Below are 112,722 nucleotides of genomic sequence, written 5' to 3'. Positions count from 1 at the left end.
GCGTGCGGTGCGCGGTACGTAGTCCAGGTCGCACTCGGGGTCCGGGGTCTCGTAGTTCGCCGTCGGCGGGACCACCTGGTGGGCCAGGGCCAGCACACAGGCGACGACCTCGATCGCGCCGATCGCACCGAGCGAGTGGCCCACCATGGACTTGATCGAACTCATGGGCGTGTCATAGGCGTGGGCGCCCAGGGACCGTTTGACCGCGGCGGTCTCGTGACGGTCGTTCTGGCGGGTGCCCGACCCGTGCGCGTTGACGTAGTCGATGAGTGAGGGGTCGAGCCGGGCCTGTCCGAGCGCGGTGTCGATCGCCCTGGCCATCTCCAGGCCCTCGCTGGTCAGTCCGGTCATGTGGTACGCGTTGCCGAAGGTGGCGTAGCCGCGGATCTCGCAGTAGACGTGCGCGCCGCGGGCACGGGCGTGTTCGAGCTCCTCCAGGACGAGCACGGCGGAGCCCTCTCCCATGACGAATCCGTCGCGGTGGGCGTCGAAGGGCCGGGAGGCGTGCGCCGGGTCGTCGTTGTTCGGCGAGGTCGCCCGGATGGCGTCGAAGCAGGCCATGGTGATCGGCGAGATCGGGGAGTCGGACGCTCCGGCGATGCAGATGTCGGCGCGGCCGTCCTCGATCGTGTGGAAGCCGTAGCCCACCGCGTCGAGTCCGGAGGTGCAGCCGGTCGACACGGTCTGCACCGGCCCCTGGGCGCCGAAGTACTCGGCGACGTCGGAGGCCAGGGTGCTGGGTGAGAACGCCCGGTGCAGCTGCGGGCCGGCGGCGCGGTGGTCCACGTCCCAGCGTTGCCCCCGCTCGCTGACCAGGACGTAGTCGTGCTCCAGGCGGGTCGTGCCGCCCACGGCGCTGCCCAGCGAGACGGCCACGCGCCACGGGTCCTCGGCGCCGAAGTCGATGCCGCAGTCGGCCACCGCCTCCGCCGCTGCGACGACCGCGAACTGTATGTACCGGTCGGCGCGTTCGACCAGGCCGGGATCGAGCCCGTGCGCGAGCGGGTCGAAGTCGCACTCGGCCGCGATGCGCGACCGCAGCCCCTCGGGGTCGAACAGTGTGATGCCGCGCGTCGCGGTACGGCCGCTGGACAGGAGGTCCCAGAAGGCCGGCACCCCGATACCGCCCGGGGCGACGACGCCGATGCCGGTGACCGCCACCCGCCGGGTCATGAGGGCACCCCGCGTCGCTCCGGCTGCGCTCCGTCCCCCTGCACGGCCGGGTACGTGCCGCCGCTCGCGTTCCCCTCCGCGGGCTCCGTGTCGACGTGGCCCATGCTCGGCTTCGGGGCCAGCGGACCCAGATGGAAGACCATCCGGGCTTCGGCGTCACCGACGTTGCGGAAGCGGTGCCGCATGCCGATGGGGACCATGAGGCCCTGGTCGGCGCGGATCGGGTGGGTCACGCCGTCCAGGTCGACTTCCAGCTCGCCCTGGACGACGTAGACGAACTCCTCCGAGTACGGGTGGTAGTGCTCGCTGATGCGTTCACCCGGCTGCATGATGGCCAGGCCCATGAACCCGCTCGTGGAACCCACCGTGAGGGGCGTGAGCAGGGTGCGCAGGTCGCCGCCACGCTTGCGGTTGGGCTCGGTCTCGCTGAGGTCCACGATGCGCGGGCGCGTCTTGTACATGGTCCGTCTCCAGGTCGGTCTGTGGGGGTGTCGTCCATGGGCGCGTGTCGTCCATGGACCGTCAGGACTGGGCAGCCCTGCGATCGGTGATCAGCGTCATGTCGGCGTGCGCCAGGAGGCGGGTGGCGTCCCGGTCGTCGGAGAGTGGCCCTTCGACGCCGAGTGCGGCGCCGTCGAGCAGGCGGGCCAGCACGGCGCCCTTCCTGGTGCCGTGCAGGCCGAGCGCTCTGACCGGGTCCGTCTCGGGATCCAGCGTGTCGATGAGCCGGACGACCAGGTCGTCCCGGTGGAAGACGGTGCTGCGGTGCACGGGGCCGGCGGGGTCGGCCGCGGCGGTCTCGTCCTGCTGGGCGAGCAGCCGTGCCAGCGCCATCCCGCAGCCCTCACGGGCCGGGTAGTACAGGGCGTGACGCCGCAGACCGGACGGCTCCGGTCCGCCACGCGCCACATGATGGACGGCCGGCATGGCCGCGCGGATGAAGAAGGCCCGTGCCGACGCGGGGTCGGCCAGGTCCCTGCTCTGTTCCAGGTGCGGATTGAGGGCTTCCTCGACGGCACGCACCTCCGGCTGACGCGAGACGTGGCGCAGCGCCGTCTGCAGATCGCCCTCCACCTCGACGGTGCGTACGACGCGGTTGCCGTGCATGAACAGCGTCGTCCGGCGCAGTCGTGTGGAGTCGTCGGCGCGGGCCTCGGGCGGCGCGTATCCGGCGAGGATGTCCGCGACCTTCGACTCGGAGCCGGGCTTGACGGTGAACGTCAGCGCGTGGCGCGTCACTCCGTCGCCCGCCCGCACCGGCGCCTGGACGCTGTCAGCGGCCTGGGCGGTGGGCGGAAGGGCACGCCCGGTCTCGCGGACGACGCTGTAACGCATCGACCGGATGTCCCGGACGCAGTCCTGCATGGGCCTGACGGTCTCGAGGTGCTCCTCACTGTTCACCCAGGCGAGATACGGCGGCGCGGTCGCCCATTCGCTGGTGATGAGCCACTGGGACGGGTTCTCCACGGACTGGCACAGCTGGTCACCGAGGTGACCGGGAACCGACGCGACCCGGTTGCGCATGTGCTCGTACGCGTCGAGGAACCGTTGCTGGGCGCCTTCGTGGAGATCGACGAGCAGGATGACGCGCAGCCTGGAGCCGTCGAACGCCGACTGGGACGTATACGTCGAAGTGTTCACCGGCAGGCCCTTCCTTCACTGGGCAGACGGCGGCCGCCGTGTCCGGCAGGGGGACGGCGGTCGGCCCTGAGCCCTCATCGTGGGTCGGCGCGTCGGACTCCGCGAGCCGCACGGGTCATCAGAGGGACCTGCCCGGTGCACAGCAAAGCCCCGGCTCGTCACGAGCCGGGGCTGTGGTTCTTGTGGCCTACTCGGCGAGGTGCCGCTCCACGGTCTCCACCTTGGAGGTCAGTCCGTCCGTCACTCCGGGGCGGATGTCCGCCTTCAGGACGAGAGACACCCGAGGCGCCCGCCGCTCCACGGCGGCGACCGCCCGCCGGACGACGTCCATCACTTCGTCCCACTCTCCTTCGACGGACGTGAACATCGCGTCCGTACGATTCGGCAGCCCGGACTCCCGCACCACCCGCACCGCATCGGCGACGTACTCCCCCACGTCCTCCCCGACCCCCAGCGGCGTCACGGAAAAGGCGACGATCACGCGTTCACGACCCCTTCGTTGCGCGCCCGGGACGCGATGACGGCGTCCTCGGCCTCACGCCGCAGCTTGCGCTCCGCGAAGAACCCACCGGTCGGCAGCACCGAGAGGACGAAGTACAGCGCGGCGGTCTTCAGCGACCACTTCGTCCGGTTCCAGGCATCGGCCCAGAAGATCACGTACAGGATGAACAGGACACCGTGCACCATGCCCATCACCGGCACGGCGTTGAAGTCCGTGGTCCGCTTCAGCACCGAGCAGATCAGCAGGAGCAGGAACGAGATCGCCTCGGGGGCCGAGACCAGGCGGAGGCGGCGGAGGGCGGTGGCGGTCTTGAGGTCCACGGGTCACCTTCGGTGAGTAAGACGCGGCGGTCTGGACTGTCGGAACGGGCTTGCTGCGGTCTGACGGTTTGTGAACGCACGCACAAGCGTCCCGCCCATTGTGGCAAACCGCCTCGGGCCCTGGCCCCTAGGGGTGCGGTCAGGGTCGTTCTCCACCCACGGGCCCTGTTCGCGGCGCCCGGCCTGCGGCTACCTTCCCGTACGTGGCGATGTTCCGACTTCAGAGCAGCAAGGTGCTCGCCGTCGACATGACCGGAGACGCCGTGAAGGCGAAAAACGGCTCGATGGTCGCGTACGACGGCGAGATGGCCTTCAAGAAGCTCAGCGGCGGCGGCGAGGGCATACGGGGCATGGTGACCCGGCGGCTGACCGGCGAGCAGATGACCTTGATGGAGGTGAAGGGGCGGGGGACCTGCTGGTTCGCCGACCGTGCCTCCGAGATCAACCTGGTGGGTCTCCAGGGCGACAAGCTCTACGTGGAGTCGAGCAACCTGCTCGCGACCGACGGCGGGCTGCGCACGGGGACGGAGTTCACGGGCCTGCGCGGCGCCTCGCAGGGCAACGGGCTGTTCACCACGACCGTCGAGGGCCACGGCCAGGCGGCGATCATGTCGGACGGCCCGGCGGTGGTGCTGCGGGTGAGTCCGCAGTATCCGCTGACCGTCGACCCGGGTGCGTATGTGGCACACCAGGGGAATCTGCGGCAGTCCTTCCAGTCCGGTGTGACGTTCCGCACGCTGCTCGGGGAGGGCGGTGGCGAGGCCTTCCAGATGCGGTTCGAGGGGGACGGGCTGGTGTACGTGCAGCCGAGCGAGCGGAACACGATCGCGGGAGACGTGTGAGATGGCCTTCCGGGAGATCAACGCGAAGATGGTCGAGGCGACGATCGCGCCGGGCCAGCGGCTGTTCAGCCAGCGCGGCGCGATGCTCGCCTACCGGGGCGAGGTGTCCTTCACGCCCAACATGGCCGGCGGCCAGGGCGGGATCATGTCGATGATCGGCCGCCGGGTCGCCGACGAGGACACGCCGCTGATGACCGTCGAGGGCAGCGGCACCGTCCTCTTCGGGCACGGCGGGCATCACGTCCAGGTGATCCAGCTGTCCGGCGACACGCTGTACGTCGAGGCGGACCGCCTCCTGGCCTTCGAGGGCACGCTCCAGCAGGGCACGATGTTCCTGGGCTCACAGGGCGGCGTCATGGGCATGGTGCGCGGCCAGGTCAGCGGCCAGGGGCTGTTCACGACGACGCTGAAGGGGCACGGGGCCGTCGCGGTCATGGCCCACGGCGGCGTCATCGAGATCCCGATCAGCCCGCAGCGACCGGTCCATGTGGACCCGCAGGCCTACGTCGCCCACCACGGCGACGTCCGCAACAAGCTGTCCACGGCCCTGGGCTGGCGGGACATGGTGGGCCGCGGCTCGGGCGAGGCGTTCCAGCTGGAGCTCAGCGGCAGCGGTGCGGTGTACGTCCAGGCGTCGGAGGAGAAGCTGTGAGCACGTACGGAACCCCGGGCGCCGGCCCCGCGGTCTTCGACCCGGCGACCCTGCCGCCCGACGACAACGTCAACGCCTACACCTTCTGCGTGGAGCTCAAGGGGAGCCAGTGGTTCCTCCAGAAGGGGAAGATGATCGCCTACTACGGCTCCATCGACTTCAACGGCGTCGGACACGGCCGGCTGGACCGTCTCGTCCGTACGTCCTTCCATTCGCCACTGCACGCGAGCGACTGGGTCGTGGCGGAGGGCTCGGGCAAGATGCTCCTCGCCGACCGGGCCTTCGACGTCAACTCGTACGACCTCGAGGACGGCAACCTGACCATTCGCTCGGGCAACCTGCTCGCTTTTCAGCCAACTCTGTCACTGAAGCAATCAATCGTGCCTGGTTTTCTGACACTCATCGGAACCGGAAAGTTCGTGGCCGCGTCGAACGGCCCCGTGGTGTTCATGGAACCCCCCATCCGGGTCGACCCCCAGGCCCTGGTCGGCTGGGCCGACTGCCCCTCCCCGTGCCACCACTACGACCACGGGTACATGACCGGCGTCATGGGCGGTCTACGTGCACTGACGGGCCTCGGCGGAGCCTCCGGCGAGGAGCACCAGTTCGAGTTCGTCGGCGCCGGCACGGTGCTGCTCCAGTCGTCCGAGACGCTCATGGCCGAGCAGGCCACGGGGGCCGTGCCGCACCAGGCCGGCGTGCCCGGCGGCGGGGCTCACGGACCCCAGCCAGGACAGTCCGGCGTACCGCGTCTTCCCGGACAGCTGGGGGACCTCCAGCGTCGCTTCGGGCTGTGAGCGGTAGTCTGCGGAGTGTGACATCGAACGTCTGCGCACCGATGTTCGGCGGGTGCGCTCCGTCACACGAAAACCCTCACTAGTTCGCCTTTCAACATTTTAGGTAGACTTCATTCATGGAGACCGAGACGGCCACCCGCTGGCTGACCGATGCGGAGCAGTGCGCCTGGCGCACCCACCTGGAGGTCAACAGGCTGTTGACGTACCAGCTCGAAAAGGACCTGCAGCCGTTCGGCCTGACAATGAACGACTACGAGATCCTGGTGAATCTCTCCGAGTCGGAGGACCAGCGGATGCGGATGAGCGACCTCGCCTCCGCGACCCTCCAGTCCAAGAGCCGCCTCTCCCACCAGATCACGCGCATGGAGAACGCGAACCTGGTCCGGCGGGAGAACTGCGAGTCCGACCGCCGGGGGCTCTACGCGGTCCTCACCGACCACGGCATGGCGACGATGCAGAAGGTCGCGCCCCACCATGTGGCGTCCGTGCGGAGGCACTTCATCGACCTGCTGTCCCCCGAGGCCCTGACGGAACTCGACAAGGCCCTCAAACCCATCGCGGAGCACCTGCGCACCCAGCGCGGACGCCCGTGACCCGGACGGCCCACCGGCGCCCCGCGGCCTCTAGGCGAGCGGCAGGCGGAGTTCGAACAGGGCTCCGCCTCCGGGTCCCCGACCGGCCGTGAGCGTGCCGCCGTGCCGGACGGCGACGTCCCGGGCGATGGCCAGGCCCAGCCCGGCACCGCCGTCGTCACGGCTGCGGGCGGCGTCCAGCCGTACGAACCGCTCGAAGATCCGCTCCCGGTCGGCCTCGGGCACACCGTCCCCGTCGTCCGCCACCCCGACCACGGCCAGGTCGCCCTCCGTCCGCACGCTCACCGTGACGGCCGACCGGGCATGCCGCTGGGCGTTGTCGAGCAGATTGGCGAGCACCCGCCCCAACTGCCCGCGCGATCCGGCCACGTTCACCGGCTGCGCGTCCACCGTCACGCCCGTCCGCCCCTCGGCCGCCTCCCGGGCCAGCCCGGCGAGGTCGACCTGCGCGCCGCCCGGCCGCTCCCCCGCGTCCAGCCGGGCGAGCAGCAGCAGGTCGGCGGCGAGCCGCTGGAGCCGTACGGTGTCCTCCACGGCCCCGTTCAGGTCCAGCAGTTCGGGATGTGCGGCGGCCACCTCCAACTGGGTCCGCAGCGAGGCGATCGGGCTGCGCAGCTCATGGGAGGCGTCGGCGACGAAGCGCCGCTGCCGCTCCACGGAGGTCTCCAGGGCCGCGAGCGTCTCGTTCGTCGTCCGGGCGAGCCGGGCGACCTCGTCGTGCGTCTGCGGCTCCGGCACCCGCCGTGCGAGGTCCTGGGAGGCGGTGATCGCGGCCATTTCACTCCGGATGCCCTCCACCGGCCGCAGCGCCCGCCGGGTGACCAGCCAGGTCACCCCCGCGACGACGCCGAGCAACAGCGGGAACCCGATCAGCATCACCGTCGTCGCGCTCTGCACGGCCCCGTGCTCGGCGGCCAGCGCGGCACCGGCGTAGACCTTCAGACGCCCCCGGTCCTGGGTCTCGACCTCGACGGCGGCGAACCGGTAGTCCTCCGTGTCGCCGTCGATCGTCGCGGACCCGTTCCGGAAGGTGCTCTCCCCGGCGATCTCCCCGGGTTCGAGGGACTCTTCGTGGTCGTCCGAGTCGTCGTCATCGTCCCCGCGCGGCGCCACCGACGGCGCCGGCTTCACCCGGTCGGAGTCGGTACCGCTGATCTTCTCCAGATCCTCGCTGACCGCGACCACCCGCTCCTTCTCGGCGAGTACCTGGACCGGCCCGTCGTCGCCGTCCAGCCCGGACAGCTTGTCGTACGGCGTCCCGGCGGCGAGCTCGGCGGCGACCGCCCGCGCCGAGCGCTCCGCCCGGGTGCCGGCCTCGCCCATCAGGTTGGACTTCAGGGACAGCAGGACGGCGGCCCCGGCGGCGACGAGCGCCACCGCGACGACGAGCGTCGCACCGAGCGTGGCCCGCGCCCGGACGGACCCGAACAGCCGCCTCACGGCGACGTCTCCAGCCGGTACCCGGCACCGCGCACGGTCCGGATCAGCCCCGCCCGCAGCTTCCGCCGCAGGGTGCTGACGTACACCTCGACGATGTTGGGATCACCCTCGTACGCGAAGTCCCACACATGTTCGAGGATCTCGGACTTGGACACGACCTCCCCGGCCCGCAGCACGAGGTGCTCCAGGACGGAGAACTCCTTGGCGGTCAGGGCGACCTCGTCCTCCCCCAGGAACACCCGCCGGGCCGCGGTGTCCACTTTCAGGTCCCCGTGCACATGCACGGGCGAGGCCCCGGCACCCACCCCGCGCCGCCGCAGCAGCGCCTTGATCCGGGCGACGAGCACGACGTACGAGAAGGGCTTGGTCAGATAGTCGTCCGCACCGGTGTCGAGACCCTCCGCCTCGTCGTACTCGCCGTCCTTGGCGGTGAGCATCAGGATCGGCACCTCGTGCCCGGCGGCACGCAGGGCGGCGCAGACCCGGTAGCCGTTGAGCCCGGGCAGCATGATGTCGAGGATCACCAGGTCGTACGTGCCCTCCGAGGCCTGGTGCAGCCCCTCCCGTCCGTCGTGGACGACGTCCACGGCGTACCCCTCGGCCGTCAGGCCCCTGGCGAGCGACAGGGCCAGCCGCTTCTCGTCCTCCACGATCAACAGGCGCATGGGTAAAGAGTGGCAAAGCCGAGCTGAAGATCCCTTCAGGGGGCTTCAGGTTCCTCTCAGCCTCGATCAGCCAGATTGGAACACGTCGAAAACGAAACGACTCGGGAGGAATCCGCATGAAGCGCAACATCGTGATCGCCGCTGTGACCGCCGCCGCTCTGATCGGAGGCGGTACGGCCACGGCTCTCGCGACCACGGAGGACGGGGGCTCGGCGCGGCAGGCGGCCAACACCCGGCTGTCGGACGACGACGTCCGCGACGACCAGGACGGTCCCGACGCGCAGGACGACGGCGACGACGACAACGGCCGGGACGACGACGCCGCGCGGGCGGCTTCCGCCGACGTGTCGGCGCCCGAGGCCATCGCGTCCGCGCTGAAGCACACGTCCGGTACGGCCGTGTCCGCCGAGCTGGACGACGAGGACGACAGCGGCAAGGTGATCTGGAAGGTCGACGTCCTGTCCGGCGACAACGCCTGGCACAGCGTGAGCGTCGACCCGTCGAACGGCAAGGTGCTCGGCTCGCACACCGACGACGAGGACGACACGGCGCAGGTGCGGGCGGCGCTGAAGGGGGCTTCCGTGACGGCCGAGGAGGCCGCGAAGGCCGCCGGCGGCAAGGGCACGGTGACGTCCGTGGACCTGGACGAGGACGGCAAGAACAAGTCCTGGGAGGCCGAGACGCACAAGTCCGGCGGCGCCGAGCAGGACTGGAGGATCGACCTCCACACGGGCAAGATCACGGCGGACCGCGACGAGGACGACGACCAGGACTGATCGGGTACTGCTGCTTTGCCACAGCCCCGGCGTCGCTGCTGACGCCGGGGCGTCGAGGTGCCCGGCGTTGTCGCTGAGGCCGGGTGGTCCGCAGCCCGGCGGAACGGGGTGCCGCTGCGCCCACCCGTGCCGCCCTGGGGGTACCTCCCAGGCCCTTGAGGCACTGGGTGAGGCACGACTGCCCGCAGCCAGGGCAACCACGACGCACCCGCACCCGCCGGCGCACGGAAGGGGACGTGTCGGGGGGTGTCCGCCCGCAGCGGTTGGCGCGTCAACGGACAGTCAGTCGGCGTCCGACCCCATCGCGCCGTTCCGAGGACGGACACCCCCCGGCGCGGCCCCGACCCACCACCGGCGAGCAGGCGCTACGCGCACCCCCACGGTCGCGCGCAGGCCGCCGCAGGCACCCGCACGCACCGCCGCTCAGCCCTCCGTCAACCCAGCAACCAGCTCATCAGCCGCCCGATACGGGTCCAGCTCCCCGGACACGATCCGCTCCGCCAAGGAGCCCAGCCGCCGATCGCCGTGCAGATCCGCGATCCGCTCCCGCAGCGCCGTCACCGCGATCGTCTCGACCTCCCGCGCCGCCCGGGCCATGCGCCGCTCCGCGAGCACCCCCCGCTCCTCCATCCAGGCGCGATGCTTCTCCAGGGCCTCGACGACCTCGTCCATGCCCTCCCCCCGCGCGGCGACCGTCTTCACGATCGGCGGACGCCAGTCCCCGGGCCCCCGGGCCTCCCCCAGCCCCAGCATGTGGTTCAGCTCGCGAGCCGTCGCGTCCGCCCCGTCCCGGTCGGCCTTGTTCACGACGTACACGTCACCGATCTCCAGGATCCCGGCCTTGGCCGCCTGGATCCCGTCCCCCATCCCCGGCGCCAGCAGCACCACGGACGTGTCCGCCTGGGAGGCGATCTCCACCTCGGACTGCCCCACCCCCACCGTCTCGACGAGGATCACGTCACACCCCGCCGCGTCCAGCACCCGGATCGCCTGAGGCGCGGCCCACGCCAGCCCGCCCAGATGCCCGCGCGTCGCCATCGAGCGGATGTACACGCCCGGGTCCGACGCGTGCTCGGACATCCGCACCCGGTCCCCGAGCAGCGCACCGCCCGAGAACGGGGACGACGGATCGACGGCGAGCACGCCGACCCGCTTGCCCTGCTTGCGGTACGCGGTCACCAGCGCCGACGTCGACGTGGACTTGCCGACCCCCGGCGACCCGGTCAGCCCGACCACATACGCCTTGCCCGCCAACGGCGCCAGCGCCGCCATGACCTCCCGCAGCTGCGGGGACGCCCCCTCCACCAGGGAGATCAGCCGGGCCACGGCCCGCGGCCGGCCTTCCCTCGCCTGGGCCACCAGGGTGGAGACGTCCTGCATCACAGCTCCGTTCGGATAAGGGAGAGGGACGTACCGATAAGGGACGTACCGATACTCAGGCCTTGGGCACGCGCACGATCAGCGCGTCACCCTGCCCACCGCCGCCGCACAGCGCGGCCGCGCCCACGCCACCGCCCCGCCGCTTCAGCTCCAGCGCGAGGTGCAGCACGAGCCGCGCACCGGACATCCCGATCGGGTGACCCAGGGCAATGGCACCACCGTTGACATTCACCTTTTCGGTGGACACCCCGAGGTCCTTCATCGACTGCACGGCCACCGCCGCGAACGCCTCGTTGATCTCGATGAGGTCGAGGTCCTCGACGCCCAGCCCCTCCTTCTTCAACGCGTGCTGGATCGCGTTGGACGGCTGGGACTGGAGCGAGTTGTCCGGCCCGGCCACGTTCCCGTGCGCCCCGATCTCGGCGATCCACTCCAGACCGAGCTCCTGCGCCTTGGCCTTGCTCATCACCACGACAGCCGCCGCGCCGTCGGAGATCTGCGACGACGAACCGGCCGTGATCGTGCCGTCCTTGGAGAAGGCGGGGCGCAGCTTCCCGAGGGACTCCGCGGTCGTGTCGCCCCGGATCCCCTCGTCCTTGCTGAACAGCACCGGGTCGCCCTTGCGCTGCGGGATCTCGACGGGCGTGATCTCCGCCTCGAACAGTCCGTTCTTCTGCGCGGCGGCGGCCCGCTGGTGGGACAGCGCGGCGATCTCGTCCTGCTCGGCCCGCCCGATGCCCAGGCGCGTGTTGTGCTTCTCCGTCGACTCGCCCATGGCGACGCCTTCGAAGGAGTCGGTCAGCCCGTCGTACGCCATGGCGTCGAGCATCTGGACGGCGCCGTACTTGAAGCCCTCGCGGGACTTGGGCAGCAGGTGCGGGGCGTTGGTCATGGACTCCTGGCCGCCGGCGACGACCACGTCGAACTCACCCGCACGGATCAGCTGGTCGGCGAGCGCGATGGCGTCGAGACCGGACAGACACACCTTGTTGATGGTCAGCGCCGGCACGCTCATCGGGATGCCGGCCTTGACCGCGGCCTGGCGCGCCGGGATCTGCCCCGCCCCGGCCTGGAGCACCTGACCCATGATCACGTACTGCACCTGGTCGCCGCCGATCCCCGCACGGTCGAGAGCGGCCTTGATCGCGAAGCCGCCGAGGTCGGCTCCGGAGAAGGACTTCAGCGAGCCGAGCAACCGCCCCATGGGCGTACGCGCGCCTGAGACGATCACCGAGCTGGTCGTAGCAGAAGACATGAGCTGCGATCCCCTTACCGGCTGCACAGCCGAGGAGTGAACGAGGGTTTACTTCGAATGTACTGACCGGTAGTCCGCCCCGTCATCGGGCTGTCGGTGTGATCGCGCGCACGTTGCGTAACCACCTCCGGAGCGCTCCACTGAATCCATGCTGACGCGAATCGACCACATCGGGATCGCCTGTTTCGACCTCGACAAGACCGTCGAGTTCTACCGTGCCACTTACGGCTTCGAGGTGTCCCACTCCGAGGTCAACGAGGAGCAGGGCGTGCGCGAGGCCATGCTCAAGATCAACGATACGTCCGACGGCGGCGCCTCGTACCTCCAGCTCCTGGAGCCCACCCGCGAGGACTCCACCGTCGCGAAGTGGCTCGCGAAGAACGGGGAGGGCGTCCACCACATCGCATTCGGTACGGCGGACGTGGACGCCGACGCCGCGGACATCAAGGACAAGGGCGTTCGCGTGCTGTACGAAGAGCCGCGACGCGGTTCCATGGGGTCACGGATCACCTTCCTGCACCCCAAGGACTGTCATGGCGTACTGACAGAACTGGTCACTTCGGCGCCCGTTGAGTCACCTGAGCACTGATGCTCGTACATAGGGGCCGGTAGGGTTGGGGGCGGTCGCCGCTCAGTCCAGGGTGACCGCGGTCCCGCCGTGCGACGGCAGGACCACCGGGGTCCGGGTTTCGGGGGACGAGCGTCGGGGCAGCAGCCCGTGCTCCGCCGATGATCTGACACCATTCCCCGGGGGCCCCGTTCGGCGTATGGACGGAGCTCGTTTGGAGAGAGTTGCGACCAGGGGACGGATGGGACCGCGCAGTGCGGGGCTACGAGAGCCAGGAGCGAGAGCCGGCGGCTGACGTCGACCACCTCTCTCGGTTCGAAGCCGAGATGAAGCGGCTGAAGACCGAGCGGGAAAAGGCGATCCAGCACGCCGAGGACCTCGGCTACCAGGTCGAGGTGCTGCGCGCCAAGCTGCACGAGGCGCGGCGCACCATCATGTCCCGGCCCTCCTTCGACGGCGGCGACATCGGCTGGCAGGCCGAGCAGTTGCTGCGCAACGCGCAGATGCAGGCCGACCAGATCCGCGCGGACGCCGACCGCGAGCTGAGCGAGGCCCGGGCCCAGACCCAGCGGATCCTCCAGGAGCACGCCGAGCAGGCGGCCCGGCTCCAGGCGGAGCTGCACCAGGAGGCGGTGACGCGGCGCCAGCAGCTGGACCAGGAGCTGGCCGAGCGCCGCCAGACGGTCGAGTCGCACGTCAACGAGAACGTGGCGTGGGCCGAGCAGCTGCGGGCCCGCACCGAGCAGCAGGCCCGCCGTCTGCTGGACGAGTCCCGCGCCGAGGCCGAGCAGGCCCTGGCCACCGCCCGTTCGGAGGCCGAGCGGCTGACGACCGAGGCCCGGCAGCGGCTCACCAGCGCCGCCGAGGAGGCCCGGGCCGAGGCCGAGCAGATCCTGCGGCGTGCCCGCACGGACGCCGAGCGGCTGCTCAACGCCGCCTCCACCCAGGCCCAGGAGGCCACCGACCACGCCGAGCAGCTGCGGACGTCCACGGCCAGTGAGTCGGAGTCCGCGCGCCGCCAGGCCCAGGAGCTGAGCAAGGCCGCCGAGCAGCGGATGGCGGAGGCCGAGGAGGCGCTGCGCAAGGCGCAGGCCGAGTCGGAGAAGCTGGTCGCGGAGGCCAAGGAGGCCGCCGCCAAGGCCCTGGCGAGCGCGGAGTCCGCGAACGAGACGCGTACGCGCACCGCCAAGGAGCAGGTCGCCCGGCTGGTCGAGGAGGCCACGAAGGAGGCCGAGAACACCAAGTCCGAGGCCGAGCAGATCGTCGCGGACGCCCGTGCCGAGGCGGAGAAGATCGTCGCGGAGGCCTCCGAGAAGGCCCGCACGCTCACGGCCGAGGAGACCGCGACCCAGCTGTCCAAGGCGGCGCGGACGGCCGAGGAGGTCCTCACCAAGGCGTCGGAGGACGCCAAGAAGACCACCAAGGCCGCGGCCGAGGAGGCCGAGCGGATCCGCCGCGAGGCCGAGGCCGAGGCGGACCGGCTGCGCGCCGAGGCACATGACATCGCCGAGCAGCTCAAGGGCGCGGCGAAGGACGACACCAAGGAGTACCGCGCCAAGACGGTCGAGCTGCAGGAGGAGGCCCGCCGGCTGCGCGGCGAGGCCGAGCAGCTGCGGTCGGACGCGGTCGAAGAGGGCGAGAAGATCCGCGCCGAGGCCCGCAAGGAGGCCGTGGCGCAGATCGAGGAGGCGGCGAGGTCCGCCGAGGAGCTGCTCGCCAAGGCGAAGGCGGACGCGGACGAGCTGCGCACGACGGCCCAGACGGACAGCGAGAGGGTCCGCACCGAGGCCATCGAGCGGGCGACGACCCTGCGCCGGCAGGCCGAGGAGACCCTTCAGCGCACCCGGCAGGAGGCCGAGCGGCACCGCGAGGAGGTCGTCGAGCAGGCCGAGGCCCTCAAGGCGGACGCCGAGCGCGCGGCGCGGGAGCTGCACGAGGAGACCGAGCGGGTCCTAGAGGCCCGCCGCGCGGAGGCCGCCCAGGAGCTGGCGCGGCTCCAGACGGAGGCGGAGGAGCGGCTGGCGGCGGCCGAGCAGGCGCTGTCCGACGCCCATGAGGAGGCCGCGCGGATCCGCCGCGAGGCCGCCGAGGAGAACGAGCGGCTGCGTGCCGAGGCCGCCGAGCGGATCCGTACGCTCCAGCAGCAGGCCGAGGCGGAGGCCGAGCGGCTGCGCGACGAGGCCGCGTCCGACGCGTCGGCCGCGCGTGCCGAGGGCGAGGCTGTCGCCGTGCGCCTGCGGTCGGAGGCCGCGAGCGAGGCCGAGCGGCTGAAGTCGGAGGCGCAGGAGAGCGCCGACCGGGTGCGCGCGGAGGCGCAGGCCGCCGCCGAGCGGCTGGCCGCGGAGGCGTCCGAGACGCTGGCCGCCGCCCAGGAGGAGGCCAACCGGCGCCGCCGCGAGGCCGAGGAACTCCTCGGCAGCGCCCGGCAGGAGGCCGACCAGGAGCGCGAGCGGGCCCGCGAGCAGAGCGAGGAGCTGCTGGCTTCCGCGCGCAAGCGCGTGGAGGAGGCGCAGACCGAGGCCGTCCGGCTGGTCGAGGAGGCCGACCGGCGTGCCACGGAGATGGTGTCGGCGGCCGAGCAGCACGCGCAGCAGGTCCGGGACTCCGTCGCGGGGCTGCACGAGCAGGCGCAGGAGGAGATCGCCGGGCTGCGCAGCGCCGCCGAGCACGCGGCGGACCGTACGCGGCGGGAGGCGCAGGAGGAGGCGGACCGGGTCCGCTCCGACGCCTATGCCGAGCGGGAGCGGGCGAGCGAGGACGCCGGCCGGCTGCGGCGCGAGGCGCACGAGGAGTCCGAGGCCGCCAAGGCGCTCGCCGAGCGGACGATGTCCGAGGCGATGGCGGAAGCGGAGCGGATCCGCGCGGACGTCGCCGAGCACGCCCAGCGGGTGCGCACGGAGGCGTCGGACGCCATCGCGGAGGCCGAGCAGAGCGCCTCGCGCACCCGGGCGGACGCCCGCGAGGACGCCAACCGCATCCGCTCGGACGCGGCGACGCAGGCGGACACCCTCATCACCGAGGCGCGCCACGAGGCGGAGCGGCTCACGACCGAGACGGTCCAGGAGACCGACCGGCTGCGGATGGAGACGGTCGCCGAGGCCGAGCGGGTCCGCACGGAAGCCGTCTCCGAGGCGGAGCGCCTGCGTTCCGAGGCGGCCGCGGAGGCCGAGCGGGTGCGGGCCGCGTCGGTCGCCAAGGCCGACCAGCTGGTCGGGGAGGCCACGGACGAGGCGGAGCGGCTGCGGGCCGAGGCCGCGGAGACGGTCGGCTCGGCGCAGCAGCACGCCGAGCGGGTCCGCGGCGAGGCCGAGCGCGTCAAGGCGGACGCCGAGGCGGAGGCGGAGCGGCTCGTCAGCTCCGCGCGCGAGGAGGCCGACCGGACGCTGGACGAGGCCCGCAAGGACGCCAACAAGCGGCGCTCCGAGGCGGCCGAGCAGGTCGACAAGCTCATCACGGAGACCACGGCGGAGGCCGACAAGCTGCTCACCGAGGCGCAGCAGCAGGCGCACAAGACCACCGCGGAGGCCGAGTCGCAGGCCGACACGATGGTGGGCGCGGCCCGCAAGGAGGCCGACCGGCTCGTTTCCGAGGCGACGGTCGAGGGCAACTCGCTGGTGGAGAAGGCCCGTACGGACGCGGACGAGCTGCTGGTCGGCGCGCGCCGGGACGCCACGCAGATCCGGGAGCGTGCCGAGGAGCTGCGCGACCGCATCACGGCGGAGATCGAGGAGCTGCACGAGCGGGCCCGCCGGGAGTCGGCCGAGACGATGAAGTCGGCGGGCGACCGCTGCGACGCACTCGTCAAGGCCGCGGAGGAGCAGCTCGCGAAGGCGCAGGCGAAGGCGAAGGAGATCGTCTCGGAGGCCAACTCCGAGGCGGGCAAGGTCCGTATCGCCGCGGTGAAGAAGGCCGAGGGACTGCTCAAGGAGGCCGAGCAGAAGAAGGCCACGCTGGTCCGGGAGGCCGAGGAGCTCAAGGCCGAGGCGATCCGCGAGGCCAAGCGCACGGTCGAGGAGGGCAAGCGCGAGCTGGAGGTCCTGGTCCGCCGCCGCGAGGACATCAACGCCGAGATCTCCCGTGTCCAGGACGTCCTGGAGGCGTTGGAATCCTTCGAGGCCCCGTCCCCGGCCAAGGACAACGGAGTCAAGGCAGGCGCAACAGTCGGCGCACCCCGTTCGGGTGGCAAGTCCACGGATAGCTAGCGAACCGGGGCGAAACCGGTGTGTGCTGGAGCCTTTGGCCAGGTCTTTGGCAAGCGGTCCTGGGGTCAGCCACTCAAAAGGGGTCTCATTTTGCAGATCAAACGCGCATCCGCTCGATGACACACCGTTTCGGCCCCTAGGATTCCACCTATCACCTCACCGGTCTCATTCGACAGGAACCCCATGAGCGACACTTCCCCCTACGGCTTCGAGCTTGTGCGGCGTGGATACGACCGCGCTCAGGTGGACGAACGTATCTCCAAGCTCGTCTCCGACCGTGACAGCGCTCTCGCCCGCATCACCGCTCTGGAAAAGCGCATCGAAGAGCTCCACCTCGAGACGCAGAACGCCCAGGCCCAGATCAGCGACGCCGAGCCGTCGTACGCGGGTCTCGGCGCGCGCGTGGAGAAGATCCTCCGCCTCGCCGAGGAAGAGGCGAAGGACCTGCGCGAGGAGGCCCGGCGCGCCGCCGAGCAGCACCGTGAGCTCGCCGAGTCGGCGGCCCAGCAGGTGCGCAACGACGCCGAGTCGTACTCGGCGGAGCGCAAGGCGAAGGCCGAGGACGAGGGCCTGCGGATCGTCGAGAAGGCCAAGAGTGACGCCGCTCAGCTGCGTGCCGAGGCGCAGAAGGACGCGCAGTCCAAGCGCGAGGAGGCGGACGCCCTCTTCGAGGAGACCCGCGCCAAGGCCGCTCAGGCCGCCGCCGACTTCGAGACGAACCTCGCCAAGCGCCGCGAGCAGTCCGAGCGCGACCTGGCGTCCCGTCAGGCCAAGGCCGAGAAGCGCCTCGCCGAGATCGAGCACCGCGCCGAGCAGCTCCGCCTGGAGGCGGAGAAGCTGCGCACGGACGCCGAGCGCCGCGCCCGCCAGACGGTGGAGACGGCCCAGCGCCAGGCCGAGGACATCGTGGCCGACGCGAACGCCAAGGCGGACCGCATCCGTTCGGAATCCGAGCGGGAGCTCGCGGCCCTCACCAACCGCCGCGACAGCATCAACGCCCAGCTGACGAACGTCCGCGAGATGCTCGCCACGCTCACGGGTGCCGCGGTGGCCGCCGCCGGTACGCCGGCCGAGGACGAGCCGATCTCCCGCGGGGTCCCGGCCCAGCAGTCCCGGTAACGACCCGGCATACGGAGTCTGAATCTCCGCAAAGCCCTCTGCCGCTCGGGTGGCAGAGGGCTTTGTCCCGTTCTAGCGTGGCGGCATGATTGAGCTCGAGGGGCTGACCAAGCGGTACGGCGAGAAGGTGGCGGTCAACAACCTGTCCTTCACCGTCAGACCAGGCATCGTCACCGGCTTCCTCGGGCCCAACGGCGCGGGCAAGTCCACGACCATGCGGATGATCCTGGGTCTCGACCACCCGACCGCCGGCGACGTCCGTATCGACGGCAAGCACTACCAGCAGCTCAAGGACCCGCTGACATATATCGGCGCCCTGCTGGAGGCCAAGGCCTGGCACGGCGGGCGCAGCGCCTACAACCACCTGCTGTGCCTCGCGCAGAGCAACGGCATTCCGCGCGGCCGGGTGCGGGAGGTGCTGGAGACGGTCGGGCTGACGTCGGTCGCGAAGAAGAAGACCAAGGGCTTCTCGATGGGCATGGGCCAGCGGCTCGGCATCGCGGCCGCGCTGCTCGGCGATCCGCGGATCCTGATGTTCGACGAGCCGGTCAACGGCCTCGATCCCGAGGGCATCCACTGGATCCGCACCCTGATGAAGTCCCTGGCGGCGCAGGGCCGGACCGTGTTCGTCTCCTCCCATCTGATGAGCGAGATGGCGCTGACGGCCGACCACCTCGTCGTCATCGGGCAGGGGCGGCTGCTCGCGGACACCTCCATGGCCGACTTCATCGCGCGCAACTCCCGGTCGTACGTCCGGGTCCGCAGTCCGCAGCGGGAGCGGCTGCTCGACGTGCTGCACCAGGCCGGCATCGTGGCCGTCGAGAGCGGTGACGGGGTGCTGGAGGTGGACGGCGGCAAGGCCGAGCACGTCGGCGAACTGGCGGCGCAGCACGGGGTGACGCTGCATGAGCTGAGCCCGCAACAGGCTTCGCTCGAGGAGGCCTTCATGCAGCTGACCGCGGAGTCGGTGGAGTACCACGCGCACAGCGAAACGAGCCCCCAGCCCCCAGGGCAGCAGTGGGGCGACGGCTGGAAGAGGGGCTGAGCATGGCGACGACTCAGGTCGTACGGTCGGAGTGGACGAAGATCCGGTCGGTGGCGTCCACGGTGTGGACCCTCTCGCTGGTGGTGGTCGTGACGGTCGCCCTCGGCATGCTGATCTCGGCCCTGTCCAAGAACGAGTTCGACTCCATGGGCGGGCGGGAGCGGGCGGAGTTCGACCCGACGTTCATCAGTTTCGCGGGGATGAGCCTCGGGCAGCTCGCGATGATCGTGTTCGGGGTGCTGGTGGTGTCGAACGAGTACAGCACCGGCATGATCCGCACTTCGCTGGCCGCGGTGCCGCAGCGCGGCTCCTTCCTGTTCAGCAAGATCGCGGTGGCCACCGGTCTCGCTCTCCTGGTCGGTCTCGTCACCAGCTTCGCCGCCTTCTTCCTGGGGCAGGCGATGCTCGGCGAGCACCGGGCGGAGATCGGCGACCCGGGGGTGCTGCGGGCGGTGTTCGGCGGGGGCCTCTACATGGCCCTCATCGCGATGTTCTCGATGGGCGTCGCCGCGATGCTGCGCTCGCCGATGCTGTCCCTGGGCATCCTCATGCCGTTCTTCTTCCTGATCTCCAACATCCTGGGCAATGTCGACGCGACGAAGAAGGTCGGCCGGTTCCTGCCCGACCAGGCCGGCAGCAAGATCATGCAGGTGGTCACGCCCATCGGCGACGACACCCCGTACGGGCCGTGGGGCGGGCTGGGGATCATGGGGTTGTGGGTGCTCGCGGCGCTCGTCGGCGGATACGTGCTGCTGAAGAAGCGCGATGCCTGAGGGGCTCCCGGGGCGCGTCGCGCTTCACCCTTTACTTTCATTTGGGCGGAACCGTCAGCGCCTCGATATCCTCCTAACCCTTACGGGGGCGTGTGCCCCGCTGTCCTGAACCTTGCGATGGGTGCGGAGCATGATCGAAGCAGTCGGCCTGACGAAGCGCTACGGCGACAAGACCGCTGTGTACAACCTTTCCTTCCAGGTGCGGCCGGGGGCCGTCACGGGCTTCCTCGGACCGAACGGCTCAGGCAAGTCGACGACGATGCGGATGATCCTCGGCCTGGACAACCCGACGGCCGGGCACGTGACGATCGGCGGCTACCCGTATCGCAAGCTGCCCAACGCCCCCCGCCAGGTCGGTGCCCTGCTGGACGCCAAGGCCGTGCACGGCGGCCGGGCCGCCCGCAACCACCTGCTGTGCCTGGCCCAGCTGTCGGGCATCCCGGCCAGACGGGTGGACGAGGTGCTCGGGGTCGTCGGCCTCCAGGACGTGGCCAAGAAGCGGTCCAAGGGCTTCTCCCTCGGCATGGGACAGCGGCTGGGCATCGCGGCCGCGCTGCTCGGCGACCCGCAGGTGCTGCTGTTCGACGAGCCGGTCAACGGCCTCGACCCCGAGGGCATCCTCTGGGTGCGCAACCTGATGAAGGCGCTCGCGGCGGAGGGCCGTACGGTCTTCGTCTCCTCCCACCTGATGAGCGAGATGGCGCTGACCGCCGACCACCTCATCGTCATCGGGCGCGGGCAGCTCCTGGCCGACATGAGCGTGACGGCGTTCATCTCCGCGAACTCGGCGGACTTCGCACGGGTCCGTACGCCGGACACCGAGCCGCAGCAGCGCGAGAAACTGTCGGCCGCGCTCACCGAGTCGGGCGGGCACGTGCTGCCCGAGCAGGACGGCGCGCTGCGCGTGACCGGACTGCCGCTCCCCCGCATCAGCGACATCGCGCACGACCATGACGTCCGGCTGTGGGAACTGTCGCCGCACCAGGCCTCGCTGGAGGAGGCGTACATGCGGATGACGCAGGGCGCCGTCGACTACCGCTCGACCATCGACCAGAAGGAAGGCCTCCAGCAGCCGCTGCCGCCCGGGGCACAGCCTCCGATGCCGGTGCCCGGCCAGGGCCAGCCCGACTGGTACGCCCCGCCGCCGCCCCAGCAGGGCGGACACCCGTTCACGACGCCGCCGCAGGGCGCACCGGGCACCCCGTACGGCGCGCCTGGGACTCCGGGAGCCCCCGCCCCCACTCCGACCGCCCCTGCCGCCTCCGGCCCGGGCACCCCGAACCCGTACGCCCAGCCGGCAGTTCAGGCACCGCAACCGCCCGCGCAGCCCGCCGGCCAGGCGCCGCCCCAAGCCCCGGCCATGCCCGCAGCGTCCCCGCAGCCGGCCCCGCAGACGCCCGCCGCCCCGACCTCCGACCTGACCAAGCCCGAGGACCCCCGATGAGCAGCCCCCAGCCTCCGATGCCGCAGGCCGCGCCCACCTGGGAGGCGGCGTCCGGTTCTTCGTACTCCGGTTACACCTCGCCGATCCCGGTCGTGCGGACGCACCTCGGGCATGCCATCGCCTCCGAGTGGACGAAGATCAGGTCGGTGCGCTCCACGATGTGGACGCTCGGCGTGTTCGTCCTGCTCGTCATCGGCATCGGCACGCTGACCGGTGTGGTGGTGGCGAACTCCGACCCGGCGCTGTCCGGCGAGAGCCCGCTCGGCCTGGGCTTCTTCGGGCTGCTGCTCGGCAGCATGTGCATCATCACGCTGGGCGTGCTGACCACGGCCTCGGAGTACGGCACGGGCATGGTCCGCACCACGATGGTCGCGTGCCCGAGCCGGGGCCGGGTGCTCGCGGCGAAGGGCATCGTGTTCTTCCTGGTCGCGTTCGTGGTGACGCTGGTGTCCGCGTCCCTCGTCGCCTTCCTGCACGTGGCCATGCTGGAGGGCCACGGCACCAAGGCCCCGTCCGGCGGGGAGTGGCTGCGGGGCACGGTCGGTATCGCCGCGTACGTCGCGTTGCTGGGCCTGCTGTCGCTCGCCGTCGGCTCGATCATCCGGCACTCGGCGGGCGCGATCACGATCATGATCGGCACTGTGCTCGCCCCGCTGGTGATCGCGCTGTTCATGTTCTCGCAGTCTCTGGAGGACGTGCGCCAGGCCCTGTTCGAGTACTCCATCCCGAACCAGCTCAGCGTCTTCTACTCCAACTCCCTGAGCCAGTCCGGTCCGTCCGGCTGGGACCCGCTGTGGATCATCCTCGGCGCGACGGCCGTCGCGTTCGCCGCCGCCTTCGCACTGCTGGAGAAGCGGGACGTCTGAGCCCCGTCAGAACCTCGGCGCGTTACGGGACCGCCGCACCCCCGGGGTGCGGCGGTCCCGCGCGTTCCAGCAGGCCTTGTGCCAGTGCCGGCGGTCGTCGACGCCCGTGTGCTCGGACCAGGCCACCACGTGCGGCACCCCGTCCGGGATCAACTGGTCGCAGCCGGGGCAGCGGTACGACTTGCCCTGCGCGCTGGCGCCGGCCACGTGCCGCACGCTCCAGTTCTCGCCCTGCCAGTTCTCCGAGGACTGCCAGCCGCCGTAGCGGCCGGGGCGGTCGTCCTCGGCGCTCCGGCCGGACGAAGCGGCGCCCTTGGGTCGGTTGCGACGCGGGGACACGGGACACCTCTCGGGGCTATACAGGACACGGGGTGTGTCCAGCCTACGCGGGGCGGACGGGGGTACACGTACGCCACCCGATCGTCGCAAGGCCCTCGCCGGGCGAGGCGGGCCTCCGCCGGGATCTCTCCCGGGCTCCCGCGGAACGGGCCCATTCTGCAGACAATCCGCAAATTACCCCGACCGGCCGTGTCCTCGGCACGTGTCAGACGGTTATGCCCTGTGGGGGAGCTCCGTGTCGGAGCCAAGGAAGCAGGAAAGCAATGCGCGTTGGAAGTTTCGTGTTGGCGGCCCAGTTCCCCGGTCAGGGCGAGGGAGAGGCGCTGCACCGCGCGGTCCGCTCGGCCGAGGTCGCCGAGGAGGCCGGGCTCGACACGGTCTGGCTGGCCGAGCACCACTTCGTGCCGTACGGCACGTGCCCGTCGGCCGTCACCCTGGCCGCCTTACTGCTGGGCCGCACCCGCCGCATCCGGGTCGGTACGGCGGTCAGCGTGCTGCCCACCACCCACCCCGTGGCCCTCGGCGAACAGGCCGCGCTGCTGCACCACACGAGCGACGGCCGTTTCACGCTCGGTGTCGGGCGTGGCGGCCCGTGGGTCGATCTGGAGGTGTTCGGCGCGGGCCTGGAGGCGTACGAGAAGGGGTTCCCGGAGTCCCTGGACGTCCTGGTGCGCTGGTTGCGCGAGGCGTCGGTGGCGGCCGACGGGGAGCGCTTCCGCTTCCGTGAAGTCCCGGTCGTTCCCCGGCCGTCGGAGGCCCTGACCGAGGCCGAGGGGCCCGAGCTCGTCGTGGCGTGCACGTCCCCGGCGAGCGTGCGGCTGGCGGCCGAGCGCGGTCTGTCGATGCTGCTCGGGATGCACGTGGGGGACGAGGAGAAGGCCGAGATGGTCGCCCTGTGGCGGCAGCACGCGCGGGCGTGCGGCCGGCCGGCCGAGGAGATCCTGGGCGCGTCCCATGTGTCGGCGGGCGTCTGCCAGATCGCGGACCGGCGGGTCGACGCGGCGGAGACGCTGCTGAAGGCGATGCCGGGCTGGCTGAAGCAGGGCCTGGAGGCGCATGTCACGGTCGACGGGCGCACGCGCCGGATGCGCGACCCGCTGGCGTACACCGAACTGCTCTGCGGACTGCACCCGGTGGGCACCCCGCGGCTGTGCGCCGACCGGCTGGCGGCGACCAGCGAGCGGACCGGCATCTCCCGTTTCGCCCTGCTCGTCGAGGGCTCCGGGGACCTGTCGGCGACGGAGGAGAACGTACGGCGGCTGGGGGCCGAGGTGCTCCCCCAACTCGTCTGACGGCGTGGTGGGTTCCTGGGGCTTGCCGCTCCGGTACAGAACTGCACCTCCCGCGTACGGAGCGGCAAGCAAGCGGCGCCGCGTCAGCAGTCCCGGAACTCGGGTGACTGGTTGAGCACCTGGCTGCGGACCGATGTGAAGCGGCCCAGCGTCTCGTCGACCGAGGAGTCAAGCGGGAACACGGCCACCCGGTGGCAGTTCTGGAAGGCCAGTCGCACACCGAAGTGCCGCTGCAGCGCGCCGCGTATCGCGTCACTCGCAAGCGCACGCAGCAACTGACCGCGTGCCTGCTCGTCCGGCGGAGGCGTCTGGTTGTCGGCGAACGCACCGCCGTCCACCTTCAGCTGGGCCACCAGGGAGCTGATCATCTCCCACGCATAGGGCAGGGAGGTCCGGACGCAGTCGACGAATTCCGCTTCGTCGACCTCGCCTCGCTCGGCCTGTTCGAGTAGGGCCGGTGAGACGTCGAGCGACATGAGTTCTCCTCTCGCACCCCCGCCCGGCGGGCAGGGGTTGCCGGACAGATAAGGGAGTTCGCGATACCGGACACGCTGCGTACACACATCGCGACCTCCCGTTCATACCGTAAGCAACCGACGGTGACCGCACCAGGAGAATGCGCAGATGAGACACGCAGAATGACCACACCCTGCACACAATCGGCCAATACCGAACACGTGTTTTCCAGGGCGAATCGCGTCGACACCCGCCCGTCGAGTAGCGTTGCCGACCATGCGTCTCGTCATTGCCCGCTGCTCCGTGGACTACGCCGGGCGGCTCACCGCCCACCTTCCCTCGGCCCCGCGCCTGATCCTGGTGAAGGCGGACGGCAGCGTCTCGATCCACGCCGACGACCGGGCCTACAAGCCCCTGAACTGGATGTCGCCGCCCTGCACGCTGAAGGAGGGCACCGGCGAGGACGAGGGCGTCTGGACCGTCGTCAACAAGGCGGGCGAGAAGCTCATCATCACGATGGAGGAAGTCCTCCACGACTCCTCGCACGAACTGGGCGTCGATCCCGGCCTGATCAAGGACGGCGTGGAAGCGCACCTCCAGGAGCTGCTCGCCGACCGCATCGAGACACTCGGCGACGGTTACACGCTCATCCGCCGCGAGTACCCGACGGCCATCGGGCCCGTCGACATCCTGTGCCGGGACGCCGACGGCAAGACCGTCGCGGTGGAGATCAAGCGGCGCGGTGAGATCGACGGCGTGGAGCAGCTGACGCGTTATCTGGAGCTGCTGAACCGCGATCCCCATCTCGCCCCGGTGCGCGGCATCTTCGCCGCGCAGGAGATCAAGCCCCAGGCCCGCGTCCTCGCGACCGACCGCGGCATCGGCTGCCAGGTCCTCGACTACGACGCGCTGCGGGGCATCGAGGACGACAAGCTGCGGCTGTTCTGACAGACCGCACGTACACGACGAACAGGGCCGGGTCCGAGGAACGGATCCGGCCCTGCTGTGTGTACGGCTGTCACATCACCTGGTCGGGGCTGCTCTGCGGCGCGCTCGCGGTGGTGCTCGTGGGAGCGCTGGGCGCCGGGCCGCTGGCCGAGTCGGAGGTGGACGGCTGCGTGGTCGGCGGCTCGGACGTCGGCGGCTGCGAAGTGGGCGGCTCGGATGTCGGCGGCTTGGACGTCGTGGGCGGCTTGGAGGTCGTCGGCGGCTTCGACGTCGTGGGGGGCTTGGACGTCGTCGGCGGCTTGGACGTGGCCGGCGGCTGCGAGGTCGTCGGCGGCTTCGACGTCGACCCGGAGTCGCTGGGGCTCGGGGAACCGCTGGGGCCGCCCGTCGGCGTCGGATCGTCCGAGGTGCCCGGCGTGCCGTCCGGCCCCGGGTCGGTCGGGCGGCTCGTCGCCGCGCCCGGGTCGCCGTTGCTGTCGTTCGCCGGCCGGTCGGCGCCCAGGCTGCCGTCGTCGGCGCCCTGGCTGGCCGAGGGGTTGACGCCGACCTGGTCGGACGGCGGGTTCGCCTCCTTGTCGGACGTGGCGCCGAGGGTCACCACCGTGCCGAGCACGGCGACGAGCAGGGCACCGGCCCCGGCGGCCACGAGGTTGCGCCGGGCCAGGCCCTTTTGGCCGCCCCGGGCCTTGCGCGAGGACGCGGTCGAGCTCTGGCGGGTGACCAGGGTCGGCGAGGGCGGCTGCTGGAGGGTCGGGAAGGCCGCCGGCACCCCACCGGCCGGGGACGCCGACTCCTCGTACCGGGCGTCGGGCACCTCCTCCCCCGCGGTCGGCCCGAGCCCGATCGGCGTGCCCGAGCGGTCGGCGACCAGGGCGAGGGCACGACGGCCGGCGACGGTGCCGCGCTTGTCGGAGAGGGAGCCGCGCAGGCCGATCGAGGCCTCCAGTTCGGCCTGGGCCCGGTCGAGCTGTCCGCTGCACAGGGCGAGGATGCCGAGCTCGTGGTGGAAGTAGGCCCGTTCGGCGACGTCGTCGGCGAGCCGGGCGGCCTCGGCGCCGGCGTGCAGGGCGCGTTCCCAGGCGCTCCAGTGCAGTCCGGCGGCGAACGCGGGCGCGGCGGTGCGCGCCAGGTGCACGGCCGGGCTCTCCTCACCCTCGGCGGGCGGGCTGGTGACCGGTCCGAGTACGGCCAGGGCGGCGAGGAGGGCGTCGGCCTCGGCGCACACGCGCTCCGGGGTGACCGAGGGGTGCCCTGCCCACCAGGAGTAGTGCTGGGCGGCGCTGCGGGCGCCGGCCTCGGCCTCGTCGGCGTATCCGGCGGCCTCCAGCTGGGTCAGGACACCGGCGGCGAGCCGGTAACGGGAGCCGACCGGGGAGACCAGGCCGCAGGAGGCCAGTTCGCCGAGCGCGGCGTCCGCGTGGGTGTCGCCGACCAGGGCGGGCAGATGCGCCTGGTGCGGCACCTCGCCGCCGAGGGCGACGGCGAACCGCAGGGTGGCGCGCGCGGAGGCGCTCAGCCGGGAGGCGAGCAGTGGCGCGGGCGCGGCGGTCTCGCCGAGCGAGGGCAGCGGTACGTCGTCGCCGTCGGCGGCGTCGTACGCGTCGGCGGCGTCGGCCGGGGGCGCGTCCTCGAAGACGCCGAACTCGTCGACGGCGCTGGTCCCGGCGCGCAGCCGGTCGCGCTGCCGCAGCAGGGCGCCGGCCTGCACGAAGCGCAGCGGCAGGCCCTCGGACTCGAACCAGAGGTCGCCCGCCCAGTTGGACTCCTCGTCGGTGAGGGACCGGCCGACGGCGTGTTCCAGCAGGTCGAGCCCGGCGGCGCGCTCCAGGCCGCCGAGGAAGACCTCCTCGACGGCGGCGTCGGCGGAGGGCGCCGGCACGTCCGGCGTGGCACCGAGCAGGAAGGCGCACTCGGGGGTGGCCTCCAGCAGCTCGTCGAGCGCGGCGCCGCCGAACTCCAGGTCGTCGACGACGACGACCGCGCCGATCTCACGGACATGGGTGAGCAGTTCGTCCCGTTCCGGGCGGTGCAGGGGGGCGTTGTACACCGCGTAGAAGAGGTCGTACAGCAGGTCGCCGGAGGTGCGGCCGAAACCGTTCAGGCGGATGACGCCGTCGGGGGCGAGGTCGGAGCAGTCCTCGGAGACGAGGTCGAGGAGGCGGGTGCGGCCGCAGCCGGCGGGGCCGGTGAGGCGGACCGAGCGGCCGCGGGCGAGCAGGCGCACCAGTCGCTCGCGTTCGTCCTGGCGGGCCAGCAGCGGCAGGCTGGGCTGCGCGGGGCCGGGCGGGACGGGCGGCCGGGCCGCGCGCTCGGCTTCGGCGCGCTCCGCCGTCGTGAGCTTCACGGGCCGGGCGGGGCGTTCGGCGGGCGGGCAGACCTCGATCTCGCTGCCGTCGACGGGGTTGACGGTCAGCAGGAAGTCGCCGGAGACGAGCTGCACCGTGCGGGCGAGCGCGGGCGCGTGCTGACTGAAGTCGGGTGTGAGGGGTTCCCTGGGCGGGCGCTGACGCGGCGACTGCCCGTCGCCGTCATGGCCGTACTCCTCGGGTCCCCGGGTGTTCGGGTCCATAGGTCAAAAGCCCCCCAAAAGCGTGTGCGTGCTCTGAAAAGCCCCTCCCGGCCTTGCTGCACACCGCGCTGTCGCTTCTGGTCCGGGCCCGCTGGAAGGGTTTCAAGTCAGCGGGCAGCCGAACCCTAAACCTTCGCACAGTATCTACGACAGTCCGGGGTACCGCGCCGTCCGAGACGTCACGGTCTCATGAGGATTGTGCGCGTCGTACGAGGCGGCTGTCCGTCCGGGTCTCCCCGGTCGCCCGGTTCACACCCGCACAGAACGTCACACGCGAGGCAATGTCTCCACCCCGATGCCCCCCTCGATCGCCAGGATCCGGTGCAGGCGGGTGGCCACCAGCAGGCGCTGCATCTGCGGCGGCACGCCGCGCAGGACCAGGCGCCGGCCGCAGCGGCCGGCCCGCCGGTGGGCCCCCATGATCACACCGAGTCCGGTGGCGTCCCAGGAGTCCAGTTCGGACAGGTCCAGCACCAGGTCGCCGACTCCGTCGTCGACGGCCGAGTGCAGGACCGTACGGGCGTCCGCCGCGCTCCGGACGTCGAGGCGGCCCCCGACGACCAGCTCGGCGTGGTCGCCCCTGATGTGCATATGCGCTCCCCGTGCGTGCGTCTCGTGCTCCGCGTTCTGATGCCGGTGATGCAACCTCTGACTGCGTGAGGGGGGCAGAGGTTGCTTCTTGTAAGCGAACCGATACCGAATTCACCCGGGGGTGTGATGCTCCCGGGGCATGTGCGGTTTCAGTGCTTGTAGAAGCCCTGCCCGCTCTTGCGCCCGATGTCACCGGCGTCAACCATCCGGCGCATCGACTCGGGCGGCGCGAACTTCTCGTCCTGGGACTCGGTGTAGATGTTGCTCGTGGCGTGCAGCAGGATGTCGACGCCCGTCAGGTCCGCCGTCGCCAGCGGGCCCATGGCATGGCCGAAGCCCAGCTTGCAGGCGAGGTCGATGTCCTCGGCGCTCGCCACGCCCGACTCCTGCAGCTTCGCGGCCTCGACGACCAGGGCACAGATGAGACGGGTCGTCACGAAGCCGGCGACGTCGCGGTTGACGACGATGCAGGTCTTGCCGACCGACTCGGCGAACTCTCGGGCCTTGGCGAGGGTTTCGTCGCTGGTCTTGTAGCCGCGGACCAGCTCGCACAGCTGCATCATCGGCACGGGCGAGAAGAAGTGCGTGCCGACGACCCGCTCGGGGCGCTCCGTCGCGGCCGCGATCTTGGTGATCGGGATGGCGGAGGTGTTGGAGGCGAGGATCGCCTCGTCCTTCACGAGCTTGTCGAGCGCGCGGAAGATCTCGTGCTTGACCTCGAGCTTCTCGAAGACGGCCTCGACGACGACGTCCGCGTCGGCCACGGCGTCCAGGTCGGTGGTCGCGGTGATCCGGGCGAGGGCGGCGTCGGCGTCGTGCGCCTCCAGCTTGCCCTTGGCCACGAACTTGTCGTACGAGGCCTTGATGCCGTCGGTGCCCCGCTTCAGCGCCTCGTCGGTGACGTCGCGCAGGACCACGTCCCAGCCCGCCTGTGCGGAGACCTGGGCGATGCCGGATCCCATGAGGCCGGCTCCGATGACGGCGAGCTTCCGTGCCACTGTGCGACTCCCCTGACGCGCTGTTTATGTCTGCCTCTCGGGCGGACACTAGCGTTCGTGAGGGCCTGTGTGACCAGTAAGTAATGCGCGTCACGTCTCACATGACGGACATCACACCAGCAGGGGTCATCCCGCGCCACGGACGGCGTAGTTGAGCACCTTCCCGCTCAACAGCTCCTCCATGTCGTCGAGGAGGACGAGCACCTCCCGTGACACTTCGTCCGGGTTGCGCCCCTTGGTCATCTCACGGCCGATCGCGACGAAGACGGTGCCGTGGACCCAGCAGATCTGACCGGCGATCAGCCCCGGCAGCGGGTCGCCGTCCCCGGCAGCCGTCTCCTCGCGGAGGGTCGCCTCCAGGTTGTCCTGGACCTCCTGCTGAATGCTCCACAGCCGGGAGCGCAGCGGCGGCGCCTCCTCGATGCAGCGCATGAAGCGGTCGTAGCCCTCGACGAGGCCCATCCGGGGCGAGACGGCCTCGATCTCGGCGCGCAGTTCGCGCAGCACCGCCCGGGCGGCCGACTCCCCCGCGTCCCGGCCGCGCACCCAGCGGGAGAGCCGGTCGACGACCCCCTGGGAGCGGTCGAAGAAGAGGTCCTCCTTGGCCGGGAAGTAGTTGTAGACGGTGTTCACGGAGACGTCGGCCGCCTCCGCCACGTCCGCGATCGTCACGGTCACGAACCCGTGCTCCAGGAACAGCCCGGTGGCGATGTCCGAGATGCGCTGCCTGGTCTCGCGCTTCTTCCGCTCCCTGAGCCCCTCTGCCATGCCCGAATCCTAGCTTCCTTGGGCCCGATGGAAACTTGGGGCCATTGCAAAATTTAAGAGACTCTGTTTTTCTGTCGGCATGGCAATCATCAGTACGGCCGGACTGGCCCGTACCTTCCGGACCAAGCGCGGCCCCGTGGACGCCGTGCGCGGCATCGACCTGACCGTCCGCGAGGGCGAGATCCTCGGCTTCCTCGGACCGAACGGCGCCGGCAAGACGACCACCCTTCGCATGCTGACGACCCTGCTGGAACCGACCGGCGGCGCCGCCACCGTCGCGGGCTGCGACCTGGCGACCGACCCGGCCGGGGTGCGGCGGGCCTGCGGGTACGTGGCGCAGTCCGGCGGGGTCGACCCGCAGATCAGCGTGCGGGAGGAACTGGTCACCCAGGGGCGTCTGTACCGGCTGACGAAGGCGCGGGCCGCCGAGCGCGCCGGGGAACTCGCCCGCGACCTGGGCCTCACCGAGTTCCTCGACCGCACGTGCGCGGCGCTCTCCGGCGGGCAGCGGCGCCGCCTGGACATCGCGATGGCGCTCACCCACCGCCCGAAGGTGCTGTTCCTGGACGAGCCGACGACCGGTCTCGACCCGGGCAGCCGGGCCGACCTGTGGGACCTGGTGCGCCGGCTGCGCGACGAGCACGGCACGACCGTCTTCCTGACCACGCACTACCTCGACGAGGCCGACGCCCTCTCCGACCGGCTGGTCGTCGTCGATCAGGGGGTGGTCGCCGCCGAGGGCACCCCGAGCGCGCTGAAGCTCCGGTACGGCGGCTCGATCGACGCCTCGCTCCAGGACACCTTCCTCGCCATCACCGGCCGCAGTGCCGCGCCGGCCGACCAGACTCCCGTCGCCGTATAGGACGCAGAGGACTCCTGATGCTGCTGCACGACACCGCGCTCGTCTACGGGCGTTATCTCCGCCAGTCTCTGCGTTCCCGCTTCGCACTGCTCTTCGGCGTGCTCATGCCGCTGCTGTACCTGCTGTTCTTCGGCCCCCTGCTGACGGATCTGCCGCTCGGCGGGCAGGGCAGCTCCTGGCAGCTGCTCGTCCCCGGCCTGCTGCTGCAACTGGGCCTGTTCGGGGCGTCCTTCGCGGGCTTCTCGATCATCATCGAGAAGGGCCACGGGGTGGTCGAGCGCATGCGCGTCACCCCCGTCAGCCGACTGGCCCTGCTGCTCGGCCGGGTGCTCAGGGACGCCACGGTGTTCGTCTTCCAGGCCGTGCTGCTGGTGCTGGCGGCGGTGGCGATGGGCCTGCGGGCCCCGCTGCCCGGCGTCCTGATCGGGTTCGCCTTCGTTGCCCTGCTCTCGCTCTCGCTGGCCTCGCTGTCGTACGCGCTGGCCATGAAGCTGAACACCCCGCAGACCTTCGGCCCGGCGATCAACGCGCTGACCATGCCGTCGATGCTGCTGTCCGGGCTGATGCTCCCGATGAGCCTGGGGCCGGCCTGGCTGGACGTGCTGTCGCACCTGATGCCGTTCCGCTATCTGGTCGACGCCGTCCGGGACGCCTTCGTCGGCTCCTACGCCACGGCGCACATGCTGTACGGCGTACTGGTGGCCGTCGGTTTCACGGCCCTGTCCGTGACAGTGGGCACACGCGTGTTCCGAACGGCCGGAGCGTAACTACGCTGGCCACATGGTCAATCTGACGCGCATCTACACCAGGACCGGCGACCAGGGCACCACCGCCCTCGGTGACATGAGCCGGGTCGCCAAGACCGACCTGCGGATCGCCGCGTACGCCGACGCCAACGAGGCGAACGCGGCGATCGGCACGGCGATCGCGCTGGGCGGCCTGGACGAGGAGGTCGTCAAGGTCCTCACCCGCGTGCAGAACGACCTGTTCGACGTGGGCGCGGACCTGTCGACGCCGGTGGTGGAGAACCCGGAGTTCCCGCCCCTGCGGGTCGAGCAGTCCTACGTCGACAAGCTGGAGGCGGACTGCGACCGCTTCCTGGAGGGCCTGGAGAAGCTCCGCTCCTTCATCCTCCCCGGCGGCACCCCGGGCGCGGCCCTGCTCCACCAGGCCTGCACGGTGGTCCGCCGGGCGGAGCGCTCGACCTGGGCGGCCCTGGAGGTGCACGGCGAGGTCATGAACCCCCTGACGGCCACCTACCTCAACCGGCTCTCCGACCTCCTGTTCATCCTCGCGAGGACGGCGAACAAGGAGGTCGGAGACGTGCTGTGGGTGCCGGGCGGGGAGCGCTGACCCTCAGGTCCCGCGCCGCGCGCCCTGCCACAGCCCGGCGGCGACCAGCACGCCGCCGACGCACATCATCACGACGCCGACCTTCGTGAGGGTGACGACGGGGACCTCCACGTCGCCGGTGAACAGCCACAGCCCCAGGCCGATCACGAAGGTGACGGCGCCTTCCACCAGGTTTCCGCGGGCCTTGCTCATCGCCGCACCTTCTCCTTCTCCGGTGTCACCTCGGACTCCCCCGCGGGCGCCTTCCGCGGCCAGATCCAGTAGCTCAGCGCGATCAGGCCGTGGATGGCCGCCGTGCGCCAGGCCACGTAGCGCCAGCTCTCCAGGGACGTGACACGGCTCGGGTCGTCCACGTACCAGATGGCCAGCTGGAGCAGCGCGGTCGCGACGGCGGCGCCGATCAGCGTGCCCATCCAGATCCTGCCCTCGTGACGGGCCCGGGCCATGCCGTAGCGCGGGGGCTTCGGTGGCGGCGGGGCTCCGCCGAGGCGGTGGGCCGCGTGGCCGTCGAGCCACTGCACGGTGCGGTGGCCGTGCCCGACGGTGTAGCCGATGTACAGCGCGGCCAGTCCGTGCGTCCAGTTCGGCTCGGCGCCGTTCTTCAGGTCCAGCGCGGTGACGACCAGCAGGACGGCCTCCAGCAGCGGCTCGCACAGCAGCAGGGCCAGCCCCGTACGCCGCATGCGCAGCAGGTAGCGGAAGGCCAGTCCGGCCGCCAGCAGCACCCAGAAGCCGATCTCACAGGCGGCGATCAAGGCGACGATCACGATGCGCTCCTCTCGGTCACCCTTCCAGGCTCCCGTCCGGCGCGGCCGGAATCGTCGTCGCGACTGACGAACCCGCGGTACATCGAAAGATGCAGTCGGGGACCCTTCGCGGGGATCACGCGCGGGGCCCGGCGGCCGTGTTGGATGGTGCCATGGCCGTACGACTCGCCCGCCCCCGCCGCTTCGACGTGTACGTCGCGCTGGGCGGTCTGCTCGGCGGGCTGCTGCTGTGGGGGCTCGGCCTGGCCACCCGTCCGAGCACCGAGGTGTACGTGCTCCTGCCCGGGCGCTGGCCGGTGCTGCTGCCGCTGCTGGTCATGGCCGGCTGCGAGCTGCTGCGCCGCACCGCCCCGCGCACCGCCCTGCTGGTCGGCACGGCCGCGATCGTCCTGGACGTCGTCACACAGGGCAACCTGGTCACGGTCCTGATGTACACGGACCTCATGTACGCGGCCGTCCTGTACGGCCCGCCCGCCTCGGCCCACCGCATCCCCAGGATCACCGGGCTGCTGTCGGTGGCCGGGACCGTGGTGCCGTTCGCGTTGTGGCGCGAGCCCGGGGCCCTGCTGATCGGCGTGGTCACCGGCGTGGTGGCCTTCGGCCCCGCCGCCACCGGCCTGATCGTCCGCAACCACCGCGACGCCGCCGAGGCGGCCCGGCTGCGCGCCGAACAGACCGCGCTGCTCGCCGAGATGGACCGCACCCAGGCGGTCACCGCCGAACGCGCCCGGATGGCCCGCGAACTGCACGACATGGTCGCCAACCACCTGTCCGCGATCGCCATCCACTCCACGGCCGCGCTCTCCCTGGACGACCCGAAGACCTCCCAGGAGGCCCTGACCGTCATCCGTGAGAACAGCGTGGCGGGACTCGCGGAGATGCGGCGGCTCATCGGGATCCTGCGGGACTCCGCCGGCGACGTCGCCCCGGTCGCCGCCCCCACCCTCGACGGACTCGGCGCGCTGGTCGAGGGCGCCCGCACCAACGGCCTCGACGTCACGCTCGACGCCGCTCACGACACGGTCCCCGCGCCCGTCGAACTCGCCGCCTACCGCATCGTCCAGGAGTCCCTCACCAACGCCCTCAAGCACGCCGGGCCCGGCCGGGTCGCGGTGTCCCTCGCCCAGCTCGACGGCCTGCTGACCGTCGCGGTGACCAGCCCGTACGGCGACCGGGACGGGCCGAGCGCCCCCGGCTCGGGCGCCGGCCTGGTCGGCATGCGGGAACGCGCCGCGCTGCTGGACGGCACGTTCGAGGCCGGCCCGGAGGACTCGCCGGACGGCAAGATCTGGGCCGTACGCGCCACCCTGCCCGTCCCCGACACCGTCGAAGGAGATCCCGAATGATCCGCGTCCTGGTCGCCGAGGACCAGTCGGCCGTCCGTGCCGGCCTGGTCCTCATCCTGCGCAGCGCACCCGACATCGAGGTGGTCGGCGAGGCGGCGGACGGCGAGCAGGCGGTGGCGCTGACCCGTGAGCTGCGGCCGGACCTGGTGCTGATGGACGTACAGATGCCGCGGCTGGACGGGGTGTCGGCGACCCGGCAGGTGGTGGCGCAGCGGCTCGCCGACGTGCTGGTGCTGACCACCTTCGACCTCGACGAGTACGTCTTCGGGGCGCTGCGGGCGGGCGCGTCCGGCTTCCTGCTCAAGAACACCGAGGCGAAGGACCTGCTGGAGGCCGTACGGACGGTGGCGCGCGGGGAGGGGCTGATCGCTCCGGCGGTCACGCGACGGCTGATCGCCGAGTTCGCGGCGAAGCCGACCCGGGAACCGACGGCCGACCCGGCCGTCCTCGACCGGCTGACCCGGCGTGAGCGCGAGGTGCTGTCCTGCCTGGGCGAGGGCCTGTCCAACGCGGGCATCGCCGAGCGGCTCGACATGGCCGAGGCGACCGTGAAGACGCATGTCAGCCGCCTGCTGGGGAAGCTGGAGCTGCGCAGCCGGGTGCAAGCCGCGGTGCTCGCACAGGAGTTGGGGATCTGACCGGGCCCAGATCGCTCCAGGTCGCCGTGGTCCAGACCTATTGACCGGTGGTCCAGACCTTTCTATTCTCACCGCACCATGAGTGGGCGTGAGGCTCAGTCACGCCCCCACAACTCCATCAAGGAGGCGCAGCATGCGCTTCAGACACAGAGCCGCGGCAGGGTTCGCGACCCTGTTGCTCCCGCTGGCCGGTCTCGTCGGCCTCGCGAGCCCGGCCCAGGCCGCGACATCGGCCACCGCGAGCTACACCAAGACGCAGGACTGGGGCTCCGGCTTCGAAGGCAAGTGGACGGTGAAGAACACCGGAACCACGACCCTCAGCTCCTGGACCGTCGAGTGGGACTTCCCCTCGGGCACGTCCGTCACCTCCGCCTGGGACGCCGACGTCACGTCCGCGGGCACCCACTGGACCGCGAAGAACAAGTCCTGGAACGGCACCCTCGCCCCCGGCGCCTCCGTCTCCTTCGGCTTCAACGGCACCGGCACCGGCTCGCCCGCGAACTGCAAGCTGAGCGGCGGCAGCTGCGACGGCGGCACCACGGAACCCGGCGACAGTGCCCCCAGCGCCCCCGGCACGCCGACCGCCTCCGACATCACCGACACCTCGGTGAAACTGTCCTGGTCCGCCGCGACCGACGACAAGGGCGTCAAGAACTACGACGTCCTGCGCGACGGCACGAAGGTCGCCACGGTGACGACCACGTCGTACACCGACACGGGCCTGACCAAGGGCACCGACTACTCCTACTCCGTCCAGGCGCGTGACACCGCCGACCAGACCGGCCCGGTCAGTGGGGCCCGCGCGGTGCGCACCACCGGCGGCACGACCGAGCCGCCCAAGGGCGACAAGGTCAAGCTCGGCTACTTCACCGAGTGGGGCGTCTACGGCCGCAACTACCACGTCAAGAACCTGGTGACCTCGGGCTCGGCGTCGAAGATCACGCACATCAACTACGCCTTCGGCAACGTCAAGAACGGCCAGTGCACGGTCGACGACACCTACGCCGCCTACGACAAGGCCTACACCGCCGACCAGTCCGTCAGCGGCACCGCCGACACCTGGGACCAGCCGCTGCGCGGCAACTTCAACCAGCTGCGCCAGCTCAAGGCCAAGTACCCGCACATCAAGGTGCTGTACTCGTTCGGCGGCTGGACCTACTCGGGCGGCTTCGGGCAGGCCGCTGCCAACGCCGCCGCGTTCGCCAAGTCCTGCAAGGCCGTCGTGGAGGACCCGCGCTGGGCCGACGTCTTCGACGGCATCGACATCGACTGGGAGTACCCGAATGCCTGCGGCCTGAGCTGCGACACCTCGGGCCCGGCGGCCTTCAAGAACCTGATGTCCGCGCTGCGCACGGAGTTCGGCCCGCACTATCTGGTCACCGCGGCCATCACCGCCGACGGCTCCTCCGGCGGCAAGATCGACGCGGCTGACTACGGCGGCGCCGCGCAGTACCTCGACTGGTACAACGTGATGACGTACGACTACTTCGGCGCCTTCGACAAGGACGGCCCGACCGCCCCGCACTCCCCGCTCACCTCGTACCCCGGCATCCCGCAGGCCGGCTTCAACTCGGCCGACGCGATCGCCAAGCTGAAGGCGAAGGGCGTTCCGGCCGCCAAGCTCCTGCTGGGCATCGGCTTCTACGGCCGCGGCTGGACCGGCGTCACCCAGTCCGCCCCCGGCGGCACGGCCACCGGCCCGGCGCCCGGCACCTACGAGGCCGGCATCGAGGACTACAAGGTCCTCAAGAACTCCTGCCCGGCCACCGGCACGATCGCGGGCACCGCGTACGCCTACTGCGGCAGCAACTGGTGGTCCTACGACACCCCGTCGACGATCGCGGGCAAGATGAGCTGGGCCAAGAACCAGGGCCTCGGCGGCGCGTTCTTCTGGGAGTTCAGCGGTGACACCGGCAACGGTGAACTGGTGACCGCCATCGACAACGGACTCGACTGACAGACGAACCTAGGCGACATTGACGCGCTGACCGGGCGGGGCTGCCTCAAGCCACGCGAGGAAACCGGTCAGCGCGTCCTCGCTCATGGCCAGCTCCAGCCGGGTGCCCCGGTGCAGACAGGCGAGAATCACATGGTCGGAGAGCAGCGCCAGCTCCTCCTCGCCCTGCGGGACCCGGCGGCCGGCCACCTCGATCGCGGAACGCTCCAGGATCCGGCGCGGGCGCGGCGAGTAGGAGAAGACCCGGAACCACTCGACGCGGTCGCCGTTGTAGCGGGCCACCCCGTACGCCCAGCCCTTGCCGTTGGTGTCGCCCTGCTCCGGGGTGTCCCAGCGCAGGCTGGCGTCGAAGGTGCCGCCCGAGCGCTGGATGAGCCGGCGGCGCAGACCGAAGACGAACAGTCCCACCACCACGAGGGCCACGACAATTCCGCACACAGTCAGAGCGAGGACCATCGACACCGACCTCCTCGTCTCCTAGGTAACGGAACGTAAAAAACACCCACATCCACCTCAGCCGCGGCTGGGTCCGGATCTCTCCGGTACCCAGCCGCGGCTGAGTGACGTCATCACACGACGGGCTTAAGTCAGCGCGCCGCCGTGGCCGTACGCAGACGGACGTCCGCGCGGCGCTGGGCCTCCGCGTCGTCCTCCGCCTTCGCTCGCTCCAGCTCCTGCTCCGCGCGCTGGACATCGATCTCGTCCGACAGCTCGGCGATTTCGGCCAGGAGCGAGAGCTTGTCGTCCGCGAACGAGATGAAACCGCCGTGGACCGCGGCGACGACCGTCCCGCCATCACTCGTACGGATGGTCACCGGGCCCGACTCCAGCACACCGAGCAGCGGCTGGTGACCGGGCATGACGCCGATGTCGCCGGACGTGGTGCGCGCGACGACCAGGGTGGCCTGGCCGGACCAGACCTCACGGTCGGCCGCGACCAGCGCGACGTGCAGCTCAGCAGCCAAGGGTGGCTCCTCGGGTCACCACCCGGCGGGAGTGCCGGGTGTTGGTTACAAGTCTAGTAGGCGTGACGGAGGGGGCGGGACGCGCCCGCCCCCTCCGGTATGAGCACGAGGCTCACATCGAGCGCGAGGCTCAGGAGACGCCCAGCTCCTTCGCGTTCTTCTTCAGGTCCTCGAGACCACCGCACATGAAGAACGCCTGCTCCGGGAAGTGGTCGTACTCGCCGTCGCAGATCGCGTTGAACGCGGCGATCGACTCGTCCAGCGGCACGTCCGAACCGTCCACGCCGGTGAACTGCTTGGCGGCGTGGGTGTTCTGGGACAGGAAGCGCTCCACGCGACGGGCACGGTGGACGACGAGCTTGTCCTCCTCGCCGAGCTCGTCGATACCGAGGATCGCGATGATGTCCTGCAGGTCCTTGTACTTCTGCAGGATGTTCTTCACGCGCATCGCGGCGTTGTAGTGGTCCGCCGAGATGTACCGCGGGTCGAGGATCCGGGACGTGGAGTCCAGCGGGTCCACGGCCGGGTAGATGCCCTTCTCGGAGATCGGACGGGAGAGCACCGTCGTCGCGTCGAGGTGGGCGAAGGTGGTGGCCGGGGCCGGGTCGGTCAGGTCGTCCGCGGGGACGTAGATCGCCTGCATCGAGGTGATCGAGTGACCACGGGTCGAGGTGATGCGCTCCTGGAGCACACCCATCTCGTCGGCCAGGTTCGGCTGGTAGCCCACCGCGGAGGGCATACGGCCGAGCAGGGTCGACACCTCGGAACCGGCCTGGGTGAAGCGGAAGATGTTGTCGATGAAGAACAGCACGTCCTGCTTCTGGACGTCACGGAAGTACTCCGCCATCGTCAGGCCGGCCAGGGCCACGCGCAGACGGGTGCCCGGGGGCTCGTCCATCTGGCCGAAGACCAGGGCGGTCTTGTCCAGAACGCCGGACTCTTCCATCTCCGCGATGAGGTCGTTGCCCTCACGGGTGCGCTCGCCGACGCCCGCGAAGACGGAGACGCCCTCGTGGAGGTTGGCGACACGCATGATCATTTCCTGGATCAGCACGGTCTTGCCGACACCGGCACCACCGAACAGACCGATCTTGCCGCCCTTGACGTACGGGGTGAGAAGGTCGACGACCTTCAGGCCCGTCTCGAACATCTCGGTCTTCGACTCGAGCTGGTCGAACGCGGGGGCCTTGCGGTGGATGGACCAGCGCTCGCCCTCGTAGGTCTCGTCGCTGTTCAGCACCTCACCGAGGGTGTTGAACACCTTACCCTTGGTGAAGTCGCCGACCGGGACGGAGATGCCCGCACCGGTGTCGACGACGGGAGCCTGGCGGACCAGGCCGTCGGTGGGCTGCATGGAGATCGCGCGGACCAGGCCGTCACCCAGGTGCTGGGCGACCTCCAGGGTCAGCGTCTTCTTCTCGCCCGCGAGCGCCGGGTCGGCGACCTCGACGTGCAGGGCGTTGTAGATCTCGGGCATCGCGTCGACGGGGAACTCCACGTCGACGACCGGGCCGATGACCCGGGCGACGCGGCCCGTAGCCGTCGCGGTCTCAACAGTGGTGGTCATTTATCGGTCACTCCCCGCGGTCGCGTCGGCCAGGGCACTGGCGCCACCGACGATCTCGCTGATTTCCTGGGTGATTTCGGCCTGGCGGGCCTGGTTGGCAAGCCGGGTGAGCGTCTCGATGAGCTCTCCGGCGTTGTCGGTGGCCGACTTCATCGCGCGCCGCGTGGCGGCGTGCTTGGAGGCGGCCGACTGGAGCAGCGCGTTGTAGATCCGGCTCTCCACATAGCGCGGCAGCAGGGCGTCCAGGACGTCCTCCGCCGAGGGCTCGAAGTCGAACAGCGGCAGGATCTCGCCCTTGGGCTTGGCCTCCGCCGCCACCTCGTCGAGGCTGAGCGGCAGCAGCCGGGCCTCGATCGCCGTCTGCGTCATCATCGACACGAACTCGGTGTAGACGATGTGGAGCTCGTCCACGCCGCCCTCGGCCGTCTCCGTCTCGATGGCCTCGATCAGCGGGGCCGCGACCTTCTTGGCGTCCGCGTACGACGGTTCGTCGGTGAAGCCCGTGAACGACTCCACGATCTTGCGCTCGCGGAAGTTGTAGTGGGCGACACCACGGCGGCCGACGATGTAGTTGTCGACCTCCTTGCCCTCACCTTCGAGCTTCGCCGTGAGCCTCTCCGCCGCCTTGATGGCGTTGGAGTTGAAGGCGCCGGCCAGACCGCGGTCGCTCGTGAGGAGCAGGACCGCGGCACGGGTCGGGTTCTCCGGCTCCGTCGTCAGCGGGTGCTTGGTGTTCGATCCGGTGGCGACCGCCGCGACCGCCCGGGTGAGCTCGGTCGCGTACGGCGTGGACGCCGCCACCTTGCGCTGCGCCTTGACGACGCGCGAGGCGGCGATCATCTCCATCGCCTTCGTGATCTTCTTGGTCGCGGAGACGGATCGGATGCGACGCTTGTAGACCCGGAGCTGGGCTCCCATGAGTCAGGTCCCTTCCGTCGTCACTTACCGGCAGCCGGGGTGTCCTCGCCGAGCAGCTTGCCGTCGGAGGTCTCGAACTGCTTCTTGAACTCAGCGATGGCGTCGGCCATGGCCTGGAGGGTGTCGTCCGACATCTTCCCGCCCTCGCGGATGGAGGTCAGCAGGCCCTGCTCCTTGCGGTGCAGGTACTCCAGCAGCTCCTTCTCGAAGCGGCGGATGTCGGCGACCGGAACCTCGTCCATCTTGCCGGTGGTGCCGGCCCAGATGGAGACGACCTGGTCCTCGGTGGCCATCGGCTGGTACTGCGGCTGCTTCAGCAGCTCGACCATGCGCTGACCACGCTCCAGCTGCGCCTTGGACGCGGCGTCCAGGTCGGAACCGAAGGCGGCGAACGCCTCCAGCTCACGGAACTGGGCGAGGTCCACGCGCAGACGGCCGGAGACCTGGCGGATCGCCTTGTGCTGGGCGGAACCACCGACTCGGGAGACCGAGATACCGACGTTCAGCGCGGGACGCTGACCGGCGTTGAACAGGTCCGACTCCAGGAAGCACTGGCCGTCGGTGATGGAGATGACGTTGGTCGGGATGAACGCCGAGACGTCGTTGGCCTTGGTCTCGACGATCGGCAGACCGGTCATCGAGCCGGCACCCATCTCGTCGGAGAGCTTCGCGCAGCGCTCCAGCAGACGGGAGTGCAGGTAGAAGACGTCACCCGGGTAGGCCTCACGGCCCGGCGGGCGGCGCAGCAGCAGCGACACGGCGCGGTAGGCGTCGGCCTGCTTCGACAGGTCGTCGAAGATGATCAGGACGTGCTTGCCCTGGTACATCCAGTGCTGGCCGATGGCCGAACCGGTGTACGGCGCCAGGTACTTGAAGCCGGCCGGGTCGGACGCCGGGGCGGCGACGATGGTCGTGTACTCCAGCGCGCCGGCCTCCTCCAGAGCGCCGCGCACGCCGGCGATGGTGGAGCCCTTCTGGCCGATGGCGACGTAGATGCAGCGGACCTGCTTGTTCGGGTCGCCCGAGCGCCAGTTGTCGCGCTGGTTGATGATCGTGTCGACGGCCAGGGCGGTCTTGCCGGTCTGGCGGTCACCGATGATCAGCTGACGCTGGCCACGGCCGATCGGGGTCATCGTGTCGACGGCCTTGTAGCCGGTCTCCATCGGCTCGTGCACCGACTTACGGACCATGACGCCCGGAGCCTGGAGCTCCAGAGCGCGACGGCTGTCCGTCTCGATCTCGCCGAGACCGTCGATCGGGTTGCCGAGGGGGTCCACCACGCGGCCGAGGTAGCCCTCGCCCACCGCGACGGAGAGAACCTCACCGGTACGCGAGACCGGCTGCCCCTCCTCGATGCCGCTGAACTCGCCGAGGACGACGCAGCCGATCTCGCGCTCCTCGAGGTTGAGGGCGAGACCGAGGCTGCCGTCCTCGAACTTCAGCAGCTCGTTGGCCATGACCGAGGGCAGACCCTCGACCTTCGCGATGCCGTCGCCGGCGAAGGTGACCGTACCGACCTCCTCGCGCGAGGCCGCGTCCGGCTTGTACGCCTGGACGAAGTTCTCCAGCGCGTCCCGGATCTCCTCCGGCCGGATCGTGAGCTCCGCCATCTGGGTTCCCTGCTCTCCTTGTTGGGCCCGAAGTTTCACTTTGGGGGTCTGGGGGCGACCCCCAGGATTCTTCTGCACGGCCCAACCAGGGCCGTCGTAAGTACGTTGTGCCTATTGAGTTGCTGCTCAGCTCGTGAGCCGGCGGCTGGCGTCCTCGATGCGGTCCGCGAGGGAGCCGTTGATGACCTCGTCGCCGACCTGCACCCGGATCCCGCCGAGGACCTCGGGGTCCACGTCCAGGTTGAGGTGCATCTTGCGGCCGTAGAGCTTCGCGAGGGCGGCGCCCAGGCGCTGCTTCTGCGGGTCGCTCAGCGGTACCGCCGAGGTGACGATGGCCACCATGCGGTCCCGGCGCTCGGCGGCGAGCTTGGACAGGGACTCCAGTCCCGACTCCAGGCTACGTCCCCGCGGCGCGGCCACAAGGCGCGTCACCAGACGCTCGGTGGCCGCCTGTGCCCGGCCGCCGAGCAGGCTGCGCAGCAGCTCGCCCTTGGCCGAGGTGGTGGCCCTGCGGTCGGTCAGCGCGGCGCGCAGCTCGGTGCTGCCGGAGACGATCCGGCCGAACCGGAACAGCTCGTCCTCGACGTCGTCGAGCTTGCCCACCTTCTGCGCGGCGGTGAGGTCGGCGGTGCTGGCCAGTACCTCCAGGGCGTCCACCAGGTCGCGCGACTGCGACCAGCGGGAGCGCACCATTCCGGCGACCAGGTCGGCGGCCGGGCCGCTGACCTGGGTGCCGAGGAGGCGCTGGGCCAGTTCGGCCTTGGCCTCGCCGGCCTGCGCCGGGTCGGTGAGGACCCGACGCAGCGACACCTCGCGGTCGAGCAGCGCGGTGACGGCGGCCAGTTCGTCGGCGAGCGCGCCGGCGTCCACGGACGTGGAGTCCGTCAGCGCGTCGAGACGCTCTCGTGCGGCTGCCAGGGCCTCGCGGCTCGCTCCGTTCATCGGCCGGCCTCGGCCTTCTCCTCGAGGTCGTCGAGGAACCGGTCGATCACGCGGCTCTGGCGGGCGTGGTCCTCGAGGGACTCGCCGACGAGCTTGCCGGCCAGGTCGGTGGCGAGCTTGCCGACGTCCTGGCGGAGCGCGGACGACGCGGCCTTGCGGTCGGCCTCGATCTGGGCGTGACCCGCGGCGACGATCTCCTCGCGCTGACGCTGGCCCTCGGCCCGCATCTCGGCGATGAGCGCGGCACCCTGCTCCTGCGCCTCCTGGCGCAGACGCGCGGCCTCGTGCCGGGCCTCGGCGAGCTGTGCCTTGTACTGCTCAAGGACGCTCTGGGCCTCGACCTTCATGGTCTCGGCCTCTTCGATACCGCCTTCGATCGCCGCGCGGCGCTCCTCCAGAACCTTGTTGATGTTCGGAAGCAGCTTCTTCCAGAAGAAGAAGAACACGATGGCGAAGGCGATGGTGCCGACGAGCAGCTCGGGGCCCGGAGGAACGAGCGGGTTCTGCTCTTCCTCGGCCGCCAGCTGCACCAGGTTGGCGATCACATCAGTGCCTTTCGTTGGCAGGTTCGCTCGTCAGGGCTCGATCATCCGTAGACGAACGGCATGACGATGCCGATGAGGGCGAGCGCCTCACAGAACGCGAAACCGAGGATCTGGTTGGCACGGATCAGGCCGGCCGCCTCGGGCTGGCGGGCGAGGGCCTGGGTGCCGTTACCGAAGATGATGCCGACGCCGACGCCGGGGCCGATGGCGGCGAGGCCGTAGCCGATGGAACCGATGTTGCCTTCGACAGCGGCGAGGGTCTCAAGGGCAGCCATGCTGAATCTTCCTTCTTTTTCATGGACCGGCGGGGGTTGGCCACCGGACGATCAGGGGCTTGAGGGAGTGGGGCTCAGTGGTGCTTGGCGAGAGCGCCCTGGATGTACGAGCAGGCCAGGAGGACGAACACGTACGCCTGGACGGCCTGCACGAAGAGCTCGAAGAGGATCATGACCATCGTCATGACGAAGGAGACACCGGCGGCCGGGATCATCCAGCTGTTCAGCAGGTACCAGGAGGCGACGGTGAACATCACCAGCATCAGGTGACCGGCGAACATGTTGGCGAAGAGCCGGACCGCGTGCGTGAAGGGGCGAACGAGCAGGTTCGAGAAGAACTCGATGACCATCACGAGCGGGAGAACCGGGCCGAGTTCCTTGTCGTAGCCGGTGACGTTCTTGAAGAACCCGACGAAACCGTGCCGCTTGAAGGTCAGCGAGACCCACACCACGTAGACGATGGCGGCCAGCACCATCGGGTAGGCGATGATCGACGACACCGGGAACTGCGCCAGCGGGATCACGGACCAGATGTTCATGATCCAGATGAAGAAGAAGAGCGAGACCATGAGGGGGACGAACTTCTCGCCCTCCTTCTTGCCGAGGGTCTCGTAGACGATGCCGCGGCGTACGAAGTCGTAGCCGGCCTCGCCGATCATCTGGAGCTTGCCCGGCACCACCTTCGCCTTGCCGAAGGCGAGCGTGAAGAACGTGACGACAAGCAGGGTGGTGATGACCGCGAGCAGCATCACCTTGTTGAACTCGAACCCTCCAACCGTGGCGATCGGCTTGAAGAGGAACGAGTGCAGGCCCGGAGCCGGAAAACCACACCCGTTGTCGGACATGATCCGACAGCTCCAGTCAAAGGCGAGCTGGGTCTGGTCAGCACTCACCGCGGGCTCCTTCGGCGTGACGCATGGGTACGGCAACCTCGTTGTGTCGGCGCGGCACAGAGCCGCGGTTCGGCACGGGACTGGTGTTACGGATGTGGGGGCGGCTGGGGGGCATCTCGCCTCGCGATAGAGCAGGCGTCAGCTCGGATGCCCGCGCCCGCGATGCCGCAGTTGGCACCGGACGATAGCAGGAGATCTCATGCCTGCTTATCCCGGCCCTACCCCTCACGACGGGTGCCCCGACTTTTCGGGCTTCCCGCCCGTCGTCGAATCGGGCTCGACGTAAAGGATCTTGGCCTTCATGTGGGCACGCGCCTGTGCGGCGATCCACGCGAGGGTGCCGGCGACGAGCGTGATGGCGAAGACTTTGGGGTCGAACAGCGTCGTGTTCTTGAACGCGGCGACGAAGACGAACAGCAAAAGAATCTGCGCCGCGTAGAGCATCAGGCCCATCGCCTGGAAAAGGTGCGGAAGCGATTTGGCAGTGCGCTGCAGGACGTAGAGACCGATCCCCATGAAAAGGACCACCACGAGCGTCGCGGCGACCGCCCCGATCGCACCCTTGCCACCGGCGACCACGCCACTGATGACGGCGGCAACAGCACCGACGGCAGCCGTGGGCACGGCGGCCTGGGCCAACATCCGGGCGTCATTGGACGGCATGGCGGCAACTCCGCTTTCGCAGGGGGCAGGGGTGTCGTCATGGACGAGCGTAGTCCCGGGCTGAGTGGAGACCTCACACCAATGGACCGTCGCACTACGGCCCTTCGGCTCTATCCGGGGGTTCTCGTGAACCGTATCACAAACTATTTGATGCAGTCTTTACCTGAGGGTGTGCGTGCAGTCACACATGAGAGTGAAGCTGCGCGTCTGTGCAAGAACAGCGCCGACTTGTCTGATATTGGGGCACTTCGCTCCCCCATCACAACCCCACGACTTGGCAATGCTCTAGTCAGATTCTTACCTTGTCCCGGCTCTTACCTGGTCCCGGCCTTGCGCCGGTCCGCCGGACGCGAGCGGGCGCCGAGGGCGGTCGCTCCGTTGACTCCTGAGACGCCGGACACGACGGGGGCGCGGCTCCCGGGGGCGAGCGAGGACGGCTGGTCCGTGATGGACGCCGGCGTCGAGGCCTCGGGCGCCAGGGCCGGGACGCCGCGGCGGCGGTAGCGCGGCGGCACGAAGCGCTCCATCCAGCGCGGAGTGCGCGGCGTGAAGCGCGGCAGCAGGAGCAGGGCCAGGCCGATCGCGCTGAGGAACACGACGCCGAGCACGATCCACATGGACGCCGAGTTGACCGAGTAGGCGAGCGCGCCGAAGGCGATCAGCGCCGACCAGAAGTACATGATCAGCACGGCCCGGCTGTGCGAGTGGCCGATCTCCAGCAGGCGGTGGTGCAGGTGGCCGCGGTCGGCGGCGAACGGCGACTGGCCGCGCCAGGTGCGGCGCACGATGGCCAGGATCAGGTCGGCGGCCGGCACCGCGATGATCGTCAGCGGCAGCAGCAGCGGGATGTAGACGGGGACCGTCTGGTGCACGGCCTCCTTCTCCGACCCGACGTACAGGTTGAGCGCGTCCGGGTCGACCTGCCCCGTGACGGAGATCGCGCCCGCGGCCAGGACCAGGCCGATCAGCATCGACCCCGAGTCGCCCATGAAGATCCGCGCCGGGTGCATGTTGTGCGGCAGGAAGCCCAGGCACATGCCCATCAGGATCGCCGAGAAGAGCGTGGCGGGGGCGGCGGCCTCGACGCCGTACGAGTACCAGATCCGGTAGGCGTACAGGAAGAACGCGGTGGCCGCGATGCAGACCATGCCGGCCGCGAGACCGTCCAGGCCGTCGACGAAGTTGACCGCGTTGATCGTGATGACGACCAGCGCCACCGTCAGCAGGGTGCCCTGCCACTGGGTGAGCGCCACCGAGCCGATGCCCGGGATCGGCAGCCACAGGATCGTCAGACCCTGCACGACCATCACGCCCGCGGCGATCATCTGGCCGCCCAGCTTGATCAGAGCGTCGATCTCGAACTTGTCGTCCAGCACACCGATCAGCCAGATCAGGGCCGCCCCGGACAGCAGGGCCCGGGGTTCGTTCGAGGCCTGGAAGACCTGGTTGAGGTTGGTCAGGTGGTCGGCGACCAGCAGGCCCGCGCACAGGCCGAAGAACATCGCGATCCCGCCGAGCCGCGGAGTGGGTTCCCGGTGCACGTCACGTGCCCGGATCTCCGGCATCGCTCCGGCCACGATCGCGAACTTCCGTACCGGCCCTGTCAGCAGATACGTCACCGCGGCCGTGACGCAGAGCGTCAGCAGGTATTCACGCACGGGCTTCCCCACAGGTTTCGCTGGCCATCTCAGCCCCACACCCTAGCGATGCGCGCATATGGGTGGGGACTTCCGGGTAGCGACGATGGTTGCACGAGTAGCTGTGCACCCTGGTGCGCTTACCCCGACTCAAGCCGGATACGGCGGAAATCCACCGGCCAGCTCCCGCACTTCTTCACGGGCCCTCGCGGTCTCGGTCACGCCCCTGAGCACCCCGGCGAGCAGCTTGGCGATCCGCGCCATCTCCGCCTCGCCCATGCCCTGCGTGGTGACGGCGGCCGTGCCCAGCCTGAGTCCCCGGGCGTCGCCGTGCGGCAGCGCGCAGCAGTCCATGACCAGGCCGGCGGCGGCGAGACGGCCCCGGGCGGTGCGGCCGTCGACGCCGAGCGGCGCCGGGTCGGCGGTGATCAGATGGGTGTCCGTGCCGCCCGTGGTGACGACCAGGCCCTCGGCGGCCAGCCGGGCCGCGAGAACCCTCGCATTGGCGACCACCTGATGGGCGTACACGGCGAACGCCGGAGTTGCCGCCTCCCCGAACGCGACCGCCTTGGCCGCGATGGTGTGCATCTGCGCGCCGCCCTGTGTGAAAGGGAACACGGCCCGGTCGACCCGCTCGGCCAGCTCCGCCCGGCACAGGATCATGCCGCCGCGCGGGCCGCGCAGCACCTTGTGAGTCGTCGCACAGACGATGTCCGCGTACGGCACCGGGTTCGGCGCCGCTCCCCCGGCGACCAGCCCGATGGGATGCGCGGCGTCCGCGACGAGATACGCGCCCACCTCGTCGGCGACCTCGCGGAAGAACGCGTAGTCGATGTGCCGCGGGTAGGCGATCGAACCGCACACGATCGCCTTGGGCCGGCGCGTGCGCGCCAGGGTGCGCACCTGGTCGTGGTCCATCAGGCCGGACTCGGCCTCCACGCCGTATCCGACGAAGTCGAACCAGCGGCCGGAGAAGTTCGCCGGCGAGCCGTGCGTGAGATGACCCCCGTACGGCAGGCCGAGGGCGAGGACGGTGTCGCCGGGACGCAGCAGGGCGGCGTAGGCGGCCAGGACGGCCGAAGAGCCGGAGTGGGACTGGACGTTGGCGTGCTCGGCGCCGAACAGCGCCCTGGCCCGGTCCACGGCGACGCGTTCGGCGACGTCGGCGAACTCGCAGCCGCCGTGGTGCCGCGCTCCCGGGTAGCCCTCGGCGTACTTGTTGGCGAGCGGCGAGCCGAGGGCGGCCAGGACGGCCGGCGAGCTGAAGTTCTCGGCGGCGATCAGCTGGAGCGTGGTCGCCTGCCGCTCCCGCTCGCCGAGCAGGATGTCGGCGAGTTCGGGGTCCTGGCGGCGCAGGAGGTCGGCCTCGATGGCAGGGGTGACCGTCATGGTGGGCTCCGGGCGGCGTCGACGGTGACGTACGTCCAATGTAGGCCCGGGGCCCCCGGGGCGCGCGGTCGTTACGTCTTTGCGGGGACGCCCGTGAGCGCCGTGACGACCGGATCGAGTGCCTGGTGTATCTCGTCCCCGATGGACCGGAAGAACGTCAGGGGCGCCCCGTACGGGTCGTACACCTCGTCCGCCTCGGCGTTCGGGGCCAGCAGCCACCCGCGTAGAGCCGCCGCGGCACGCACCAGGGCACGCGCGCGCGTGACCACGCCCTCCTCCAGGGGCGGCAGGGTCGCCGGGTCGATGGCCTTCACCAGGCGGGTGAACTCCTTGAGCGTGAAGGTCCGCAGGCCCGCCGAGTGCCCCATGGAGATGACCTGCGCCCGGTGGTCGCGGGTGGCGGTCAGCACCAGGTCGGCGCGGATCACGTGCTCGTCGAGGAGTTCGCGCCCGGTGAAGCCGGAGGCGTCCGCGCCGAAGTCGGCCAGCACGGTCTCCGCGTTGGCCTCCATGGGGGCGCCCTCGTGACCCCAGGTGCCCGCGCTCTCCACGATCAGCCCGCCGCCCAGGATCCCGAGCCGCTCCCGCACGAAATGGCGGGTCAGCCGCTCGGTGATGGGCGAGCGGCACACGTTGCCGGTGCTGACGTGGAGGATGCGGAAGCTGTCGCGCGGAAGCCCCACGAACGTCGTCGTGATCTCCGCCGCGCTTTCCCCGTTGCCTATGCCACGCCCCGCTCCAGGGGCCGTCAATTCGCCACCTCGAGGTCGGGTACGACCTTTCGCAGCTCTTCCGCGGAGAGCGCGCCGGCGCGCAGCAGCAGCGGCACCTCACGGGTCACGTCGACGATCGACGACGGGACGTTGCCGGGGGTCGGGCCGCCGTCGAGGTAGACGGAGACGGAGTCGCCGAGCATCTCCTGCGCGGCGTCGCAGTCCTCCGGCGCCGGGTGACCGGTCAGGTTGGCGGAGGAGACGGCCATCGGGCCCACCTCCGTCAGCAGCTCGATGGCGACGGGGTGCAGCGGCATGCGCACGGCGACCGTGCCCCGGGTGTCGCCCAGGTCCCACTGGAGGGACGGCTGGTGCTTGGCGACGAGGGTCAGCGCGCCCGGCCAGAAGGCGTCGACCAGCTCCCAGGCCAGCTCCGAGAAGTCCGTGACGAGCCCGTGCAGCGTGTTCGGGGAGCCGATGAGGACGGGGGTGGGCATGTTGCGGCCCCGGCCCTTGGCCTCCAGCAGGTCGGCGACCGCCTCCGAGGAGAACGCGTCGGCGCCGATGCCGTACACCGTGTCCGTCGGCAGCACCACGAGCTCGCCACGGCGGACGGCGGACGCTGCCTCACGCAGACCGGTCACACGGTCGGTCGCGTCGTTGGTGTCGTATCGCCGTGCCATCTTTAGCTGGCCTCCTCGTACACGTGCTGCTGGGATGAAGACTGCGAAGAACGCGCGCTCACGGCAGCGCCTTGCGGGCCGTGGCGAAACGCGGGCGGTTGTTCAGGTCCGGGTGGTCGGCGGCGTCGGTCCAGCCGCGGTCCTCGGCGAAGATCCACGGCACCTGGCCGCCCTGGGTGTCGGCGTGCTCCACGACCACGACGCCGCCGGGGCGCAGCAGCCGGTGCGCGGTGCGCTCCAGGCCGCGGATGAGGTCGAGGCCGTCCTCGCCGGAGAACAGGGCCAGGCCGGGGTCGTAGTCCCGCGCCTCGGGGGCGACGTACTCCCACTCGGTGAGCGGGATGTACGGCGGGTTGGAGATGACCAGGTCGACCTGGCCGTCGAGGTCCGGGAAGGCCGTCAGGGCGTCTCCCTGGCGCAGCTCGACCCTGGATCCCTCCACGTTCTTGCGGGTCCACTTCAGGGCGTCCTCGGACAGCTCCACGGCGTGCACGCGCGAGCGCGGCACCTCCTGGGCGAGGGCGAGCGCGATGGCGCCGGAGCCGGTGCACAGATCGACGATGCACGGCTCGACGACGTCCATGGCCCGTACGGCGTCTATGGCCCAGCCGACCACGGACTCCGTCTCGGGCCGGGGCACGAACACCCCGGGGCCGACCTGGAGTTCCAGGTACCGGAAGTAGGCGCGCCCGGTGATGTGCTGGAGCGGCTCGCGGGCCTCGCGGCGGGCGATGACCTCCCAGTAGCGGGCGTCGAAGTCGGAGTCCTTGACGGAGTGCAGCTCACCGCGCTTGACGCCGTGCACGAACGCGGCGAGCTCCTCCGCGTCGGTGCGCGGCGAGGGCACGCCGGCGTCGGCGAGCCGCTGGGTGGCCTGGGCCACCTCCGCGAGCAGCACGCTGCGGGGGCTTGGGGGTCGCCCCCCAAATGACTGCTGCACGCAAGTCCTCCGGTGCTCGGTACTCCTACGTGTCCTTACGCGGCGGCCAGCTTGGCGGCCGAGTCCGCGTCGACACAGGCCTGGATCACCGCGTCGAGGTCGCCGTCCAGGACCTGGTCCAGGTTGTACGCCTTGAAGCCGACACGGTGGTCCGAGATGCGGTTCTCCGGGTAGTTGTACGTACGGATCTTCTCGGAGCGGTCGACGGTACGCACCTGGCTGCGGCGGGCGTCGGCGGCCTCCCTCTCCGCCTCCTCCTGTGCCATGGCGAGCAGCCTGGAGCGCAGGATACGCAGTGCCTGCTCCTTGTTCTGCAACTGGCTCTTCTCGTTCTGGCAGGAGGCGACGACTCCGGTCGGGACGTGCGTGATGCGCACGGCGGAGTCGGTGGTGTTGACGGACTGCCCGCCCGGCCCGGAGGAGCGGTAGACGTCGATGCGGAGGTCGTTCGGATTGATCTCGACGTCGACCTCCTCGGCCTCGGGCGTGACGAGGACACCGGCGGCCGAGGTGTGGATACGGCCCTGGGACTCGGTGGCGGGGACGCGCTGCACGCGGTGCACGCCGCCCTCGTACTTCAGGCGGGCCCACACGCCCTGTCCGGGCTCCGTGGCGCCCTGGCCGCCCTTGGTCTTCACGGCCACCTGGACGTCCTTGTAGCCGCCCAGCTCGGACTCCGTGGCGTCGATGATCTCGGTCTTCCAGCCGACGCGCTCGGCGTACCGCAGGTACATGCGCAGCAGGTCGCCGGCGAACAGGGCCGACTCGTCGCCGCCCGCGCCCGCCTTGATCTCGAGGATGACGTCCTTGTCGTCGCTGGGGTCGCGCGGGACGAGGAGAAGGCGCAGCTTCTCCGTCAGCTCCTCGCGCTGCTTCTCCAGTTCCTTGACCTCGGCGGCGAAGTCGGGGTCGACGGCGGCGTACTCGCGCCCGGTCTCGATGTCGTCGCCCGTCTGCATCCAGGAGCGGTACGTGGCGACGATCGGGGTGAGCTCGGCGTAACGCTTGTTCATCTTGCGCGCGTTGGCCTGGTCGGCGTGGACCGACGGGTCGGCGAGCTTCTTCTCCAGGTCGGCGTGCTCGGCGACGAGTTCCTCGACGGCCTCGAACATCTTGGGCTCCTGTGCAGAAACGGGGGTGAAGGGCGGGCGACCAAAAACGCCGGTCCCGGAGCGCCCGGTGAGGGGGCGCGTCCGCGGACCGGCGAAATGGGGCTCGCTACTTCTTGGAGCCGGCGGCCTTGCCGAAGCGGGCCTCGAAGCGGGCCACGCGGCCACCGGTGTCGAGGATCTTCTGCTTGCCCGTGTAGAACGGGTGGCACTCGGAGCACACATCGGCACGGATCGCGCCGGACTCGATGGTGCTGCGGGTGGTGAACGACGCGCCGCAGGTGCAGCTGACCTGCGTCTCGACGTACGCGGGGTGGATGTCGCGCTTCAAGGTGTCTCCTAGGTTTCGGGAGGGCGCCGGGTCGCTGCCGCGGGGTGCGGGAGCGTGAACCGGGGCCGACGTACCAGTCTGCCAGGACTGGGGCCATCCCCCAAAACCGGGGGTTGCCGTTGTTTGTTCCCCGTGTCCCTTACTGGCCGCTCACGACGCCCTTGGCTTCACCCGTCGCCGTGCCCTTCGTCGCGCTCTTCGGGATCGGCTTGTCGTTCTCCAGGGCCTTCCAGATCTCGTCGGCCTTCTTCTTCTGGAGCAGGACCCGGTTGGGGTCGGCCGGGTCGTAGGCCACCGGCATCGTGACCATGTGCATGTGGGACGGGGTGATGCCCTTGAGGCCGCCCGCGAAGGACGCGAGCTTGTCGACCGAGCCGAGGTCGGAGTCGGTCGTCACCGTCTTGGTCGCGGTCTCCGCGAGGTCGAGCAGCTTCTTCGGGTTCGTGAAGACGCCGACGTCCTTGACCTGGTGGACCAGGGCCTTGATGAAGGCCTGCTGGAGCTGGATGCGGCCGAGGTCGGAGCCGTCGCCGACGCCGTGCCGGGTGCGGACCAGGCCGAGGGCCTGTTCGCCGTCGAGTCTGTGGGTGCCGGCCTTCAGCTTCAGGTGGCTGTCGGGGTCGTCGATGTTCTTGGTCGTGGTGATCTCGACGCCGCCGAGGTCGTCGATGAGCTTCTGGAAGCCGGCGAAGTCGACCTCCAGGTAGTGGTCCATGCGCAGGTCGGTGATCGACTCGACGGTCTTCACGGCGCAGGCGGCCCCGCCGGTGGAGTACGCGGAGTTGAACATCACGCCGTTCGCGGCGGGGTACTCCTTGCCCTTGGTGTCCGTGCACGCGGGCCGGTCGATGAGGGTGTCGCGCGGGATGGAGACCACGCTGGCCTTCTTGTGGCCCTTGTAGACGTGCACGATCATCGCCGTGTCGGAGCGGGCGCTGCCGTCGTCGGTGCCGCCGCCGAGCTTCTTGTTGCCGCCGGCGCGGGTGTCGGAGCCGAGGACGAGGATGTTCTCCGAGCCGTTGTCGGCCTTCTTGGGCCGGTCCGTGCCGAGGGCCTGGTCGATGTCGACGCTCTTGAGGTTGCCGTTGAGCTTGAAGTACACGTACCCCGCCCCGGCGCCGCCCACGGCGACGATGCCCGCAGCGGTCCAGGCCGTCACCATCAGGGCCTTGTGGCGCTTACGTGGCTTGCGGCGTCGGCCCTTGGCGCGGTGGCGCGACCCGGTGATGCCGGTATCGCCCGGTATACCCGGACCCGGCGTGCTCTCGGCAGACATGTGCTCCTCAGCTCGTCTACGGTCGGTTACCCCCTGCGGTCAGTGCCAGGCGTGCTCGGTCGGGGACTTCCTCCTGGCACCATCGTCACTCCGCCTGGTCAGACGGAGAAACTCGGGAAAGGGTTGCACAACGGACTGTGCCCACCGCGTGGGGCGGTGGGCACAGTGTGTGTTCGTGTCGGCGAGGGGTACCTCGCTCACCTGCGGTTTCAGCCGAAGATGTCGTACTGCTTGAAATCGGTACCGACAGAGATCCTTGTGGCGAAGATCTCGCTGGTCGCCTTGCCGGTGCCCGGGTACAGGTAGAGCGTCCCGCCGGGTGTGCGGGCCAGGAAGTCGGCCTTGCCGTCGCCGGTGATGTCACCGGTGGCGTCGAAGGCGTTGTAGCCGCTCCAGGTGCGTACCTTGACCCGGGCCGAGAAGGCGCCCGAGCCGGCCTTGCCGGTGCCCTTGTAGAGGTACATGTAGCTGCCCGACGCGCTGCGGGCGATCAGGTCGGTCTTGCCGTCCCCGGTGAAGTCGCCGTGGCCGCGCACGGAGTTGTACTGGTTCCAGCCGGAGCTCACCTTGACGCGGGGCGAGAAGGTGCCGTTGCCCTTGCCCGGGTAGATCCACATCACGCCCGCCGAGTCGACCGAGAGCAGGTCGGGCAGGTAGTCGCCGGTGACGTCACCGGGGGTGATGATGCGGGTGCGGGTCTTCCAGTTGTCGGCGATCTGCTTGGTGGACCAGGTGCCGGTGGAGATCACGTAGTGGGTCCAGAAGACGTCGCCGTCGCTGCTGCGCCGGTAGACCAGGTCCTGGTAGCCGTCCCGGTCGAAGTCCGTCTGGAGGACGGTGTTGAAGCCGTTCCAGTTGCCCCAGGACTCGCGGGCGGCGAAGGACGTGCCCTTGGAGTCCTTGGAGTAGCCCGTCTTGGTCGACGCGTTGCGCACCCACAGGTCGGCCTTGTGGTCGCCGCTGATGTTGGTGTCGTCCAGGCGCGGGTAGGCGGCGCCGACGTAGGTGCTGACCTTGCTGAAGACGCTGTAGGCGCCCTTGGCGACGCAGTCCGTCACGCCCCAGGAGACGACACCGACGATCCGGTTGTTCACGACCAGCGGGCCGCCGGAGTCGCCGTTGCAGGCGGTGGTGGTGCCGGTGTCGCTGCCGGTGGCGGGCTGGCCCGCGCAGACCATGTGGCCCTTGATGAAGTCGCTGCCGTACGCGCCGGCGCAGGTGGTGTCGGACTGGACGGGCAGTGTGGCCGTCTTCAGCGTCTCGGAGATGTCGTCGCTGGTGGAGCTGGTGCGGCCCCAGCCGTAGACCTTGGCGCTGGTGCCGGCCTGGTACGACGTGGTGTCGCCGGACGTCGTCATGCGGATCGGCGTGGCCTTCACCGGGACGGGCAGGGTGAGCACCGCGATGTCGTTGTCGATGGTCGTCGCGTTGTACGACGGGTGGTTCCACTGTCGCCAGACGCCCGTGACGGTGCCGCCGTGCAGGTCGGTGCCGTCGGCCGAGGGCAGCTGGGAGGTGCCGGTGACGATGGCGCCGTTGGCGTGCCAGTCGTAGCCCTTGACGCAGTGCGAGGCGGTGAGGATCTTCGTCGGCGCGACGACGGCGCCGCCGCAGAAGAAGCCGATGTCGTCGCTGGTGGTCGAGGTGCCCCGGTCGTCGTAGTAGTGGAGCTGCGCCATCCACGGGGCCGAGGTGATGGTCGTCTCGCTGCCACCGATGATCTTCGGGTCGATGGCGGAAGGGCTCGTGTCGGTGCTCGCGCTCAGCGACGCCTTGCTCGTCCTGCCCGCGACGTCGTCGCCGGCCATGGCGCCCGCGACGCGCTTCTCCAGCTCGGCGAGCGACGGCGAGGTGGTGGCGGGCTTGACCGTCGGCTGCGGCAGTGCGGTGGCCGCGCCGGCGGACGTCGTCAGCAGCGCGGCGGCCACTGCGGCGGCCACACCGGCCGCGGCGACGGGAAGGGCGATGCGTATCCGGCGTCTGTGCCGACCGCCCCCAGGCATGGTTCTACCCACGAATGTCCCCCCTCGGGATCACATGTTCGAAGAGAGCGTGATCCTACCCGCACACGAACAGCACAAAGGGCCGCCCCCGTTTCCGGGGGCGGCCCTCTTACGCAGTGCTTACCTCAGTCGCCGTTGCCCGGCGTCGGAGTGGTCTTCTGGATCTGCATCAGGAACTCGGCGTTCGACTTCGTCTGCTTCATCTTGTCGAGGAGCAGCTCGACGGCCTGCTGCTGGTCGAGGGCGTGCAGCACCCGGCGCAGCTTCCAGACGATGGAGAGCTCGTCGCTGGCGAGCAGGATCTCTTCCTTACGCGTGCCGGACGCGTCGACGTCCACCGCCGGGAAGATGCGCTTGTCGGCGAGCTTCCGGTCGAGCTTGAGCTCCGCGTTGCCGGTGCCCTTGAACTCCTCGAAGATCACCTCGTCCATGCGGGAGCCGGTGTCGACGAGAGCCGTCGCCAGGATGGTGAGCGAGCCACCGTCCTCGATGTTCCGCGCGGCACCGAAGAAGCGCTTCGGCGGGTACAGCGCCGTCGAGTCGACACCACCGGAGAGGATGCGGCCGGAGGCCGGGGCGGCGAGGTTGTACGCACGGCCCAGACGCGTGATGGAGTCCAGCAGGACGACCACGTCGTGACCCAGCTCGACCAGCCGCTTGGCGCGCTCGATGGCGAGCTCCGCGACCGTCGTGTGGTCCTCGGCCGGGCGGTCGAAGGTCGAGGAGATGACCTCGCCCTTGACCGACCGCTGCATGTCGGTGACCTCTTCCGGACGCTCGTCGACGAGGACGACCATCAGGTGGCACTCGGGGTTGTTGTGCGTGATCGCGTTGGCGATCGCCTGCATGATCATGGTCTTGCCGGTCTTCGGCGGGGCCACGATCAGACCGCGCTGGCCCTTACCGATGGGCGAGACCAGGTCGATGATGCGGGTGGTGAGGACGCCCGGGTCCGTCTCCAGACGGAGGCGGTCCTGCGGGTACAGCGGGGTGAGCTTGTTGAACTCCGGGCGGCCACGGCCGTGTTCGGGCGCCATGCCGTTGACCGAGTCCAGGCGCACCAGCGCGTTGAACTTCTCGCGGCGCTCGCCTTCCTTCGGCTGACGGACCGCACCGGTGATGTGGTCGCCCTTGCGCAGGCCGTTCTTGCGGACCTGGGCGAGGGAGACGTACACGTCGTTCGGGCCGGGCAGGTAGCCGGACGTGCGGATGAAGGCGTAGTTGTCGAGGATGTCCAGGATGCCCGCGACGGGGATCAGGACGTCGTCCTCGGCGATCTGCGGCTCGGAGGCGATGTCGTCACGGCCACGGCGGCCACGGCGGTCGCGGTAACGCCCGCGACGGCCACGCCGGCCGCCCTCGAAGTCGTCCCCGTCCTCATCGGCCCGCTGACGGTCACGGTCCTGGCGGCCGCCGCCCTGCTGCTGGTTCTGCTGGCCGCGCTGGCCGCCCTGCTGGTCGTCGCCCTTGTTGCCCCGGCGGTCGCGGTCACGGCCGCCGTCGCGGTCCCTGTCCCGGCCGCGGTCCCGGCGGTCGCGACGACGGCCCTCGCCGCCCTCGCCCCCGTCGGACCTGGCGTCGTTCTGGGACTGCTGCTGCGGCTGCTGCTGCGGCTGCGACTCGCCCTTGGACTCGTTCTTCGCCTCGGCGGCGACCGTCTCGGGAGCGGCGGCGGCCGGCGCACCGGCGTCGGCGGTGGCCCGGCGACGGCGGCGCTCGGAGGGCGCGTCATCTCCCCCACGCTCGGCTTCGCTCGCGCGGGAGGGGCCCCCAGCCGGCTGACCGGGAATATCGATCTGCTGCTGGGCCACGGCCTTCTGGGCCTTGTCGGCCTTCTCGGCGGGGGCCTCGGGGGCCTGCTTGGCGTCCGCCTTCTTCTCCGCCTTCTCGGCGTTGTCCCCCGTACGGCTCCGGGAGGTGGCGCGGCGCTTCGGCTTGGTCTCGGCGGGGGCCTCGGCCTTCGCGGCCGGGGCGGCGCCGCCGGACGCCTGCGCCTCCTTGATGACCTCGATCAGCTGGCTCTTGCGCATACGCGCCGTGCCCCTGATACCGAGGCCGGATGCGACCTGTTGCAGCTCGGCCAGCACCATGCCTTCGAGGCCGGTACCGCGGCGCCGCCGGGAGCCGGCACCGGTGGCAGGCGCGGAGGCGTCCGTGGCGGGCGCGGCAGCGGTCTCCTCGACACGTGCGCCCATCAGATCGGTGGTGTCGCTCACGAAGGGTCCTTCCCTGGAGCGGACGTCGGCCTGTCTGGCTCGGCGACCGGTTGTGCTGTCCGGCTTCGGTCCGTGTGGTGTGAACCGTGCCGGGGCGGTGGTCCGCCTCAGCGGCGGAGGAATCTGGTGATGGCGCTTCCATATGCCGTGGCACCCAGTGTCAGTGTCACGCGGCGTGGTCGCACCGGTTCCGGAGCGTGCCCTGCGCCCCGCTCAGTGTCCTTGTACGGCGTAGGGACCGACGTACGGAACACAGTGCGGCTTGGGGGGCTCCCGGAAGAATGTCTGTCCCGGACGGGGACACGAGGCACCTCGCCATGGTGGGGTCGGGTGCAGACTTGAGGTTAACACTACCGGATCCAACAAACATTCCCCCTCTCGAAATCCGGCAACCGTGCGCTTTCAGATGTCACTGGAGGTCGCGAGCGGCAGCACGATCGCGCCCTGCGGATCGAGGCTCAGCCGGTTGGCGGCCCAGTCCGCGCCCGCCAGGGCCTCGACCTTGTCGGCGGTGCCCGCGTCGGCCAGCGCCATGACCGTAGGGCCGGCGCCGGAGATCACCGCGGGGACGCCCTCGGCCCGCAGCCGCTCCACCAGCGCCGCGCTCTCGGGCATGGCCGGGGCGCGGTACTCCTGGTGCAGGCGGTCCTCGGTGGCGGGCAGCAGCAGCTCGGGGCGCCGCGTCATGGCCTCGACGAGCAGGGCGGCCCGGCCCGCGTTGGTGGCGGCGTCGACGTGCGGCACGGTGCGCGGGAGCAGGCCGCGCGCGGTTTCGGTGAGTACCGGCTTTCCGGGTACGAAAACCACCGGAACGATGGAATCGGCGGGCTCCATCCTGATCGCCCGGGCCGCGCCGCCCTCCATCCAGGACAGCGTGAAGCCGCCCAGCAGACACGCGGCGACGTTGTCGGGGTGGCCCTCGATCTCGGTGGCGAGCTCCAGCAGCGCCGTGTCGTCGAGCTTGGCCTCGGCGCCTATGGTCACGGCGCGGGCGGCGACGATGCCGGCGCAGATGGCGGCCGAGGAGGAGCCCAGGCCCCGGCCGTGCGGAATGCGGTTGGCGCAGACGATCTCCAGGCCGCGCGGCTGCCCGCCCAGCAGATCGAAGGCGGTGCGCAGGGAACGTACGAGAAGGTGCCGCTCGTCGCGCGGGAGTGTCTCGCTGCCCTCACCCGCGATGTCGATGTGCAGCCCGGAGTCGGCCACCCGGACGACCACGTCGTCGTACAACCCCAGCGCGAGGCCGAGGGCGTCGAAGCCCGGGCCGAGGTTGGCGCTGGTGGCGGGGACGCGCACCCGGACGGCGGCGGCGCGGAACGCTGGACCGGCCATCGCTCGATGACTCTCCTTGAGCTGCGTGATGGTCGAATGACGTGGGACGGACATTCGATGGTGTACGAGAACCCTGGGGGCCGCGGAGATGGCGCGGCTCCGCGGCATATGCGGCGGGCGGGTTCAGTACAGCCTATCGAAGGAAGGTTCTGTGGCGACATAGGGCGCACAGGAGGCGCACGATGCGTGTCGTAAGCCCCCTGTGCACCCCCCGTAGGGAGCCTCCCCGGGCAAGCGCCGTCTTACTCCCGACCGTGTCGGGCGTTACACCGGCGCCCGGCGCGTCGGCGCACGTCAGACCAGGCCGAGGCGCTCCGCGGCGGCCGCCGAGTCGACGGGGACGGTGACCGGCTGCGGGGCGCCGGCGACGGCCCAGTCGGGGTCCTTCAGGCCGTTGCCCGTGACGGTGCACACGATCCGCTGCCCCGGGTCGACCTTGCCCTGCTCGGCGGCCTTCAGCAGACCGGCGACGGACGCGGCGGACGCCGGCTCGACGAAGACACCCTCCTGCGAGGCCAACAGCCGGTAGGCGCGCAGGATCTCACGGTCCGTCACCTCGTCGATGACGCCGCCCGACTCGTCCCGCGCGGCGAGCGCGTACTGCCAGGAGGCCGGGTTGCCGATGCGGATGGCGGTGGCGATGGTCGACGGGTCCTTGACGACCTCGCCGCGCACGATCGGGGCGCTGCCGGAGGCCTGGAAGCCCCACATCCGGGGGGCCCGGGTGGCGATGCCGTCGGCGGCGTACTCCTGGTAGCCCTTCCAATAGGCCGTGATGTTGCCCGCGTTGCCCACCGGCAGGACGTGGATGTCGGGCGCGTCGCCCAGCATGTCCACGATCTCGAACGCGGCCGTCTTCTGACCCTCGATACGTACCGGGTTGACCGAATTGACCAGCGCCACGGGGTAGTTGTCGCTCAGGCCGCGCGCGAGCGTGAGGCAGTCGTCGAAGTTGCCGTCGACCTGGAGGATCTTCGCACCGTGCACGAGGGCCTGGCCCATCTTGCCGAGCGCGATCTTGCCCTGCGGCACGAGCACGGCGCAGACCATCCCGGCCCGCACGGCGTACGCGGCGGCGGAGGCCGACGTGTTGCCGGTGGAGGCGCAGATGACGGCCTGCGCGCCCTCCTCCTTGGCCCGCGTGATGGCCATGGTCATACCGCGGTCCTTGAAGGACCCGGTCGGATTCGCGCCCTCCACCTTGAGGTGGACCTCGCAGCCCGTGCGCTCGGAGAGCACCTGCGCGGGCACGAGCGGCGTGCCGCCCTCACGGAGCGTCACGACCGGCGTGGTGTCGGATACCGGAAGCCGGTCCCGGTACTCCTCGATGATTCCGCGCCACTGGTGGGTCATTGCTGGTTACTCTCCTTCAACCCGCATGATGCTGGCGACACCACGCACGGTGTCGAGCTTGCGCAACGCCTCGACGGTCCCGGTGAGGGCGGCGTCGGACGCACGGTGCGTGACGACGACGAGGGACGCCTCGCCGTCCTTCCCCGATTGGCGAACCGTATCGATCGAGACTCCGTGCTCGGCGAAGACGGTCGCCACCTGGGCGAGAACGCCCGGTTTGTCGGCCACATCGAGGCTGATGTGGTAGCGCGTGACCACGTCGCCCATCGGCGACACCGGCAGGGCGGCGTAGGCGGACTCACCCGGTCCGGTCGCGCCGCCGATCCGGTTGCGGCAGACGGCGACGAGGTCGCCGAGCACGGCCGAGGCCGTGGGGGAACCGCCTGCTCCGGGGCCGTAGAACATGAGCTGCCCGGCGGCGTCGGACTCGACGAACACGGCGTTGTAGGCGCCGCGCACGGAGGCCAGCGGGTGGTTCAGCGGGATCATCGCGGGATGCACGCGCGCGGTGACGGACGCCCCGTCCGCGGCCCGCTCGCAGATGGCGAGCAGCTTGATGGTGCAGCCCATCTCCTTCGCGGAGGCGAAGTCGGCCGCCGTCACCTCGGTCATGCCCTCGCGGTAGACGTCGTCGAGACGCACGCGCGTGTGGAACGAGATACCGGCGAGGATGGCGGCCTTGGCGGCGGCGTCGAAGCCCTCGACGTCGGCGGTCGGGTCGGCCTCCGCGTACCCCAGGGCGGTGGCCTCGTCGAGGGCCTCCTGGTAGCCGGCGCCCGTCGAGTCCATCTTGTCGAGGATGAAGTTGGTCGTGCCGTTGACGATGCCCATCACCCGGTTGATCTTGTCGCCGGCGAGGGACTCGCGCAGCGGCCGGATCAGCGGGATGGCACCGGCGACGGCGGCCTCGTAGTAGAGGTCCTTGTCGTGCTCCTCGGCGGCGGCGTGCAGGGCCGCCCCGTCCTGGGCGAGCAGCGCCTTGTTGGCGGAGACGACGGAGGCGCCGTGCTCGAAGGCGGTGGTGATGAGGGTCCGCGCGGGCTCGATGCCGCCGATCACCTCCACGACGACGTCGATGTCGCCGCGTTTGACGAGGGCGGTGGCGTCGGTGGTGACGAGGGCCGGGTCGATGCCCTCCCTGACCCGGTCGGGCCGCCGCACGGCCACGCCCGCCAGCTCCACCGGCGCCCCGATCCGGGCCGTGAGGTCGTCGGCGTGCGTCGTCATGATGCGCGCCACCTCTGAGCCGACCACTCCACAGCCCAGCAGCGCCACTTTCAGCGGACGCGTACGCATCATCCGACCTCGTCTCCTCATGACCTTCTACGGTGGAACCAGTCTCACTCACCGGACGGGAGTTTCTGCCCCCGGTCCGGATCGTGAGATGTCTATTTCATGTGTACGGGGGCGGAAGACAGGAGATCTTCCGCCCCGTGCCCTCGGCTTCTCGCTCAGCCGACGTCGAGACGCAGCAGGTCCTCCTCCGTCTCGCGGCGGACGATCACCCGGGCCTCGCCGTCCCGCACGCTGACCACGGGCGGACGCAGCAGGTGGTTGTAGTTGCTGGCCATGGACCGGCAGTAGGCGCCCGTGGCCGGTACGGCGATGAGGTCACCCGGTGCCAGGTCGGCCGGCAGGAACGCGTCCCTGACCACGATGTCCCCGCTCTCGCAGTGCTTGCCGACGACCCGGGCGAGCATCGGCTCGGCGTCGGAGGTGCGGGAGACCAGCGCGACGCTGTACTCGGCGTCGTACAGCGCGGTGCGGATGTTGTCCGACATGCCGCCGTCGACGGAGACGTACGTCCGCAGCCCGTCGAGCGGCTTGATGGTGCCGACCTCGTAGAGCGTGAAGGCGGTCGGGCCGACGATGGCGCGGCCCGGCTCGACGGAGATGCGCGGCGTGCGCAGCCGGGCGGCCTCGCACTCCCGGCTGACGATCTCGGTGAGCGCCTTGGCGATCTCGTGCGGCTCGCGCGGGTCGTCGTCACTCGTGTACGCGATGCCGAGCCCGCCGCCGAGGTCGATCTCGGGCAGCTCGACGCCGTGCTCGTCGCGGACGTCCTTGAGCAGCGAGACGACCCGGTGGGCGGCGACCTCGAACCCGGACATGTCGAAGATCTGCGAGCCGATGTGGCTGTGGATGCCGACGACTTCGAGCCCGTCGAGCTGGAGGGCACGGCGTACGGCCTCGGCGGCCTGCCCGCCGGCCAGCGGGATGCCGAACTTCTGGTCCTCGTGGGCCGTGGCGATGAACTCGTGGGTGTGGGCCTCGACGCCGACGGTGATCCGGATCAGGACCTTCTGCCGCGTGCCGAGGCTCTGCGCGATGTGGGCGACGCGGGCGATCTCCTGGAAGGAGTCGAGCACGATGTGCCCCACGCCGGCCTCGATCGCCCGGGTGATCTCGTCGACGGACTTGTTGTTGCCGTGGAAGGCGATGCGCTCGGCGGGGCATGCCGGCGGACAGGGCGGTGGTCAGCTCGCCGCCGGAACAGACGTCGACGTTCAGCCCTTCCTCGTGCAGCCAGCGCACGACGGCACGGGACAGGAACGCCTTGCCGGCGTAGAAGACGTCGGCGCCGGTCCCGAACGCGGTGCGCCAGGCCCGCGCGCGGGCCCGGAAGTCGGCCTCGTCGAGGAAGTAGGCCGGGGTGCCGAACTCCTCGGCGAGCCGCGTGACGGGGATCCCCCCGACGGTGGCGACACCATGCTCGTCACGCGTCACGGTCTGCGCCCAGACCTTGGGGTCCAGGACGTTGAGGTCGGCGGGCGGGGCCGAGTAGTGGCCCTCGGGAAGGACGTCGGCGTGACGGGGCCCGGCGGGGTGGGCGGAACGGCTCATGATCGGTATGCGTCTCTCAGAGGTGGTCGGGTGCGTCGATGCCGAGCAGGGACAGGCCACCGGCCAGCACCGTCCCGGCGGCTTCGGCGAGGGCGAGCCGGGCACGGTGGGCGGCCGAGGGTTTCTCGTCGCCGAGGGGCAGCACGGCGGGGAGCAGGGGCAGCGCGGCATCGGCGACGGTGACGAGATGCCGGGCCAGGCGGTCGGGACCGCGGTGGGTGGCGGTGACGGCGAGGATGCGGGGGTGGTCGCCGAGTGCGGCGAGCAGTGCCTCCGCATCGCTCACGGGGCCGGGCTCGGGATGGAAGCCCAGGTCGGCGGCGTTGCGCAGGAGCGCCCGGGTGCGGGCGTGGGCGTACCGGACGCGGAAGAGAGGGTTGGCCTCCCGCTGGACCAGATGATCGCCGGGAATCCGCGGCCGGTCGTGGGCGGCCGGGTACAGCAGTGCCCAGCGGGCGGCGTCACGGCCGAGGGGCAGGGGGTCGGCGGGGGCGGGGTGGATCGTGATGTCGACGTCGGGGAGCGAGTGGGGGGCTGGGCCTGCGGAGAGGCTTCCGGGGCGGCCGCCGGGGTTACTGCCCGAATGACCGCCGCCCACTCCGAGGACGGTCTCCCACTCCGGCGCGAGCCGGCCGTCGCACGTGACGCGTACGACGTCGCCCTGGCTGCGCAGCACGCGGGCCAGGGCATCCGCGACGACGACGGCACGGACCTCTGCCGGGCACCGGAGCCGCACGACGGTCCCGCCGGCCCCCTCGGCGTGGCCGTACCGCTGCCCGCGCCGCAGGATCTCCTCGACGAGGAGTGCGGAGGCGTCGCGTTCCAGGCTGAAGTTGAGAAATCCGGGCCCCGTGACGACGACATCGTCGATGAAGGCCTCACCGGCCAGCCGCGCCCTGAGGATCTCGGCCACGCGCAGCGGCGGCTGCCCTGCCGCGCCGGCCAGCTGGAGGGCGATGCTGCTGGCGTAGTCGCCACACCCCCCGGGCCCCGGCGGAGTGATGACGGTCCGCTCCGGCACGGTCACGCTGAGCTCACCGTCGTCGACAGCGCGGCGCACGGCGTGCAGCACGGTGCGGGAGAGCTCGACGGGGGTCACGGGGACAAGCGTATGGGAGGAGGGGGGTGCAGAAGCGAGCCGGTTTCGAGGAGGGTCCGCGATGTGGACGCGGGGCGATGCCGCCGCCTCGCCCACGGAGCCGTGCGCAGCTGCCGTCCACATCCATGGGCAGGCACTCCCTGTGCGGCCGATGGATCACCCGCCGGCGCTCCCGGCCCGTTCGGCCTCCCCCGCACCGAGGACGGACCCGTAAGCGGGCGCTCCACCGCCGCTGTGGCCGTCACCGCCTCCCGGCCTGCCCCCGCTCCGCTCCCGCTCGATCAACTGCCGCACCATCCCGACGAGTTCGGCCGGCTCGAACGGCTTGGCGAGGAAGGCGTCGACGCCCACCTCCAGCCCGGCCTCGACCTCGTACTGGGTACAGGCACTGATGATGGCGAGGGGCACGTCACGGGTACGCGGATCGGCTCGCAGGCGAGCGGCGGTCCGGATCCCGTCCAGCCGGGGCATGACGACGTCGAGGGTCACTGCATCGGGCCGCACCTGATGAACGACATCAAGACATTCGGCACCATCGGCCGCGGTCACGACCTCCAGCCCCTCCAGCTCGAGGTTGACCCTGATCAACTGCCGGATGACCTTGTTGTCGTCCACAACAAGCACCCGGCCCGACGCGCCTGGCACAACTCGAGAGTAGGTCGACCCCGGCCACCGCGTCCGGGTTTTCCCCACTTCCACCCCGACCGGGCGACCCGCAACCCCGCCCCCGACAGCGGAAACTCGTTCATGACCACCCCGAGGGAGCTGGTAGTGTTCTACCCGTCGCCGCGAGCAACGCGACCGACACGCCCCCGTAGCTCAGGGGATAGAGCAACGGCCTCCGGAGCCGTGTGCGCAGGTTCGAATCCTGCCGGGGGCACCCTGTATGAGGTGCCCAAAGACCCCGCCATCAGCGCTTTCGCTGGGACGGGGTCTTCGCGTATGTGCAGGCGTGTGCCGCTTGGAGCGGCTGTATGTCGGGGGCTGTGGACGAGGCGTGTACGGGATCTTGGGGCATCGCCGCAGGTGAGACGGCTGGATCGGCCGATCAGCGAAGAGAGCTTGTCGCACAGCCAGCCTCAGCCCCGCTGTCTCGCGCTGAGGCCTCCGCCCCCCAGTCCCACAGAGCCTGTAGGACAGGGCCGAGGCGGTGTCCACTCGGGGTTAGCGCGTAGCGCACTCGCGGCGGCCAGCCCGGTCGACGGTCGCGCTCGACGACTCCGGCCTCGCCGAGCTGCGCCAACCGGTCGGACAGCACCTTGTCCGACAACATGGGCAGGGCCGCGCGCAGCTCGCTGTAGGAGCGGTCACCACGTAGCAGTTCGCGAACCACCAGCGTCGTCCAGCGGCCGTGCAGGGCCGCCAGCGTGATCTCCACCGGGCACTCGGGGGTTGGTGCGGTGACGTTCGCGCGCGGGTCGTCGGGGAGCCCTGCCGGGTGACCAACCGTTCGGTGAGTCACGAGACCGCCTCCTAACGTGTGGGGCACTTCGATTCTCCCGCCCCGGAAGGACGTCTGTCGATCATGCGAGCCTTGGCCGATCGGCCCGAAGAGGTGCCCGCGGTGTTCGCCGAGCGATTCAACAGCGGCGACGCCACCGCGTTGGCGCAGGTCTACGAGGACGCGGCGGTGTTGGTCCCGCAGCCGGGAACGCCGGTTACCGGCCCGGACCTGCACGCCGCCAACGGCCGCCTGCAAAAGCTCGGAGTCCCCATCTCGGTCCGTCCGCGGCACGTGTACCGCAACGGAGACCTGGCGCTGCTGATAGTCGACTGGGCCATCGACGGGACCGACCGGGAGGGACGGGCTGTGCACGTCGAGGGCACTGCCACCGACGTCGCCCGGCGGGGTCCGGACGGCCGTTGGCGGTATGTCATCGACAACCCCTTCGGCACCCGCGCACAGCAACTGCCCACCGAGGACACCGTGGAACCAGCGTTCTGAGCGAGCACACCTGGAAGACACCGAGGCCCCTGGTGGACGCCAGGGGCCTCGGACACGGTCAGGCGGGGTCACTCGTACTCGCGAAGCAGGTCCTCGATACGCCGGTTGGCGACGTCCTGCTGTCCGTCGAGGCACTTCGCGTAGCGGGTCAGCAGGACCTCAACACTGTTGCCGGCACGCTCGGCCACCTCGGTCGGGTCGACACCGGCGTTGAGCCACGTCGACAGCGCCGAGCCCCAGCCTCCCTCGGGAAGGTTCAGGTCCGTCTCGGCAAGGCCGACCGCTTCCGCCGGCCGGAGACCGCCGAAGTACATGGCGGCGAACAGACCCACGAGGCGGCGACCACGGGCACGCCGGTACCCACCCACGTAGGAAAAAACCTGGAGAAGTGGCCGCGGAAGCCGAGCATGTGGGCCCAGGCGCGCAGGCGGAGGTGTTCGAGATCCTTGCGGGTGCCGAGGGTCCAGGCCGTCCGGATCATGCGCCGGGCGTGGTCGGTGATCCGGGCCTGTGCCAGCTCGGCGAGGAAGCGGATCGGCCGGTCCAGGGTGCCGGCCGCTGTCTCGGCGCCCTTGGTGGCGTACTTGGCGATGTACGCCGCCACGGCCCGTTCGGTCAGCTCCTGGCCGCCGTCGAAGTCGGCGGAGCGGATGGTGCGCACGTCGAGTTGGCGGCCGAAGGTGAAGGTGTGGGCACGGCCGTCGACGTCCGGTCCGTTGACGCGTGTGGCGGTGACTGCGGCATGGATCGCGTCGGTCAGCAGCTCGGCGGACGCCCAGGCCGGAGGGGCCGTGTCGCCGCCCTCCGGGCCATCGAGGCGGATGACCGCGTGGAAGTGGACGGCACCCCGCTTCTGGTACTCGGCGACCTTGGCGAAGGAGACACGTGCGTGATCTCGAAACGCACGCTGGGTGAGTCCGGCGCGCTTTGCGAACTTCGAACACCCCCCTCAACAGGATGGGAAGCCTCGGGTGTCGCGGACACCGACCCCGTCACCGGGTCAGCGACGAAATGCGCGGGTACTGGGTGACGAAAGGGCGGCGCGCGGACCCTAAAAGGGCTTGAGCGGCGGGACGGCTTCGAGGTGGCCGTCCGTACGGCGCAGTCGGAGGTGCGGTCGGCTGCCCGAGATGGTCGGCTGGGCTTGATTCTGCACACTTGCACGCAAGGGAGCCCAACGTGGCGATCATCGCGATCTTCGACCAACCCGGCATGACCCAGGCCCAGTACGAACAGGTCTCCAACAAGGTGAACCGCGACCGCGGCCTGGTCAAGAAGCCCGCGGACTGGCCCGTACCCGGCCTCATCTCGCACACCTCCGCCCCCACCCCCGATGGCTGGTACGTCGCCGACGTCTGGGAGTCCGAGGAGGCATTCCGCCGGTTCAGTGAAGTCGTCCTGCCGCTCTTGCGGGAGGCCGGCGCTCCGGAGGTGGAGCCGAAGATCTACCCGGTCTTCAACCTGGTGACCCCGTAGCCGTCGGTACATGACGAGCAGAGGCATGGCCCTCTGCTCGTCATGGCTTCCGCTGCGACCCAATCAGGGAGGCTCTGATGACTGATCACCCGAACATCGCTGTGTTTCAACGGGCCATGGCCGCCTTCGCGGCTGGCGACCTGGAGGCGCTGGCGGAGGTATTCCACCCCGATGTGGTGTGGCACAACCCGGGCCAGGGCCCCCTGGCGGGTGACTTCCGTGGCCGTGAGGCCGCGTTCGCTCTGTTTCAACGGGAATTCCAGATGTCCGGGGGCACGTACCGTCCGCAACTCCACGATGTGCTCGCCAACGACAGGCACACGGTCGCCCTGCTCCACGCCACGGCCTCGCGTCAAGGCAAGGAGCTCGACATGGACTACGCGATCGTCTTCCACATCCGAGACGGCAGGATCACTGAGGGCTGGGACTTGTGGTCGGATCAGGAGGCCTATGACGAGTTCTGGTCGTAGCGAGGTAAGACGTCTCTCAACAGCTCTCTGGGCCCGCTTTTGGCATGCCTGCCGAGCCCCTCAAGGACGCCGACCGGCCCGGCTCTTCGTGTAGCGGCGTCGCGCCGCCGTCGCCAGTAGGGCCGCGCCCGCGCAGCCGACCAGGAGCGTTCCCCACTCAGGGACGTGCGCTGCCCGTAGGAGGCCCGCGACACCGAAGCTCGTGTTCCAGCCGGCCTCCGTGATGGCGGAGCCGAAGCCCTGGATGGACAGGATGGCGCCGAACAGCCAGAGCAGGCCCTGGCCTGAGTTGGTCTCCGAGGTGTTGAGCTGCTCCTTCGGCATGGCGGGGTCCCTTCGAACGTTCTTTTCGATGCGATCGCATCACATCGTGCAGGGTCGGCGGTTATGATGCAAGTGCATCGGAAAAGTGGGGTCGGGGAGGAGCGGCGCGTGCCCAAGCAGGTCGACTACGAGGAGCGGCGGCTGCGGATCGCGGAGGCGGTGTGCGCTCTGATCGCGCGTTCCGGGATGGAGGCTGTCAGCCTCCGGGACGTCGCCGCCGAGGCAGACGTGTCCATGGGGGCCGTACAGCGGTGCTTCCGCACCAAGGAGGACATACTGCTCTTCGCGCTGGAGCACATCTCACGAGGCGTCAGCGAGCGCGCCGACCAGCGCATCGCCGCGACCTCCACGCCACAGGCCGCGGCCACCCTGCTGTCACACACCCTGGCCGAACTCGCCCTGCTGGACGAGGACTCGAGGGCTCAGGCTCATGTGTGGCTGGCCTTCGTCAGTCATGCTCCCGCCAGTGAGAGGCTCGCCGCCGTCCTGCATGAGACGTACGGCAAGCTCCATGACCTCGTCGTGTGGCTCATCCGCTACGGCCAGGACACCAAGGAGATCCCGCAGCATCTCGACGCCGCCCAGGAGGCGCATACGCTCCTCGCCGTCGCCGACGGTCTCACCGTTCACATTCTCGCGGGGCATCACTCCCCGGAGACGGCGTCGGCCGTCCTTCAGCGCCACGTCGATTGCTTGGTGCGATGAGCACCCGTCCAGGAATTTCTACACTTTCGCCCCATATGCACCAGTGTTCTACGGTGGATAGGAACGACGCTGCTCATTCCCCGCACCGATCAAGAGGTGACGGTCATGACGGAGACCACACAGCGCAGAAACACCGCAACTGGGACGGGACAGCAGGACGGGGGCACGGCTTCGCAGGGCCGCCGAGGAGACAGCACCGCTCCCCCGGAGGCACGGGGAAGCACCTCTGTCGCCGACGTGGTCGTGGCGAAGATCGCGGGCATGGCGGCCCGCGAGATCCCCGAGGTGCACAACCTCGGCGGAGGGATGACCAGGGCCTTCGGGGCCGTGCGCCAGCGCGTGCCGGGTGGAGGCAGTGGGGTCACCCAGGGAGTGAAGGTGGAGGTCGGCGAGCGCCAGGCCGCCGTCGATCTCGATGTCGTCGTCGAGTACGGCTCCGCCATCGCCGACACCGCCGCGGATGTGCGGACCAACGTCATCAACGCGGTGGAGCGGATGACCGGACTGGAGGTCGTCGAGGTCAACATCGCCGTCGGCGATGTCCATCTGCCGGATGAGGAGGAGGACGAAGGCGAGTCCGGGCAGCAGGGGCGGCGCGTGGCCTGAGGATCCAGGTTGGCCGAAGGGAGTGTCACGGCACCCCCGCCAGTCGCAGCAGTGCCGTCGTGCCCGCCGCCGCCAGCACGACCGCGAGGAACGGGGCCCTGAGCCAGGCGAGCACCCCGCCGGCCAGGACCCCGAGCGGTCGGGCCGGGCCGGTGAAGGCCTGGTCCTCGGTGAGGGCGGACGTGGTGGCCAGGGCGGCGAGCAGGAGGACCGCCGAGACCTCCAGCAGTTTCTCGGCGCGCTGCGGAAGCGTGCATCGCGCGCGCAGGGCCGGTCCGGCAAGGCGGAGCAGGAAGGTGCCGGCCGCCAGGGCGAGCATCGCCGCCGACGTCGGCGTGAGGGGTATGGCGGTGTCGCTCACCGTGTGGCCTTCTTCCTCGTCCGGACGGTGGACAGGGGCAGGGCGGTCAGGGCCAGCAGGACCGGCAGGCCCGCCGGGAGGAACGGGGTGACGGTCAGGGCCAGGGCCGCTGCGGCCAGTGCTGTGCGCCGCAAGGGTCTGTCCTGCAGCGCCGGCAGGATCAGTGCCAGGATCACCGCGGGGAACATGGCGTCCAGGCCGAGGGCGTCGGTGTCCCGCACGGCGCTGCCGAGCAGTGCGCCCAGGGCGGCGCCGACGGGCCAGCAGATCAGGATGCCCAGGCCGCAGAGCCAGTACGCGGCCCGTTTGCGCTCCGGCTCGTCCTGGGCGAGGGCGAAGACGACCGTCTCGTCGTTCATCAGATGCGTGCCGAGCACTCCGCGCCAGCCCCGCCCGAGGACGTCGTGCACCGCCAGACCGAACGGCAGATGGCGCGCGTTGACGAGCAGCCCGGCCAGCAGCGCGGCGATCGGGCTGCCGCCGGCGGCGATGATCCCGACGAACAGGAACTCGGACGAGGCGGCCAGGACGAGCACCCCCGTCAGGACCGGGAACCACCAGGCGAACCCGGACGTGACCGCGACGGCGCCATAGGACAGGCCGATCACGCCTACCGCCAGGCAGACCAGCGTGATGTCTCGGAGGAGCCGGTCCTCCAGTGTTCTCCGTAGCGAACGCATGATTTTTATGGTGAACATGGCTTACGATGTTCGTCAAGACGAACGAACGACCGTTGGAGCGAACACGCCATGTCCGACGCCGGCCCCGCCCCCAAGCCCCCGATCGAAGTGATCGCCGCGTCGCTGCGGGCGGAACGCGTCCGGGCGGGGCTGTCCCTCACCGAGGTCGCCCGCCGGGCCGGGCTCGCCAAGTCCACGCTCTCCCAGCTGGAGTCGGGCACCGGGAATCCGAGCCTGGAGACGCTGTGGGCGCTCTGCGTGGCTCTGGAGATTCCCTTCTCGCGGCTCGTGGCCGTGTCGCGGCCGCAGGTCCAGGTGATCCGGGCGGGGGAAGGGCCGGCCGTCGGGTCCGAGCAGAGCGACTACCGGGCCACGCTCCTCGCCGCCTCCCCGCCGGGGGCCCGGCGGGACGTCTACAGCGTCGCCGCCGAGCCCGGCTCGCAGCGGTCCTCAGCGCCGCACCCGCCCGGAGTCGTCGAGCACGTCGTGATCAGCTCGGGCCGGGCCCTGGTGGGCATCGCCGACGAGCCGGTGGAACTCCACCCGGGTGACTACATCTGTTATCCCGGCGATGTCCCGCACGTCTTCCAGGCGCTGGAGCCCGGTACTCGTGCCGTACTCGTCTCCGAGCACCACTGAGTGCCCTCGGTCTGTAAGCGTTTCCGGTCGGACGCCCTGCCCGATCCGCCAGTATTGACGGGCACTCAGCTCGGTGCTTCCATCACAGCTGTGAAAACGGTTAACCACCGCCGGGGCGAAGGAGACTGAGTTGTCATGCGCATGAGGATCACGGCGACGGTCCTGGCCGTCTGCGCCGCACTCACCGTCACCGCCCCGAGCCCCGCCCCGACGGTGAAGGCCGCACGCGTGATGGAGAACCTCGGCCGCGGCGTCGTGGCCGTGCGCTCCAGCAGCACCCAGGTCCTGGTCTCCTGGCGGCTGCTGGGGCTCGACCCGGAGGGCATCGGGTTCAACGTGTACCGGTCCACGGCCGGCGGCGCGTACGTGAAGCTCAACTCCGCTGTGCTGACCGGCGGGACGAACTACACCGACTCCACGGCCGATCTCACACGCGCCAACAGCTACCGCGTGACCCCGGTCGTCGGCGGTCGGGAGCAGGCGCCCAGCGGTGCCTTCACACTGTCGGCCGGCCATGCCGTGGAGCCCGTGGTGCGCGTGCCGTTACGGCCCGGCGGTCCGGTGAAGTTCGTCTGGGTCGGCGACCTCGACGGCGACGGTGAGTACGACTACGTCGTCGACCGGCAGACCTCCCCGCAGAAGTTGGAGGCGTACAGCGGTGACGGCGGCTTCCTCTGGGAGGTCGACCTGGGTCCGAACAGCCGGAACCAGGACAACATCGAGCCGGGGTCGTCCGCGATCGACCTGGGCCACTGGGACGGTGTCACGGTCTACGACTTCGACAGCGACGGCCGTGCGGAGGTCGCCCTGCGGATCGCCGACGGGGTCAGGTTCGGCGACGGGACGACCTGGACGCACGAGGACGACGCACGGCAGTTCATGGCCGTGCTCGACGGCCGGACCGGAGCACTCCGCAACTGGTCCGCCGTACCCACGACCTATCTGGCGGACGGCCCGATGGGCGCGCGCCTCGGCGTGGCGTATCTCAACGGCACCACGCCGAGCCTGGTGGCCTACATGAAGAACCGGCGGGACGACGGGGCCTTCAACCTGATGATGGGCGCCTGGAAGTTCGACGGGGACTCGCTGGACCGCCAGTGGACGTGGCAGCGCGGCGGCCAGGACGCGCCCGACGGGCACAACACGCGCGCCCTGGACGTCGACGGCGACGGGACGGACGAGATCGCCGAGATCGGGTTCGTGCTGGGCGGCGACGGCTCGCTGCGCTACTCGATGGGGCCGAAGGGCATCGTCCACGGCGACCGTTTCCACATCGCCGACATGGACCCGAGCCGCCCGGGCCTGGAGGGTTACGGCGTGCAGCAGGACAACCCGAGCGGTCTGCTCGAGTACTACTACGACGCCGCGAACGGCAATGTCATCTGGCGGCACGGCGGCGGTCCCGGGGATGTCGGTCGTGGCATGGCGGGTGACGTCGACCCGCGTTTTCCCGGCATGGAGGTCTGGTCCTTCTCCGGCCTCTACAACGCGGGCACCAACCGGCTCGCCGAGCCGGACGCCTCGCTGCGCCCCTGGCCGCAGCTCGGTCTGTGGTGGGACGGGGACCTCACCGTGGAACTGCTCAACGACGGCAAGATCGAGAAGTGGGACCCGGCCCGCCCGACGCCGAGCGGCAGCCTGCCCCGGCTGGTCAGCACCTGGAACCACGGCGCCGTCAAGGCCGCCCAGGGCGGTCCGACCCTCGTCGGCGACCTCTTCGGCGACTGGCGCGAGGAGGCCGTGTACACCAACGCGTCCTACGACGAGCTGATCGTCTTCACGACCGACCGGCCGACGACCCACCGCCTGTACACCCTGGCGCACAACCCCGCCTATCGGAACGCCATGACGTTCAAGGGCTACATGCAGTCCCACCACGTCGACTACTTCCTCGGGGCGGGCATGACCGGGCCGCCCAGGCCGAGCATCACGTACGCGCCGTGAGGGACCGTCCGACCCCGCAGGGCCAGGTCCGAGGGAGCCCTGCGGGTCAGGCCGGGCGTTTGCGGGGGGGCGACTTCTTCGTGGTCGTCTTCTTCGCGGTGCTCTTCGACGCCGTCTTCTTCGTGCCCTGGCCGGACTTGGCGGTCGACTTCTTCGCGGACGCCGTGGTCTTCTTGGCCGCCGTCTTCTTCGCGGTGGACGCCGACTTCTTGCCGCCGGTCTGCTTGGGCGCCGCGCGGGCCGTCTTGCGTTGCGGGAGCGACTTGACCTCGGCGTGGTCGCCGGCCTCCTCGCCCCGGGACTCGCGTGCCGCGCGGACGCTGTTCTCCAGGGCCGCCATGAGGTCGAGGACCTTGCCGCCCGTGGCCGGCTCGGGGGCCTGCGGCAGGGCCTCGCCGGCGGCCTTCGCGGCGATGACCTCCTCCACGGCCTCGCGGTACTCGTCGTGCAGGTCCTCCAGGTCGACCTCGCCCAGGGTGTCCATCAGGGCGTCGGCCAGGTCCAGCTCCTGGTCCCGGACCGTGACGTTCGTGTCGGGGGCCACGCCCTCGGGGGCGCGGACCTCGTCCGGCCACAGCAGGCCGTGCATGGCGATGGCCTCGCCGACCACCCGCAGCATGCCGAGGCGCTCCCTGCCGCGCAGGGCGAACTTGGCGATCGCCACCTTGTTGCTGCGCTTCAGGGCCTCGCGCAACAGGGTGTACGGCTTCGCCGCCGGGGCGCCGCTCGCCTGGAGATAGTACGCGGCGTCCATCTGGAGCGGATCGATCCGGTCGGCCGGGACGAAGGCGACGATCTCGATCGTCTTGGCCGTCGGGATCGGCAGGCTGGACAGGTCCTCGTCCGTGATCGGGATGATCGAGCCGTCCGCGTCCTCGTAGCCCTTGCCGATCTCCCCCTGGGTGACCTCGCGGTCCTCCAGCTCACAGAACTTGCGATAGCGGATGCGGCCGCCGTCCTCGGTGTGGATCTGGCGGAAGGAGATCGAGTGGCTCTCGGTGGCGTTCACCAGCTTGATCGGAATGCTGACCAGGCCGAAGGAGATGGCGCCGTTCCATATGGATCTCACGTGCAGCACCCTTCCGGTCACTCTCGGGAGCGTTTGTCACGATTCGCATGGGATTCTTATCGTATGGCGCCTATCACCGTGGTGGAGGGGCGACGGCTCCCGCTCAGCAATCTGGAGAAGGTGCTGTATCCCGCCACCGGCTTCACCAAGGGCGAGGTCCTGCACTACTACGCGACCGTCGCCGAGGTCCTGCTGCCCCACCTGCGTGACCGGGCGGTGTCCTTCCTGCGGTATCCGGACGGGCCGGACGGGCAGGTGTTCTTCACGAAGAACGTTCCGCCGGGTACGCCCGACTGGGTCACCACCGCCGAGGTGCCGCGGGTCGAGGGACCCTCGCGGATGGTCCTGGTGCAGGACCTGCCGAGCCTGATGTGGGCGGCCAACCTCGTCACGGAGTTCCACACCCACCAGTGGCTCGTCGACACGCCGGACGAGGCCGACCGCATCGTCTTCGACCTGGATCCGGGAGCGCCCGCGAGCATCGTGCAGTGCTGCGAGGTCGCGCTGTGGCTGCGGGAGCGGCTCGCGGCGGACGGCATCGAGACGTACGCCAAGACGTCCGGCTCGAAGGGGCTGCACCTGCTCGCCGCCGTGCGCGGGGCGTCCTCCGAGCGGGTGTCGGAGTACGCCAAGTCGCTGGCCGTCGAGGCGGAGAAGGCCATGCCCCGGCTCGCGCTGCACCGGATGACCAGGAACCTGCGCCCCGGGAAGGTCTTCGTCGACTGGAGCCAGAACGCCGCGCGCAAGACCACGGCGACCCCCTACACCCTCCGGGCCCGCCCCGAGCCGACCGTCTCGGCGCCCGTGACCTGGGAGGAGGTCGAGGAGTGCGGCTCGCCCGGCCGGCTGGACTTCCACGCGACCGACATCGCGGCCCGGGTGCAGGACTACGGCGACCTGCTCGCCCCGCTCCTCGACCCGGACAGCGCGGGCCGGCTGCCTTAGCTCTGCGGACCTCGCACGCTGTCAGTCAGGCGGCGCGCCCTCACACCCGCGTCCAGGTGTTCCGGTCCCGCGCCATCGCGTGCAGCGCCTCCACGTCCGCCGGCTTCAGGACGCCGCCCTGGCGGGCCAGGGTCGGCACCTCCAGGTCCGTGACGACGCGGACCTCGCGCGGTGCGGCGGGGACCGCCACGGCCGTCGGGCCGACCAGGGCGAGGACGGGGCGGACCTCCGCCGTCAGGGCGTAGGAGGCGCGGTCGGCGTCGGCGCGGACGCCGCGGAGCAGGGCGGTCGGCTCCCGGCGGCCCAGGGTGACCATGGGGTCGGCGACCGTCACCCGCTGCTTGCGCGCGTACAGGGTGTGCAGGGCGTACAGCCCGCCGGGGCCGATCAGCAGGTGGTGGATGCGGCTGCCGCCGGGGAGCGGGACGGAGTGCACGGCGTGCCAGCCGGCGCCGTCCAGGCGGTCCAGGGCGTCCCCGACCGTCTGCTCCGCCTCCAGGGCCCGGCGGCGCGGGTCGGGGCGCAGCCGGCGGGCCGGGCCGGGATCGCGGTCGAGGGCGACGAGGAGGGCCTCGCCGGGCCGGTTGGGGGCCAGGTCGTCGTCGGGGTGCAGGGTCAGACGGGCGAGCTCGGCGGGGGTCGGCACCGGGGGCGGCCCCACCGTCACCGGGCCGGTGATGAAGGGCCCGAGGGTCCGGAGCACATCGTCCTCACGGTCCTCGCCCAGCAGGTTGACCCGGCCGGCCTCACGGTCGTACCAGGCGATGTTCCTGCCGTCCGGGAGGCAGACGTACAGCCGTTCCTGACCGTGCCGCCAGGTCGGTATGACGCGCAGTCCGTCCATGCACCATCACCCCAGACCATGGGAACAGGCGGGGTGCTGCGGGGGCAAGAACCCGGTTACCTTGAGAGGGGCCGGGCCCGCCGGGCAGGCCCTCGGGCGGTGATGCTGGGGAGGCGCCGTTGCGTACCCGCAGGAAACCCGATGTACCGGCTCCGGAGAGCCCCTGGAACGAGGTCGTCCCCGGGTTGTGGATGGGCGGCCACGAGTACACCGGGGGCTTGGGCCATCCGGAGTTCGCCGTCGTACGGGACGAGTTCGACCTGGTGCAGACGCTGCTGCGGCTGCCGGGGCACGGGCCCGATCCGGACGTCCCGCACCACGTGTGGCCCATCCCCGACGGGCCGCTCGACGGGACACAGCTCGCCGGTGTGATCCGGCTGGCCGAGGCCGCGTGCGAGGCGCTGGACGGTGGCCGCAAGGTCCTCGTTCGCTGTTACCACGGGTACAACCGTTCCGGCCTCGTCGTCGCGCACGCGCTGATGCGGCGGGGGAGCTCCGCCGACGCGGCGGTCCGGCTGATCCGGGAGCGCCGATCGCCCTGGGCGCTGCACAACGAACTGTTCGTCGAGTACCTGCGGGCCGGGCTGGCGACGGCCCGGCTGCTGGAGGAACTCACCGAGTAGGGCGGCACACGGTCTCCCTCGCGCGCAAATAGGACTTCCCTACGAATAAGGTGTACGGGGCCGACGGTCGGTCCGAGCCTGGTGATCACCCTCGAACCGCAGGAGTGCAGTGCCCGTCAGCCGCGTCCGCAGCCTTTCCGGCCGTTTCCGAAGCCGCCGCCGGAAGCCCGGAAGAGTCGCTCGGTGTGCAGCCGGCGTCGCTCTCCTGCTCGTCGGTGCCGTGGGCTGCGGTGACGCCGGGGGGCTGGAGGGGGCTGGGGCGACGCCCACGGCCGTCGGTCCGGCTCGGCTCTGGCCCGAGTTGACGCCGGCGTCCAGTCCCGCCTTCGAGATCGGCGAGGTGAACACCGAGGTGGTCAAGGGCGTCAAGGTGCCCGGCGACGACATCCGCCGGGTGGACCCGGTCGGGGTCGTCCGGGCCGAGATCGCCGCGAGCCCGGGCGACTACGCCGGCGACAAGGCGCCCTACCGCGACACCAACCGCCGGATGGCCGACTGCGGCAAGGGCCCGGAGCACGGACGGTGCCCGGTCCTCAGGCCGTACTACCGGGACCTGACCGGTGACGGGCGCGACGACCTGGCGCTGGGCTTCCGGCTGCTGCCCGGCAAGACCACCGCGGTGCGCGTCTACACCGTGGAGAAGCACCGGCTCGTGCAGGTGATGGCCTGGGAGGACGCGCTCAGCGGCGTCGAACTGGCCGGGCGGTCCCTCGTCATCCGCTCGCCGTCGGAGGTCGCGGGCTACGAGTACCGCCTCCAGTGGACCTGGGACCGGGACCAGCGGGCCATGCTCCTCACCCAGGACGAGATGCTGCGCACCGGCCCGCGGAAGCACGCCCATAAGCCCTCCCTGCACCCCTCCGGATCCCCGTCCTCCTCCCCCGGCGTCTCCCCCTCGGCGAGCACCGGATGAGACCCACGCTCCCTCAGTGGTCCGGGACGCTCGCCGCGAAGGCCGCCGCCTTCATCACCGTCATGTGCTGCGCGCTGGCCGCCCTGCTCGGCGTCCTGGTGCATGTACAGGTGACGGACCAGACCGTCGGCCAGGCCCGCGACCAGGCGTTGCAGCGGCTGACGCAGGCGACGGAGCGCTACGAGGCCGGGGACTCGCTCAAGGGCGGCGCCGGCGTGGATCCCCCGGGCCTGCCCCCGACGCTGCGGAACCTGGCGGTCGGCGGGGACCGCGGCACGATGGTCGCCGACTTCGCGGGGCGCCCCACGATGTGGGCGGCCGGGCCCGCCGACGGCCACCGGGCCCTGGCCGTGGCGGTCGACTATTCGCAGCAGGCCCGCACCATCGCGGGCCTGGACCGGGCGATCCTGTGGTCGTCGGGGCTGGCGATCGGGGCGACGCTGCTGGTCGGCGCGTTGGCGGTGACGCGGGTGACGCGGCGGCTGCACACCACGGCGCTGGTGGCCCGGCGGATCAGCGCGGGCGATCTGGACGCGCGGGTGAACGACCCCCGTACGGACCCGCGGACGAAGGCCCCGGCGCGCCCGCAGGACGAGGTGGCCGCGGTCGCCGCCGCGCTGGACTCCATGGCGTCGTCGTTGCAGGGCAAGCTGCTCGCCGAGCAGCGGTTCACCGCGGATGTCGCGCATGAGCTGCGCACCCCGCTGACCGGACTGCACGCGGCGGCCGAACTGCTGCCGCCCGGCCGCCCGACCGAGTTGGTGCGGGACCGGGTGGCGGCCCTGCGCACCCTCACCGAGGACCTGCTGGAGATCTCCCGGCTGGACACCGGCCGGGAGCGGCTGGAGCTGGACACCGAGCAGTTGGGGCCGCTGGCCGAGCGGGCGGTGCGGGGTGCGGGGAGCGACGCGGAGGTCACGGTCGTACGGGATGTGGCCGTGGAGACGGACCGGCGGCGGCTGGAGCGGGTGCTGGGGAATCTCGTGGCGAACGCGCACAAGCACGGGCGGGGGCCGGTCGTTCTGACCGTGGACGGCCCGGTGGTCACCGTCCGGGACCACGGGGACGGTTTTCCGGAGTACCTGGTGGTGCACGGGCCGCAGCGGTTCCGTACGGAGGGCGGGGCGAGGGGGCATGGGCTCGGTCTGACCATCGCGCTGGGGCAGGCCGAGGTGCTCGGTGCGCGGCTGGAGTTCGCGAACGCGCCGGACGGCGGGGCGGTGGCGACGCTGACACTGGCGGCGCAGGAGGAGCGGTGAGAGCAGTTCCCCCCGCCCCTTCAGGGCGCTCCCCCTATGGCCCAGTGTGACGGGCGGGGGTCATAGGGCGCTCCTAATGTGGCGGTTAGTCAGCTTTGACTCCCTCTGCTCCACATGGAGGTAACCCCCATGCCCCTGCGCTCCTCACTCACCAGCCGCCTCTGCATAGCAGCCGCCGGCGGCATCCTCGCGGCCACGGCAGCCGTCACCCCCGCCGTCGCGGACGACGACTGGGGCACGGGGGGCGACCCATCCTCCGACACCTCCACCGCCGGGAACGACGACTGGAACGGTGGCGGCGACGGCAACCAGGACCCGAACGGCGGCGGCAACGGCAACCAGGACCCGAACGGCGGCGGCAACGGCGATCATCGCCACGATCCACGCACCACCAGAGGCGTCGTCACGGCGAGCACCCTGGCGCTGCGCAGCGCGCCCAACCGCGGCTCACAGATCATCCGGTTCGCCCACCGGGGCGACGTCGTCTCCATCTTCTGCAAATGGGAAGGAGAGAGCGTGCAGGGCAATCGCACCTGGTACCTGCTCACGGACGGCACCTGGGCGTGGGGCTCGGCCCGCTTCATCGACCCCATCCACCGCAAGCCACGCCGGTGCTGACCATCGTGCGACCCGAAGCCCACCACACGCCTCGTTTGGTTAGATTCCGGACATGAGCAAGGCCGGAATCATCGTGGTGACGGCGGACGTGCCCGCGCCCGCCGTCCGCCCCCTCCCCCGGCGCCGCGGCATCGAACTCGCCCTCATCATCCTGGCCGTACTGCTGTCCGTGTACGGCTACTGCGCCGTGGGCCTCGCCCAGCACAACGCCCTCCCGCCAGGCGCCGCCGGCTACGGCGCCGGGCTGGGCGTGCTCGCGCTGCTGGCGCATCTGGCCGTGCGCCTGCGGGCCCCGCACGCCGATCCGCTCCTGCTGCCCATCGGCGTGCTGCTCAACGGGCTCGGCCTGGTGCTCATCTACCGGCTCGACCTGGAGACCCCGGGCGACCGGGCGGCACCGGCCCAGCTGATCTGGTCGACGCTGGGCGTGGCGCTGTTCATCCTGGTCGTCCTGCTGCTGCGGGACCACCGGGTGCTCCAGCGCTACACGTACGTCTGTGTCGTCGCCGCGCTCGTGCTGCTCACCCTGCCGATCCTGTTCCCGGCGGTGAACGGCGCCCGCATCTGGATCCGGATCGCCGGTTTCTCCATCCAGCCGGGCGAGTTCACGAAAGTGCTGCTGGCGGTGTTCTTCGCCGCGTACCTGGCCGCCAACCGCAACGCCCTCGCCTACACCGGCCGCCGCATCTGGAAGCTCCAGCTGCCCACCGGCCGGGTCCTCGGCCCGATCGTCACCGTCTGGCTGGTGAGCGTCGGCGTCCTGGTCCTGGAGCGGGACCTGGGGACCTCGCTGCTCTTCTTCGGCCTGTTCGTCGTCCTGCTCTACGTCGCCACCGGTCGCACCGGCTGGATCGCCGTCGGTCTGCTGCTGGCCGCGCTGGGGGCGGTCGCCGTCGGCCGGCTGGAGCCGCACGTGCACAGCAGGATCGCGACGTGGCTGCACCCGTTCGCATCCATCGAGGCGGGCGAGGGCCCGAACCAGCTCGCCCAGTCCCTGTTCGCCTTCGCGGAGGGCGGCGTGCTCGGCACCGGCCTCGGCCTCGGTCACTCGATCCTCATCGGCTTCGCCGTGAAGTCGGACTTCATCCTGGCCACGGCGGGCGAGGAACTCGGCCTGGCAGGCCTGTCCGCGATCTTCCTCCTCTACGGCCTGCTGGTGGAGCGCGGCTACCGGGCCGGCCTCGCCCTGCGCGAGCCCTTCGGGCGGCTGCTGGCCGTCGGCCTCGCCTCGCTGGTGGCGCTCCAGGTGTTCGTGATCGCGGGCGGGGTGACCGGCCTGATCCCGCTGACCGGCATGGCGATGCCGTTCCTGGCGCAGGGCGGCTCGTCGGTGGTGACCAACTGGGCGATCGTGGCGCTGCTGGTGCGGGTCAGCGACTCGGCACGCCGCCAGTACGACGGGCCGGGCACCCCGTGACGCGGCACATCCGGCACGCCGGCGTCTTCTGCGCCCTGCTGCTGGTGGCGCTGTTGCTCAACGCCGCCCGCGTCCAGGTCGTCCAGGCCCCGGCGTACGACGGGAACCCCGCCAACCGCCGCCCGGAGATCTTCCGTTACGGGCAGCCGCGCGGTGACATCCTGGTCGGCGGCCGGCCCGTCACCGGCTCGAAGGACACCCGCGAGCACCTGCGCTACGAACGGACCTACACCGAGGGCCCGTTGTACGCGCCGGTCACGGGTTTCGCCTCCCAGCTGTACGGGACGACGCTCCTGGAGAAGGCCGAGGACGGCATCCTGTCCGGCACGGACCCGATGCTCGCGCCGTTCCCGCTGTGGAACGACTTCACCCGCGCACGCAGCCGCGGCGGCGACGTCGTGACGACCCTCGACCCGGCCGCACAGCGGGCGGCGTACCAGGGGCTCGCCGGGCGCAAGGGCGCGGTGGCGGCGCTGGAGCCGTCGACCGGCCGGATCCTGGCCCTGGTGTCCGCCCCCTCCTACGACCCCCGGCCGCTGTCCGGCAACGGCGCGGAGGCGGCCAGGGCGTGGCGGCGACTGAACGCCGACCGGGACCGCCCGATGCTCAACCGGGCGGTACGGCAGACGTATCCGCCGGGCTCGACGTTCAAGGTCGTCACCGCGGCCGCGGCGCTGGACTCGGGCGTGGTCAGGGACCTCGACGAGCCGACGGACTCCCCCGACCCGTACACCCTGCCCGGGACCCGGGCCCGCCTGACGAACGCGTCCCGGGGCTGCCGGGACGCCTCCCTGCGGGAGGCCTTCACCCTCTCCTGCAACACGGTGTTCGCCAAGCTCGGCGTGGAGGTGGGCGCGCCGGACATGACGGCCACGGCCCACGCCTTCGGCTTCGACAACCCGGCCCTGCGGGTTCCCTTCCCGGTGGCCCGGTCCACCTTCGGCACCTCGCTCGACAGCGCCCAGCTCGCCCTGTCGTCGATCGGCCAGTACAACACCCGCGCCACACCGCTCCAGATGGCGATGGTGGCGGCGGCCGTCGCCAACGGCGGCCAGGTACGGGAGCCGTACCTGGTGGAACGCACGACACGACCGGGCGGCAGCACCCTGGCGGCAGCCGGCCCGCGCGCGGTCCGCCAGGCGATGTACCCCTCGACCGCGGTCCGGCTGCGCGCGCTGATGCGGGAGGTGGTCGAGGACGGCACCGGGCACCGGGCCGCGATCCGCGGCGCCAAGGTGGGCGGCAAGACCGGCACCGCCCAGCACGGCCTCGGCAACTCCGGCACGCCGTACGCCTGGTTCGTCTCCTGGGCGCAGGGCGACCGTGATCCGGCGCCGCGGGTAGCGGTCGCGGTGGTGGTGGAGGACGCGGAGGCGGACCGGGGGGACATCAGCGGCGGCGGCGACGCGGCGCCGATCGCCCGGGCGGTGATGAAAGCGGTCCTCAAGTCTCGCTAGTCAACAAGTGGCGCCCAGGGGATTGACGGCCTTGCTGACAGGCAGTCTCATAAGGGGGGACAGTGACGTGTGCACAACGAGGTGGGCAGCCATGACGACCCTGACGGAAGCCGACGCGCTCGACGGCCTGCGCGATGCCCTGGGCCTGCTCAAGGACCGGGAGCAGGTGGCCCAGCGGCTGCTCGACTCCTCCGCCAAGCACTCCTTCGACCCGGACAAGGAGCTGGACTGGGAGGCGCCCTTCGAGGAGGGCAAGTGGTTCTGGCCCCCGGAGCTGGTGTCGCTCTACGACACCCCGCTCTGGAAGCGGATGAGCGAGGAGCAGCGCATCCTCCTCTCCCAGCACGAGGCGGCCGCCCTCGCCTCCCTCGGCATCTGGTTCGAGATCATCCTGATGCAGCTCCTGGTCCGCCACATCTACGACAAGGCGGCGACCAGCGCGCACGTCCGCTACGCCCTCACCGAGATCGAGGACGAGTGCCGCCACTCCAAGATGTTCGCCCGGCTGATATCCCACGGCGACACGCCCTGGTACCCGGTCAGCCGCGCCCACCAGCATCTCGGCCGCCTCTTCAAAACCATCTCCACCACCCCGGGTTCCTTCACGGCGACGCTCCTCGGTGAGGAGGTCCTCGACTGGATGCAGCGCCTGACGTTCCCCGACGAGCGGGTCCAGCCCCTCATCCGCGGCGTCACCCGCATCCACGTGGTGGAGGAGGCCCGCCACGTCCGCTACGCCCGCGAGGAACTGCGCCGCCAGATGGTGACGGCCCCCAGGTGGTCCCAGGAGTTCACCCGCGTCACCTCCGGGGAGTTCGCCCGGGTGTTCTCGGTGGCGTTCGTGAACCCCGAGGTCTACACGAACGTCGGCCTGGACAAGCGGGAGGCTCTCGCGCAGGTGCGGGCGAGCGGGCATCGCCGCGAGGTCATGCAGACCGGGTCCAAGCGGTTGACGGACTTCCTCGACGACATCGGGGTACTGCGCGGAGTCGGTCGGCGGCTGTGGAAGTCGTCGGGACTGCTGGCCTAGGAGCCAACCCCGGCCACGTCATGTCCATGCGGGATGACTACTGTCCTCCTTGAACTCGTCACCCTCCGTGGCCTTCAAGGAGATCACCACCTCATGTCCCCCCACACCCGCCTCGTCCGGCTGGCCGCCCTCGGGGCCACGACTGCTCTCGCCCTGACCGCCTGCGGCGGCCAGGCCGCCTCGGACTCCGGCGCCGAGGACGCCCCGCAGGGCGTGGTCACCCGGGCCGCCGCCAAGAAGATCGCCGACCACTACCAGGAGGTCAACAACAAGGCCAACGCGGCGCGGGACGAGAAGCTCCTGGGGACCGTCGAGGCGGGTCAGGTCTACGCGATGGACCAGGCCACCTACACCCTCTTCGAGACCTGGCCGAAGAAGGAGCAGAAGGCCTACACCAAGCCCTTCTCCTACCAGGACCGCGAGTACGTCATCCCCGAGAAGGGCACGGCCACCTGGTTCGCCGTCCGGGCCAAGTCCAGCGAGACCAGCGAGACCAGCGTGCTGCTGGTCTTCGACAAGGTCGGCGGCACGTACAAGATGGTGCTGTCCCTGTGGGCCGACGGCGAAGAGCCCCCCGAGCTCGCCGTCGACCGTCACGGTCTCGCCGAGGCCGTCGACCCCGGCACCAAGGTCGGCAAGCTCGCCCCCTCCGAGATCGGCGCCGCCTACGAGGACTTCCTCGAGACCGGCGGCAAGAAGGAGGGCAAGGCCCTGACGTCCACGAAGCCGGTCGAGAACGCCGAGCAGACCTACCGGCGGAGCAGCACCGAGGGCGCGGCCGACGGCAAGGCCACCGAGAAGTTCTTCACCAAGCCCCCGGCCGACCCGAGCGTGTACGCCCTGCGGACCGCCGACGGCGGCGTCCTCGCCCTGTTCCCGGCCGCCCACAAGCAGGAGTCCCTGCTGAAGGAGTCCTACCGCTCCATCGCGAGTCTCGTCCCCAACGACGAACAGTCCGCCCTCGGCGCCACGAGGGGTGCCCTCATCACGGACACGTTCGAGGGCCAGGGCCTGGCCGAACTGACGCCCAAGACCGCCCGGATCACGGCAGTCGACTTCCAGCACGTGGACGCCCGCTAGCACCCGCACCCGCGTACGCACGGAAGGGGACGTGTAGGGGGTGTCCGCCCGCAGCGGTTGGCGCGTCAACGGGGAGTCAGTCGGTTCGCAACCCCATCGCGCCGTTCCGAGGACGGACACCCCCCGGCGCGGCCCCGACCCACCACCACCGCGCAGGCGCAACGCGCACCCCCACCGCAGCAGCCACAGGCCGCCGCAGGCACCCGCACCCCCACCCCCGGTTACGCTGCCGGTCATGACACCAGCCGCCCCCACTCCCGCCTACCGGCGCCTCAGCGTCGAGGAACGCCGCAGCCAGCTCCTCACCGCCGCGCTGGGCCTCTTCGCGCACCGCGCCCCGGAGGACGTCTCCCTGGACGACGTGGCGGAGGCGGCCGGGGTGTCACGGCCCCTGGTCTACCGGTACTTCCCGGGCGGCAAGCAGCAGCTGTACGAGGCCGCCCTGCGCTCCGCCGCCGACGAGCTCCAGCACTGCTTCGACGAACCCCGCGAGGGCCCCCTGCTCCCCCGCCTGTCCCGCGCCCTCGACCGCTACCTGGCCTTCGTCGACGAGCACGACGCCGGCTTCAGCGCCCTCCTCCAGGGCGGCAGCGTCGTCGAGACCTCACGGACGACGGCCATCGTCGACGGCGTACGCCGTGCCGCCGCCGAGCACATCTTCCGGCACCTGGAGGTCACCGACCCCGGCCCGCGCCTGCGGATGACCGTCCGGATGTGGATCACCGCCGTCGAGGCGTCGTCGCTCATCTGGCTCGACGAGGACAAGCAGCCCCCCGCCGAGGAGCTGCGCGACTGGCTCGTCGAGCAGTTCGTGGCCATGCTGACGGTGACCGCCCGCCGCGACCCCCAGGCCGACGCCCTGGTCCTGGCCATCGCCGAGGATGTCTGACACTGATCCCGTGAAGAGCGAAGACACCCCCTTCGAGGGCGGCCCCATGGACGGCAGGATCCTGCCCGTCCTGCTCGGCATCACCGGCCACCCGCCCAAGACGTACCGCATCCCCGTCCCGGACCCCGCCGGCGGCCCGCCCACCGTCCTGGTCTACCGCCGCGTGCCGCGGAGCCGGGGCGGAGTCGGACTGACCCACCGCTGGAAGTACGAGTACGCCCCCGAGGGCGCGCCGGCCCGCCGGCTCAACTGGCCCTGGTCGAAGCCAGACGCCACGCCGCCCGGCAAGCGGGACGACGCCGACGGGTGACCCCGTTGCGCCGAACCGCGCACACCCACCGCGCGCACCTCGCGCACACGCCTGATCCTCACGGTGTCCGGCGGCGAACAGGCCGCCCCGCAACGGAGGTGATGGCATGTCAGGAAGCCTTCTGCGCCTGGTCTGCACGGCCGCGGTGGCGGCGACGACCGTCCTCGCTCCCGCCCCTGCCACGGCGTCCCCGGAACCGGAATCCGACCTCGGGCAAGACCGGCCCCAGTCCGCCGCCGTCGTCTCCGACCTCCTGACGAACCTTCAGCAGCTGTACCGGAAGGCGGAACAGGCCACCGAGGCCTACAACGCCACCGAGGAGAAACTGAAGAAACAGCGCGCCGAGACCGACCGCCTGGACCGGGCCCTCGCCCGCACCCGGCTCTCCCTGCACGACAGCCGGGGCGCGGCCGGCCGTCTGGCCCGGCAGCAGTACCAGAGCAGCACCGGCATCTCCCCGTACGTACGCCTGCTCCTGGCCCGCGACCCGCAGCACGCGATCGACCAGGGCCGTGTGATCGGCCGGCTGGCCCGGGAACGGGCCGGCACCGTCGGCCGGCTGACCGGCGACGAACGCAAGGCCCGCGACCTGGCCCGCAAGGCCCGCAAGGCCCTCGACGATCAGCTCTCCCTCACCGAGCGGCGGAAGAAGGAACGGGACGAGGTCCGCGAGCGGCTCCACGACGTCGAGGAAATGCTCGCCTCCCTCAGCCGCGACCAGCTCACCGCCCTCGCCGAGTTCGAGAGGAAGGGCGTCGCCAAGGCGCAGCAGAAGTTCATCGCGTCGGGCGCGCTCAGCAGCGTCACCAACGGCGACGACGGCAAGAACCCCGGCAACGGCAGCGGCATCCGCACACCGTCGGCCGAAGGCGACCGTGCCCTGCGCCACGCCGTGCGGCAGCTCGGCAAACCCTACGAGTGGGGCGCGGAGGGCCCGACGTCGTACGACTGCTCGGGCCTGACCTCCCAGGCCTGGGCGGAGGCCGGGACGCCCATCCCCCGGACCAGCCAGGAGCAGTGGAAGCGGTTGAAGCGGATCCCGCTCCCGGAGCTGCGTCCGGGGGATCTGGTCGTGTACTTCCCGGAGGCTACGCACGTGGCGCTGTACCTCGGCGACGGCATGGTCGTACAGGCGCCCCGGCCGGGCGCGAAGGTGAAGGTGTCACCGATCGCGGCGAACCCGGTCCTGGGCGCCGTACGCCCGGACCCGGACGGGAAGCCCCTGCGGCGCTACGAGCCGCCGGAGCTCCCGGAGGGGGCCACGGACGGGTCGGACGAGGGATACGAGGGCTCCCCGGTCCACGCGAACAGCGCCGACACCACCGACACCGACACCGCCGACAGGACGGACTACGCGGCGCCCGCGCCGGACACCTCGACCAGGTAGGCCTGCGTCTTCTCCGGGTCGTAGAAGAAGTTCTCGAAGTCGGCCGGGTCGTTGAAGCCGTTGGCGAACCGGTCGGCGACCGGCTGGAGCTCACCGGCGGCGCCGATGAGGTTCAGGATGTGCTCCGGCGGCGGCGCGAGCATCGCGTTGGTCCACTTGGTGACGTGCTGCGCGGTGTTCCAGTAGCGGTCGAAGGTGGCCCGCATCCACTCCTCGTCGAACGGCTTGTCGCCGTGCTCGGTGATCGAGGCGAGGTAGGCGGCGGCGCACTTGGACGCCGAGTTGGAGCCCTGCCCGGTGATCGGGTCGTTCGCGACGACGACGTCCGCGACGCCCAGCACGAGTCCGCCGCCGGGGAGGCGGCCGATCGGGTTGCGGACGGTGGGGGCGTAGCGCCCGGCCAGCGTGCCGCCGGCGTCGGTCAGTTCGACCTTGGTGGCCCGCGCGTACTCCCAGGGGACGTACCGCTCCATGAGTTCCAGGGTCAGGGAGAGGTGCTCCGCGGGGTCCTTGACGCCGTTGAAGGCGTCGAGCGGGCCGCCGGGTATGCCCTCCCAGAACAGGATGTCGGCACGGCCGGAAGTGGTCAGGGTCGGCATGACGAACAGTTCGCCGACACCCGGCACGAGGTTGCAGCGGACCGCTTCGGTACCGGGGTGCTCGGGGCGCGGGCCCAGGCCGTGGACGTACGACACGGCCAGCGCGCGCTGCGGCTCGCTGTAGGGGGAACGCTCCGGGTCCCGGGCGAACATCTGCACCAGCTCGCCCTTGCCGGCCGCGACGAGCACCAGGTCGTACGTGCGGGCGAAGTAGTCGAGGTCGCCGACGGCCGCGCCGTGGATGACGAGCTGCCCGCCGCGCTGGGCGAACGTCTCCATCCAGCCGGCCATCTTCACCCGCTGGTCGATCGACTGGGCGTACCCGTCGAGCCTGCCCAGCCAGTCGATCGCACGGGCCGCGGGACCCTCGGCCCAGGAGCCGGGGGCGGCGACCGAGACGCCGAGTCCTTCGATCTTCGGGGCCTGGGACTCCCAGAAGTTCAGCTGGAGATCGCGTTCGTGCTGCAGGGCCGTGTGGAACATGCACTGCGTCGACATGACCCGGCCGGTACGGATCTCGTCCGCCGTCCGGTTGGACATCAGGGTGACCTCGTACCCCTGCGACTGGAGGCCGAGAGCGATCTGGAGCCCGGACTGACCGGCTCCGACGACGAGTATCTTCCGCATGCGGGCTGTCCTCTACTCGGGGGTTTCGTCGAGCGCGTGGCCCACCAGGGCCAGGAGGGTCTCGATCACGGAGATCCGGCGACGCGCATCCATGATCATGACAGGTATGTGTTGCGGGATGGTCAAGGCCTCCCGCACATCCTCCGGCTCGAACAGCTCGCTGCCGTCGAAGTGGTTGACCGCGACCACGTACGGCAGTCCGGAGCTCTCGAAGTAGTCCAGGACCGGGAAGCAGTCCTTCAGGCGGCGCGTGTCGGCCAGGACGACGGCGCCGATCGCGCCGCGCACGATGTCGTCCCACATGAACCAGAACCGCTGCTGGCCCGGCGTGCCGAACAGGTAGAGCACCAGGTCGTCGTCGAGCGTGATGCGCCCGAAGTCCATGGCGACGGTGGTGGTGGTCTTGCCCGGCGTGGCGGTGAGGTCGTCGGTGGCCTCGCTCGCCTCGGTCATCAGCGCCTCGGTCTGCAGGGGCGTGATCTCCGAGACGGCGGTGACCAGCGTGGTCTTGCCCACGCCGAAGCCGCCCGCCACCACGATCTTCGTGGCGATGGGGGCGCGGGTGCGGTCCGTCTCCCAGGCGTGCATGCTCTCGCCGGGCTGGGCGAACGGGGATGTACCAGCGACGCCGTGAGCGGCGTCAGAGACGACGGAGTCCACTCAGCACCCTTTCCAGCAGAGCTCGGTCCGGGCGGCCCGTGCCATGGCCGGTTCCCGTCCCGTACACACGGATCTTTCCCTGGTCCGCGAGGTCGCTGAGGAGCACGCGGACCACGCCGAGCGGCATCTTCAGCAGCGCGGCGATCTCGGCCACCGTACGCATCCGGCGGCACAGTTCGACGATGGCCCGCAGCTCCGGCATCACGCGGGTGGACAGGGAGCCGTTCGTCAGTTCCTTGCGCTCCTCCGGGGCGTCCAGCGCGGCCGTGCTCGCCACGAACGTCTCCACCAGCAGGACGTGGCCGAAGCGGGTACGGCCGCCGGTGAGCGAGTAGGGGCGGACCCGGGCGGGTTTGCGGTCACCGCCGCGGACCGGGAGGTGCTGTTTCGGCGTACTGCTCATCGGGCACTCCCCGTCGTCTGGGAATCCTCCAGGGATTTCCGCAGTTCGCTGCGGAGTTCGGGCGTCAGGACGTGACCGGCGCGGCCCACGAACAGGGCCATGTGGTACGCGACCACGCTCATGTCGCAGTCCGCGGAGCCGTGGACGCCGAGCAGCGAGCCGTCGCTGATGGACATCACGAACAGGCTGCCCTCGTCCATCGCGACCATCGTGTGCCGGACCCCGCCGATGTCCATCAGCTTGGCGGCGCCGACGGTGAGGCTGCCGATGCCGGAGACGATGGTGGCCAGGTCGGCGGCGGAGCCGCGCGGGCCGGTCTTCTTGGCCCCCCTGCCCTGGAGGGCCTGACGGGCCTGCCGGTTCCGGTGGTCGTCGGAGGACAGCAGGAGCAGTCCGTCGGACGAGACGACCGCGACCGAGAGGATGCCGGGTACCTCCTCGACCAGGTTGGTCAGCAGCCAGTGCAGGTTGCGGGCCTCACTGCTCAGTCCGATCAGTCCGAAGGTACTGGGAGCGGTCAACTGCTTGCCTCCTCGACTGTGCCCCCCGTGGCTTCTTCGGATTCAGCTGGTTCTGACGCGCCGGTGTCCGGCCGCTTGTGCGAGGCCGTCTTCTCGGCGATCTCCGCCTCCACCTCGCGGTAGCCGGCCTGGGCGCCCTGCCGGAAGCCACCGAGGCGGCGGCGGAGGGCTTCGGCGTCGACGGAGCCGCCGCGCTGGCGCGGTGCGGTGGCCGGAGCGGTGATCTTCGGCGTGCGCTTGGGGAGGCCCTTGTCGGTGACGCGGTCCTCTTCGTCGTCAGGCGCGCGTTCGTGTTCCGCCTCGGCTTCTCCCCCACTCTCGGCTTCGCTCGAGCGGGAGGGGCCCCCACCGGCGATGTCGTTCCCACCCGCACCCCCCGTGCGGGTTTCGTCGTCGTATGCGGGCGGCCCCTGCGGGGCGGATTCGCCGACGGCGGTCGCGGTCGCGTGCTCCGCCGGGGCCGGCTCGTCCTGCGGGATCGGGGCCAGCAGCTCCATCGTGGTCTCGGCAGGGGTTTCCGCCGGTGCCGTCACCTCTGCCGCGGGTGCGGCCGACTCCGCCGCCGCCTCCTCGCGTTGCACCGCCTTCTCCGCCAGCGCCACCAGCGGGTCCCCGCCGCTCGCGCGGCCGTGCAGGACGTTGGAGTTGGCCTCGGCGTCGGCGCCGGGGAACGCGACGGTGTGGCCGCTGCCGGAGAGCGGGCCGGAGGCCGGGACGGCCACCGCCGGGGCCGCCGCAAGCAGGGTGCGGGGCAGGACCACGACCGCCGCGACACCGCCCTGCTTCTGCTCGCGCAGCTGCACGCGCACACCGTGCCGGTGGGCGAGGCGGGCCACGACGTACAGGCCGAGGCCGAGACCGTCCTCGCCCTCCTGGTCGTACGGCGCCTCCGGGTCGAAGTCGGCGAGCCGGGCGTTCAGGCGCTCCAGCCGGTCCTCGGCCATGCCGATGCCCTCGTCCTGGACGGAGAGCATGACCTCGCCGTTCTCCAGCAGCCAGCCGGAGATCTCGACGGGCAGGTCGGGCGGCGAGAACGAGGTGGCGTTCTCCAGGAGTTCGGCCAGCAGGTGGGACAGGTCGTCCGCGGCGAACCCAGCGATGTGCGCGTGCGGCGGCAGCGCGGCGATCCGGACCCGCTCGTACCGCTCGATCTCGCTGACCGCCGCGCGGACGACGTCCACGAGCGGCACGGGCCCGGCGGCGTGCTGGACGTGCTCGGTGCCGGCGAGGACGAGGAGGTTCTCGCTGTGCCGGCGCATGACCGTGGCGAAGTGGTCGAGCTTGAACAGCGTGGCGAGGCGGTCCGGGTCCTGCTCGCGCTCCTCCAGGTTCTCGATGACGGCCAGTTGCCGCTCGACCAGGCCGAGGGTGCGCAGCGCGAGGTTGACGAACGTACCGCCGATGGCCGTGCGCAGCCGCTCCAGCTGGGCGGCGGACTCGGCGAGTTCGCCGCGCAGTTCCTCACGGGCGTCGGCCATCTTCTGGCGCTGGCCGACGAGGTGCTTGCGGTCGGACTCCAGCGTGGAGATCCGCTCGGTGAGGGTGACGGCGTGCGCGTGCAGGGCGTTGACGGAGCGGACGACCTGGGCGAACTCGTCGTTGCGGCCGGTGAACTTGACGGGTTCCTCGGCCGCCGGAACCTCCGCCTCGGCCAGCCGCTTCGAGCCCAGGCGCAGGACCGCGAGGGGGCGTGTGAGGCTGCGGGCCATGCCCGTGGCGACGCCGACGGCGAGCAGCATCAGGGCGCCGAGGACGGCGACGCGGATCTCCAGCGCGGTGACGTCGTCGTCGCGCAGCACCTCCAAATCCTTGGTGCGGCGGTCGTAGAGGGCGGACTCCACGCCGCGCATCAGGTCGACCCGGGCGGAGAGGGCCGCGTCCAGCTTCCAGGTGCTGGTGGAGAGTTCCCCGCCGGCGAGGGTCGGCTGGTCGGTGAGCGTGGCGAGGTACTTCTCGGCGGAGTTGACCTCGGTGCCGGTGACCGTGTTGTCGAAGGAGGTGCGGGACGCCTTGGGCGCGGTGTCGCGGAAGTCGGCCAGGGCCGCGTCGGAGCGCAGCCGGGCCTGCTGGGCGGCGGCGCTCAGGGCGTCGCGCTGCCGGGTGTCGGCGTCCGAGGAGGTCTCGGTCGGCAGGCCGGTGACCGGGTCGATCACCGAGGTGCCGCGCGGCACGCTGAGGGCGGCGAGCAGCAGCCCCCGGGCCGCGGCGGCCTGCTGGACGGCGGAGTCCAGCTCGGCCAGGGCCTGTCCGCCGGAGCCCGCGCGGGGCGGCGTCTGCTGCGCCAGCTGCTCGGCGAGCCGGTGGAGTCCGGTGATGGCGGCGGAGTACGCCTGGTGCGCTTCGAGGGCGCTGCTCTTGCCGGTGAGCGCCGCCCGGCGTACGGCCGCGATGTCGTCGAGGTCGGAGCGGAGCGAGGCGGGCGTGTCGGTGTCGCCCCGCAGCTCCTCGACCTGCCGGTCCACGCGGGCGCTGCGCTGTTCGGAGGGCGCCTTGGACTTGGGGCGGCCGGCCGCGATGTAGGAGGTGACGTCGTCGCGTTCGTCGGCGAGGGAGTGCGCGAGGGCGAGGGCGTCCTGCGTCTGCTCGGCGAGCGTCACCAGCTCCTGGGAGTCGTGGAGTTGCCCGGAGGCGGCGAGGACGGACGGGGCGCCCGCACCGGCGATGGCCGCGGCGACCACGGCGACGGCGACGATGAGCCGGTTGCGCACATGAGTGGGGCGGCCCTTGCCGGTGGGGGGCGTCGGCTCAGCGCCCTGAACGGGGGCCGTCTGCTTGCCTGTGCGACGAGGCCGCGACATCTGCACCGGTGCTCGCATTCCTGACTCGTGAACTCATGGGCCCGGATGACGCTCCGTCAACTGGTGCGTACTCCAGGTACACTTCCCGACCCTCCCAGCGCCGGTGGGCAGCGCACGTGCATCACCTGACCCGCCACCCGAAGGAGTGAACCCCGGAGGAGAGTTGGCGGGCAAGTTCCGCTGGCCCTTGCAGCGGCCTTGCACGGCAGGCCGGTTGGACGCGACGCGCGGCCGGTGGCAGTATTCGCCACCACGTCTTCCCGGAACAAATCATTCCAGCCCAAACGGGGCGTCTGACCTGCTCGACTGCACCGGTCCGGCAACCATTGGCAGCGTTTTGCGGACCTTGTGAAGGGCTCGTGCAGACTGGCTGGATGCGTACTGAACTCGCCACGGAACCGGGAGACGCGGACCGCCCCAACGAGGACTTCGCCAGTGTCGGACTACCGGCCTCCGGACAGGGCGGTTCGGTCGTCGTCCTGGACGGGGTCACACCCCCGAAGGGCGGGACGGGTTGTCTGCATTCCGTCCCCTGGTTCACCGCGCGCCTCGGCGGAGCCCTGACCGAACTGACCGTTTCACTCCCGGATGTCCCCCTGGTCGACGTCTTGTCCCGCGCCATCGCGCGTACCGCCGAGGCGCACGCCTCAACCTGTGACCTTTCTCACCCCCGCACCCCTCAGGCCACGGTGGTGATGGCCCGCTGGTCCCCCCGGGCGGTGGAGTACCTGGTCCTGTCGGACTCCGCTCTCCTCGTGGAGTCCCCGGACGGCGTGGTCACGGCCTTCCTCGACGACCGGCTGGCCCTTCTCCCCCGCTCGGCCCTGGCCACGGACGCGCTGGTGGACTCCACGCTCCGCAACAAGGAGGGCGGCTTCTTCACTGCGGCGGCCGATCCCTCGGTTGCCCGGCGAGCGGTGACCGGCACCCTGCCCCGGCGCGAGGTCCGCGCCCTGGCCGCCCTGACGGACGGCGCCGCCCGCTGGGTGGAGCGGTTCGCGGAGGGCGACTGGACGGACTGCTTCCACCTCCTGCGCAAAGAGGGACCGCAGGCACTGGTGGACCGGGTGCGGACGCTGGAGCGGGCGGAGTCGGCCGGATCGTTCCTGGGCCGCGGCAAGACGCACGACGACGCGACGGTCGTGTACGCCGAGTTCTGAACAGGCGGCCGCTGTCACGGCGAGCGCCGCGTCCTACTTCTCCATGCCCCGGTTGAGCTGGTGCAGCAGCCGGGCCAGTTCCGTCACCTCGCGGGTGTCCCAGTCGGCCAGGCGGCCGGCGTAGCGGGCGCGGCGGGCCTCGCGCACCCGGCGGACCCGGTCCTGCCCCTCCTGCGTGAGGGCTACCAGCCAGGCGCGTCCGTCGGCGGGGTCGGGCTCGCGGGCGATCAGGCCCAGTTCCTCCAGGGCGCGCAACTGGCGGGACATCGTGGCCTTGCCGACGCCGATGTAGGCGGCGAGCTCGGTGGCCCGCTGCTTGCCGCACTCGTCCAGCCGTACGAGCAGGCCGTACGCGGACGACTCCAGGTCGGGGTGGACCTCCCGGGCCATCTCGCCCTGGCTGGCCCGGGCCCGCCGCAGCAGCACGGTCAGCTCCCGCTCCAGCGCCAGAAAGGCAGTCTGATCCACACCGGTTCCGGCCAGGGAGGCGTCCCGGTGTCCGTCGTCGTTGCCGTCCTCGTGCACGTGAGCCCTGCCTCGGTTGTCGCCCGGTACCTGCAATTTTCCGCCACGTGCGGCCATCGCCGCAGCTCGGCAAGTATTCCGCAGGTCACGAGGTGCGCGTCCACAGGGCCGCCACACGGTGAAGGCCCGGGCCTCCCTCACGGGACCCGGGCCTTCCCTTGTCCGATGACCTCCGTCACGCGGCCACCGGAACCTCCGGCGCCACGTCCGCGGTGGCGGGCGCCAGCGCCAGCTCGAGGACCTGGCGGACGTCGGTGACGGTGTGGACGTCGAGCTTGTCCAGCACCTCCGCCGGGACGTCGTCCAGATCGGGCTCGTTGCGCTTGGGGATGATCACGGTGGTGACCCCGGCGCGGTGGGCGGCCAGCAGCTTCTGCTTCACGCCGCCGATCGGCAGGACCCGGCCGGTCAGCGAGACCTCGCCGGTCATCGCCACGTCCGTGCGGACCAGACGGCCGGACAGGAGCGAGGCGAGGGCCGTGGTCATGGTGACGCCGGCGCTGGGGCCGTCCTTGGGGACCGCGCCCGCCGGGAAGTGGATGTGCACGCCCCGGTCCTTCAGATCACCCACCGGCAGTTCCAGCTCGGCACCGCGGGAGCGCAGGAAGCTCAGCGCGATCTGCGCGGACTCCTTCATCACGTCCCCCAGCTGACCGGTCAGGGTCAGCCCGGCCGCGCCCGTCTCCGGGTCGGCCAGCGACGCCTCGACGTACAGCACGTCACCGCCGGCGCCCGTCACCGCGAGGCCCGTCGCCACGCCCGGCACGGACGTCCGGCGCTCGGCCGGGTCCTGGGCGGACTCGGGCACGTGGTGCGGCCGTCCGATCAGCGAGCGCAGGTCCTCGTCCCGGACGGTGAACGGCAGCTCCCGCTCGCCCAGTTCATGCTGGGCCGCGACCTTGCGCAGCAGCCGTGCGATCGACCGCTCCAGGTTGCGCACACCCGCCTCGCGCGTGTACTCACCGGCGAGCTTGCGCAGCGCGCCCTCGTCGATGGCCACCTCTTCCTTGTCGAGCCCGGCCCGCTCCAGCTGGCGCGGCAGCAGGTGGTCGCGGGCGATGACGACCTTCTCGTCCTCGGTGTAGCCGTCCAGCCGGACGATCTCCATCCGGTCGGCCAGCGCCTCCGGGATCGCCTCCAGGACGTTGGCGGTCGCGAGGAAGACCACGTCCGACAGGTCCAGCTCGACCTCCAGGTAGTGGTCCCGGAAGGTGTGGTTCTGCGCCGGGTCGAGCACTTCGAGCAGGGCCGCGGCCGGGTCGCCCCGGAAGTCCGAGCCCACCTTGTCGATCTCGTCGAGCAGCACGACCGGGTTCATCGACCCGGCCTCCTTGATGGCGCGGACGACCCGGCCGGGCAGGGCACCGACGTACGTACGCCGGTGGCCGCGGATCTCGGCCTCGTCACGGACGCCGCCGAGGGCGACGCGCACGAACTTGCGCCCCATGGCGTGGGCGACGGACTCGCCCAGGCTGGTCTTGCCGACGCCGGGCGGCCCCACGAGCGCGAGCACGGCACCGCCTCGCCGCCCGCCGACCACGCCCAGCCCCCGTTCGGTACGCCGCTTGCGCACCGCCAGGTACTCGGTGATGCGCTCCTTCACGTCCTGAAGGCCGGAGTGCTCGGCGTCGAGGACGGCCTGGGCGCCCTGGATGTCGTACGCGTCCTCGGTGCGCTCGTTCCACGGCATCTCCAGGACCGTGTCGAGCCAGGTGCGGATCCAGGAGCCCTCGGGCGACTGGTCGGAGGACCGCTCCAGCTTGTCGACCTCCTTGAGCGCGGACTCCCGGACCTTCTCGGGCAGGTCGGCGGCCTCCACCCGGGAGCGGTAGTCGTCGGACTCCTCGCCCTCCTGCTCGCCGTTCAGCTCGCGCAGCTCCTTGCGGACCGCTTCCAGCTGGCGCCGCAGCAGGAACTCGCGCTGCTGCTTGTCGACGCCTTCCTGGACGTCCTTGGCGATGGACTCGGCCACGTCCTGCTCGGCGAGGTGGTCGCGCAGCTGCTGGGTGGCGAGCTTGAGCCGGGCCACCGGGTCGGCGGTCTCCAGCAGCTCGACCTTCTGGTCGGTGGTCAGGAACGGCGAGTAGCCGGAGTTGTCGGCGAGCGCCGAGACGTCGTCGATGGCCTGGACCCGGTCGACGACCTGCCAGGCGCCGCGCTTGCGCAGCCAGGCTGTGGCGAGGGCCTTGTACTCCTTGACCAGTTCGGCGACCTGCCCGGGCAGCGGCTCCGGGACGGATTCCTCGACGCTGGTGCCCTCGACCCAGAGGGCCGCGCCGGGACCCGTGGTCCCCGCACCGATCCTCACCCGGCCCCGGCCGCGGATCAGCGCGCCCGGATCGCCGTCGGCCAGCCGGCCCACCTGCTCGACGGTGCCGAGGACACCGGTGCGGGCGTACGTGCCGTCGATGCGTGGCACCAGGAGTACCCGGGGCTTTCCGGGCGTTGTCCGAGCAGCGGCCTGGGCGGCCTCCACCGCGGCACGGACCTCGGAGTCGCTCAGGTCCAGCGGGACCACCATCCCGGGCAGGACGACCTCGTCGTCGAGCGGCAGCACGGGCAGGGTGAGCGGTGTGGACGTCGAAGCCATGATCTCCCCTTCGGCAGTCAAGTTGAGCTATGCCGACTCAATGCACGGGAGCCGCCGGATGTTCCCCACCCGCCGTTCGCTGTGAGCGATCAACCGTGACGTCGGGGGCGACCAGGGCCGTAGAGTCAGCGGCGTAACAGACCAATGGGGTTAGTGCCTATTACCAGGGGGCGGCGTGGACAGGACCGTGCAGGCGTGGGTGGACGGATGGGTCGTGTCGCGCGGAGCGGCTCCGCCCGTGGCCGAGCCGTGGGGCTGCACGATCGACGTGGGGACGAACGGGCACGTCACACGGCATGTGTTCGGCGCGACCGGTGACGATCTCGACGAGACGGCCGTCCGTAAGGTGGCCGGCGCGGTGACCGGGGCCGGGGTGTGGCTGAAGGCGTTCCGGGACCCGTCGGTGGTCGCCGGCTGGCTGGACGACAGCTGGTGGATCGACCCCGAACCCGGCTACCTGATGACGGTCCCGCTGACCGCTGGGAACGCTCCGGACGTGCCCGACGGCTACCGGCTGCGCAGCTGGTCACGCGGTGGGGTGACGCGTGTCATGGTGGCCGCCCCGGACGGTTCCCTGGCGGCGCGCGGGCAGATCGCGCCGACGGGCGCCACCGCCGTCGCCGACCAGATCGAGACGGCCCCGGAGCACCGCCGCAAGGGACTCGGCAGCTTCGTCATGCGGACGTTGCAGAGCGCCGCCGTACGGCAAGGGGCACAGACCGGTGTGCTCGCCGGCACTCCCGCGGGGCGAGGGCTCTACGAGGCGCTGGGCTGGGAGGTGGTGGCCCTGCTCACCAGCGCGAAGCACGACCCGCGGACCTGAACGGCTTCGCCCTCATCTCGGAGTGGGCACGCCTCCCCCGCCACCGCCGGAGCACCGGCCAGGTCGCGACACCGATGGCCAGGGCGATCAGATGCCCCCAGTTCGTCAACGGGTCGGTGAAGGCGAGCAGGTCCTGCAGCAGCATCCCGCCGAAGCCGGCCAGCAGCGGCACGCGCAGCCAGAGCGGCAGCAGCCCGGCCAGGGCGCCGGTGCCGGCGGCGACGCCGAAGCTGACGCCGTAGTCGAGGCGGTGCAGCGAACTCTGGGGGAGCTGCCCGGCCAGCACCGCGAGCCCGACCGGGACCTCGGTCGCCAGGGTCGCGAGGACGTGCCCGAGCAGGAAGACACCGGCCGTGCGCAGGCCGCCGATCCGCCGTTCCAGCGCGGTCAGCACGAGCACGAACCCGATCGCGAACGGCGAGGCCACTCCGCCCGCCAGCCACAGCGCACTGCCGACCAGCACCAGCTCCGGCGTCCGCACCAGGTGCGCCACATCCGTACTGGAACCCTGGAGCAGGGCGTGCACCAGGGCGGGGTCCGCGTACGCGGAGAACAGTGAGGTCAGACAGAGGACGATCCCGTACCCGAACGTGAACGGCGCACCAGTGGGAGTGGGGAGCAGCCGCCAGACCCGCGGTGCCCGAAGCCGAGGCTTCTCCACCACAGCGGGCTCCCGTACACCCGGACCCACGGTCCCGCACGGCACCCGGCCGCCGGCCCGCTGCCGCGGCACCCCGTCCAGCAGCGCCGACACGTCGGGAACGGACGCGCCCGGAGGCGTCGGCGTGGCCGTCTGGTCGGCCGGCGCGGTGCGATCCACGGCGGGCGCTCCTTCCGTCATGTCCCACCCTTCGCGCACCTCCGGCCCCTGTCTGTGACGGGCGTCACGCGAGAGCCGATTCACAGCAACCTGACAGCGGCGCACGGCGTCCCCTGCCGGCCGCTCCGTAATGCTTGGCGTCGGACACCCCTCACCTGCCAGGATGCTCGAATGCCCACCTCGAACGACATCCCCCTCGTGCTGGACCGTCGCGAGGGCCCGCACGGCGAGGTCGTGCTGCGACGGCACGGCGACCGGCTGGAGATCATCGCGAACGGCTGTTTTCTGATGGACACCTCCGACGGCCGCTCGGAGCGGCGGCTGGTCGACGCGGCCCTGGACGCCCTGACCGGCCGGGACCGCCCGGACGTGCTGATCGGCGGACTCGGCGTCGGCTTCTCCCTCGCCCACGCGGCGGCGGATCCGCGCTGGGGAGGGATCACGGTCGTGGAACGCGAGCGGGCGATTGTCGAATGGCATCGCGACGGCCCGCTCTCCGCGTTCTCCGCCGAGGCCCTCGCCGACCCGCGCACGCACATCGTCGAAGCCGATCTCGTGGCCTACGTCAATGAGACATCCGCCACGTACGACGCCCTGTGCCTCGACATCGACAACGGACCCGGCTGGACCGTCACGGAGGGCAACGAAATTCTCTACGGAGAGGCCGGACTGGCAAGCTGCGTACGGGTGTTGAGGCCCGGCGGGGTACTCGCCGTCTGGTCCGCCCAGCCCTCTCCGGAATTCGAAGAAACCCTGCGGAATGTCGGGTTCCAGCAGGTGCGTACCGAAGAGATCCCGGTTGCCCGGGGCGTTCCGGACGTCGTGCACCTCGGCATCAGCCCTGGATAGCAAAGGTGTGCTGACTCCCCGTACGCTGCTCCTCTGACGCCGATCATTCAAGCGTCAATCGCAACCATGCGCAGACCGAGGGATCACCCCACTGATTCCGGAAAGCACACCCCAGGGGCGGGCGATGGAGCAGACACACACCTCCCACAACGGTTCGGCGACGGCTACACCGGGCGCACAGCGCCGGGTTCTCGTCGTCGAGGACGACGCCACGATCGTGGACGCCATCGCGACCCGCCTGCGAGCCGAGGGATTCCTCGTGCAAACAGCGGGTGACGGTCCGGCCGCCGTCGACACGGCCGAGGCCTGGCAGCCCGACCTGCTGATCCTCGACATCATGCTGCCCGGCTTCGACGGTCTGGAGGTCTGCCGGCGCGTGCAGGCCGCCCGGCCGGTGCCGGTGCTGATGCTCACCGCGCGCGACGACGAGACCGACATGCTGGTCGGGCTCGGCGTCGGTGCCGACGACTACATGACGAAGCCGTTCTCGATGCGGGAGTTGGCGGCGCGCGTGCACGTACTGCTGCGCCGCGTGGAGCGGGCCGCGCTGGCCGCCGCGACCCCGCGCAGCGGCATCCTGCGCCTCGGTGAGCTGGAGATCGACCACGCGCAGCGCCGGGTCCGGGTGCGGAGTGAGGATGTTCACCTCACGCCGACCGAGTTCGACCTGCTGGTGTGCCTGGCGAACACCCCGCGCGCGGTGCTCTCCCGCGAGCAGCTGCTCGCCGAGGTCTGGGACTGGGCGGACGCCTCCGGCACCCGGACCGTCGACAGCCACATCAAGGCCCTGCGCCGGAAGATCGGCGCCGAGCGGATCCGCACGGTGCACGGCGTGGGCTACGCCCTGGAGACCCCGACGCCATGAGCGGCGGGCCGGCCGCACGGAGAAACCCCCGGGAGCCGGAACCCTGGGGCGGGGTGAGCCCGTTCTCGATCAAGACCAAGCTGGGCGCGCTGGTCGTCATCTCGGTGCTGATCACCACGGGCCTGTCGGTGATCGCGGTGCACACGAAGACGGAGCTGCGCTTCATCACGGTCTTCTCGATGATCGCCACACTGCTCATTACGCAGTTCGTGGCCCATTCGCTCACCGCGCCGCTGGACGAGATGACGGCCGTGGCCCGTTCCATCTCGCAGGGCGACTACACCCGCCGGACGCGCGAGAACCGCCGTGACGAGCTGGGCGACCTCGCCGTGACGATCAACGCCATGGCCGACGAGCTGGAGGCGCAGGACAGCCAGCGCAAGGAACTCGTGGCGAATGTCTCGCACGAGCTGCGCACACCCATCGCGGGCCTGCGCGCGGTGCTGGAGAACATCGTCGACGGCGTCACGCAGGCCGACCCGGAGACGATGCGCACGGCGCTGAAGCAGACCGAGCGGCTCGGCCGGCTGGTGGAGACGCTGCTGGACCTGTCCCGGCTGGACAACGGCGTCGTACCGCTGAAACAGCGGCGGTTCGAGGTGTGGCCGTATCTGTCCGGCGTACTGAAGGAGGCCAACATGGTCGCCTCCGTGCGCGCGGGCATCGCCACCGGCTCGGGCAGTCACACGCGTACCGACGTCCATCTGCACCTCGACGTCCACCCGCCCGAGTTGACCGCGCACGCGGACCCGGAGCGCATCCACCAGGTCGTGGCCAACCTCATCGACAACGCGGTCAAGCACAGCCCGCCGCACGGCCGTGTGACGGTCAAGGCGCGGCGCGGCGCGCTGCCGGAGTCGCTGGAGCTGGAGGTCCTGGACGAGGGCCCCGGTATTCCGAAGTCCGAGTGGCACCGCGTCTTCGAGCGGTTCAACCGCGGCAACGTCAAGCGGCCGCAGGGGCCGGGGAGCGACGGCGGCACGGGGCTCGGGCTGGCCATCGCGCGCTGGGCGGTGGATCTGCACGGCGGGCGGATCGGAGTGGCCGAATCCAAGCGTGGTTGCCGGATTCTTGTCACTCTTCCGGGACTTCCATCTGTGCCAAGTTGACGTAAAGTTCGAAGCGGAGCCACAAGATCCACGGGCGTCCGCACTGACGGACACGTGTGATCAGGCACAGGCCCGCGCCGTCGGCGCACGAGGCCCTGCCCCGCCCTTCCCTCTTTAAGCGGAACCACGTTTGTTTCCCGCCATTTCAAGCCCCGAAACACACTCCAAGATGTGACTTGCACGACGTTGAACGGGCCCGACCTGACCTACCCGGTCTTGGGGGCGTAGCCTTGATTCCCGCTGTCCATCATCTTGTGAAGCGGAAGAGGGCGGTTGCCGCCGTGTCGCCACAGTCCCCCAGTAACTCGAGCATCTCGACCGACACCGACCAAGCGGGGAAGAACCCTGCCGCGTCGTTCGGTGCCAACGAGTGGCTCGTCGACGAGATCTATCAGCAGTACCTCCAGGACCCGAATTCGGTAGACCGAGCCTGGTGGGACTTCTTCGCCGACTACAAGCCGGGGGCGGCTGCCGCCTCGGCTCCGGCGGGTACCGCGGCCGCGGGGGCCGCGGGGACCACCACCGCTCAGCCGGCGGCCCAGGCCGCCCCCGCCCAGGCCGCGGCCCCCGCCCAGGCGGCCCCGAAGCCCGCGGCCGCCGCGCCGGCTCCCGCACAGGCGAAGCCCGCCGCGCAGGCCCCGGCTCAGGCGCAGGCTCCTGCCCAGGCCCCGGCTCCGGCGAAGGCCGCCCCGGCCGCCAAGCCGGCCGCCGCGAAGCCGAAGGCCGAGCCCGCCGCCGAGGCCCCCTCGGGCCCGGAGCAGGTCGTGCTGCGCGGTCCCGCCGCCGCGGTCGCGAAGAACATGGACGCCTCCCTTGAACTGCCCACGGCCACGTCCGTGCGCGCGGTCCCGGTGAAGCTGCTGTTCGACAACCGCATCGTCATCAACAACCACCTCAAGCGGGCGCGTGGCGGGAAGATCTCCTTCACGCACCTCATCGGCTACGCGATGGTCCAGGCCATCAAGGCGATGCCGGCGATGAACTACTCGTTCGCGAAGGTGGACGGCAAGCCGACCCTGGTCAAGCCGGACCACGTCAACCTCGGTCTCGCCATCGACCTGGTCAAGCCGAACGGCGACCGCCAGCTGGTCGTCGCGGCGATCAAGAAGGCCGAGACGCTGAACTTCTTCGAGTTCTGGCAGGCCTACGAGGACATCGTCCGCCGCGCCCGCGACGGCAAGCTGACGATGGACGACTTCTCCGGGGTCACGGTCTCCCTGACCAACCCCGGCGGTCTCGGCACCGTGCACTCCGTGCCGCGTCTGATGCCCGGCCAGTCCGTGATCATGGGCGTCGGCTCCATGGACTACCCGGCGGAGTTCCAGGGCACCTCCCAGGACACCCTGAACAAGCTCGGCATCTCGAAGGTCATGACGCTCACGTCGACCTACGACCACCGGGTGATCCAGGGCGCCGCCTCCGGCGAGTTCCTCCGCCAGGTCGCGAACCTCCTGCTCGGCGAGAACAACTTCTACGACGAGATCTTCGAGGCGCTGCGCATCCCCTACGAGCCGGTCCGCTGGCTCAAGGACATCGACGCCAGCCACGACGACGACGTCACCAAGGCCGCCCGCGTCTTCGAGCTGATCCACTCCTACCGGGTCCGCGGCCACGTCATGGCCGACACCGACCCGCTGGAGTACCAGCAGCGCAAGCACCCCGACCTGGACATCACCGAGCACGGCCTCACGCTCTGGGACCTGGAGCGCGAGTTCGCCGTCGGCGGCTTCGCCGGCAAGTCGATGATGAAGCTGCGCGACATCCTCGGTGTCCTGCGCGACTCGTACTGCCGCACCACCGGCATCGAGTTCATGCACATCCAGGACCCCAAGCAGCGCAAGTGGATCCAGGACCGGGTGGAGCGCCCGCACTCCAAGCCGGAGCGCGAGGAGCAGCTGCGCATCCTGCGCCGCCTGAACGCGGCGGAGGCCTTCGAGACCTTCCTGCAGACGAAGTACGTCGGCCAGAAGCGTTTCTCCCTGGAGGGCGGCGAGTCCGTCATCCCGCTGCTGGACGCGGTGCTCGACTCGGCGGCGGAGTCCCGCCTCGACGAGGTCGTCGTCGGTATGGCCCACCGCGGCCGCCTGAACGTCCTCGCCAACATCGTCGGCAAGTCGTACGCCCAGATCTTCCGCGAGTTCGAGGGCAACCTCGACCCGAAGTCGATGCACGGCTCCGGTGACGTGAAGTACCACCTGGGCGCCGAGGGCACCTTCACGGGCCTCGACGGCGAGCAGATCAAGGTCAGCCTGGTCGCGAACCCGTCGCACCTCGAAGCCGTCGACCCCGTCCTGGAGGGCGTCTCCCGCGCCAAGCAGGACATCATCGGCAAGGGCGGCACGGACTTCACGGTCCTGCCCGTGGCGATCCACGGCGACGCGGCCTTCGCGGGCCAGGGCGTGGTGGCCGAGACCCTGAACATGTCGCAGCTGCGCGGCTACCGCACCGGCGGCACGGTCCACATCGTCATCAACAACCAGGTCGGCTTCACCGCGGCCCCCGAGTCCTCGCGCTCGTCGATGTACGCGACGGACGTGGCGAGGATGATCGAGGCCCCGATCTTCCACGTGAACGGCGACGACCCGGAGGCCGTGGTCCGCGTGGCCCGTCTGGCCTTCGAGTTCCGCCAGGCGTTCAACAAGGACGTGGTGATCGACCTCATCTGCTACCGCCGCCGCGGTCACAACGAGTCGGACAACCCGGCCTTCACCCAGCCGCTGATGTACGACCTGATCGACAAGAAGCGCTCGGTGCGCAAGCTCTACACCGAGTCCCTCATCGGTCGCGGCGACATCACCCTGGAAGAGGCCGAGCAGGCGCTGCAGGACTACCAGGGCCAGCTGGAGAAGGTCTTCACGGAGGTCCGCGAGGCCACCTCGCAGCCGACGATCGTGGAGACCTCCGACCCGCAGGCCGAGTTCCCGGTCACCGTGAACACCGCGGTGACCACGGAGGTCGTCAAGCGGATCGCCGAGTCCCAGGTCAACATCCCCGACCACATCACCGTCCACCCGCGTCTGCTGCCGCAGCTCCAGCGCCGGGCGGCGATGGTCGAGGACGGCACGATCGACTGGGGCATGGGCGAGACGCTCGCGGTCGGCTCCCTCCTCCTGGAGGGCGTCCCGGTCCGCCTGGCCGGCCAGGACTCGCAGCGCGGTACGTTCGGCCAGCGCCACGCGGTCATCATCGACCGCACCACGGGCGACGAGTACACGCCGCTGCAGTACCTCTCCGAGGACCAGGCCCGGCTCAACGTCTACAACTCGCTCCTGTCCGAGTACGCGGCGATGGGCTTCGAGTACGGCTACTCGCTGGCCCGTCCCGAGGCGCTCGTGATGTGGGAGGCGCAGTTCGGCGACTTCGTCAACGGCGCGCAGACGGTCGTGGACGAGTTCATCTCCTCGGCCGAGCAGAAGTGGGCCCAGACGTCCGGCGTCGTCCTGCTCCTGCCGCACGGCTACGAGGGCCAGGGCCCGGACCACTCCTCGGCCCGCCCGGAGCGCTTCCTCCAGATGTGCGCCCAGAACAACATGACGGTCGCCATGCCGACGTCGCCGTCGAACTACTTCCACCTCCTGCGGTGGCAGGTGCACAACCCGCACCACAAGCCGCTGGTGGTCTTCACGCCGAAGTCGATGCTGCGCCTTAAGGCGGCGGCCTCGAAGGCGGAGGAGTTCACGACGGGGCAGTTCCGCCCGGTCATCGGTGACGCCTCGGTCGACCCGGCCGCGGTCAAGAAGGTCGTCTTCTGCGCCGGCAAGGTCTACTACGACCTGGAGGCCGAGCGTCAGAAGCGCGGCGTCACGGACACGGCGATCATCCGCATCGAGCGCCTGTACCCGCTGCCGGGTGCCGAGCTCCAGGCGGAGATCAAGAAGTACCCGAACGCCGAGAAGTACCTGTGGGCCCAGGAGGAGCCGGCGAACCAGGGTGCCTGGCCGTTCATCGCGCTCAACCTGATCGACCACCTGGACCTGGCGGTCGGCGCGGACGTCCCGCACGGCGAGCGCCTGCGCCGCATCTCGCGCCCGCACAGCTCGTCCCCGGCGGTCGGTTCCGCGAAGCGGCACCAGGCCGAGCAGGAGCAGCTGGTGCGTGAGGTGTTCGACGCGTAAGCGCCCTCGCGCGTCCTGTTGACCGGGCCGCACCCCCGCTCCGGGGGTGCGGCCCGGCCGTTTGCGCGCACATATCCTTGACGGCATGTACTTCACGGACCGTGGCATCGAGGAACTGGAGAAGCGGCGCGGCGAGGAGGAGATCACCTTCGAGTGGCTGGCCGAGCAGTTCCGGACCTTCGTCGATCTCAACCCCGACTTCGAGGTACCGGTAGAACGCCTGGCCACGTGGCTGGCCCGGCTGGACGACGAGGACGACGAGTAGGAGTGGCGGCCGTGCGGGCGTGACCAGGGGCCACGCGCGAGCCGCACAGCGGGGCTGCACGGGAGCCGTGCCGGAGCCGGGTCCAGCCCTGGGAAGCCACGCCGGGGCCGCGTCCCGCGCCGTGCGGTGATCAGCCGTCCGGTGGTCGGTCGCGCGGGAGCCGGATCCGGGACGCCGAAGCTATACGGGAGCCGGCCCCGGCACGCCGAAGCTTCGCAAGAGCCGGATCCGGCACGCGGAGCCGCATGGGAGCCGGATCCGGGACGCCCGAGCCCGGCCGGAGCCGGGGCTGCGTGGGAGCCGGATCCGGGACGCCAGAGCCCTGCAAGAGCCGGGGCCAGCACGCCCCAGCCCCGCGAAAGCCGTGTCCGCGCGGGAGCCGGGGTCGGCAAGCAGGGTCCAGCCCTCCTGAGCCGCACCCGGGCCGCGTCCCGCGCCGCCCAGTGATCAGCCATCCGGCGGTCAGGTCCAAGCCGCCGGAGCCGCACAGGAGCCGCGGCCGGCACGCCCCGCACGCGAGGCGGGGCCAGCACGTCCCAGCCCCGCGAGAGCCGTGTCCGCGCGGGAGCCGGGGTCGGTGCGCAGTCCAGCCCTCCTGAGTCGCGCCGGGGACGCGTCCCGCGCCGTGCGGTGATCAGCCGTCCGGAGGTCAGTCGCGCGGGTGCGTGACGGTGTACGCCAGGACCAGGGCGCCATGGGTCAGGAGCAGCACTCCGGCCGTGGCCCAGCCCCAGCCGCCGCTGGGACGCCGTAGCCCCCAGGCGATGAGCGGGACGCCCGCGGCCATCTGGGCGAGGGCCAGGGCGCGGGCCCTGGGGTCGCCGGTCCAGGGCATCCAGGGGCCCAGGCGGCTGTGGTCGACGGTGTCGCGCTCCGCGACCGCCTCGCGCAAGCCCGGCCACTCGACCGGGAGGCTGTCCGGCTGGAGCGCGGCGGCTTCCCGGAGGCGGTCGGCGGGCTCGCCCGGGACGACTGCCGGGGGCAGGGAGACGCCCACCCGCGCGAGGACCGCCAGCAGGCCGCGCATGCGGGCGCGGGCGTCGGCGGCGGAGTCGGTTTTCGTCAGCTGGTCGAGGGCCTGGAGGTCCAGGACGGGGTCGAGGCCCACCCGCGCGGCGAAGGTGCGCATCGCCTCCTCCTCCCCCACCGGGACCCCGCTCGCGAGCCAGACGAATCCGACCGGGCGGCGGAAGCCGGACGCGAGCGTGAAGCCCGCGTGGTCGGCGTCCCACCACAGGGCGAGAACGGGCCACGGCGCGCCGACGGCGAGGGCCGTGGCCCAGCCGGTGACCACACGGTCGACGGGCTCGCCGGCGTCCCGCCAGGGCCCGCCCTCGGGTACGAGAACGCTCCAGCCGTCACCCGCCCGGGTGAGCTGCATACGCTCCCGCAGCAGGTGGGCGACGGGGGCGACGGCCCCGGGCACCGCCCGGCACAACAGCAGCGCCCCAGGGGCGGGACCGGTGCGGTCGGCTTCCGTCGGCATGGTCACACGCTAGGACGAATCACTCCTCTTTGAGCACTTATGTACCTCTCGACGTATGCCTCGACATCCCCAGAACGAGTGCCTTGACTTTCCCTCACCACGATATATCGTGAATGGCAGAAGACGCGATATGGCGCGTCAGGTCGGGAGGTCTGCCCATGTCCGAGTGGTCTGTCACAGAGCCGAGGAAACTCACCTTCGACGAGCCCGTGCGCGAGCTTCATGTGCGTCTCGTCGACGGAACGGTGAACGTGGTGGGCACGGACGAAGGTTCCGCCCGCCTGGAGGTCTCCGAGATCCAGGGACCACCCCTGCTGGTGACGCAGCGGGGCGGCACCCTCACGGTGGCCTACGAGGACCTGCCCTGGAAGGGCTTCCTCAAGTGGCTGGACCGCAAGGGCTGGCGCCGCAGCGCGGTCGTCTCCCTGGCCGTCCCGCCCTCCACCCGCGTGGAACTGGGGGTGGTCGGCGCGGCAGCGGTGCTCTCCGGGATCGAGGGCCCGGCGGCGGTGAAGGGCGTCACTGGCGACACCACCCTCGTGAGCCTCTCCGGCCCGGTCCGCGCCGACACGGTCTCCGGGAATGTGGAGGCCCAGGACGTGACCGGCGACCTCCGGTTCAACTCCGTCTCGGGCGACCTCACGGTGGTCGAGGGCTCCGGCTCCTCCGTGCGGGCCGACTCGGTCAGCGGCTCCATGATCGTCGACCTCGACCCGGGCGGCCCCACGGACGTGCGGCTGACCAGCGTCTCCGGCGAGATCGCGATCCGGCTGCCGGACCCGGCGGACGCGGAGGTCGAGGCGAACACGGCGAGCGGCGCGGTCTCCAACGCGTTCGACGATCTGCGGGTGCACGGCCAGTGGGGCGCCCACAAGATCACGGGCCGTCTGGGCGCGGGCACGGGCAAGCTGCGAGCGACGACGGTCTCCGGCTCGATCGCCCTGCTGCGCCGCCCCTCCAGGGAGGACGACCCCGACGAACCGTGGGACACCAGGCCCGGCACCGGCAGCTCGCCGACCGACCCGCAGGACGACCCGCAGGCCGGCTCGGGAGACAATTCCGTCTCCGACCGGGGCGCCGCCGACGGAGCCCCGGCCGACGGCACGACCGACAAGAAGGTGCTCTGACATGCCCCCCGTCTTCGCCCACGGCCGCCTCCGCCTCTACCTGCTGAAGCTGCTGGACGAGGCCCCCCGACACGGCTACGAGGTGATCCGCCTCCTGGAGGAGCGCTTCCAGGGGCTGTACGCGCCGTCGGCAGGCACGGTCTACCCGCGCCTTGCCAAGCTGGAGGCCGAGGGCCTGGTCACCCACACCACCGAGGGCGGCCGGAAGGTGTACTCGATCACGGACGCGGGCCGCGCCGAACTGGCCGACCGCAGCGGCGAACTGGCCGACCTGGAGCTGGAGATCCGGGAGTCGGTCGCGGAACTGGCGGCGGAGATCCGCGCCGACGTACGCGGGGCCGCCGGCGACCTGCGCCGCGAGATGCGCGCCGCGGCGACCGAGGCCCGCAGGGACACCGGTACCAGGACCCGTGGCGCTGAGGACGCCCCCTTCGGGGACTTCGGGCAGTACGGCGACAAGGACGCCTGGCGCATCGCCAAGGAGGAGATGCGGCGGGCCAGGCAGGAGTGGAAGGAACAGGCCCGCCGCGCCAAGGACGAGAGCCGCCGCGCCCGTGAGGACGCCCAGCGCGCCCGCCGCCAGGCGAAGGAGGCCCAGGAACAGGCCCGCGCCCAGGCCCAGGAGCAGGTGCAGCGCATCGCCCGCCGGGTCCAGGAGCAGGTCCAGGACCACTTCGCCCGCGGCGACTGGCCCACGGGACTGCGCGAGGGCCTGAGCGAACTGGCCAAGGAGGTCGGCGAGTTCGGCAAGGACTACGGCAAGGACTTCGGCTTCGACTGGACCGGCACCGGCACCGGCACCGGCACGCCGACCGCACAGCCGACGCCCTCACAGCCCGCCGATGACTTCCCGGCCGCCTACGAACCCGCCTGGGCCCACGAGGACGCCGCGGACTCCACGGGCGACCCGGCCCGCGACCTGGACCGCCTGCTCGACCGCTTCCGGGACGACATCCGCGACGCGGCCCGCGACCACGGCGTCACCCCCGACCAACTGCGCGACGCGCGCCGCCACCTGTCGACGGCGGCGGCCCACATAGGAGCCCTGCTGCGCACGCCGAAGAAGTAAGCGGCCTGGCCCCGCCCTTCACCCGGCTTTGGCCTCGCCGCCCCCGTACAGCACCCGCACCAGGGACGCGTACGTCACCCCGTGGTCGGCGAGGACCTCGGCCGGCACGCCGGGGCGCAGGGTCAGGGCGAGCAGGATGTGCTCGTCCCCGATGTGCCGGTCCCGCTGGGCGAGGGCGACCCGGAAGGAGCGCTCCAGAACGTCCTTGGCGCCGCGCCCGAAGGAGGCCCGCCCCGACCACCACCCTTTGTCCTTCCGGTCACCGGCCATGGCGCCGACCCCGTGCACCTCCTCCACCCGGGCGACGATCTCCTCCACATCGATCCCGAGCCCGGCGAGCGCGTCCGTCTCGGCCTGCGACAGCCCGGCCCGCCGCCGCGCCACCCCCAGCGCCTGCCGCACGGACTCCCTCCGCTCACCGAGCCCGAGAGCGGCGAGCGCGAAGGAGCCACGGCTGCCCTCCCGATCGAGCAGCGCGAGCAACAGATGCTCCGGCTCCACGACCTGCCCGCCGCCGGCACCCTCCACATGGGCGAACGCGCCCTTCACCACACTCCGGGCGTCCTTGGTGAACCGCTCGAACATCAATGCCTCCCGTACTTCTTGTGCACGGCCTGCCTGCTCACACCGAGTTCGGTGGCGATCTCCTGCCACGACCAGCCCTGATTGCGCGCGTTGCGCACCTGGACGGCTTCCAGCTGTTCCAGCAGCCTGCGCAGGGCGGCGACGGCCCGCAGGCCGACCCGTGGATCACGATCGCCCGCCCGCTCGGCCAGATCCGTTGCTTCGGTCATAACGTCAACCTACGTTGACGCCATACCTCCGTCAACCCCAGTTGACAAACCAAACGGCCGGCCCGAACCCGGACCGGCCGCCAGCACATTCCACTCAGCAGGGACTACGAATTGATGAGCACGAGCTTCCCGAACTGCTCACCGGACGCCAGCCGTTCGAAGCCCTCGCGCGCACGATCCATGGGCAGCACGTCGTCAATCACCGGCCGCACCCCGGTGGCGGCACAGAACGCCAGCAGATCCTCCAACTCGTCCTTGGTGCCCATCGTGGAGCCGACGACCTTGAGCTCCAGGAAGAAGATCCGGGTCAGTTCGGCGTGCGAGGGCCGGTCACCACTGGTGGCACCGGAAATCACCAGCGTGCCGCCGGGCTTCAGGGACTTCACGGAGTGCGACCAGGTGGCGGCCCCGACGGTCTCGATCACGGCGTCGACCCGCTGCGGCAACCGCGCCCCCGACTCCAGCGCCTCCACGGCCCCCAGCTCCACGGCCCGCTTCCGCTTGGCCTCGTCCCGGCTCGTGGCGAAGACCCGCAGCCCGGCCGCCTTCCCCAGCACGATGGCGGCCGTGGCGACACCACCGCCGGCGCCCTGCACGAGCACGGAGTCGCCGGGCCGGACCCCCGCGTTGGTGAACAGCATCCGGTACGCGGTCAGCCAGGCCGTGGGCAGACAGGCGGCCTCCTCGAAGGAGAGCTCCCTGGGCTTGGGCAGGATGTTCCAGGTCGGCACGGCGACCTGCTCGGCGAAGGTGCCCTGGTAGCGCTCGGTGAGGATGGAACGGGGTTCCTTCGGACCGACCCCGTGCCCGCTCTGTCCGATCACGGAGTGCAGGACGACCTCGTTGCCGTCCTCGTCGACGCCGGCGGCGTCACAGCCGAGGATCATCGGCAGCTTGTCCTCTGCGAGGCCGACGCCGCGCAGGGACCACAGGTCGTGATGGTTGAGGGAAGCGGCCTTGACCGTGACGGTGCTCCAGCCGGGTCGGACCTCGGGAGCCGGACGCTCTCCCAACTCCAGGCCGGCCAGTGGCTGGTCGCGGTCGATTCGGGCGGCGTAGACAGCGAACATGACCTTGACGATAGGTTCCGGACCGACTGCACGGAACCACCGGCCTCTGTGAGACACACCCTCTTGCCAGGCACTCGGCACCGGTGCTGGGGCCGGGCGGCCCCGCAACCGGCGGAACGGGGTACCGCTGCGCCCACCCGCGCCGCCTGGGGGTACCTCCCAGGCCCCTTAAGGCACTGGGGGAGGCACGACTGCCCGCAGCCAGGGCAACCACGACGCACCCGCACCCGCCGGCGCACGGAAGGGGACGTGTCGGGGGGTGTCCGCCCGCAGCGGTTGGCGCGTCAACGGACAGTCACTCGGCGTCCGACCCCATCGCGCCGTTCCGAGGACGGACACCCCCCGACACGTCCCCGACCCACCACCGGCGAGCAGGCGCAACGCGCACCCCCACCCCACCCGCGCAGGCCGCCGCAGGCACCCGCACCACCCGAACAGCCGAACCCAAAGAAACGACCCCGCCCAAACCCGGACGGGGCCACTCACATCACCGCGAAACGCGCCACCGCGCAACGCGCTACCGCGTCACCGCCGAGCCACACCCTCGGCCCTGGCAGCCGCCGCCACCGCAGCCGTCACCGCCGGCGCGACCCGCTCGTCGAACGGCGACGGGATGACGTAGTCGGCCGCGAGGTCGTCCCCGACGACACCCGCCAGCGCCTCCGCCGCAGCCAGCTTCATCCCCTCCGTGATCCGCGACGCCCGCACCTGCAAGGCACCCGCGAAGATCCCCGGAAACGCCAGCACGTTGTTGATCTGGTTCGGGAAGTCCGACCGCCCGGTGGCCACCACGGCCGCGTACTTGTGCGCGACCTCGGGGTGCACCTCAGGATTCGGATTCGCCATGGCGAAAACGAACGCCCCGTCGGCCATGGACGCCACCGCGTCCTCCGGCACCGTCCCACCGGACACCCCGATGAACACATCGGCCCCGGCCAGCGCCGCCTCCAGCGACCCGCTGATGCCCGCCTTGTTCGTGAACCCGGCCAGCTCCCGCTTCACCGGCGTCAGATCGTCCCGGTCCGCCGACACGACACCCTTGCGGTCGGCCACCGCGACATCCCCGACCCCGGCCTCGACCAGCATCTTCGCGATCGCGACACCCGCCGCACCGGCGCCGGAGATGACGGCCCGCAGCTCCCCCAGCGCCCGCTTGCTCAGCCGCGCAGCGTTCCGCAGGGCCGCCAGCGTCACCACCGCCGTACCGTGCTGGTCG

At 70.9% G+C, this 112,722-nt stretch carries 109 protein-coding genes, 1 tRNA gene and 3 pseudogenes (2 of these 113 running past the window's edge); 49 read left to right on the top strand and 64 right to left on the bottom strand.

Annotated features, from left to right (window positions below):
* The 5 genes from QF034_RS28110 to QF034_RS28090 all read right to left on the bottom strand — a co-directional run.
* On the bottom strand, positions 1-1,173 hold the 5' portion of the coding sequence (locus tag QF034_RS28110) for a beta-ketoacyl-[acyl-carrier-protein] synthase family protein (RefSeq protein ID WP_307177529.1). Its footprint begins 96 nt before the window's first position; only the first 1,173 of its 1,269 coding nucleotides appear in the window; it begins with the start codon at positions 1,171-1,173; the stop codon falls past the left edge of the window.
* On the bottom strand, positions 1,170-1,634 hold the full coding sequence (locus QF034_RS28105) for a cupin domain-containing protein (protein WP_307177528.1): 465 nt from the start codon (positions 1,632-1,634) through the stop codon (positions 1,170-1,172). Before QF034_RS28105 ends, QF034_RS28110 begins: the two co-directional genes overlap by 4 nt.
* Positions 1,635-1,695: 61 nt before the next feature.
* A complete protein-coding gene (locus QF034_RS28100) occupies positions 1,696-2,814 on the bottom strand; it encodes a SchA/CurD-like domain-containing protein (protein WP_307177527.1) in 1,119 nt (372 codons plus the stop codon).
* Between the two features lie 187 nt (positions 2,815-3,001).
* A complete protein-coding gene (locus QF034_RS28095) occupies positions 3,002-3,295 on the bottom strand; it encodes an MTH1187 family thiamine-binding protein (protein ID WP_030854324.1) in 294 nt (97 codons plus the stop codon).
* Positions 3,292-3,636, bottom strand: coding sequence for a DUF3817 domain-containing protein (locus tag QF034_RS28090; protein WP_086564498.1), 345 nt, complete (start codon positions 3,634-3,636; stop codon positions 3,292-3,294). The genes QF034_RS28095 and QF034_RS28090 overlap by 4 nt, the downstream gene beginning before the upstream one ends.
* A 209-nt stretch (positions 3,637-3,845) precedes the next feature.
* On the opposite strand from QF034_RS28090, the gene QF034_RS28085 reads away from it, so the two are divergent.
* The 4 genes from QF034_RS28085 to QF034_RS28070 all read left to right on the top strand — a co-directional run bounded on the left by QF034_RS28085 (position 3,846) and on the right by QF034_RS28070 (position 6,520).
* On the top strand, positions 3,846-4,478 hold the full coding sequence (locus QF034_RS28085) for an AIM24 family protein (RefSeq protein WP_010048561.1): 633 nt from the start codon (positions 3,846-3,848) through the stop codon (positions 4,476-4,478).
* Position 4,479: 1 nt separating this feature from the next.
* Positions 4,480-5,130 carry an AIM24 family protein gene (locus QF034_RS28080; protein WP_086564497.1) on the top strand — a complete coding sequence of 217 codons (651 nt, stop codon included), beginning with the start codon at positions 4,480-4,482 and terminating at the stop codon, positions 5,128-5,130.
* On the top strand, positions 5,127-5,927 hold the full coding sequence (locus QF034_RS28075) for an AIM24 family protein (protein WP_307177526.1): 801 nt from the start codon (positions 5,127-5,129) through the stop codon (positions 5,925-5,927). Before QF034_RS28080 ends, QF034_RS28075 begins: the two co-directional genes overlap by 4 nt.
* 116 nt (positions 5,928-6,043) lie before the next feature.
* Positions 6,044-6,520, top strand: coding sequence for a MarR family winged helix-turn-helix transcriptional regulator (locus QF034_RS28070; RefSeq protein WP_086564495.1), 477 nt, complete (start codon positions 6,044-6,046; stop codon positions 6,518-6,520).
* 30 nt (positions 6,521-6,550) lie between these two features.
* Here the strand turns inward: QF034_RS28070 and QF034_RS28065 are convergent, their stop codons facing one another.
* The gene (locus QF034_RS28065; RefSeq protein WP_307177525.1) at positions 6,551-7,960 is read right to left on the bottom strand and encodes a sensor histidine kinase; all 1,410 of its coding nucleotides are present in this window, start codon (positions 7,958-7,960) and stop codon (positions 6,551-6,553) included.
* Positions 7,957-8,625 (bottom strand): response regulator transcription factor, encoded by a 669-nt coding sequence (locus tag QF034_RS28060; protein WP_307177524.1) that lies wholly within the window; start codon positions 8,623-8,625, stop codon positions 7,957-7,959. The genes QF034_RS28065 and QF034_RS28060 overlap by 4 nt, the downstream gene beginning before the upstream one ends.
* A gap of 116 nt (positions 8,626-8,741) precedes the next feature.
* On the opposite strand from QF034_RS28060, the gene QF034_RS28055 reads away from it, so the two are divergent.
* Positions 8,742-9,401 carry a PepSY domain-containing protein gene (locus tag QF034_RS28055; RefSeq protein WP_307177523.1) on the top strand — a complete coding sequence of 220 codons (660 nt, stop codon included), beginning with the start codon at positions 8,742-8,744 and terminating at the stop codon, positions 9,399-9,401.
* 423 nt (positions 9,402-9,824) lie between these two features.
* Here the strand turns inward: QF034_RS28055 and meaB are convergent, their stop codons facing one another.
* Together meaB and QF034_RS28045 are read right to left on the bottom strand one after the other, a co-directional pair.
* Positions 9,825-10,781, bottom strand: coding sequence for a methylmalonyl Co-A mutase-associated GTPase MeaB (gene meaB, locus QF034_RS28050; RefSeq protein WP_307177522.1), 957 nt, complete (start codon positions 10,779-10,781; stop codon positions 9,825-9,827).
* A gap of 55 nt (positions 10,782-10,836) precedes the next feature.
* Positions 10,837-12,036, bottom strand: a complete 1,200-nt coding sequence (locus QF034_RS28045) for an acetyl-CoA C-acetyltransferase (protein ID WP_086563261.1) — start codon at positions 12,034-12,036, stop codon at positions 10,837-10,839.
* Positions 12,037-12,184: 148 nt separating this feature from the next.
* Here QF034_RS28045 and mce point away from each other — a divergent pair, with 148 nt between their 5' ends.
* The 7 genes from mce to QF034_RS28010 all read left to right on the top strand — a co-directional run bounded on the left by mce (position 12,185) and on the right by QF034_RS28010 (position 22,053).
* Positions 12,185-12,625 (top strand): methylmalonyl-CoA epimerase, encoded by a 441-nt coding sequence (gene mce, locus QF034_RS28040; protein WP_307177521.1) that lies wholly within the window; start codon positions 12,185-12,187, stop codon positions 12,623-12,625.
* A gap of 233 nt (positions 12,626-12,858) precedes the next feature.
* Entirely contained in the window at positions 12,859-16,806 is a 3,948-nt protein-coding gene (gene scy / locus QF034_RS28035; RefSeq protein ID WP_307177520.1) for a polarized growth protein Scy, read from the top strand.
* Positions 16,807-16,989: 183 nt separating this feature from the next.
* Positions 16,990-17,925, top strand: coding sequence for a coiled-coil domain-containing protein (locus tag QF034_RS28030; protein ID WP_010040099.1), 936 nt, complete (start codon positions 16,990-16,992; stop codon positions 17,923-17,925).
* Positions 17,926-18,010: 85 nt separating this feature from the next.
* Positions 18,011-18,970, top strand: a complete 960-nt coding sequence (locus tag QF034_RS28025) for an ABC transporter ATP-binding protein (protein ID WP_307177519.1) — start codon at positions 18,011-18,013, stop codon at positions 18,968-18,970.
* A gap of 2 nt (positions 18,971-18,972) precedes the next feature.
* Positions 18,973-19,743: an ABC transporter permease gene (locus tag QF034_RS28020; RefSeq protein ID WP_307177518.1), complete on the top strand. Its 771-nt coding sequence runs from the start codon at positions 18,973-18,975 to the stop codon at positions 19,741-19,743.
* A gap of 130 nt (positions 19,744-19,873) precedes the next feature.
* Positions 19,874-21,187: an ABC transporter ATP-binding protein gene (locus QF034_RS28015; protein WP_307177517.1), complete on the top strand. Its 1,314-nt coding sequence runs from the start codon at positions 19,874-19,876 to the stop codon at positions 21,185-21,187.
* A complete protein-coding gene (locus QF034_RS28010) occupies positions 21,184-22,053 on the top strand; it encodes an ABC transporter permease subunit (protein ID WP_307177516.1) in 870 nt (289 codons plus the stop codon). Before QF034_RS28015 ends, QF034_RS28010 begins: the two co-directional genes overlap by 4 nt.
* Positions 22,054-22,059: 6 nt before the next feature.
* On the opposite strand, the gene QF034_RS28005 is transcribed toward QF034_RS28010, so the two are convergent.
* Positions 22,060-22,392 (bottom strand): Rv1322 family protein, encoded by a 333-nt coding sequence (locus QF034_RS28005; protein ID WP_020276119.1) that lies wholly within the window; start codon positions 22,390-22,392, stop codon positions 22,060-22,062.
* Between the two features lie 263 nt (positions 22,393-22,655).
* On the opposite strand from QF034_RS28005, the gene QF034_RS28000 reads away from it, so the two are divergent.
* On the top strand, positions 22,656-23,684 hold the full coding sequence (locus tag QF034_RS28000; protein WP_307177514.1) for an LLM class flavin-dependent oxidoreductase: 1,029 nt from the start codon (positions 22,656-22,658) through the stop codon (positions 23,682-23,684).
* Positions 23,685-23,767: 83 nt separating this feature from the next.
* On the opposite strand, the gene QF034_RS27995 is transcribed toward QF034_RS28000, so the two are convergent.
* A complete protein-coding gene (locus QF034_RS27995; RefSeq protein WP_010040113.1) occupies positions 23,768-24,160 on the bottom strand; it encodes an SCO5389 family protein in 393 nt (130 codons plus the stop codon).
* 256 nt (positions 24,161-24,416) lie between these two features.
* On the opposite strand from QF034_RS27995, the gene nucS reads away from it, so the two are divergent.
* The gene (gene nucS, locus QF034_RS27990; protein WP_010040116.1) at positions 24,417-25,088 is read left to right on the top strand and encodes an endonuclease NucS; all 672 of its coding nucleotides are present in this window, start codon (positions 24,417-24,419) and stop codon (positions 25,086-25,088) included.
* A 70-nt stretch (positions 25,089-25,158) separates the two neighbouring features.
* Here the strand turns inward: nucS and QF034_RS27985 are convergent, their stop codons facing one another.
* The 4 genes from QF034_RS27985 to QF034_RS27970 all read right to left on the bottom strand — a co-directional run bounded on the left by QF034_RS27985 (position 25,159) and on the right by QF034_RS27970 (position 30,014).
* Entirely contained in the window at positions 25,159-27,657 is a 2,499-nt protein-coding gene (locus tag QF034_RS27985; protein WP_307177513.1) for an ATP-binding protein, read from the bottom strand.
* 267 nt (positions 27,658-27,924) lie between these two features.
* Positions 27,925-28,248, bottom strand: coding sequence for an STAS domain-containing protein (locus QF034_RS27980; protein ID WP_003993003.1), 324 nt, complete (start codon positions 28,246-28,248; stop codon positions 27,925-27,927).
* A 149-nt stretch (positions 28,249-28,397) separates the two neighbouring features.
* Entirely contained in the window at positions 28,398-29,246 is an 849-nt protein-coding gene (locus tag QF034_RS27975; RefSeq protein ID WP_086565284.1) for a 3-hydroxyacyl-CoA dehydrogenase family protein, read from the bottom strand.
* A 126-nt stretch (positions 29,247-29,372) separates the two neighbouring features.
* The gene (locus QF034_RS27970) at positions 29,373-30,014 is read right to left on the bottom strand and encodes a TetR/AcrR family transcriptional regulator (protein WP_307177512.1); all 642 of its coding nucleotides are present in this window, start codon (positions 30,012-30,014) and stop codon (positions 29,373-29,375) included.
* A 79-nt stretch (positions 30,015-30,093) separates the two neighbouring features.
* Here QF034_RS27970 and QF034_RS27965 point away from each other — a divergent pair, with 79 nt between their 5' ends.
* The 3 genes from QF034_RS27965 to QF034_RS27955 are packed head-to-tail and all read left to right on the top strand — an operon-like array spanning position 30,094 to position 32,229.
* Positions 30,094-30,876: an ABC transporter ATP-binding protein gene (locus QF034_RS27965; protein WP_307177511.1), complete on the top strand. Its 783-nt coding sequence runs from the start codon at positions 30,094-30,096 to the stop codon at positions 30,874-30,876.
* A 17-nt stretch (positions 30,877-30,893) separates the two neighbouring features.
* Complete coding sequence (locus QF034_RS27960) at positions 30,894-31,643, top strand: ABC transporter permease (RefSeq protein ID WP_307177510.1); 750 nt, start codon at positions 30,894-30,896, stop codon at positions 31,641-31,643.
* 13 nt (positions 31,644-31,656) lie between these two features.
* Positions 31,657-32,229: a cob(I)yrinic acid a,c-diamide adenosyltransferase gene (locus tag QF034_RS27955; protein WP_307177509.1), complete on the top strand. Its 573-nt coding sequence runs from the start codon at positions 31,657-31,659 to the stop codon at positions 32,227-32,229.
* A 3-nt stretch (positions 32,230-32,232) separates the two neighbouring features.
* Here QF034_RS27955 and QF034_RS27950 read toward each other — a convergent pair whose 3' ends face one another.
* Positions 32,233-32,421 carry a DUF5708 family protein gene (locus tag QF034_RS27950; protein WP_307177508.1) on the bottom strand — a complete coding sequence of 63 codons (189 nt, stop codon included), beginning with the start codon at positions 32,419-32,421 and terminating at the stop codon, positions 32,233-32,235.
* Positions 32,418-32,996, bottom strand: a complete 579-nt coding sequence (locus QF034_RS27945; RefSeq protein ID WP_307177507.1) for a hypothetical protein — start codon at positions 32,994-32,996, stop codon at positions 32,418-32,420. Before QF034_RS27945 ends, QF034_RS27950 begins: the two co-directional genes overlap by 4 nt.
* A 152-nt stretch (positions 32,997-33,148) precedes the next feature.
* Between QF034_RS27945 and QF034_RS27940 the strand changes: the two genes are divergently transcribed.
* The 3 genes from QF034_RS27940 to QF034_RS27930 all read left to right on the top strand — a co-directional run bounded on the left by QF034_RS27940 (position 33,149) and on the right by QF034_RS27930 (position 36,937).
* Positions 33,149-34,342 carry a sensor histidine kinase gene (locus QF034_RS27940; protein WP_307177506.1) on the top strand — a complete coding sequence of 398 codons (1,194 nt, stop codon included), beginning with the start codon at positions 33,149-33,151 and terminating at the stop codon, positions 34,340-34,342.
* On the top strand, positions 34,339-34,980 hold the full coding sequence (locus tag QF034_RS27935; protein ID WP_307177505.1) for a response regulator: 642 nt from the start codon (positions 34,339-34,341) through the stop codon (positions 34,978-34,980). The genes QF034_RS27940 and QF034_RS27935 overlap by 4 nt, the downstream gene beginning before the upstream one ends.
* Before the next feature lie 133 nt (positions 34,981-35,113).
* A complete protein-coding gene (locus QF034_RS27930) occupies positions 35,114-36,937 on the top strand; it encodes a glycoside hydrolase family 18 chitinase (protein ID WP_307177504.1) in 1,824 nt (607 codons plus the stop codon).
* Between the two features lie 9 nt (positions 36,938-36,946).
* Here the strand turns inward: QF034_RS27930 and QF034_RS27925 are convergent, their stop codons facing one another.
* The 26 genes and pseudogenes from QF034_RS27925 to QF034_RS27800 all read right to left on the bottom strand — a co-directional run bounded on the left by QF034_RS27925 (position 36,947) and on the right by QF034_RS27800 (position 64,864).
* Positions 36,947-37,393 carry a DUF2550 domain-containing protein gene (locus QF034_RS27925; protein ID WP_086565274.1) on the bottom strand — a complete coding sequence of 149 codons (447 nt, stop codon included), beginning with the start codon at positions 37,391-37,393 and terminating at the stop codon, positions 36,947-36,949.
* Positions 37,394-37,524: 131 nt separating this feature from the next.
* Positions 37,525-37,902 (bottom strand): F0F1 ATP synthase subunit epsilon, encoded by a 378-nt coding sequence (locus QF034_RS27920; RefSeq protein WP_010040145.1) that lies wholly within the window; start codon positions 37,900-37,902, stop codon positions 37,525-37,527.
* 130 nt (positions 37,903-38,032) lie between these two features.
* Entirely contained in the window at positions 38,033-39,469 is a 1,437-nt protein-coding gene (gene atpD / locus QF034_RS27915; protein ID WP_086601185.1) for a F0F1 ATP synthase subunit beta, read from the bottom strand.
* Complete coding sequence (locus QF034_RS27910) at positions 39,470-40,387, bottom strand: F0F1 ATP synthase subunit gamma (RefSeq protein WP_307177503.1); 918 nt, start codon at positions 40,385-40,387, stop codon at positions 39,470-39,472.
* A 20-nt stretch (positions 40,388-40,407) separates the two neighbouring features.
* Positions 40,408-41,997 carry a F0F1 ATP synthase subunit alpha gene (gene atpA / locus QF034_RS27905; RefSeq protein ID WP_307177502.1) on the bottom strand — a complete coding sequence of 530 codons (1,590 nt, stop codon included), beginning with the start codon at positions 41,995-41,997 and terminating at the stop codon, positions 40,408-40,410.
* 126 nt (positions 41,998-42,123) lie between these two features.
* A complete protein-coding gene (locus QF034_RS27900; protein ID WP_307177501.1) occupies positions 42,124-42,939 on the bottom strand; it encodes a F0F1 ATP synthase subunit delta in 816 nt (271 codons plus the stop codon).
* Positions 42,936-43,484 carry a F0F1 ATP synthase subunit B gene (locus QF034_RS27895; protein WP_086852629.1) on the bottom strand — a complete coding sequence of 183 codons (549 nt, stop codon included), beginning with the start codon at positions 43,482-43,484 and terminating at the stop codon, positions 42,936-42,938. The genes QF034_RS27900 and QF034_RS27895 overlap by 4 nt, the downstream gene beginning before the upstream one ends.
* A 41-nt stretch (positions 43,485-43,525) precedes the next feature.
* A complete protein-coding gene (gene atpE / locus QF034_RS27890; RefSeq protein ID WP_031485821.1) occupies positions 43,526-43,759 on the bottom strand; it encodes an ATP synthase F0 subunit C in 234 nt (77 codons plus the stop codon).
* Positions 43,760-43,833: 74 nt separating this feature from the next.
* Positions 43,834-44,652 carry a F0F1 ATP synthase subunit A gene (atpB, locus tag QF034_RS27885; protein ID WP_503167795.1) on the bottom strand — a complete coding sequence of 273 codons (819 nt, stop codon included), beginning with the start codon at positions 44,650-44,652 and terminating at the stop codon, positions 43,834-43,836.
* A 225-nt stretch (positions 44,653-44,877) separates the two neighbouring features.
* Positions 44,878-45,315, bottom strand: a complete 438-nt coding sequence (locus QF034_RS27880; protein WP_307177500.1) for a Cg1360 family ATP-synthase-associated protein — start codon at positions 45,313-45,315, stop codon at positions 44,878-44,880.
* Positions 45,316-45,629: 314 nt separating this feature from the next.
* Entirely contained in the window at positions 45,630-46,973 is a 1,344-nt protein-coding gene (locus QF034_RS27875) for an MraY family glycosyltransferase (RefSeq protein WP_307177499.1), read from the bottom strand.
* A gap of 129 nt (positions 46,974-47,102) precedes the next feature.
* Positions 47,103-48,341, bottom strand: a complete 1,239-nt coding sequence (gene glyA, locus QF034_RS27870; RefSeq protein ID WP_307177498.1) for a serine hydroxymethyltransferase — start codon at positions 48,339-48,341, stop codon at positions 47,103-47,105.
* 71 nt (positions 48,342-48,412) lie between these two features.
* A complete protein-coding gene (locus QF034_RS27865) occupies positions 48,413-49,093 on the bottom strand; it encodes an arsenate reductase/protein-tyrosine-phosphatase family protein (RefSeq protein ID WP_059417218.1) in 681 nt (226 codons plus the stop codon).
* A complete protein-coding gene (locus tag QF034_RS27860) occupies positions 49,090-49,737 on the bottom strand; it encodes an L-threonylcarbamoyladenylate synthase (RefSeq protein WP_020272587.1) in 648 nt (215 codons plus the stop codon). The genes QF034_RS27865 and QF034_RS27860 overlap by 4 nt, the downstream gene beginning before the upstream one ends.
* Positions 49,738-49,795: 58 nt before the next feature.
* On the bottom strand, positions 49,796-50,635 hold the full coding sequence (gene prmC, locus QF034_RS27855; protein ID WP_307177497.1) for a peptide chain release factor N(5)-glutamine methyltransferase: 840 nt from the start codon (positions 50,633-50,635) through the stop codon (positions 49,796-49,798).
* A 77-nt stretch (positions 50,636-50,712) separates the two neighbouring features.
* Positions 50,713-51,789: a peptide chain release factor 1 gene (gene prfA / locus QF034_RS27850; RefSeq protein WP_307177496.1), complete on the bottom strand. Its 1,077-nt coding sequence runs from the start codon at positions 51,787-51,789 to the stop codon at positions 50,713-50,715.
* 106 nt (positions 51,790-51,895) lie between these two features.
* The gene (rpmE, locus tag QF034_RS27845; RefSeq protein WP_010040182.1) at positions 51,896-52,117 is read right to left on the bottom strand and encodes a 50S ribosomal protein L31; all 222 of its coding nucleotides are present in this window, start codon (positions 52,115-52,117) and stop codon (positions 51,896-51,898) included.
* A 139-nt stretch (positions 52,118-52,256) separates the two neighbouring features.
* The gene (locus QF034_RS27840) at positions 52,257-53,393 is read right to left on the bottom strand and encodes an LCP family protein (protein WP_307177495.1); all 1,137 of its coding nucleotides are present in this window, start codon (positions 53,391-53,393) and stop codon (positions 52,257-52,259) included.
* A 209-nt stretch (positions 53,394-53,602) separates the two neighbouring features.
* On the bottom strand, positions 53,603-55,396 hold the full coding sequence (locus tag QF034_RS27835; protein WP_307179993.1) for a trypsin-like serine protease: 1,794 nt from the start codon (positions 55,394-55,396) through the stop codon (positions 53,603-53,605).
* Positions 55,397-55,521: 125 nt separating this feature from the next.
* A complete protein-coding gene (gene rho, locus QF034_RS27830) occupies positions 55,522-57,612 on the bottom strand; it encodes a transcription termination factor Rho (RefSeq protein ID WP_307177494.1) in 2,091 nt (696 codons plus the stop codon).
* Between the two features lie 402 nt (positions 57,613-58,014).
* On the bottom strand, positions 58,015-58,944 hold the full coding sequence (gene thrB, locus QF034_RS27825) for a homoserine kinase (RefSeq protein ID WP_307177493.1): 930 nt from the start codon (positions 58,942-58,944) through the stop codon (positions 58,015-58,017).
* Positions 58,945-59,238: 294 nt separating this feature from the next.
* Positions 59,239-60,297: a threonine synthase gene (gene thrC / locus QF034_RS27820; RefSeq protein WP_307177492.1), complete on the bottom strand. Its 1,059-nt coding sequence runs from the start codon at positions 60,295-60,297 to the stop codon at positions 59,239-59,241.
* Between the two features lie 6 nt (positions 60,298-60,303).
* Entirely contained in the window at positions 60,304-61,596 is a 1,293-nt protein-coding gene (locus QF034_RS27815; RefSeq protein WP_167409502.1) for a homoserine dehydrogenase, read from the bottom strand.
* Positions 61,597-61,748: 152 nt separating this feature from the next.
* A pseudogene (gene lysA / locus QF034_RS27810) lies at positions 61,749-63,141 on the bottom strand (diaminopimelate decarboxylase).
* 16 nt (positions 63,142-63,157) lie between these two features.
* A complete protein-coding gene (gene nrtL, locus QF034_RS27805; RefSeq protein WP_307177491.1) occupies positions 63,158-64,240 on the bottom strand; it encodes an ArgS-related anticodon-binding protein NrtL in 1,083 nt (360 codons plus the stop codon).
* Between the two features lie 156 nt (positions 64,241-64,396).
* The gene (locus tag QF034_RS27800; protein ID WP_370880968.1) at positions 64,397-64,864 is read right to left on the bottom strand and encodes a response regulator; all 468 of its coding nucleotides are present in this window, start codon (positions 64,862-64,864) and stop codon (positions 64,397-64,399) included.
* A gap of 184 nt (positions 64,865-65,048) precedes the next feature.
* Here QF034_RS27800 and QF034_RS27795 point away from each other — a divergent pair.
* Positions 65,049-65,120 (top strand) — tRNA-Arg (locus QF034_RS27795).
* 168 nt (positions 65,121-65,288) lie between these two features.
* On the opposite strand, the gene QF034_RS27790 is transcribed toward QF034_RS27795, so the two are convergent.
* Positions 65,289-65,573 carry a winged helix-turn-helix transcriptional regulator gene (locus QF034_RS27790; protein ID WP_370880967.1) on the bottom strand — a complete coding sequence of 95 codons (285 nt, stop codon included), beginning with the start codon at positions 65,571-65,573 and terminating at the stop codon, positions 65,289-65,291.
* Between the two features lie 192 nt (positions 65,574-65,765).
* Between QF034_RS27790 and QF034_RS27785 the strand changes: the two genes are divergently transcribed.
* Entirely contained in the window at positions 65,766-66,185 is a 420-nt protein-coding gene (locus QF034_RS27785) for a YybH family protein (protein ID WP_307177489.1), read from the top strand.
* Positions 66,186-66,253: 68 nt separating this feature from the next.
* Here the strand turns inward: QF034_RS27785 and QF034_RS27780 are convergent.
* Both QF034_RS27780 and QF034_RS27775 read right to left on the bottom strand, forming a co-directional pair.
* Positions 66,254-66,580 (bottom strand): annotated as a pseudogene (locus QF034_RS27780) (tyrosine-type recombinase/integrase); the annotation flags it as partial.
* Positions 66,568-67,116: pseudogene (locus tag QF034_RS27775) on the bottom strand (replication initiator); the annotation flags it as partial. The pseudogenes QF034_RS27775 and QF034_RS27780, both read right to left, overlap by 13 nt.
* A gap of 248 nt (positions 67,117-67,364) precedes the next feature.
* Here QF034_RS27775 and QF034_RS27770 point away from each other — a divergent pair.
* Both QF034_RS27770 and QF034_RS27765 read left to right on the top strand, forming a co-directional pair.
* Positions 67,365-67,661 carry a hypothetical protein gene (locus tag QF034_RS27770; protein WP_307177488.1) on the top strand — a complete coding sequence of 99 codons (297 nt, stop codon included), beginning with the start codon at positions 67,365-67,367 and terminating at the stop codon, positions 67,659-67,661.
* 77 nt (positions 67,662-67,738) lie between these two features.
* The gene (locus QF034_RS27765; protein WP_307177487.1) at positions 67,739-68,131 is read left to right on the top strand and encodes a nuclear transport factor 2 family protein; all 393 of its coding nucleotides are present in this window, start codon (positions 67,739-67,741) and stop codon (positions 68,129-68,131) included.
* A gap of 60 nt (positions 68,132-68,191) precedes the next feature.
* Here the strand turns inward: QF034_RS27765 and QF034_RS27760 are convergent, their stop codons facing one another.
* On the bottom strand, positions 68,192-68,455 hold the full coding sequence (locus QF034_RS27760; protein ID WP_307177486.1) for a hypothetical protein: 264 nt from the start codon (positions 68,453-68,455) through the stop codon (positions 68,192-68,194).
* Positions 68,456-68,563: 108 nt separating this feature from the next.
* Here QF034_RS27760 and QF034_RS27755 point away from each other — a divergent pair, with 108 nt between their 5' ends.
* Together QF034_RS27755 and QF034_RS27750 are read left to right on the top strand one after the other, a co-directional pair.
* Positions 68,564-69,160 carry a TetR/AcrR family transcriptional regulator gene (locus tag QF034_RS27755; RefSeq protein WP_307177484.1) on the top strand — a complete coding sequence of 199 codons (597 nt, stop codon included), beginning with the start codon at positions 68,564-68,566 and terminating at the stop codon, positions 69,158-69,160.
* 105 nt (positions 69,161-69,265) lie between these two features.
* A complete protein-coding gene (locus QF034_RS27750) occupies positions 69,266-69,766 on the top strand; it encodes an Asp23/Gls24 family envelope stress response protein (RefSeq protein ID WP_307177483.1) in 501 nt (166 codons plus the stop codon).
* 25 nt (positions 69,767-69,791) lie between these two features.
* On the opposite strand, the gene QF034_RS27745 is transcribed toward QF034_RS27750, so the two are convergent.
* On the bottom strand, positions 69,792-70,127 hold the full coding sequence (locus tag QF034_RS27745; RefSeq protein WP_370880859.1) for an AzlD domain-containing protein: 336 nt from the start codon (positions 70,125-70,127) through the stop codon (positions 69,792-69,794).
* Positions 70,124-70,807 (bottom strand): AzlC family ABC transporter permease, encoded by a 684-nt coding sequence (locus tag QF034_RS27740; RefSeq protein ID WP_307177482.1) that lies wholly within the window; start codon positions 70,805-70,807, stop codon positions 70,124-70,126. Before QF034_RS27740 ends, QF034_RS27745 begins: the two co-directional genes overlap by 4 nt.
* A 69-nt stretch (positions 70,808-70,876) precedes the next feature.
* Here QF034_RS27740 and QF034_RS27735 point away from each other — a divergent pair, with 69 nt between their 5' ends.
* Positions 70,877-71,446 carry a helix-turn-helix domain-containing protein gene (locus QF034_RS27735; protein WP_307177481.1) on the top strand — a complete coding sequence of 190 codons (570 nt, stop codon included), beginning with the start codon at positions 70,877-70,879 and terminating at the stop codon, positions 71,444-71,446.
* A 135-nt stretch (positions 71,447-71,581) separates the two neighbouring features.
* Positions 71,582-73,390 carry a rhamnogalacturonan lyase family protein gene (locus QF034_RS27730; RefSeq protein WP_307177480.1) on the top strand — a complete coding sequence of 603 codons (1,809 nt, stop codon included), beginning with the start codon at positions 71,582-71,584 and terminating at the stop codon, positions 73,388-73,390.
* Positions 73,391-73,436: 46 nt separating this feature from the next.
* On the opposite strand, the gene ku is transcribed toward QF034_RS27730, so the two are convergent.
* Positions 73,437-74,459 carry a non-homologous end joining protein Ku gene (gene ku / locus QF034_RS27725; protein ID WP_442480577.1) on the bottom strand — a complete coding sequence of 341 codons (1,023 nt, stop codon included), beginning with the start codon at positions 74,457-74,459 and terminating at the stop codon, positions 73,437-73,439.
* A 63-nt stretch (positions 74,460-74,522) separates the two neighbouring features.
* Between ku and ligD the strand changes: the two genes are divergently transcribed.
* Positions 74,523-75,404, top strand: coding sequence for a non-homologous end-joining DNA ligase (ligD, locus tag QF034_RS27720; protein WP_307177479.1), 882 nt, complete (start codon positions 74,523-74,525; stop codon positions 75,402-75,404).
* A 40-nt stretch (positions 75,405-75,444) separates the two neighbouring features.
* On the opposite strand, the gene QF034_RS27715 is transcribed toward ligD, so the two are convergent.
* On the bottom strand, positions 75,445-76,248 hold the full coding sequence (locus QF034_RS27715; protein ID WP_307177478.1) for a nuclease-related domain-containing protein: 804 nt from the start codon (positions 76,246-76,248) through the stop codon (positions 75,445-75,447).
* A gap of 119 nt (positions 76,249-76,367) precedes the next feature.
* On the opposite strand from QF034_RS27715, the gene QF034_RS27710 reads away from it, so the two are divergent.
* The 11 genes from QF034_RS27710 to QF034_RS27660 all read left to right on the top strand — a co-directional run bounded on the left by QF034_RS27710 (position 76,368) and on the right by QF034_RS27660 (position 87,231).
* Positions 76,368-76,871, top strand: coding sequence for a protein-tyrosine phosphatase family protein (locus QF034_RS27710; protein ID WP_307177477.1), 504 nt, complete (start codon positions 76,368-76,370; stop codon positions 76,869-76,871).
* A gap of 109 nt (positions 76,872-76,980) precedes the next feature.
* Positions 76,981-77,784 (top strand): hypothetical protein, encoded by an 804-nt coding sequence (locus QF034_RS27705; RefSeq protein WP_370880858.1) that lies wholly within the window; start codon positions 76,981-76,983, stop codon positions 77,782-77,784.
* Positions 77,781-79,043 carry an ATP-binding protein gene (locus QF034_RS27700; protein ID WP_307177476.1) on the top strand — a complete coding sequence of 421 codons (1,263 nt, stop codon included), beginning with the start codon at positions 77,781-77,783 and terminating at the stop codon, positions 79,041-79,043. Before QF034_RS27705 ends, QF034_RS27700 begins: the two co-directional genes overlap by 4 nt.
* Before the next feature lie 129 nt (positions 79,044-79,172).
* A complete protein-coding gene (locus tag QF034_RS27695; protein ID WP_307177475.1) occupies positions 79,173-79,661 on the top strand; it encodes an SH3 domain-containing protein in 489 nt (162 codons plus the stop codon).
* Between the two features lie 52 nt (positions 79,662-79,713).
* Positions 79,714-81,078 carry an FtsW/RodA/SpoVE family cell cycle protein gene (locus QF034_RS27690; protein ID WP_307177474.1) on the top strand — a complete coding sequence of 455 codons (1,365 nt, stop codon included), beginning with the start codon at positions 79,714-79,716 and terminating at the stop codon, positions 81,076-81,078.
* A complete protein-coding gene (locus tag QF034_RS27685; protein WP_307177473.1) occupies positions 81,075-82,535 on the top strand; it encodes a penicillin-binding transpeptidase domain-containing protein in 1,461 nt (486 codons plus the stop codon). Before QF034_RS27690 ends, QF034_RS27685 begins: the two co-directional genes overlap by 4 nt.
* 91 nt (positions 82,536-82,626) lie before the next feature.
* Complete coding sequence (locus QF034_RS27680) at positions 82,627-83,565, top strand: AurF N-oxygenase family protein (protein ID WP_307177472.1); 939 nt, start codon at positions 82,627-82,629, stop codon at positions 83,563-83,565.
* Positions 83,566-83,658: 93 nt separating this feature from the next.
* On the top strand, positions 83,659-84,645 hold the full coding sequence (locus QF034_RS27675; RefSeq protein ID WP_307177471.1) for a DUF8094 domain-containing protein: 987 nt from the start codon (positions 83,659-83,661) through the stop codon (positions 84,643-84,645).
* 235 nt (positions 84,646-84,880) lie between these two features.
* Positions 84,881-85,534, top strand: coding sequence for a TetR/AcrR family transcriptional regulator (locus QF034_RS27670; RefSeq protein WP_307177470.1), 654 nt, complete (start codon positions 84,881-84,883; stop codon positions 85,532-85,534).
* Positions 85,535-85,544: 10 nt separating this feature from the next.
* A complete protein-coding gene (locus QF034_RS27665; protein WP_307177469.1) occupies positions 85,545-85,844 on the top strand; it encodes a DUF8847 domain-containing protein in 300 nt (99 codons plus the stop codon).
* A gap of 106 nt (positions 85,845-85,950) precedes the next feature.
* Entirely contained in the window at positions 85,951-87,231 is a 1,281-nt protein-coding gene (locus QF034_RS27660) for a C40 family peptidase (protein WP_307177468.1), read from the top strand.
* Here QF034_RS27660 and QF034_RS27655 read toward each other — a convergent pair.
* Genes QF034_RS27655 through QF034_RS27635 form a run of 5 tightly spaced genes read right to left on the bottom strand, consistent with a single transcriptional unit; the run spans position 87,195 to position 92,845 of the window.
* Positions 87,195-88,457, bottom strand: a complete 1,263-nt coding sequence (locus QF034_RS27655; RefSeq protein ID WP_307177467.1) for a styrene monooxygenase/indole monooxygenase family protein — start codon at positions 88,455-88,457, stop codon at positions 87,195-87,197. The two genes, QF034_RS27660 and QF034_RS27655, sit on opposite strands and share 37 nt — an antisense overlap.
* Before the next feature lie 12 nt (positions 88,458-88,469).
* Positions 88,470-89,117, bottom strand: a complete 648-nt coding sequence (locus tag QF034_RS27650) for a GTP-binding protein (protein WP_086565349.1) — start codon at positions 89,115-89,117, stop codon at positions 88,470-88,472.
* Complete coding sequence (locus QF034_RS27645) at positions 89,098-89,520, bottom strand: DUF742 domain-containing protein (RefSeq protein WP_010040346.1); 423 nt, start codon at positions 89,518-89,520, stop codon at positions 89,098-89,100. Before QF034_RS27645 ends, QF034_RS27650 begins: the two co-directional genes overlap by 20 nt.
* A complete protein-coding gene (locus QF034_RS27640; protein ID WP_307177466.1) occupies positions 89,517-90,041 on the bottom strand; it encodes a roadblock/LC7 domain-containing protein in 525 nt (174 codons plus the stop codon). The genes QF034_RS27645 and QF034_RS27640 overlap by 4 nt, the downstream gene beginning before the upstream one ends.
* A complete protein-coding gene (locus QF034_RS27635; RefSeq protein ID WP_307179988.1) occupies positions 90,038-92,845 on the bottom strand; it encodes a nitrate- and nitrite sensing domain-containing protein in 2,808 nt (935 codons plus the stop codon). Before QF034_RS27635 ends, QF034_RS27640 begins: the two co-directional genes overlap by 4 nt.
* Before the next feature lie 368 nt (positions 92,846-93,213).
* Between QF034_RS27635 and QF034_RS27630 the strand changes: the two genes are divergently transcribed.
* Positions 93,214-93,999 (top strand): protein phosphatase 2C domain-containing protein, encoded by a 786-nt coding sequence (locus QF034_RS27630; RefSeq protein ID WP_307177465.1) that lies wholly within the window; start codon positions 93,214-93,216, stop codon positions 93,997-93,999.
* 33 nt (positions 94,000-94,032) lie between these two features.
* On the opposite strand, the gene QF034_RS27625 is transcribed toward QF034_RS27630, so the two are convergent.
* Together QF034_RS27625 and lon are read right to left on the bottom strand one after the other, a co-directional pair.
* Positions 94,033-94,524: a MarR family winged helix-turn-helix transcriptional regulator gene (locus QF034_RS27625; protein WP_307177464.1), complete on the bottom strand. Its 492-nt coding sequence runs from the start codon at positions 94,522-94,524 to the stop codon at positions 94,033-94,035.
* A 175-nt stretch (positions 94,525-94,699) separates the two neighbouring features.
* On the bottom strand, positions 94,700-97,114 hold the full coding sequence (gene lon / locus QF034_RS27620) for an endopeptidase La (RefSeq protein ID WP_307177463.1): 2,415 nt from the start codon (positions 97,112-97,114) through the stop codon (positions 94,700-94,702).
* Between the two features lie 175 nt (positions 97,115-97,289).
* Here lon and QF034_RS27615 point away from each other — a divergent pair, with 175 nt between their 5' ends.
* Positions 97,290-97,937, top strand: a complete 648-nt coding sequence (locus QF034_RS27615; RefSeq protein ID WP_307177462.1) for a GNAT family N-acetyltransferase — start codon at positions 97,290-97,292, stop codon at positions 97,935-97,937.
* Here the strand turns inward: QF034_RS27615 and QF034_RS27610 are convergent.
* Entirely contained in the window at positions 97,906-98,757 is an 852-nt protein-coding gene (locus tag QF034_RS27610) for a rhomboid-like protein (RefSeq protein ID WP_307177461.1), read from the bottom strand. The two genes, QF034_RS27615 and QF034_RS27610, sit on opposite strands and share 32 nt — an antisense overlap.
* Positions 98,758-98,928: 171 nt before the next feature.
* Here QF034_RS27610 and QF034_RS27605 point away from each other — a divergent pair, with 171 nt between their 5' ends.
* From QF034_RS27605 to QF034_RS27585, 5 genes are all read left to right on the top strand, one after another.
* Complete coding sequence (locus QF034_RS27605) at positions 98,929-99,606, top strand: spermidine synthase family protein (protein ID WP_307177460.1); 678 nt, start codon at positions 98,929-98,931, stop codon at positions 99,604-99,606.
* Between the two features lie 124 nt (positions 99,607-99,730).
* Positions 99,731-100,471 carry a response regulator transcription factor gene (locus QF034_RS27600; RefSeq protein ID WP_010040369.1) on the top strand — a complete coding sequence of 247 codons (741 nt, stop codon included), beginning with the start codon at positions 99,731-99,733 and terminating at the stop codon, positions 100,469-100,471.
* Positions 100,468-101,580, top strand: coding sequence for a HAMP domain-containing sensor histidine kinase (locus QF034_RS27595; protein ID WP_307177459.1), 1,113 nt, complete (start codon positions 100,468-100,470; stop codon positions 101,578-101,580). Before QF034_RS27600 ends, QF034_RS27595 begins: the two co-directional genes overlap by 4 nt.
* A 281-nt stretch (positions 101,581-101,861) precedes the next feature.
* Positions 101,862-105,695 (top strand): multifunctional oxoglutarate decarboxylase/oxoglutarate dehydrogenase thiamine pyrophosphate-binding subunit/dihydrolipoyllysine-residue succinyltransferase subunit, encoded by a 3,834-nt coding sequence (locus QF034_RS27590; RefSeq protein WP_307177458.1) that lies wholly within the window; start codon positions 101,862-101,864, stop codon positions 105,693-105,695.
* Positions 105,696-105,780: 85 nt separating this feature from the next.
* On the top strand, positions 105,781-105,960 hold the full coding sequence (locus QF034_RS27585) for a DUF6104 family protein (RefSeq protein WP_086565146.1): 180 nt from the start codon (positions 105,781-105,783) through the stop codon (positions 105,958-105,960).
* 649 nt (positions 105,961-106,609) lie between these two features.
* Here QF034_RS27585 and QF034_RS27580 read toward each other — a convergent pair.
* Positions 106,610-107,446 carry a hypothetical protein gene (locus tag QF034_RS27580; protein ID WP_307177457.1) on the bottom strand — a complete coding sequence of 279 codons (837 nt, stop codon included), beginning with the start codon at positions 107,444-107,446 and terminating at the stop codon, positions 106,610-106,612.
* Positions 107,447-107,604: 158 nt separating this feature from the next.
* Here QF034_RS27580 and QF034_RS27575 point away from each other — a divergent pair, with 158 nt between their 5' ends.
* On the top strand, positions 107,605-108,573 hold the full coding sequence (locus tag QF034_RS27575) for a DUF4097 family beta strand repeat-containing protein (protein WP_307177456.1): 969 nt from the start codon (positions 107,605-107,607) through the stop codon (positions 108,571-108,573).
* A gap of 1 nt (position 108,574) precedes the next feature.
* Complete coding sequence (locus QF034_RS27570; protein ID WP_307177455.1) at positions 108,575-109,642, top strand: PadR family transcriptional regulator; 1,068 nt, start codon at positions 108,575-108,577, stop codon at positions 109,640-109,642.
* A gap of 18 nt (positions 109,643-109,660) precedes the next feature.
* Here the strand turns inward: QF034_RS27570 and QF034_RS27565 are convergent, their stop codons facing one another.
* The 4 genes from QF034_RS27565 to QF034_RS27550 form a co-directional block, all read right to left on the bottom strand.
* Positions 109,661-110,227 (bottom strand): Clp protease N-terminal domain-containing protein, encoded by a 567-nt coding sequence (locus QF034_RS27565; protein WP_307177454.1) that lies wholly within the window; start codon positions 110,225-110,227, stop codon positions 109,661-109,663.
* On the bottom strand, positions 110,227-110,436 hold the full coding sequence (locus tag QF034_RS27560) for an HTH domain-containing protein (protein WP_003992902.1): 210 nt from the start codon (positions 110,434-110,436) through the stop codon (positions 110,227-110,229). The genes QF034_RS27565 and QF034_RS27560 overlap by 1 nt, the downstream gene beginning before the upstream one ends.
* A 104-nt stretch (positions 110,437-110,540) precedes the next feature.
* On the bottom strand, positions 110,541-111,506 hold the full coding sequence (locus tag QF034_RS27555) for a zinc-binding dehydrogenase (RefSeq protein ID WP_307177453.1): 966 nt from the start codon (positions 111,504-111,506) through the stop codon (positions 110,541-110,543).
* 525 nt (positions 111,507-112,031) lie between these two features.
* On the bottom strand, positions 112,032-112,722 hold the 3' portion of the coding sequence (locus QF034_RS27550; protein WP_086563686.1) for an NAD(P)-dependent malic enzyme. The gene runs 542 nt beyond the window's last position; only the last 691 of its 1,233 coding nucleotides appear in the window; the start codon falls outside the window, past its right edge — the gene reads right to left on this strand; it ends in the stop codon at positions 112,032-112,034.

It is taken from the genome of Streptomyces africanus (assembly GCF_030816955.1).
Lineage (GTDB): Bacteria > Actinomycetota > Actinomycetes > Streptomycetales > Streptomycetaceae > Streptomyces > Streptomyces africanus.
This window is presented reverse-complemented; position numbering and strand designations above follow the sequence as displayed.

Excerpts from the sequence above, each read along its gene's own strand:
- QF034_RS28105 (WP_307177528.1), bottom strand. The coding sequence starts at position 1,634 with ATGTACAAGACGCGCCCGCGCATCGTGGACCTCAGCGAGACCGAGCCC.
- QF034_RS28085 (WP_010048561.1), top strand. The coding sequence starts at position 3,846 with ATGTTCCGACTTCAGAGCAGCAAGGTGCTCGCCGTCGACATGACCGGA.
- QF034_RS28080 (WP_086564497.1), top strand. The coding sequence starts at position 4,480 with ATGGCCTTCCGGGAGATCAACGCGAAGATGGTCGAGGCGACGATCGCG.
- QF034_RS28070 (WP_086564495.1), top strand. The coding sequence starts at position 6,044 with ATGGAGACCGAGACGGCCACCCGCTGGCTGACCGATGCGGAGCAGTGC.
- QF034_RS28060 (WP_307177524.1), bottom strand. The coding sequence starts at position 8,625 with ATGCGCCTGTTGATCGTGGAGGACGAGAAGCGGCTGGCCCTGTCGCTC.
- QF034_RS28055 (WP_307177523.1), top strand. The coding sequence starts at position 8,742 with ATGAAGCGCAACATCGTGATCGCCGCTGTGACCGCCGCCGCTCTGATC.
- meaB (WP_307177522.1), bottom strand. The coding sequence starts at position 10,781 with ATGCAGGACGTCTCCACCCTGGTGGCCCAGGCGAGGGAAGGCCGGCCG.
- QF034_RS28045 (WP_086563261.1), bottom strand. The coding sequence starts at position 12,036 with ATGTCTTCTGCTACGACCAGCTCGGTGATCGTCTCAGGCGCGCGTACG.
- mce (WP_307177521.1), top strand. The coding sequence starts at position 12,185 with ATGCTGACGCGAATCGACCACATCGGGATCGCCTGTTTCGACCTCGAC.
- QF034_RS28030 (WP_010040099.1), top strand. The coding sequence starts at position 16,990 with ATGAGCGACACTTCCCCCTACGGCTTCGAGCTTGTGCGGCGTGGATAC.
- QF034_RS28025 (WP_307177519.1), top strand. The coding sequence starts at position 18,011 with ATGATTGAGCTCGAGGGGCTGACCAAGCGGTACGGCGAGAAGGTGGCG.
- QF034_RS28020 (WP_307177518.1), top strand. The coding sequence starts at position 18,973 with ATGGCGACGACTCAGGTCGTACGGTCGGAGTGGACGAAGATCCGGTCG.
- QF034_RS28015 (WP_307177517.1), top strand. The coding sequence starts at position 19,874 with ATGATCGAAGCAGTCGGCCTGACGAAGCGCTACGGCGACAAGACCGCT.
- QF034_RS28010 (WP_307177516.1), top strand. The coding sequence starts at position 21,184 with ATGAGCAGCCCCCAGCCTCCGATGCCGCAGGCCGCGCCCACCTGGGAG.
- QF034_RS28000 (WP_307177514.1), top strand. The coding sequence starts at position 22,656 with ATGCGCGTTGGAAGTTTCGTGTTGGCGGCCCAGTTCCCCGGTCAGGGC.
- QF034_RS27995 (WP_010040113.1), bottom strand. The coding sequence starts at position 24,160 with ATGTCGCTCGACGTCTCACCGGCCCTACTCGAACAGGCCGAGCGAGGC.
- nucS (WP_010040116.1), top strand. The coding sequence starts at position 24,417 with ATGCGTCTCGTCATTGCCCGCTGCTCCGTGGACTACGCCGGGCGGCTC.
- QF034_RS27985 (WP_307177513.1), bottom strand. The coding sequence starts at position 27,657 with ATGGACCCGAACACCCGGGGACCCGAGGAGTACGGCCATGACGGCGAC.
- QF034_RS27980 (WP_003993003.1), bottom strand. The coding sequence starts at position 28,248 with ATGCACATCAGGGGCGACCACGCCGAGCTGGTCGTCGGGGGCCGCCTC.
- QF034_RS27970 (WP_307177512.1), bottom strand. The coding sequence starts at position 30,014 with ATGGCAGAGGGGCTCAGGGAGCGGAAGAAGCGCGAGACCAGGCAGCGC.
- QF034_RS27965 (WP_307177511.1), top strand. The coding sequence starts at position 30,094 with ATGGCAATCATCAGTACGGCCGGACTGGCCCGTACCTTCCGGACCAAG.
- QF034_RS27960 (WP_307177510.1), top strand. The coding sequence starts at position 30,894 with ATGCTGCTGCACGACACCGCGCTCGTCTACGGGCGTTATCTCCGCCAG.
- QF034_RS27955 (WP_307177509.1), top strand. The coding sequence starts at position 31,657 with ATGGTCAATCTGACGCGCATCTACACCAGGACCGGCGACCAGGGCACC.
- QF034_RS27950 (WP_307177508.1), bottom strand. The coding sequence starts at position 32,421 with ATGAGCAAGGCCCGCGGAAACCTGGTGGAAGGCGCCGTCACCTTCGTG.
- QF034_RS27940 (WP_307177506.1), top strand. The coding sequence starts at position 33,149 with ATGGCCGTACGACTCGCCCGCCCCCGCCGCTTCGACGTGTACGTCGCG.
- QF034_RS27935 (WP_307177505.1), top strand. The coding sequence starts at position 34,339 with ATGATCCGCGTCCTGGTCGCCGAGGACCAGTCGGCCGTCCGTGCCGGC.
- QF034_RS27930 (WP_307177504.1), top strand. The coding sequence starts at position 35,114 with ATGCGCTTCAGACACAGAGCCGCGGCAGGGTTCGCGACCCTGTTGCTC.
- QF034_RS27925 (WP_086565274.1), bottom strand. The coding sequence starts at position 37,393 with ATGGTCCTCGCTCTGACTGTGTGCGGAATTGTCGTGGCCCTCGTGGTG.
- atpD (WP_086601185.1), bottom strand. The coding sequence starts at position 39,469 with ATGACCACCACTGTTGAGACCGCGACGGCTACGGGCCGCGTCGCCCGG.
- QF034_RS27910 (WP_307177503.1), bottom strand. The coding sequence starts at position 40,387 with ATGGGAGCCCAGCTCCGGGTCTACAAGCGTCGCATCCGATCCGTCTCC.
- atpA (WP_307177502.1), bottom strand. The coding sequence starts at position 41,997 with ATGGCGGAGCTCACGATCCGGCCGGAGGAGATCCGGGACGCGCTGGAG.
- QF034_RS27900 (WP_307177501.1), bottom strand. The coding sequence starts at position 42,939 with ATGAACGGAGCGAGCCGCGAGGCCCTGGCAGCCGCACGAGAGCGTCTC.
- atpE (WP_031485821.1), bottom strand. The coding sequence starts at position 43,759 with ATGGCTGCCCTTGAGACCCTCGCCGCTGTCGAAGGCAACATCGGTTCC.
- QF034_RS27880 (WP_307177500.1), bottom strand. The coding sequence starts at position 45,315 with ATGCCGTCCAATGACGCCCGGATGTTGGCCCAGGCCGCCGTGCCCACG.
- glyA (WP_307177498.1), bottom strand. The coding sequence starts at position 48,341 with ATGACGGTCACCCCTGCCATCGAGGCCGACCTCCTGCGCCGCCAGGAC.
- QF034_RS27860 (WP_020272587.1), bottom strand. The coding sequence starts at position 49,737 with ATGGCACGGCGATACGACACCAACGACGCGACCGACCGTGTGACCGGT.
- prfA (WP_307177496.1), bottom strand. The coding sequence starts at position 51,789 with ATGTTCGAGGCCGTCGAGGAACTCGTCGCCGAGCACGCCGACCTGGAG.
- QF034_RS27840 (WP_307177495.1), bottom strand. The coding sequence starts at position 53,393 with ATGTCTGCCGAGAGCACGCCGGGTCCGGGTATACCGGGCGATACCGGC.
- QF034_RS27835 (WP_307179993.1), bottom strand. The coding sequence starts at position 55,396 with ATGCCTGGGGGCGGTCGGCACAGACGCCGGATACGCATCGCCCTTCCC.
- thrB (WP_307177493.1), bottom strand. The coding sequence starts at position 58,944 with ATGGCCGGTCCAGCGTTCCGCGCCGCCGCCGTCCGGGTGCGCGTCCCC.
- thrC (WP_307177492.1), bottom strand. The coding sequence starts at position 60,297 with ATGACCCACCAGTGGCGCGGAATCATCGAGGAGTACCGGGACCGGCTT.
- QF034_RS27815 (WP_167409502.1), bottom strand. The coding sequence starts at position 61,596 with ATGATGCGTACGCGTCCGCTGAAAGTGGCGCTGCTGGGCTGTGGAGTG.
- QF034_RS27785 (WP_307177489.1), top strand. The coding sequence starts at position 65,766 with ATGCGAGCCTTGGCCGATCGGCCCGAAGAGGTGCCCGCGGTGTTCGCC.
- QF034_RS27765 (WP_307177487.1), top strand. The coding sequence starts at position 67,739 with ATGACTGATCACCCGAACATCGCTGTGTTTCAACGGGCCATGGCCGCC.
- QF034_RS27760 (WP_307177486.1), bottom strand. The coding sequence starts at position 68,455 with ATGCCGAAGGAGCAGCTCAACACCTCGGAGACCAACTCAGGCCAGGGC.
- QF034_RS27750 (WP_307177483.1), top strand. The coding sequence starts at position 69,266 with ATGACGGAGACCACACAGCGCAGAAACACCGCAACTGGGACGGGACAG.
- QF034_RS27740 (WP_307177482.1), bottom strand. The coding sequence starts at position 70,807 with ATGCGTTCGCTACGGAGAACACTGGAGGACCGGCTCCTCCGAGACATC.
- QF034_RS27735 (WP_307177481.1), top strand. The coding sequence starts at position 70,877 with ATGTCCGACGCCGGCCCCGCCCCCAAGCCCCCGATCGAAGTGATCGCC.
- QF034_RS27730 (WP_307177480.1), top strand. The coding sequence starts at position 71,582 with ATGCGCATGAGGATCACGGCGACGGTCCTGGCCGTCTGCGCCGCACTC.
- ligD (WP_307177479.1), top strand. The coding sequence starts at position 74,523 with ATGGCGCCTATCACCGTGGTGGAGGGGCGACGGCTCCCGCTCAGCAAT.
- QF034_RS27715 (WP_307177478.1), bottom strand. The coding sequence starts at position 76,248 with ATGGACGGACTGCGCGTCATACCGACCTGGCGGCACGGTCAGGAACGG.
- QF034_RS27700 (WP_307177476.1), top strand. The coding sequence starts at position 77,781 with ATGAGACCCACGCTCCCTCAGTGGTCCGGGACGCTCGCCGCGAAGGCC.
- QF034_RS27695 (WP_307177475.1), top strand. The coding sequence starts at position 79,173 with ATGCCCCTGCGCTCCTCACTCACCAGCCGCCTCTGCATAGCAGCCGCC.
- QF034_RS27690 (WP_307177474.1), top strand. The coding sequence starts at position 79,714 with ATGAGCAAGGCCGGAATCATCGTGGTGACGGCGGACGTGCCCGCGCCC.
- QF034_RS27680 (WP_307177472.1), top strand. The coding sequence starts at position 82,627 with ATGACGACCCTGACGGAAGCCGACGCGCTCGACGGCCTGCGCGATGCC.
- QF034_RS27675 (WP_307177471.1), top strand. The coding sequence starts at position 83,659 with ATGTCCCCCCACACCCGCCTCGTCCGGCTGGCCGCCCTCGGGGCCACG.
- QF034_RS27670 (WP_307177470.1), top strand. The coding sequence starts at position 84,881 with ATGACACCAGCCGCCCCCACTCCCGCCTACCGGCGCCTCAGCGTCGAG.
- QF034_RS27660 (WP_307177468.1), top strand. The coding sequence starts at position 85,951 with ATGTCAGGAAGCCTTCTGCGCCTGGTCTGCACGGCCGCGGTGGCGGCG.
- QF034_RS27655 (WP_307177467.1), bottom strand. The coding sequence starts at position 88,457 with ATGCGGAAGATACTCGTCGTCGGAGCCGGTCAGTCCGGGCTCCAGATC.
- QF034_RS27645 (WP_010040346.1), bottom strand. The coding sequence starts at position 89,520 with ATGAGCAGTACGCCGAAACAGCACCTCCCGGTCCGCGGCGGTGACCGC.
- QF034_RS27630 (WP_307177465.1), top strand. The coding sequence starts at position 93,214 with ATGCGTACTGAACTCGCCACGGAACCGGGAGACGCGGACCGCCCCAAC.
- lon (WP_307177463.1), bottom strand. The coding sequence starts at position 97,114 with ATGGCTTCGACGTCCACACCGCTCACCCTGCCCGTGCTGCCGCTCGAC.
- QF034_RS27605 (WP_307177460.1), top strand. The coding sequence starts at position 98,929 with ATGCCCACCTCGAACGACATCCCCCTCGTGCTGGACCGTCGCGAGGGC.
- QF034_RS27600 (WP_010040369.1), top strand. The coding sequence starts at position 99,731 with ATGGAGCAGACACACACCTCCCACAACGGTTCGGCGACGGCTACACCG.
- QF034_RS27595 (WP_307177459.1), top strand. The coding sequence starts at position 100,468 with ATGAGCGGCGGGCCGGCCGCACGGAGAAACCCCCGGGAGCCGGAACCC.
- QF034_RS27585 (WP_086565146.1), top strand. The coding sequence starts at position 105,781 with ATGTACTTCACGGACCGTGGCATCGAGGAACTGGAGAAGCGGCGCGGC.
- QF034_RS27580 (WP_307177457.1), bottom strand. The coding sequence starts at position 107,446 with ATGCCGACGGAAGCCGACCGCACCGGTCCCGCCCCTGGGGCGCTGCTG.
- QF034_RS27575 (WP_307177456.1), top strand. The coding sequence starts at position 107,605 with ATGTCCGAGTGGTCTGTCACAGAGCCGAGGAAACTCACCTTCGACGAG.
- QF034_RS27570 (WP_307177455.1), top strand. The coding sequence starts at position 108,575 with ATGCCCCCCGTCTTCGCCCACGGCCGCCTCCGCCTCTACCTGCTGAAG.
- QF034_RS27565 (WP_307177454.1), bottom strand. The coding sequence starts at position 110,227 with ATGTTCGAGCGGTTCACCAAGGACGCCCGGAGTGTGGTGAAGGGCGCG.
- QF034_RS27560 (WP_003992902.1), bottom strand. The coding sequence starts at position 110,436 with ATGACCGAAGCAACGGATCTGGCCGAGCGGGCGGGCGATCGTGATCCA.
- QF034_RS27555 (WP_307177453.1), bottom strand. The coding sequence starts at position 111,506 with ATGTTCGCTGTCTACGCCGCCCGAATCGACCGCGACCAGCCACTGGCC.